106 protein-coding genes, 1 tRNA gene and 1 pseudogene (2 of these 108 only partly in view) are annotated in these 115343 nt (G+C 62.6%); 46 read left to right on the top strand and 62 right to left on the bottom strand.

Annotated features, from left to right (window positions below; translation table 11 throughout):
* The 3 genes in view from B0E55_RS22835 to B0E55_RS22825 are tightly spaced (at most 6 nt apart) and all read left to right on the top strand, a layout consistent with a single transcriptional unit that may run on beyond the window.
* Nucleotides 1–199: the final stretch of a biotin transporter BioY gene (locus B0E55_RS22835; RefSeq protein ID WP_019748189.1), read on the top strand. It extends 398 nt beyond the left edge of the window; 199 of the gene's 597 nt are visible here — the last part of the coding sequence; its start codon lies beyond the left edge, outside the window; it ends in the stop codon at nucleotides 197–199.
* A 6-nt stretch (nucleotides 200–205) separates the two neighbouring features.
* Complete coding sequence (locus tag B0E55_RS22830; RefSeq protein WP_021333596.1) at nucleotides 206–886, top strand: energy-coupling factor ABC transporter ATP-binding protein; 681 nt, start codon at nucleotides 206–208, stop codon at nucleotides 884–886.
* Nucleotides 883–1488 carry an energy-coupling factor transporter transmembrane component T family protein gene (locus tag B0E55_RS22825; RefSeq protein ID WP_019748187.1) on the top strand — a complete coding sequence of 202 codons (606 nt, stop codon included), beginning with the start codon at nucleotides 883–885 and terminating at the stop codon, nucleotides 1486–1488. The genes B0E55_RS22830 and B0E55_RS22825 overlap by 4 nt, the downstream gene beginning before the upstream one ends.
* 39 nt (nucleotides 1489–1527) lie before the next feature.
* Here the strand turns inward: B0E55_RS22825 and pspM are convergent, their stop codons facing one another.
* The 5 genes from pspM to pgsA all read right to left on the bottom strand — a co-directional run bounded on the left by pspM (nucleotide 1528) and on the right by pgsA (nucleotide 4980).
* Nucleotides 1528–2373: a phage shock envelope stress response protein PspM gene (gene pspM, locus B0E55_RS22820; RefSeq protein WP_020907518.1), complete on the bottom strand. Its 846-nt coding sequence runs from the start codon at nucleotides 2371–2373 to the stop codon at nucleotides 1528–1530.
* Between the two features lie 31 nt (nucleotides 2374–2404).
* Nucleotides 2405–3217 (bottom strand): phage shock protein PspA, encoded by an 813-nt coding sequence (gene pspA / locus B0E55_RS22815; protein WP_003942098.1) that lies wholly within the window; start codon nucleotides 3215–3217, stop codon nucleotides 2405–2407.
* Nucleotides 3218–3373: 156 nt separating this feature from the next.
* The gene (locus tag B0E55_RS22810; RefSeq protein ID WP_003942191.1) at nucleotides 3374–3754 is read right to left on the bottom strand and encodes a helix-turn-helix domain-containing protein; all 381 of its coding nucleotides are present in this window, start codon (nucleotides 3752–3754) and stop codon (nucleotides 3374–3376) included.
* 90 nt (nucleotides 3755–3844) lie between these two features.
* Nucleotides 3845–4342 (bottom strand): CinA family protein, encoded by a 498-nt coding sequence (locus tag B0E55_RS22805; protein WP_021333594.1) that lies wholly within the window; start codon nucleotides 4340–4342, stop codon nucleotides 3845–3847.
* The gene (pgsA, locus tag B0E55_RS22800) at nucleotides 4339–4980 is read right to left on the bottom strand and encodes a CDP-diacylglycerol--glycerol-3-phosphate 3-phosphatidyltransferase (protein WP_003942125.1); all 642 of its coding nucleotides are present in this window, start codon (nucleotides 4978–4980) and stop codon (nucleotides 4339–4341) included. The genes B0E55_RS22805 and pgsA overlap by 4 nt, the downstream gene beginning before the upstream one ends.
* Nucleotides 4981–5100: 120 nt before the next feature.
* Between pgsA and B0E55_RS22795 the strand changes: the two genes are divergently transcribed.
* Both B0E55_RS22795 and B0E55_RS22790 read left to right on the top strand, forming a co-directional pair.
* The gene (locus B0E55_RS22795) at nucleotides 5101–5625 is read left to right on the top strand and encodes an amino-acid N-acetyltransferase (protein ID WP_019748183.1); all 525 of its coding nucleotides are present in this window, start codon (nucleotides 5101–5103) and stop codon (nucleotides 5623–5625) included.
* A gap of 59 nt (nucleotides 5626–5684) precedes the next feature.
* Complete coding sequence (locus B0E55_RS22790) at nucleotides 5685–5969, top strand: YciI family protein (protein WP_019748182.1); 285 nt, start codon at nucleotides 5685–5687, stop codon at nucleotides 5967–5969.
* A gap of 10 nt (nucleotides 5970–5979) precedes the next feature.
* On the opposite strand, the gene B0E55_RS22785 is transcribed toward B0E55_RS22790, so the two are convergent.
* The 6 genes from B0E55_RS22785 to thyX all read right to left on the bottom strand — a co-directional run bounded on the left by B0E55_RS22785 (nucleotide 5980) and on the right by thyX (nucleotide 14296).
* A complete protein-coding gene (locus B0E55_RS22785; RefSeq protein ID WP_019748181.1) occupies nucleotides 5980–6960 on the bottom strand; it encodes a TerC family protein in 981 nt (326 codons plus the stop codon).
* Nucleotides 6961–7005: 45 nt separating this feature from the next.
* Nucleotides 7006–9777 (bottom strand): DNA translocase FtsK, encoded by a 2772-nt coding sequence (locus B0E55_RS22780; RefSeq protein WP_176748935.1) that lies wholly within the window; start codon nucleotides 9775–9777, stop codon nucleotides 7006–7008.
* 124 nt (nucleotides 9778–9901) lie between these two features.
* Nucleotides 9902–10525 carry a TIGR03085 family metal-binding protein gene (locus tag B0E55_RS22770; protein ID WP_003942175.1) on the bottom strand — a complete coding sequence of 208 codons (624 nt, stop codon included), beginning with the start codon at nucleotides 10523–10525 and terminating at the stop codon, nucleotides 9902–9904.
* A 59-nt stretch (nucleotides 10526–10584) separates the two neighbouring features.
* On the bottom strand, nucleotides 10585–12594 hold the full coding sequence (locus B0E55_RS22765; protein ID WP_019748179.1) for a ribonuclease J: 2010 nt from the start codon (nucleotides 12592–12594) through the stop codon (nucleotides 10585–10587).
* Nucleotides 12595–13500, bottom strand: a complete 906-nt coding sequence (dapA, locus tag B0E55_RS22760) for a 4-hydroxy-tetrahydrodipicolinate synthase (RefSeq protein WP_003942142.1) — start codon at nucleotides 13498–13500, stop codon at nucleotides 12595–12597.
* Nucleotides 13501–13543: 43 nt separating this feature from the next.
* Nucleotides 13544–14296 (bottom strand): FAD-dependent thymidylate synthase, encoded by a 753-nt coding sequence (gene thyX, locus B0E55_RS22755; protein ID WP_029538044.1) that lies wholly within the window; start codon nucleotides 14294–14296, stop codon nucleotides 13544–13546.
* A gap of 154 nt (nucleotides 14297–14450) precedes the next feature.
* Here thyX and B0E55_RS22750 point away from each other — a divergent pair, with 154 nt between their 5' ends.
* From B0E55_RS22750 to B0E55_RS22630, 25 genes are all read left to right on the top strand, one after another.
* Complete coding sequence (locus tag B0E55_RS22750) at nucleotides 14451–14930, top strand: toxin-antitoxin system HicB family antitoxin (protein ID WP_019748177.1); 480 nt, start codon at nucleotides 14451–14453, stop codon at nucleotides 14928–14930.
* An 86-nt stretch (nucleotides 14931–15016) separates the two neighbouring features.
* Nucleotides 15017–15451, top strand: a complete 435-nt coding sequence (locus tag B0E55_RS22745; protein WP_020907512.1) for an SRPBCC family protein — start codon at nucleotides 15017–15019, stop codon at nucleotides 15449–15451.
* Between the two features lie 180 nt (nucleotides 15452–15631).
* Nucleotides 15632–16024: an Rv3143 family two-component system response regulator gene (locus B0E55_RS22740; protein WP_044480360.1), complete on the top strand. Its 393-nt coding sequence runs from the start codon at nucleotides 15632–15634 to the stop codon at nucleotides 16022–16024.
* 228 nt (nucleotides 16025–16252) lie between these two features.
* Nucleotides 16253–16612: an NADH-quinone oxidoreductase subunit A gene (locus tag B0E55_RS22735; RefSeq protein WP_003942165.1), complete on the top strand. Its 360-nt coding sequence runs from the start codon at nucleotides 16253–16255 to the stop codon at nucleotides 16610–16612.
* An 80-nt stretch (nucleotides 16613–16692) separates the two neighbouring features.
* Nucleotides 16693–17247: a NuoB/complex I 20 kDa subunit family protein gene (locus tag B0E55_RS22730; RefSeq protein ID WP_003942234.1), complete on the top strand. Its 555-nt coding sequence runs from the start codon at nucleotides 16693–16695 to the stop codon at nucleotides 17245–17247.
* A complete protein-coding gene (locus tag B0E55_RS22725; RefSeq protein ID WP_019748174.1) occupies nucleotides 17244–17906 on the top strand; it encodes an NADH-quinone oxidoreductase subunit C in 663 nt (220 codons plus the stop codon). The genes B0E55_RS22730 and B0E55_RS22725 overlap by 4 nt, the downstream gene beginning before the upstream one ends.
* Nucleotides 17906–19237 carry an NADH dehydrogenase (quinone) subunit D gene (gene nuoD / locus B0E55_RS22720; protein ID WP_080910516.1) on the top strand — a complete coding sequence of 444 codons (1332 nt, stop codon included), beginning with the start codon at nucleotides 17906–17908 and terminating at the stop codon, nucleotides 19235–19237. Before B0E55_RS22725 ends, nuoD begins: the two co-directional genes overlap by 1 nt.
* Nucleotides 19234–20058, top strand: a complete 825-nt coding sequence (nuoE, locus tag B0E55_RS22715) for an NADH-quinone oxidoreductase subunit NuoE (RefSeq protein WP_020969458.1) — start codon at nucleotides 19234–19236, stop codon at nucleotides 20056–20058. Before nuoD ends, nuoE begins: the two co-directional genes overlap by 4 nt.
* Nucleotide 20059: 1 nt before the next feature.
* Nucleotides 20060–21379, top strand: a complete 1320-nt coding sequence (nuoF, locus tag B0E55_RS22710; protein ID WP_019748171.1) for an NADH-quinone oxidoreductase subunit NuoF — start codon at nucleotides 20060–20062, stop codon at nucleotides 21377–21379.
* On the top strand, nucleotides 21376–23793 hold the full coding sequence (locus tag B0E55_RS22705) for an NADH-quinone oxidoreductase subunit G (protein ID WP_080910515.1): 2418 nt from the start codon (nucleotides 21376–21378) through the stop codon (nucleotides 23791–23793). The genes nuoF and B0E55_RS22705 overlap by 4 nt, the downstream gene beginning before the upstream one ends.
* A complete protein-coding gene (gene nuoH / locus B0E55_RS22700; protein WP_080910514.1) occupies nucleotides 23790–25145 on the top strand; it encodes an NADH-quinone oxidoreductase subunit NuoH in 1356 nt (451 codons plus the stop codon). The genes B0E55_RS22705 and nuoH overlap by 4 nt, the downstream gene beginning before the upstream one ends.
* Nucleotides 25138–25725 (top strand): NADH-quinone oxidoreductase subunit NuoI, encoded by a 588-nt coding sequence (nuoI, locus tag B0E55_RS22695; RefSeq protein ID WP_070385268.1) that lies wholly within the window; start codon nucleotides 25138–25140, stop codon nucleotides 25723–25725. The genes nuoH and nuoI overlap by 8 nt, the downstream gene beginning before the upstream one ends.
* Nucleotides 25722–26519: an NADH-quinone oxidoreductase subunit J gene (locus B0E55_RS22690; protein WP_070385269.1), complete on the top strand. Its 798-nt coding sequence runs from the start codon at nucleotides 25722–25724 to the stop codon at nucleotides 26517–26519. The genes nuoI and B0E55_RS22690 overlap by 4 nt, the downstream gene beginning before the upstream one ends.
* A complete protein-coding gene (nuoK, locus tag B0E55_RS22685; protein WP_003942238.1) occupies nucleotides 26516–26815 on the top strand; it encodes an NADH-quinone oxidoreductase subunit NuoK in 300 nt (99 codons plus the stop codon). The genes B0E55_RS22690 and nuoK overlap by 4 nt, the downstream gene beginning before the upstream one ends.
* A gap of 1 nt (nucleotide 26816) precedes the next feature.
* Entirely contained in the window at nucleotides 26817–28709 is a 1893-nt protein-coding gene (nuoL, locus tag B0E55_RS22680) for an NADH-quinone oxidoreductase subunit L (RefSeq protein ID WP_021333588.1), read from the top strand.
* Nucleotides 28703–30307, top strand: coding sequence for an NADH-quinone oxidoreductase subunit M (locus B0E55_RS22675; protein ID WP_080910513.1), 1605 nt, complete (start codon nucleotides 28703–28705; stop codon nucleotides 30305–30307). The genes nuoL and B0E55_RS22675 overlap by 7 nt, the downstream gene beginning before the upstream one ends.
* A complete protein-coding gene (nuoN, locus tag B0E55_RS22670) occupies nucleotides 30304–31899 on the top strand; it encodes an NADH-quinone oxidoreductase subunit NuoN (protein WP_029255227.1) in 1596 nt (531 codons plus the stop codon). The genes B0E55_RS22675 and nuoN overlap by 4 nt, the downstream gene beginning before the upstream one ends.
* A gap of 4 nt (nucleotides 31900–31903) precedes the next feature.
* On the top strand, nucleotides 31904–32587 hold the full coding sequence (locus tag B0E55_RS22665) for a lysoplasmalogenase (protein ID WP_031333292.1): 684 nt from the start codon (nucleotides 31904–31906) through the stop codon (nucleotides 32585–32587).
* Nucleotides 32588–32617: 30 nt separating this feature from the next.
* Nucleotides 32618–33202 (top strand): RNA polymerase sigma factor, encoded by a 585-nt coding sequence (locus tag B0E55_RS22660; protein ID WP_080910512.1) that lies wholly within the window; start codon nucleotides 32618–32620, stop codon nucleotides 33200–33202.
* A complete protein-coding gene (locus B0E55_RS22655) occupies nucleotides 33199–33918 on the top strand; it encodes a hypothetical protein (protein WP_080910511.1) in 720 nt (239 codons plus the stop codon). The genes B0E55_RS22660 and B0E55_RS22655 overlap by 4 nt, the downstream gene beginning before the upstream one ends.
* Nucleotides 33919–33938: 20 nt before the next feature.
* Nucleotides 33939–34565: a class I SAM-dependent methyltransferase gene (locus B0E55_RS22650; RefSeq protein ID WP_029255223.1), complete on the top strand. Its 627-nt coding sequence runs from the start codon at nucleotides 33939–33941 to the stop codon at nucleotides 34563–34565.
* 103 nt (nucleotides 34566–34668) lie between these two features.
* Nucleotides 34669–34739: transfer RNA gene (locus tag B0E55_RS22645), tRNA-Cys, on the top strand.
* Nucleotides 34740–34860: 121 nt separating this feature from the next.
* Complete coding sequence (locus tag B0E55_RS22640; protein ID WP_080910510.1) at nucleotides 34861–35652, top strand: ABC transporter ATP-binding protein; 792 nt, start codon at nucleotides 34861–34863, stop codon at nucleotides 35650–35652.
* Nucleotides 35649–37274 carry a hypothetical protein gene (locus tag B0E55_RS22635; protein WP_047889318.1) on the top strand — a complete coding sequence of 542 codons (1626 nt, stop codon included), beginning with the start codon at nucleotides 35649–35651 and terminating at the stop codon, nucleotides 37272–37274. Before B0E55_RS22640 ends, B0E55_RS22635 begins: the two co-directional genes overlap by 4 nt.
* Before the next feature lie 1022 nt (nucleotides 37275–38296).
* Entirely contained in the window at nucleotides 38297–39745 is a 1449-nt protein-coding gene (locus B0E55_RS22630) for an MFS transporter (protein ID WP_080910509.1), read from the top strand.
* Here B0E55_RS22630 and B0E55_RS22625 read toward each other — a convergent pair.
* The 9 genes from B0E55_RS22625 to B0E55_RS22585 all read right to left on the bottom strand — a co-directional run bounded on the left by B0E55_RS22625 (nucleotide 39694) and on the right by B0E55_RS22585 (nucleotide 59466).
* On the bottom strand, nucleotides 39694–40539 hold the full coding sequence (locus tag B0E55_RS22625) for a siderophore-interacting protein (protein ID WP_080910508.1): 846 nt from the start codon (nucleotides 40537–40539) through the stop codon (nucleotides 39694–39696). The genes B0E55_RS22630 and B0E55_RS22625 overlap by 52 nt on opposite strands.
* Nucleotides 40536–41837, bottom strand: a complete 1302-nt coding sequence (entS, locus tag B0E55_RS22620; protein ID WP_007735127.1) for an enterobactin transporter EntS — start codon at nucleotides 41835–41837, stop codon at nucleotides 40536–40538. The genes B0E55_RS22625 and entS overlap by 4 nt, the downstream gene beginning before the upstream one ends.
* Nucleotides 41834–42847, bottom strand: a complete 1014-nt coding sequence (locus B0E55_RS22615) for a Fe2+-enterobactin ABC transporter substrate-binding protein (protein WP_080910528.1) — start codon at nucleotides 42845–42847, stop codon at nucleotides 41834–41836. The genes entS and B0E55_RS22615 overlap by 4 nt, the downstream gene beginning before the upstream one ends.
* A 40-nt stretch (nucleotides 42848–42887) precedes the next feature.
* On the bottom strand, nucleotides 42888–55349 hold the full coding sequence (locus B0E55_RS22610; RefSeq protein ID WP_241896123.1) for an amino acid adenylation domain-containing protein: 12462 nt from the start codon (nucleotides 55347–55349) through the stop codon (nucleotides 42888–42890).
* 207 nt (nucleotides 55350–55556) lie between these two features.
* Nucleotides 55557–56009: a flavodoxin family protein gene (locus tag B0E55_RS22605; RefSeq protein WP_003942217.1), complete on the bottom strand. Its 453-nt coding sequence runs from the start codon at nucleotides 56007–56009 to the stop codon at nucleotides 55557–55559.
* Nucleotides 56010–56056: 47 nt separating this feature from the next.
* Complete coding sequence (locus tag B0E55_RS22600) at nucleotides 56057–56704, bottom strand: isochorismatase family protein (RefSeq protein WP_080910506.1); 648 nt, start codon at nucleotides 56702–56704, stop codon at nucleotides 56057–56059.
* A 37-nt stretch (nucleotides 56705–56741) separates the two neighbouring features.
* Nucleotides 56742–58406: a (2,3-dihydroxybenzoyl)adenylate synthase gene (locus B0E55_RS22595; protein WP_080910505.1), complete on the bottom strand. Its 1665-nt coding sequence runs from the start codon at nucleotides 58404–58406 to the stop codon at nucleotides 56742–56744.
* A gap of 41 nt (nucleotides 58407–58447) precedes the next feature.
* The gene (locus tag B0E55_RS22590; RefSeq protein ID WP_080910504.1) at nucleotides 58448–59248 is read right to left on the bottom strand and encodes a 2,3-dihydro-2,3-dihydroxybenzoate dehydrogenase; all 801 of its coding nucleotides are present in this window, start codon (nucleotides 59246–59248) and stop codon (nucleotides 58448–58450) included.
* Complete coding sequence (locus tag B0E55_RS22585) at nucleotides 59236–59466, bottom strand: phosphopantetheine-binding protein (protein WP_003942230.1); 231 nt, start codon at nucleotides 59464–59466, stop codon at nucleotides 59236–59238. Before B0E55_RS22585 ends, B0E55_RS22590 begins: the two co-directional genes overlap by 13 nt.
* 201 nt (nucleotides 59467–59667) lie before the next feature.
* Between B0E55_RS22585 and B0E55_RS22580 the strand changes: the two genes are divergently transcribed.
* Nucleotides 59668–60825, top strand: a complete 1158-nt coding sequence (locus B0E55_RS22580; protein ID WP_041814965.1) for an isochorismate synthase — start codon at nucleotides 59668–59670, stop codon at nucleotides 60823–60825.
* A gap of 7 nt (nucleotides 60826–60832) precedes the next feature.
* Here the strand turns inward: B0E55_RS22580 and B0E55_RS22575 are convergent, their stop codons facing one another.
* The gene (locus B0E55_RS22575) at nucleotides 60833–61231 is read right to left on the bottom strand and encodes a DUF1801 domain-containing protein (RefSeq protein WP_020907486.1); all 399 of its coding nucleotides are present in this window, start codon (nucleotides 61229–61231) and stop codon (nucleotides 60833–60835) included.
* 202 nt (nucleotides 61232–61433) lie between these two features.
* On the opposite strand from B0E55_RS22575, the gene B0E55_RS22570 reads away from it, so the two are divergent.
* Both B0E55_RS22570 and B0E55_RS22565 read left to right on the top strand, forming a co-directional pair.
* Entirely contained in the window at nucleotides 61434–62381 is a 948-nt protein-coding gene (locus B0E55_RS22570) for a hypothetical protein (protein WP_241896125.1), read from the top strand.
* A 47-nt stretch (nucleotides 62382–62428) separates the two neighbouring features.
* Nucleotides 62429–63085, top strand: a complete 657-nt coding sequence (locus B0E55_RS22565) for a DUF3105 domain-containing protein (RefSeq protein WP_019748146.1) — start codon at nucleotides 62429–62431, stop codon at nucleotides 63083–63085.
* A gap of 35 nt (nucleotides 63086–63120) precedes the next feature.
* Here B0E55_RS22565 and B0E55_RS22560 read toward each other — a convergent pair whose 3' ends face one another.
* Both B0E55_RS22560 and dapB read right to left on the bottom strand, forming a co-directional pair.
* Complete coding sequence (locus B0E55_RS22560; RefSeq protein WP_020907483.1) at nucleotides 63121–63585, bottom strand: hypothetical protein; 465 nt, start codon at nucleotides 63583–63585, stop codon at nucleotides 63121–63123.
* A complete protein-coding gene (gene dapB / locus B0E55_RS22555) occupies nucleotides 63582–64346 on the bottom strand; it encodes a 4-hydroxy-tetrahydrodipicolinate reductase (RefSeq protein ID WP_019748144.1) in 765 nt (254 codons plus the stop codon). Before dapB ends, B0E55_RS22560 begins: the two co-directional genes overlap by 4 nt.
* Nucleotides 64347–64448: 102 nt before the next feature.
* Here dapB and B0E55_RS22550 point away from each other — a divergent pair, with 102 nt between their 5' ends.
* Together B0E55_RS22550 and B0E55_RS22545 are read left to right on the top strand one after the other, a co-directional pair.
* Nucleotides 64449–66488: an ATP-binding cassette domain-containing protein gene (locus B0E55_RS22550; protein ID WP_080910503.1), complete on the top strand. Its 2040-nt coding sequence runs from the start codon at nucleotides 64449–64451 to the stop codon at nucleotides 66486–66488.
* Entirely contained in the window at nucleotides 66485–67219 is a 735-nt protein-coding gene (locus B0E55_RS22545) for an energy-coupling factor transporter transmembrane component T family protein (RefSeq protein WP_020907480.1), read from the top strand. Before B0E55_RS22550 ends, B0E55_RS22545 begins: the two co-directional genes overlap by 4 nt.
* On the opposite strand, the gene B0E55_RS22540 is transcribed toward B0E55_RS22545, so the two are convergent.
* Nucleotides 67185–67841 (bottom strand): TetR/AcrR family transcriptional regulator, encoded by a 657-nt coding sequence (locus B0E55_RS22540; RefSeq protein WP_021344025.1) that lies wholly within the window; start codon nucleotides 67839–67841, stop codon nucleotides 67185–67187. The two genes, B0E55_RS22545 and B0E55_RS22540, sit on opposite strands and share 35 nt — an antisense overlap.
* Nucleotides 67842–68066: 225 nt before the next feature.
* On the opposite strand from B0E55_RS22540, the gene B0E55_RS22535 reads away from it, so the two are divergent.
* Together B0E55_RS22535 and B0E55_RS22530 are read left to right on the top strand one after the other, a co-directional pair.
* On the top strand, nucleotides 68067–69011 hold the full coding sequence (locus tag B0E55_RS22535) for a metal-dependent hydrolase (RefSeq protein ID WP_029255210.1): 945 nt from the start codon (nucleotides 68067–68069) through the stop codon (nucleotides 69009–69011).
* Nucleotides 69011–70174: a DUF7802 domain-containing protein gene (locus B0E55_RS22530; RefSeq protein WP_080910502.1), complete on the top strand. Its 1164-nt coding sequence runs from the start codon at nucleotides 69011–69013 to the stop codon at nucleotides 70172–70174. Before B0E55_RS22535 ends, B0E55_RS22530 begins: the two co-directional genes overlap by 1 nt.
* Nucleotides 70175–70236: 62 nt before the next feature.
* Here the strand turns inward: B0E55_RS22530 and B0E55_RS22525 are convergent, their stop codons facing one another.
* Nucleotides 70237–71286 carry a lipoate--protein ligase family protein gene (locus B0E55_RS22525; protein ID WP_080910501.1) on the bottom strand — a complete coding sequence of 350 codons (1050 nt, stop codon included), beginning with the start codon at nucleotides 71284–71286 and terminating at the stop codon, nucleotides 70237–70239.
* 245 nt (nucleotides 71287–71531) lie between these two features.
* Between B0E55_RS22525 and B0E55_RS31700 the strand changes: the two genes are divergently transcribed.
* A complete protein-coding gene (locus B0E55_RS31700) occupies nucleotides 71532–71705 on the top strand; it encodes a hypothetical protein (protein ID WP_155404261.1) in 174 nt (57 codons plus the stop codon).
* A 19-nt stretch (nucleotides 71706–71724) separates the two neighbouring features.
* On the opposite strand, the gene B0E55_RS22520 is transcribed toward B0E55_RS31700, so the two are convergent.
* Nucleotides 71725–72555 (bottom strand): MerR family transcriptional regulator, encoded by an 831-nt coding sequence (locus B0E55_RS22520; protein ID WP_241896122.1) that lies wholly within the window; start codon nucleotides 72553–72555, stop codon nucleotides 71725–71727.
* Nucleotides 72556–72607: 52 nt separating this feature from the next.
* The gene (locus tag B0E55_RS22515; protein ID WP_031331575.1) at nucleotides 72608–73114 is read right to left on the bottom strand and encodes a glyoxalase/bleomycin resistance/dioxygenase family protein; all 507 of its coding nucleotides are present in this window, start codon (nucleotides 73112–73114) and stop codon (nucleotides 72608–72610) included.
* Nucleotides 73115–73283: 169 nt separating this feature from the next.
* Here B0E55_RS22515 and B0E55_RS22510 point away from each other — a divergent pair, with 169 nt between their 5' ends.
* Nucleotides 73284–73772 (top strand): nitroreductase family deazaflavin-dependent oxidoreductase, encoded by a 489-nt coding sequence (locus B0E55_RS22510; protein WP_080910499.1) that lies wholly within the window; start codon nucleotides 73284–73286, stop codon nucleotides 73770–73772.
* 48 nt (nucleotides 73773–73820) lie between these two features.
* On the opposite strand, the gene B0E55_RS22505 is transcribed toward B0E55_RS22510, so the two are convergent.
* The gene (locus tag B0E55_RS22505) at nucleotides 73821–75002 is read right to left on the bottom strand and encodes a GDSL-type esterase/lipase family protein (RefSeq protein ID WP_080910498.1); all 1182 of its coding nucleotides are present in this window, start codon (nucleotides 75000–75002) and stop codon (nucleotides 73821–73823) included.
* Between the two features lie 106 nt (nucleotides 75003–75108).
* Between B0E55_RS22505 and B0E55_RS22500 the strand changes: the two genes are divergently transcribed.
* The gene (locus B0E55_RS22500; protein WP_080910497.1) at nucleotides 75109–75723 is read left to right on the top strand and encodes a TetR/AcrR family transcriptional regulator; all 615 of its coding nucleotides are present in this window, start codon (nucleotides 75109–75111) and stop codon (nucleotides 75721–75723) included.
* Here B0E55_RS22500 and B0E55_RS22495 read toward each other — a convergent pair.
* Complete coding sequence (locus tag B0E55_RS22495; RefSeq protein ID WP_097388197.1) at nucleotides 75710–76969, bottom strand: MFS transporter; 1260 nt, start codon at nucleotides 76967–76969, stop codon at nucleotides 75710–75712. The genes B0E55_RS22500 and B0E55_RS22495 overlap by 14 nt on opposite strands.
* A gap of 121 nt (nucleotides 76970–77090) precedes the next feature.
* Here B0E55_RS22495 and B0E55_RS22490 point away from each other — a divergent pair, with 121 nt between their 5' ends.
* Nucleotides 77091–78032, top strand: a complete 942-nt coding sequence (locus B0E55_RS22490; protein WP_080910495.1) for a LysR family transcriptional regulator — start codon at nucleotides 77091–77093, stop codon at nucleotides 78030–78032.
* On the opposite strand, the gene B0E55_RS22485 is transcribed toward B0E55_RS22490, so the two are convergent.
* Entirely contained in the window at nucleotides 78024–78353 is a 330-nt protein-coding gene (locus B0E55_RS22485) for a hypothetical protein (RefSeq protein ID WP_133053431.1), read from the bottom strand. The two genes, B0E55_RS22490 and B0E55_RS22485, sit on opposite strands and share 9 nt — an antisense overlap.
* Nucleotides 78354–78533: 180 nt before the next feature.
* Between B0E55_RS22485 and B0E55_RS22480 the strand changes: the two genes are divergently transcribed.
* On the top strand, nucleotides 78534–79997 hold the full coding sequence (locus B0E55_RS22480) for a glycoside hydrolase family 5 protein (protein WP_080910493.1): 1464 nt from the start codon (nucleotides 78534–78536) through the stop codon (nucleotides 79995–79997).
* A 51-nt stretch (nucleotides 79998–80048) separates the two neighbouring features.
* On the opposite strand, the gene B0E55_RS22475 is transcribed toward B0E55_RS22480, so the two are convergent.
* Together B0E55_RS22475 and B0E55_RS22470 are read right to left on the bottom strand one after the other, a co-directional pair.
* Entirely contained in the window at nucleotides 80049–80711 is a 663-nt protein-coding gene (locus B0E55_RS22475) for a GAP family protein (RefSeq protein WP_080910492.1), read from the bottom strand.
* 132 nt (nucleotides 80712–80843) lie between these two features.
* Nucleotides 80844–82436, bottom strand: a complete 1593-nt coding sequence (locus B0E55_RS22470; protein ID WP_060939614.1) for a D-alanyl-D-alanine carboxypeptidase/D-alanyl-D-alanine-endopeptidase — start codon at nucleotides 82434–82436, stop codon at nucleotides 80844–80846.
* An 86-nt stretch (nucleotides 82437–82522) separates the two neighbouring features.
* Here B0E55_RS22470 and B0E55_RS22465 point away from each other — a divergent pair, with 86 nt between their 5' ends.
* Complete coding sequence (locus tag B0E55_RS22465) at nucleotides 82523–83848, top strand: serine hydrolase domain-containing protein (RefSeq protein WP_060939615.1); 1326 nt, start codon at nucleotides 82523–82525, stop codon at nucleotides 83846–83848.
* Between the two features lie 42 nt (nucleotides 83849–83890).
* Nucleotides 83891–84529 carry a PadR family transcriptional regulator gene (locus tag B0E55_RS22460; protein WP_020969422.1) on the top strand — a complete coding sequence of 213 codons (639 nt, stop codon included), beginning with the start codon at nucleotides 83891–83893 and terminating at the stop codon, nucleotides 84527–84529.
* 242 nt (nucleotides 84530–84771) lie between these two features.
* Here B0E55_RS22460 and B0E55_RS22455 read toward each other — a convergent pair.
* Nucleotides 84772–85134, bottom strand: a pseudogene (locus tag B0E55_RS22455) (VOC family protein); the annotation flags it as partial.
* A 57-nt stretch (nucleotides 85135–85191) separates the two neighbouring features.
* On the opposite strand from B0E55_RS22455, the gene B0E55_RS22450 reads away from it, so the two are divergent.
* A complete protein-coding gene (locus tag B0E55_RS22450; protein WP_080910490.1) occupies nucleotides 85192–85599 on the top strand; it encodes a hypothetical protein in 408 nt (135 codons plus the stop codon).
* A 46-nt stretch (nucleotides 85600–85645) separates the two neighbouring features.
* Here B0E55_RS22450 and B0E55_RS22445 read toward each other — a convergent pair whose 3' ends face one another.
* From B0E55_RS22445 to B0E55_RS22345, 22 genes are all read right to left on the bottom strand, one after another.
* Nucleotides 85646–86389, bottom strand: a complete 744-nt coding sequence (locus tag B0E55_RS22445; RefSeq protein WP_020969421.1) for a DUF6390 family protein — start codon at nucleotides 86387–86389, stop codon at nucleotides 85646–85648.
* Entirely contained in the window at nucleotides 86389–87459 is a 1071-nt protein-coding gene (hypE, locus tag B0E55_RS22440) for a hydrogenase expression/formation protein HypE (RefSeq protein ID WP_080910489.1), read from the bottom strand. Before hypE ends, B0E55_RS22445 begins: the two co-directional genes overlap by 1 nt.
* Nucleotides 87449–88561 (bottom strand): hydrogenase formation protein HypD, encoded by a 1113-nt coding sequence (gene hypD / locus B0E55_RS22435; protein WP_020969419.1) that lies wholly within the window; start codon nucleotides 88559–88561, stop codon nucleotides 87449–87451. The genes hypE and hypD overlap by 11 nt, the downstream gene beginning before the upstream one ends.
* Nucleotides 88558–88857 carry a HypC/HybG/HupF family hydrogenase formation chaperone gene (locus B0E55_RS22430; RefSeq protein ID WP_020907459.1) on the bottom strand — a complete coding sequence of 100 codons (300 nt, stop codon included), beginning with the start codon at nucleotides 88855–88857 and terminating at the stop codon, nucleotides 88558–88560. The genes hypD and B0E55_RS22430 overlap by 4 nt, the downstream gene beginning before the upstream one ends.
* Nucleotides 88858–88873: 16 nt before the next feature.
* The gene (hypF, locus tag B0E55_RS22425; RefSeq protein ID WP_080910488.1) at nucleotides 88874–91162 is read right to left on the bottom strand and encodes a carbamoyltransferase HypF; all 2289 of its coding nucleotides are present in this window, start codon (nucleotides 91160–91162) and stop codon (nucleotides 88874–88876) included.
* A complete protein-coding gene (locus tag B0E55_RS22420; protein ID WP_019748086.1) occupies nucleotides 91159–91443 on the bottom strand; it encodes a HypC/HybG/HupF family hydrogenase formation chaperone in 285 nt (94 codons plus the stop codon). The genes hypF and B0E55_RS22420 overlap by 4 nt, the downstream gene beginning before the upstream one ends.
* Before the next feature lie 3 nt (nucleotides 91444–91446).
* Nucleotides 91447–91941 carry a hydrogenase maturation protease gene (locus tag B0E55_RS22415; RefSeq protein ID WP_069146018.1) on the bottom strand — a complete coding sequence of 165 codons (495 nt, stop codon included), beginning with the start codon at nucleotides 91939–91941 and terminating at the stop codon, nucleotides 91447–91449.
* Between the two features lie 6 nt (nucleotides 91942–91947).
* Nucleotides 91948–92067 carry a DUF6893 family small protein gene (locus B0E55_RS32655; protein ID WP_003942178.1) on the bottom strand — a complete coding sequence of 40 codons (120 nt, stop codon included), beginning with the start codon at nucleotides 92065–92067 and terminating at the stop codon, nucleotides 91948–91950.
* 64 nt (nucleotides 92068–92131) lie between these two features.
* Nucleotides 92132–93496, bottom strand: a complete 1365-nt coding sequence (locus B0E55_RS22410; protein WP_080910487.1) for a hypothetical protein — start codon at nucleotides 93494–93496, stop codon at nucleotides 92132–92134.
* Nucleotides 93493–94131, bottom strand: a complete 639-nt coding sequence (locus B0E55_RS22405; protein WP_020969415.1) for a DUF6084 family protein — start codon at nucleotides 94129–94131, stop codon at nucleotides 93493–93495. Before B0E55_RS22405 ends, B0E55_RS22410 begins: the two co-directional genes overlap by 4 nt.
* Nucleotides 94128–94748, bottom strand: a complete 621-nt coding sequence (locus B0E55_RS22400) for a DUF5947 family protein (RefSeq protein WP_021333534.1) — start codon at nucleotides 94746–94748, stop codon at nucleotides 94128–94130. Before B0E55_RS22400 ends, B0E55_RS22405 begins: the two co-directional genes overlap by 4 nt.
* Before the next feature lie 19 nt (nucleotides 94749–94767).
* Complete coding sequence (locus B0E55_RS22395) at nucleotides 94768–95670, bottom strand: NifU family protein (protein WP_080910486.1); 903 nt, start codon at nucleotides 95668–95670, stop codon at nucleotides 94768–94770.
* A gap of 3 nt (nucleotides 95671–95673) precedes the next feature.
* A complete protein-coding gene (locus B0E55_RS22390) occupies nucleotides 95674–97467 on the bottom strand; it encodes a nickel-dependent hydrogenase large subunit (protein ID WP_019748080.1) in 1794 nt (597 codons plus the stop codon).
* Between the two features lie 54 nt (nucleotides 97468–97521).
* Nucleotides 97522–98637: a NiFe hydrogenase small subunit gene (locus tag B0E55_RS22385; RefSeq protein ID WP_020969412.1), complete on the bottom strand. Its 1116-nt coding sequence runs from the start codon at nucleotides 98635–98637 to the stop codon at nucleotides 97522–97524.
* Nucleotides 98638–98800: 163 nt separating this feature from the next.
* Complete coding sequence (gene hypB, locus B0E55_RS22380; RefSeq protein WP_080910485.1) at nucleotides 98801–99625, bottom strand: hydrogenase nickel incorporation protein HypB; 825 nt, start codon at nucleotides 99623–99625, stop codon at nucleotides 98801–98803.
* A gap of 2 nt (nucleotides 99626–99627) precedes the next feature.
* Complete coding sequence (locus B0E55_RS22375) at nucleotides 99628–99957, bottom strand: hydrogenase maturation nickel metallochaperone HypA/HybF (protein ID WP_020907448.1); 330 nt, start codon at nucleotides 99955–99957, stop codon at nucleotides 99628–99630.
* Nucleotides 99958–100112: 155 nt separating this feature from the next.
* Nucleotides 100113–101744, bottom strand: a complete 1632-nt coding sequence (locus tag B0E55_RS22370; RefSeq protein ID WP_047889311.1) for a cutinase family protein — start codon at nucleotides 101742–101744, stop codon at nucleotides 100113–100115.
* 111 nt (nucleotides 101745–101855) lie between these two features.
* Nucleotides 101856–102962 carry an alcohol dehydrogenase catalytic domain-containing protein gene (locus B0E55_RS22365; protein ID WP_175470332.1) on the bottom strand — a complete coding sequence of 369 codons (1107 nt, stop codon included), beginning with the start codon at nucleotides 102960–102962 and terminating at the stop codon, nucleotides 101856–101858.
* Nucleotides 102963–102990: 28 nt separating this feature from the next.
* Nucleotides 102991–104349 (bottom strand): M16 family metallopeptidase, encoded by a 1359-nt coding sequence (locus B0E55_RS22360; protein WP_019748074.1) that lies wholly within the window; start codon nucleotides 104347–104349, stop codon nucleotides 102991–102993.
* Between the two features lie 126 nt (nucleotides 104350–104475).
* Entirely contained in the window at nucleotides 104476–106746 is a 2271-nt protein-coding gene (locus tag B0E55_RS22355; protein ID WP_020907444.1) for a polyribonucleotide nucleotidyltransferase, read from the bottom strand.
* 438 nt (nucleotides 106747–107184) lie between these two features.
* Nucleotides 107185–107454 (bottom strand): 30S ribosomal protein S15, encoded by a 270-nt coding sequence (rpsO, locus tag B0E55_RS22350; RefSeq protein WP_003942254.1) that lies wholly within the window; start codon nucleotides 107452–107454, stop codon nucleotides 107185–107187.
* Between the two features lie 157 nt (nucleotides 107455–107611).
* Nucleotides 107612–108592 carry a bifunctional riboflavin kinase/FAD synthetase gene (locus tag B0E55_RS22345; RefSeq protein ID WP_019748071.1) on the bottom strand — a complete coding sequence of 327 codons (981 nt, stop codon included), beginning with the start codon at nucleotides 108590–108592 and terminating at the stop codon, nucleotides 107612–107614.
* A gap of 117 nt (nucleotides 108593–108709) precedes the next feature.
* Here B0E55_RS22345 and B0E55_RS22340 point away from each other — a divergent pair, with 117 nt between their 5' ends.
* Nucleotides 108710–109456 carry a metal-dependent transcriptional regulator gene (locus tag B0E55_RS22340; protein ID WP_019748070.1) on the top strand — a complete coding sequence of 249 codons (747 nt, stop codon included), beginning with the start codon at nucleotides 108710–108712 and terminating at the stop codon, nucleotides 109454–109456.
* A gap of 10 nt (nucleotides 109457–109466) precedes the next feature.
* Here B0E55_RS22340 and B0E55_RS22335 read toward each other — a convergent pair whose 3' ends face one another.
* The 7 genes in view from B0E55_RS22335 to rbfA are tightly spaced (at most 24 nt apart) and all read right to left on the bottom strand, a layout consistent with a single transcriptional unit that may run on beyond the window.
* On the bottom strand, nucleotides 109467–109943 hold the full coding sequence (locus B0E55_RS22335; protein ID WP_080910484.1) for a GNAT family N-acetyltransferase: 477 nt from the start codon (nucleotides 109941–109943) through the stop codon (nucleotides 109467–109469).
* A complete protein-coding gene (gene truB, locus B0E55_RS22330) occupies nucleotides 109940–110860 on the bottom strand; it encodes a tRNA pseudouridine(55) synthase TruB (protein WP_020907442.1) in 921 nt (306 codons plus the stop codon). Before truB ends, B0E55_RS22335 begins: the two co-directional genes overlap by 4 nt.
* Before the next feature lie 24 nt (nucleotides 110861–110884).
* Nucleotides 110885–111544: a 4'-phosphopantetheinyl transferase family protein gene (locus B0E55_RS22325; RefSeq protein ID WP_003942126.1), complete on the bottom strand. Its 660-nt coding sequence runs from the start codon at nucleotides 111542–111544 to the stop codon at nucleotides 110885–110887.
* A gap of 13 nt (nucleotides 111545–111557) precedes the next feature.
* A complete protein-coding gene (locus B0E55_RS22320; protein ID WP_003942180.1) occupies nucleotides 111558–112481 on the bottom strand; it encodes a metallophosphoesterase family protein in 924 nt (307 codons plus the stop codon).
* Nucleotides 112466–113869, bottom strand: coding sequence for an MATE family efflux transporter (locus tag B0E55_RS22315; protein WP_241896121.1), 1404 nt, complete (start codon nucleotides 113867–113869; stop codon nucleotides 112466–112468). Before B0E55_RS22315 ends, B0E55_RS22320 begins: the two co-directional genes overlap by 16 nt.
* Before the next feature lie 10 nt (nucleotides 113870–113879).
* On the bottom strand, nucleotides 113880–114872 hold the full coding sequence (locus tag B0E55_RS22310; protein WP_080910482.1) for a DHH family phosphoesterase: 993 nt from the start codon (nucleotides 114870–114872) through the stop codon (nucleotides 113880–113882).
* A 12-nt stretch (nucleotides 114873–114884) separates the two neighbouring features.
* Nucleotides 114885–115343 carry the 3' portion of a 30S ribosome-binding factor RbfA gene (rbfA, locus tag B0E55_RS22305; RefSeq protein ID WP_003942248.1) on the bottom strand. It continues 21 nt past the right edge of the window, so 459 of the gene's 480 nt are visible here — the last part of the coding sequence; the start codon falls outside the window, past its right edge; it ends in the stop codon at nucleotides 114885–114887.

Genomic DNA, 115343 nt, shown 5'->3' with positions numbered 1-115343 from the left:
CGCGTTCGGCATCGTCGGAATGATGGTCCGCGGACACATGAGCTTCGTTGCCGCATGGTCGGCCAACGCCGCCTTCATTCCTCTCGACGCCGCAAAAGCGGTCGTCACCGCGTTGGTCGCGTCCCAGGTTCATCGGGCATACCCGGCACTACTGCGCGACTCGGTGATCTCGTCGAACAAGACCGTGGTGGCGAATTAATCTCCGATGAGTGAGATCGTCTTCGAGAACGTCGGACACAGCTTCGGTGAACGAACGGTCCTGCAGCAGATAAATCTGCGACTGAGCGAGCAGCGAATCGGAATCGTGGGTGCGAACGGAAGCGGAAAGTCGACCCTCGCTCGCATGATCAACGGACTGGTCGTTCCGACGGAAGGACACGTCCACGTCAACGGCTTGGACACGGCGAAGAAGGGCCGCGACGTACGCAAGCAGGTCGGATTCGTCTTCACCGATCCCAACCACCAGATCGTGATGCCGACGGTTGCAGAAGACATCGAATTCTCGCTCCGCCGTAGCGGATTGGGCAAAGCCGAGCGCGCCGCAAAGGTGGCCTCGGTGCTCGAACGCTACGGCCTCGCCGGGCACGCCGACCATCCCACCCACCAGCTTTCGGGCGGGCAGAAACAGCTCCTCGCGCTCGCGGCCATCATGGTGACGGAACCGAACGTACTCGTCGCCGACGAACCCACCACGCTCCTCGACCTTCGCAACTCTCGGCTGATCAGCTCGGTATTCGCGTCACTCGATCAGCAACTGATCGTCGTGACCCACCAACTCGATCTCCTCGAATCCTTCGAACGGGTGTTGGTCGTCGACCAAGGCCGCGTCGTCGCTGACGGCTCCCCCGCCGACTCCATCGATCACTACCGGTCGTTGGTCTCGTGACCACTCTCGGCGTCTACCGACCGGGCTGCTCACTCCTGCACCGGATGCCGACGGGAATCAAGCTCTTCGCCTTGGTCGTGGCCATTCTCGCCGTCTCGATCTTCGTGCGTGAGCCGTGGCAACTGGCAGCTCCCACGATCGTAGTTGTGGCCCTGTACGCGATTGCGCGCATTCCTCCGATGACTGCAATCCGGCAGCTGCGTCCGGCGCTGTGGATGTTGCTCTTCATCGGGGCGTTCCAGCTGGTAGTCGCGGGATGGCAGCGAGCGGCCGTCGTTTGCGGGGTTCTGATCATTTCGATCGCCTTCGCGGCGATCATGGGTCTGACCACACGGATCTCCGAGATGCTCGACGCGATCACCAGATTTCTGACACCCTTGCGACGCTTCGGCGTCAATCCCGAACGGATCGCCTTGCTCCTCGCAATGACGATCCGGTGTATCCCGCTGATGTTCGAGGTCATCACACAGGTGTCCGAGGCACGCAAGGCGCGAGGGCTCGGATTCTCGCTGCGATCCTTCGCAGTGCCGGTCATCGTCGGCACCCTGATGACCGCGGACGCAATGGGCGAAGCATTGGCGGCCCGCGGCGCCGACGACTGAGATGTCGAACAGTGTGCATCGATCAGGCGCGAGAGCCGATCAGTTGTACTTGCGGGTGATGTCGTCCACCTCGCCGATGGCGTCGGCAAGCGCCGAGAGCCGCTCGGCGGCCGCGTGCAGCGCCGAAAGCTCTCGGTTGAATCCCACGAGCGCCGACGGGCTGTGAGGCGCTGTCAGAGCAGCTGCCGAAGTCACCAGATCCTCGTACTGATCCAACCCCGACTGCAACTCACGGACTGCGCCGTCGATGGTGGGATCAAGAGGTTCGGTTACCTTCGGCGTCGCGGCCACAGCGCGTTCCATCGCGACGACATCCGAAGACACCGCGAACATCGCTCTCAGTGCCGAATCGGCGGTAACAGTGATTTCGTCCAACTCACCGGGGTCGATGGTGTCGGCGCGTCTGAGCACACTCAAGATCTCGAACAGCGAAGTCTCGGCGCCTATGAGGCGCGACATCGGGATGAACGCGCGAGACGACGACGGTGGCAACCGCCTGCGAATCGGCGCGGACGGCGGTGGGCCGGAACTCATCGAACGGTAGCGGCCGACCGCGATCACGGCGGGAACCGCGAACAGTGCCGCTCCCCCGCCTGCCACGACCACCGACCACTCGGGAGCCGACGCGACGGCGAGGCCGGCCGTGCCGACCACGGATCCGCCGGACATGAAACCCCAACGCTGAGCGCGTCGGCGCGCACGGGCACGCTTGCGCTCGAACTTGGCCCGCGGGTCCTGCCACCGCCGAGCGGCATCCGCCGCCGAAAGCCCAACCTCGCGCAATGTATCCGCGGTGCGTCCCAAAGCTCCGAAAGCGCCGGATACGGAAACGGGAACGGCCGACCGGGGCTCACGCCCAGATCGACCGTCTCGTGAAGAAAACATCAGAGCATCACTGCCGACATCGAGGATTCGGCTACTGCCCGGTCTGACCGGCAGCCGGGGGCTGCTTTTCGACGGACGGAGTCGCGGGAGTGGCTGCTGCGCCGCCGGACGGCAGCGCCTCGCCCTTCATGGATGCACGAATCTGCTCGAGGCGACTGTGCCCAGCCATCTGGACCGAGGCCTGCTGGACCTCCATCATGCGGCCCTGAACGGAGTTCTGGGCGAGCTCGGCAGAGCCGAGTGCGTCAGCGTAGCGACGTTCGATCTTGTCGCGCACAGCATCGAGGCTGGGTGTGTTGCCCGGAGCCGACAGCGTGCTGTCCATGGAACGAAGGGACTCGCTCACGCGCTCCTGCATCTTGGCCTGCTCGAGCTGGCTGAGCAGCTTGGTGCGCTCGGCAACCTTTGCCTGCAGAGTCATCGCGTTCTGCTCGACGGCCTTCTTGGCCTGAGCGGCTGCCTGCAAGGACTGGTCGTGCAGTGCCTTCAGATCCTCGACGCCCTGCTCGGCCGTCACCAACTGGGCCGCAAAAGCTTCTGCAGCGTTGGTGTACTGAATTGCCTTGTCGTTGTCGCCGGCAGCAGCGGCCTGATCGGCGAGGTTGACTGCCTGGCGCGCGTTGGCGTTGAGCTTTTCGACCTCGTCGAGTTGACGGCTGAGCTTCATCTCGAGTTGACGCTGATTACCGATCACCGACGCAGCCTGCTGGGACAACGCCTGATGCTGGCGCTGTGCGTCCTCGATCGCCTGCTGAATCTGAACCTTTGGATCTGCCTTCTCATCGATCTTCGAATTGAAGAGCGCCATCAGGTACTTCCAGCCCTTGACGAAAGGATTAGCCATTGGTTTGATCCTGCCTCCATCTGATGCGCCGCGCCGAACGCGACCCGGAGCGCGACCGTCGCGCACCGAAACAAGGGCTGCGCCCTATCTGCTCTGACCCCACCTGCTGGAAACCGGCGGTTACGTACAAAATCTATCGGTTACGGCCGGTAGTGGCTACGCCGCCGCCAACCTTCGAGCGTTCGGTGCCGGAATCACGACGCGGGTGTCGCGTGCGATAGTCGGCGAACCGGAAGCCGAGACAGAGCCGGAAGCCGACACGGCAGGTTCGGCAACCTGCCGACCAGCTACCGGAGCGCTCTTCTTCGTGGCCAGGGTCTCGCTCACGTCGACCAGCACGTCGGACAGTGGGACTGCGAGCGCATCACAGATCGCCGCCAACAATTCGCTCGATGCTTCCTTGCGTCCACGTTCCACTTCGGACAGATAGCCCAAGCTCACACGCGCGCTGTTCGACACCTCACGTAGCGTGCGGCTCTGCGAAACGCGCGTACGCCGGAGACTGTCACCGATTGCCTCACGCAATAGCAGCGCCATCTCGCTCCTCCTTCATCCGTGACCTCATCGTGCATGGTCGTACGTCTTCACAATCGTCAACGTCCGAACACATCCGATTGGTTCCCGAGCCTATCGTGCCGCACGCTCTACGACACGATCACGCAACCGCGACACGGCAGTCGCGACCGCGGTTGTCCGAATCTCCCACCGTTCGCCGCCGAGCGCGAGCGGTTCGCATTCGGTTCCGTCAGGGCCGGCGATACCGAGAAACACTGTTCCGACCGGGTGTCCGTCCTGCTCACTCGGACCGGCGACTCCGGTCAGACCGATACCCCAGTCCGCACCGCACTTCGTCCGGGCACCGAGCGCCAATGCCACCGCCGTGCTCTCGGACACGGGGCCGTCCGTTGCCAGGCGGCTTGGATCCACACCAGCCAGCGTTGCTTTCAGGTCGGTCGCGTACACGACCAGGCCCCCGCGCAGCACCGCGCTCGACCCCGGCACCGACGCGACTGCAGCCGTGAACAACCCTGCTGTCAGAGATTCGGCGGCGGCGACAGTCTGCTTCGCGGCGCCGAGGGCCTCGACAAGTTCGACCACTCCGAGTCCGAGCAGCGGGTCGGTCATGACTCGACTGCGCGAACTCCGGCGCGAAGCCTGATCGCCTGCACGATGTATTCGATTCCCGTCGCCACCGTCAGCACGACGGCAGCAGCCATCAGCAGCCCGCTGACGATGTCCCAACTGCTCGGCAGCGGGCAGAGGTAGAACCCGATCGCAACGGCCTGCACGAGGGTCTTGAGCTTGCCGCCCTTGCCCGCCGGGATGACCGCGTGCCGCAGAACCGCGAACCGCAGCAGCGTGATTCCGAGTTCCCTGGCGATGATCACTCCGGTCACCCACCACGACAGATCACCGAGAACCGAGAGCCCGATCAGCGCGGCTCCGATCAGCGCCTTGTCCGCGATCGGGTCCATGAGTTTCCCGAAATCGGTGACCAGACCGTACTTCCGAGCCAATTGGCCGTCGATCCGATCCGTGATCGCGGCGACGATGAACACGCCCATCGCCCCGAGACGCCACCACGTCGAGTGTCCGCCGTCGACGAACAGAACAACGAGAAACACCGGAACGAGAACCATCCGGACCATCGTGAGAATGTTCGCGATGTTCAGCAACGGAACCGGGTTGTCCGCGACAGGTGTGCCGTCGGACGGGCCGACGGCGGCGCGATGGGCGTCGGTCTGATCGCGCGGGGTACTCATCGGATCACCGCAGAGGCGGTGAGCCGAACCCGGGATACAGCCGAGCGGCGCGGGAATTGCGTGGGGCGGACAGGCACGCGACTTAGAATATCGGTAGGGCCATTGACTAATGTGCACCACATGACTTCGACCGCGCCGACCTATACCGAGAGCCAGTTGATCGTGCGTCGCGCGCGAACGTCGGACATCCCCGAAATCAAGCGTCTGATCGACATCTACGCCGGCAAGATCCTCCTCGAGAAGAATCTCGTGACGCTGTACGAGGCAGTCCAGGAGTTCTGGGTCGCCGAGCGGGGCGACCAGGTAATCGCTTGCGGCGCACTGCATGTGCTGTGGGCGGACCTGGGTGAGATCCGCACCGTCGCAGTCGATCCGACTGCGAAAGGGCAGGGCGCAGGTTTCCACGTCGTCGACAAACTCATCGAGGTCGCCAAGGAATTGGAGTTGGAACGGTTGTTCGTTTTGACGTTCGAGACCGAGTTCTTCCACCGTCACGGATTCGCGGAGATCGACGGCACTCCCGTCACCGCCGAGGTCTATGCGGAAATGTGTCGGTCCTACGACGCCGGCGTCGCCGAGTTCCTCGATCTGAGCTATGTGAAACCCAACACACTCGGCAATACTCGCATGCTCCTGACTCTCTGAACCGTTCAGACTCTTCAAAGACACCTGTCTCGATCACCAGCCTCCGAAAGCGGTTCACGATGTCGTTGTTCCTCGTCGAATACACCTACGCACCCGAGAAGACCCCTCAGCGCGACGAAGTCCGCAGCGATCACCGCGCCTGGCTCGCGGATCTGGTTTCCCGCTCGATCGTTCTGTCATCTGGCCCGTTTGCAGATGGAAACGGCGCGCTGATCATCGTCGACGCCGCTGACGCCGACACCGTTTCACTCCTCTTCACCCACGATCCGTTCGCGATCGCCGATTTGATCGAGAAGGTCCGGATCACCGAGTGGGTTCCGGTGTTGGGTCAGTTCAGCGCCTGAGAGCGTCGGCCTACTCCCCGGCCCGGTCGCGAGTCTTCAACAGGCTCGCGACCGTCGTCACCGCCAATACTCCGATGATCACTCCGAGTGAGAGTGCCGTGGAGATTTCCGGCACGGAGACGTGTTCACCTCCGTTGACGAACGAGAGGGTGTTCTCGTGCAACGCGTGAAGTACCAGCTTCACACCGATGAACGCCAAGATTATCGAGAGCCCGTACGAGAGATAGACCAGCCGTTCGAGCAACCCGCCGATCAGGAAGTACAGCTGCCGTAGGCCCATCAGCGCGAAGGCGTTGGCGGTGAACACCAGATACGGTTCCTGAGTCAGACCGTAGATCGCCGGAATCGAATCGAGCGCGAAGAGCACGTCGGCAAAGCCGATTGCGATGAGCGCCAACAACAACGGAGTCACGACGCGCTTGCCGTCGATCCGGGTGATCAGTTTGTCGCCGTCGTATTCCTCGGTAGTCGGCAGCACCCGTTTCACGAGCGAGATGATGCGACTGTCGCGCTTCTCCTCGGCTTCCTTCTCATGCCCGTGATCGCGGATCAGGGTGTACGCGGTGTAGATCAGGAACGCACCGAAGAGGTAGAACACCCAGCTGTATGCGTTGATGGCGGCGGCACCGACACCGATGAAGATTCCGCGCATCACCAACGCGAGGACGATGCCGATCAGCAACACCTTCTGCTGGAACTCTCGTGGTACCGCGAAGGTCGACATGATGATCACGAAGACGAACAGATTGTCGACCGAGAGCGCCTTTTCCGTGACATAGCCGGCGAAGTACTCACCGCCGTACGTGGTGCCCCAGATCCACATCACGACGAGGCCGAAGACGATGGCGATCGAGATGTAGACCGTCGACCAGAACGCGGACTCCCGGAAGGTCGGCGCATGCGGCGTGCGGACGTGGGCGAAGAAGTCGAAGACGAACAGGCCGAGGATCACCACGATCGTGATTCCCCAAGCCAACGGCGTCACATGCACGGGTTCCTCCGGTCGTCTGTCGACGGCTTGTCCGCCGAGGTGTCCCTACTCGTCTGCGGGTGCCTCATCCGGGTCGCCGCCGCGAATCGACCACAGCAGACCGTCGAGTTCCTCAGGCTTCATGAGTACCTCGCGGGCCTTCGAGCCCTCGCTGGGTCCGACGACGCCACGATTTTCCATGAGGTCCATCAGTCGGCCGGCCTTGGCGAACCCGACTCGCAGCTTGCGCTGAAGCATCGATGTCGAACCGAACTGGCTGGTGATCACCAATTCCACGGCCTGCAAGAGGACATCCATGTCGTCGCCGATGTCGGGGTCGACGTCTTTCTTCTCCCCGGCCTTCTGCGCGGTGACACCTTCGGTGTACTCGGGCTCCGCCTGGTTCTTCGCGAAGTCGACGACCGCCGAGATTTCTTCGTCGGTGATGAACGCGCCCTGCATACGGGTCGGCTTACCCGCACCCATGGGCAGGAAGAGGCCGTCACCCATACCGATGAGCTTCTCGGCGCCTGGCTGATCGAGGATGACTCGCGAGTCCGTCAGTGAAGACGTCGCGAACGCCAGACGAGACGGCACGTTGGTCTTGATCAGGCCGGTGACGACGTCGACGGAGGGGCGCTGCGTTGCCAGCACCAGGTGGATACCGGCAGCACGGGCTTTCTGCGTGATGCGGACAATCGCTTCTTCGACGTCGCGGGGAGCGGTCATCATGAGGTCGGCCAACTCGTCCACGATTGCCAGGATGTACGGGTACGGACGGTAGACGCGCTCGCTGCCCAGCGGGGCGGTGATTTCGCCGGACTTGACCTTGGAGTTGAAGTCGTCGATATGACGCACCCGGTTGGCCTGCATGTCCTGGTAACGCTGTTCCATCTCCTCGACCAACCAGGCCAGCGCTGCCGCGGCCTTCTTCGGCTGAGTGATGATCGGCGTGATCAGGTGCGGGATGCCTTCGTACGGCGTGAGCTCGACCATCTTCGGGTCGATGAGGATCATCCGTACTTCTTCCGGCGTTGCTCGGGTGAGCAACGAGACGAGCATCGAGTTCACGAAGCTCGACTTACCCGAGCCGGTCGAACCTGCCACCAGAAGGTGGGGCATCTTCGCGAGGTTGGCACTGACGAAGTCACCTTCGATGTCCTTGCCCAGACCGATCACCAGTGGGTGGTGATCGCGTCGCGTGCTCGGCGCGTTCAGCACGTCGGCGAGGCGAACCATTTCGCGGTCGGAGTTCGGTACCTCGATGCCCACGGCGGACTTACCCGGAATGGGAGCCAGGAGACGGACGTTGTCGGTAGCCACTGCATAGGCGATGTTGCGGGCGAGCGCGGTGATCTTCTCGACCTTCACGCCTGGGCCGAGTTCGACCTCGTACCGCGTCACTGTCGGGCCTCGGGTGAATCCGGTAACGGCGGCGTCGATCTTGAACTGTTCGAGGACCTCGCTGATCGCTTCGATCATCGCGTCGTTCGCAGAACTGCGGAGCTTGGGCGGGTCCCCTTCGATCAGCAACGTCGTCGGAGGGAGGTTGTAGTCGCCGTCGGTGACCCGATCGGTGACGAAGTGTTCCTTCTCCTCCGGCTCCGGTTCGGGTTTCGGCACAGGCTTGGCGATAGGGACGGAACGGGCCGGCACCTTGGGGCGCGGCGCCGGAGTCTCCACGACGGGCGCGGCAGCAGCCACGACGGGCTCGTCGGGTACTGCGGTGTCGTCGGCGTTCCACAGACCGAGTACTTCGGTCTTCTTGTCGCCGGATTCGAACTCGTCCGTCGGGTAGTTGTCGATCGGTGCGCGTCGGCTGGTCCGCTTGGCGGGCTTGAGCGGTGGCTCGGCGTAGGTGTCGACCGGGTAGCCGTCGGCGTCGAACAGTGAAGGATCGTAAGCAGATTCGCCGTAGTGGTGCTCGCCGTCCTCGTCGAATTCGGATCCGTAGTCGCCGTATTCGTCCGAGCGATACGAGGCACCGAAGAAGGACTGGAACTTGCTCGGCACCTCACGCAGCGTGGTTCCGGTCAGAAGGAGGATTCCGAATCCGGCGGCGATGACCAACAGCGGCGCAGACAGCCAGACGGTGAGCCCGTTGGTGAGCGGGCCGCCCACGACGTACCCGACGAACCCTGCTCCGTTGGAGCGACCGGTCGAGTCTGTCGGTGAACCCGAGATGATGTGCCAGAGGCCGAGCGCCGGCAGACCGACCAGCAACGATCCCATGATCAGTCGGGGGCGGATCTCAGGTTTCGGTTCTGTGCGCATCAACAGGATCGCGAGGCCGACGCCGACGATGGGGAGCACGGCCGAAGCCGCGCCGAAGATAGCGCGCACAAGGGTGTCGATGCCGCCGCCGATCGGACCACCGGCTTTGAACCAGACGCCGCCGGCGATGACGACGCTGAATGCGATCAGGCCGAGCGCTATTCCGTCGCGGCGGTGGCCGGCTTCGATCTCGCCGACCTTACTGACGGTGCGTGTGGTGGCGCCGACGCCGCGGGCAGCCAGGGACCACCCGGCTCCTATTCCCTTGCCGACAGCCGCCAACGGGCTGGCCCGCTGAGACGTTTTCGATACCGGGCGGCGCGCGGATGACGACGTACCGGAGGCCTTCTTGGGCGCTGGCTTGGAGCCTTTGCCCGAGGCCGGGCGCCCACCAGCCCTGGCCGAAGTCGTGACGTTCCGAGGAGTCGACACGGTCCGTGTGGTGCGGGAGGTGCGAGGTTTTGCGGTCGTGCGCGCACTCGGAGTGGAGGCTGACGACCTGGTCGATGCCCTGGACGTGGACGTGCTTGTACTGGATCCCCGGGCGCTCGACTTACCTGCCATGGAGTTCAGGCTAGTCTGTGCGACCCCATCTGGACCATCCGCAACACCAGCAACACTGGTCGCGAGTGCGAAACGTGATCTTCGCAACCCGTCGTTCGAGCGCCACTCAGGTTGAAAAAGGCAATCAGAAACTGCGATCGAGCGCCATCACGGATTGGACGTCGGCCAGTTCACCTTTGGCTTCGATCTTCACTTCGTTGCGACCGAAAGCGTGCAGCAGCAACTCGGCGGGTTCGCCCTGCAAGACAACACTGCGAGAGCCGGATTTATGGACGACCGCACTCTCGCCGGAGGGAAGTTCGAAAATTACCTCGACAGCGGCCTTGCGGTAGCCCATCTTGCCGATCTGGCGTGCGTACTTCCACAGCTGAGCCTGCCGACCCTCCGACAACGGACGCGGCGCCCAGTTCAGATGTGCGCGGCGTACGTCTTCGTGGTGAACGAACATCTCGGTGGTGTTGACCTGCGCGTCGAGCCAGTACATCGGCGACCATCGCGGCGGCCCGCTCCGAACGTCGTCGAGGATCTCCTCCCACGGACGCGCCGCTGCGGCCTTTCGCACGCTCTCGGTGTGACCGGCAAGAGGGCTCAACATGATTCCGGGAGCGGCGTCGAGACGCCGCTCCCGGACAATCAGATGTGCTGCCAGGTCACGATTGGTCCACTCCCCACACAGTGTCGGAGCATCGGGGCCGAACTCGACCATGCTGTCCACCAGGGCGAGTCGTTCGTCATGAGCGAAGGTCACCTTCGCCAAAGTACTCGAACCGGACCGGGTTCGAGCGGAAGCGACCTGCTGTGCCGAATCTACGGAACCGCGATGACCGTCGGAATGATCATCGGACGGCGGCGGTACTTGTCCGCGACCCAGCGTCCGACGACGCGGCGCACGGACTGCGCGATGCGATGAGCGTCGATGACGCCTTCGCTCGCCAACCGGGCCAGGTCCGATTCCACGAGATCCGCGGCGGCCTTGAGTGCCGTCGGATCGTCGGAGAAGCCGCGACCGGAGACCTCGGGAGTGCTGACTGCGCGTCCTGTCGACTCGTTGATGACGATGGTGATGGCGATGAAGCCACCTTCACCGAGTACGAGGCGATCGGAGAGCGTCGGCTCGCCGACGTCGCCGACTGAAAGACCGTCGACGTAGACGTGTCCGACCGGTACGCGTCCGACGATCTCGGCGAGGCCGTCGACCATGTCGACCACGACGCCGTCCTCGGCCAGCACGATGCGCTCTTCCGGAACGCCGGTGGCCTTGGCAAGGGCGGCGTTGGCACGCAGGTGCCGCCATTCACCGTGGACGGGCATGGCGTTGGTGGGCCGAACCGCGTTGTACAGGTAGAGCAGCTCACCGGCGGACGCGTGGCCCGAGACGTGAACCTTGGCGCTCTGCTGAGTCACGACGGTGGCACCGCGCTTGGCCAAGCCGTTGACCACGGCGAAAACGGAGTTCTCGTTGCCCGGGATCAGGGAGGACGCGAGAACGACCAAGTCGTTGGCCCGGATGTTGATTTGGCGGTGTTCGCCGCGTGCCATCCGCGAGAGCGCTGCCAACGGCTCACCCTGCGAACCCGTCGAAATGAGCACCAGGCGATCGTCGGGAAGGGTGGCGGCGGTGTCGATGTCGACGACCAGTCCGTCTGGCACCGTGAGGTAGCCGAGATCCTGGGCGATCTGCATGTTGCGGACCATCGAGCGGCCGACGAAGACGATGCGACGGTTGTACCGAGCGGCAACGTCGACGACCTGCTGGATGCGGTGCACGTGGCTGGCGAACGATGCCACGATGACGCGCTGCTTCGCCTTGCCGATGACGTTGTCGAGTACTCCCCCGATTTCACGCTCGGGCGTGACGAATCCCGGGACCTCGGCGTTGGTCGAGTCCACGAGGAACAGGTCGACACCCTCGTCGCCCAGGCGGGAGAAACCGGCGAGGTCGGTCAGGCGGCCGTCGAGAGGCAGCTGATCGAGCTTGATGTCACCGGTGTGCAGTACAACTCCGGCGTCGGTGCGAATCGCGATCGCGAGCGCGTCGGGAATCGAGTGGTTGACGGCGAAGTACTCGCAGTCGAACGGGCCGTGAGTGGTCGTGTTTCCTTCGACGACCTCGACGAGGTTCGGTCGCAGGCGATGCTCGCGGCACTTGGCGGCAACGAGGGCGAGAGTGAACTTCGCGCCGATGACCGGAATGTCCGCGCGCAGGCGCAGCAAGAACGGCAGAGCACCGATGTGGTCCTCGTGGCCGTGAGTCAAGATGACGGCTTCGACGTCGTCCATACGGTCTTCGATGTAGCGGAAGTCCGGGAGGATCAGGTCGACGCCGGGCTGCTGGTCCTCGGGGAACAGCACACCGCAGTCGACGATCAGCAACTTGCCGCGGTGCTCGAACACCGTCATGTTGCGACCGATTTCGCCGATGCCACCGAGAGCGACGATGCGCAGACCCGATGCCGGCGCCTTCGGGGGTGTTCCGAGGCGACCGGTGGGATCGACGGCCGGACGGTTCTCGGGGCGCTTGTTTCCGCGCCCGTTGCCCGCCTTCGACGCTGCCGGACGGTTGCCGCCGGCAGATTTGCGCGGCGACCTGTCTTCGGTCGATTTCTTGGGTGCAGCAGATTTGGTGGCGGCGGACTTGGTGGCTGCAGATTTGGCTGCTGCGGCCTTCTTGGGCGGGGCGGCTGCGGCGGGGGCCGCTTCTGCCGCCGGCGCAGCTGGTGCCTCTACCGGTGCGGCCTTCGCGGCCGTCTCGGGAGCCGGAGGCGAAGGCGGACCGGCTTGACGACTGGCACTACGACGTCGGGGGGGACGGGTCATTTACAAAACTCCTGCCGCATGCAGATCGGCGGCAAGACCGTCGATCTGCTCTTTAGTGGGTGCAACCTGCGGAAGGCGTGGTTCTCCGACATCGATTCCGATGAGTCGCAGACCCGCCTTCGAAGCGCTGACACCGCCGAGGCGGGCAACGGAACGAATCACAGGGATCAAACTGAGGTTTATCTCGCGTGCGCGGGCGATGTCGCCGGACACGAACGCGGTGTGGAGGTCGCGGAGGCGACCCGGAACGAGATGGCCGATGACGCTGACGAAGCCGGTAGCACCGACAGCGAGCCACGGCAGGTTCAGCGGGTCGTCACCGGAGAAGAACTGAAGCTCGGTGGTGCCGATCAACTCTGCGCCGGCGTTGAGGTCACCCTTGGCATCCTTGACGGCCTTGATCCGCGGGTGCTCGGCGAGTCGTCGGATCGTTTCGGTCTCGATGGGGACGACGGAGCGGGGCGGAATGTCGTACAACATGACGGGCAGGTCGGTCGCGTTGGCGACGGCGGTGAAGTGTGCAAAGAGTCCGGCCTGGGGCGGACGCGAGTAGTACGGGGTGACGACGAGCAGACCGTGCGCTCCGGCGCGAGCCGCGTCACGGGCGAGTTCGACACTGTGGGCGGTGTCGTTGCTCCCGGCGCCTGCAACGATCTTCGCGCGGTTGCCGACGGCGTCGATCACTGCGCGGAGCAGGTCGAGCTTCTCGGACTCGGTGGTGGTGGGAGACTCACCGGTCGTGCCGGCAAGAACGAGGCCGTCGCAGCCGTTGTCGACGAGATGGGCTGCGAGGCGCACTCCCGCGTCGACGTCCAACTTCCCGTCGGCAGTGAACGGGGTCACCATCGCAACGGAAATGGTGCCGAACGGACGCTCGACAAGAGAAGCGGAATCACCGTAGGTCATGGTCAGAAGGTTACCCGGTTCAGCTCTTACTTCTGCACACGAGTCACGACTCGGCCGCAAATGCACTGACGGCGATTTCCGATCCGTCGCTTCCGCGGAGAATCTCGTAGTCCCCGAACACATTTGGGGCGACGTCACGAAGCTGACGTAGGCACTCGATCGCGACTCGCCGGATCTCGACGTCGGCATGTTCGGTGGCGCGCATCTCGACGAAGTGCCGCCAGGCCCGATAGTTCCCGGTCACGACCAAGCGTGTCTCGGTTGCGTTGGGCAGCACCGAGCGCGCAGCTTGCCTGGCTTGCTTGCCACGCATCGGGGCACCGGGCACTGATTGCAATTTCCCCTCGAGGGCGGTCAGCAGTTCGCCGTAAGCGCGACGGCTCTCGTCGGTGGCAGACAGAAACAGTGATTCGAGCTCGGGATCACCTTCGACCGCGGGAGGCACGACGACGTTCGCATCATTCTCGCGAACGAATCGCTGCGAGAGTTGCGAGTACGAGAAGTGCCGGTGACGAATCAATTCGTGAGTGCACGAGCGCGAGATACCAGTGATGTAGAAGCTCACCGTCGCGTGCTCTAGCACCGAAACGTGTCCGACCTCGAGCAGATGTCTGAGGTAGCCGGCGTTGGTTGCGGTTCGCGGATTCGGCTTGGACCAACTCTGGTAGCAGGCTCGGCCGGAGAACTCGACGAGCGCTTCGCCGCCATCCGCGTCCGTCTCCCACGGAATGTCCTCGGGCGGGAAGAACTCGGACTTCGCCACCAACTGCACTTTCAGCGACACCGTGTTCGGCACAACCCACTCCTCGACAAGCACGAAACGACCAGCACGAAACCCGGGCGCCGTTCGCCTCAGGTGCTGGGCAACTCTATAGCGGTCGACCACCCCCGAGATCGAGTGACGTCATCACATCCTTGACTGACGTCACTTTTGACGTCACGCTGGTGTCATGGACATTTCGGAGTACACCGCGAAGCTGCAGAATGACCTCGTCACCGCAGCCGAACTCGGCGACGATCACACGCGCCGGATTGCGGCGTCATTGTCCGCCGCCATCGAACCCTCGGTCCGCCTGGTCTTGTTGGCCGCGGCGACGGAGTTGGCCAAGGAGATCGGGACCAAACTCGACGGCCGCGAGGTCAGGGTCAATCTCGACGGCAACGAGATCGTGACCGACGTCGTCCGCCCGACGAATTCGACCGGCGGCGAGGGCGGAAACGAGAAGGCAGACGACGAGAAGAAGGACTCCACTTACTCGTTCGACGACGTCAGCGGCGATATCAGCCGAGTGACGTTGAGGATGATGGAGCAGATCAAAGCCCGCGCCGAGGAGGCAGCCAATCAGAACGGAGTCTCCCTCAACTCGTGGGTTTCACAAGCCGTTCAGGGCGCATTGCGGGACCAGATGCGCAAGAACGGCATGGACTAGTTCGACGCCACCCTGATCGCCGATGATCTAATTGCGCAACTGCAGTAATCACGAACCGTTGCCGCAAGGCGAGAAGGAGCACGTTCATGGCCGTTTCGGGCGTCAAGGAATTCGAGATCAAGGCTGATCCGGAAACGGTGATGAAGGCCGTAGCTGCAGTCGATCGGCTGCCGGAGTGGTCGTCTGCGCACAAGAAGATCACCATCGAGAGCACCCACGACGACGGTCGCCCCCATCGCGTTCGCATGGCCGTGTCCATTCTGGGAATCAACGACGAGCAGGTAGTCGACTACACCTTCGAGGGCGACGACAAGGTGACCTGGACACTCGTCGAGAGCGGCCAGCAGAACCAGCAGGACGGCTCGTACGTCTTGACTCCCACCGACGGTGGAACCAAGGTCACCTTCGAACTGACCATCGATCCCAAGATCCCGCTGCCGGGCTTCCTGGTGAAGAAGGCGCAGAAGACGGCCCTGGAAACTGCAAGCAAGGGCCTGACGAAGTTCGTCGAAAACTTCTGAGCGCACACGCAATTCAGGCGGCCCTTACTTCGGCGTTCATCGCCGGGTAGGGGCCGTTTGCCGTGAAGCCCAGCTGCGATTTCTCGGAAGTTCTTGCCGATGTTGAACATTCGCCGGTAGCCGGGGACCGCCCAGAGTAACGTCGGCCGCGTGTCCGCCGAGACCGCAGAGCCCAACTCCATGGCACCCGTGCGCATCCTCGTCTACAGCGACGACGCACACACCCGCGAGCAAGTTCGGCTCGCTCTCGGAGAGCGCCCACATCCTTCGATGCCCACCATCGACTACGTCGAGGTCGCGACCGCGCCGATCGTCGTCGACAAGCTCGATGCCGGCGGAATCGATCTCGCCATCCTCGACGGCGAGGCGAGTCCGGCGGGCGGCATGGGCGTCGCGAAACAACTCAAGGACGAGATCGTCGACTGTCCGCCGATCCTCGTACTGACCGGTCGACCCGACGATGCGTGGCTGGCGTCGTGGTCGCGAGCGGAAGCCTCAGTGCCGCAGCCGATAGATCCGATGGAACTCTCTTCCACCGTCATCGCGCTTCTGCGTCGGCAACTGAGCCGGTGAGCACCCGTTGCAGCGGTGATTCGTTGCGGCGCCGACTACTTCGGACTTTCGAGAGCGAAACTCGGCACCTCGAAAATCAACCCAATGTCGGAGGCCTCCCCTAGTGTGGGTGTCGCAGGTCACATAAGTGTCGAATTGCTGGCAGTATCGAAATCGAACGGCACCTTCGGGTTAACGGCACCTTCGGGCTAGGCGGACATCCGCACAGCGGAGAGGAGTTCGGGTGAGATGAACGCTTACATCCCCATTCTCGTTCTCGGGGTCATCGCGATGGCCTTCGCTGTGGTGTCGGTTGTTCTCGCGTCCGTGGTCGGCCCGAAGCGGTACAACAGGGCGAAACTCGAAGCCTACGAATGCGGAATCGAACCGGCACCCCGTACCGCTGGTGGCGGACGGTTTCCCGTCAAGTTCTATCTGACGGCAATGCTGTTCATCATCTTCGACATCGAGATCGTTTTCCTCTATCCGTGGGCGGTGCATTTCGATTCGCTCGGCTTGTTCGGCCTCGCGGCGATGGGCCTTTTCATAGTCAACGTCTCGGTGGCATACGCATACGAATGGCGACGAGGCGGTCTCGGTTGGGACTAGCGCAGCGAACACAGGAACAGCACACACGAGTCAGACAAAACCGGTCACACCGCAGCTGTTACGACTGAAAAGAGTCGGATATGGGTCTCGAAGAAAAGCTCCCCAGCGGATTTCTACTGACCACGGTCGAGGGCCTGGCAGGTTATGCCCGCAAAGGATCACTGTGGCCTGCCACCTTCGGGCTCGCGTGCTGCGCCATCGAGATGATGGCAACCACGTCGGGTCGCTTCGACCTTGCGCGGTTCGGCATGGAGGCATTCCGCGCGTCGCCGCGGCAGGCAGACCTTCTGATCGTGGCCGGGCGGGTCAGTCAAAAGATGGGCCCGGTACTTCGTCAGGTCTACGACCAGATGGCCGAGCCGAAATGGGTTCTGGCCATGGGTGTATGCGCGTCGTCCGGCGGAATGTTCAACAACTACGCAGTGGTTCAGGGCGTCGACCACATCGTGCCGGTCGACATCTACTTGCCCGGTTGTCCGCCGCGGCCGGAGATGCTCCTGAACGCGATCATCGAACTGCACCGAAAGATCCAGGAAATGCCCCTCGGCGTGAACCGCGAAGAGGCACGCGCGGCAGCCGAGCGCGCCGCACTGGCATCCACCCCCACCATCGACATGAAGGGGCTGCTGCGATGACCTCGGGTAACACCGGCGCGAGAGGGATGTTCGGGGTCCGCGGCACTGGCGACACCTCGGGCTACAGCAGGCTTGCCCCTCCGATCTCTCTAGAGGACAAGGCTTCTCGACCCTTCGGCGGTTATTTCGATGCAGTCGCGGATTCGTTGGACGCGGCATTGAGCAGCGCGGGTGGCACTTTCACCGCTGCAGTCGAGCGTGTGGTGATCTTTCGAGACGAGATGACGCTGCACGTCGAACGCTCCCACTTGCCGCAGGTTGCGCGAAGACTGCGCGACGAACCGGACCTTCGCTTCGAGCTCTGCCTGGGTGTCGACGGAGTGCACTACCCGCAGGACACCGGTCGTGAACTGCACGCCGTGTATCCACTTGCCTCTATTACGCACAACCGCCGAATCAGGCTGGAAGTATCTGTGCCGGATTCCGATCCGCATATTCCGTCGATCGTCGGGATCTACCCGACCAATGACTGGCATGAACGCGAGACGTACGACTTCTTCGGGATCGTCTTCGACGGTCATCCGGCCCTGACCCGCATCGAGATGCCCGACGACTGGAAAGGCCACCCCCAGCGGAAGGACTATCCGCTCGGCGGTATCCCGGTCGAGTACAAGGGCGCCCAGACTCCGCCTCCCGACGAGCGTAGGTCGTACAACTGATGAACGAGACGACAGGAAACAACTCCGGTGCCACGACGGAAACCGTCGTCACGGCATCGGGACAGGACTGGGACGACATCGTCACCGCGGCCGCCCGCCAGCGAACCGGCGAGGCGGAACGGATCGTGGTCAACATGGGCCCGCAGCATCCGTCCACTCACGGGGTCTTGCGCCTCATTCTCGAGATCGAGGGTGAGACAGTCGTGGAAGCTCGATGTGGAATCGGCTACCTGCACACCGGAATCGAGAAGAATCTCGAATTCCGGAACTGGACGCAAGGCGTCACTTTCGTTACTCGAATGGACTACCTGTCACCGTTCTTCAACGAAACCGCGTACTGCCTCGGGGTCGAGAAACTTCTCGACATCACCGACGACATTCCTGAGCGAGCCACCGTCATTCGCGTGATGATGATGGAACTCAATCGGATCTCCTCACATCTCGTGGCCCTGGCGACCGGCGGAATGGAACTCGGCGCCGTAACGGCGATGCTGTTCGGATTCCGCGAACGCGAATTGATTCTGGACGTGTTCGAGACGATCACCGGACTGCGGATGAATCACGCCTACATCAGGCCTGGTGGTCTCGCTCAGGATCTACCCGACGGGTCGGTCGCGAAGGTTCGGGAATTGCTGAAGGTCCTACCGAAACGGTTACGTGACGTCGAACTGATGCTCAGCGACAACTCCATCTGGAAAGCACGTACCCAGGGAATCGGATATCTCGATCTCACCGGCTGTATGGCGCTCGGGGTGACGGGTCCGGTCCTTCGCGCCACAGGTCTCCCCCACGATCAGCGTCGAGCGCAGCCGTACTGCGGCTACGAGAACTACGAGTTCGACGTAGTGACACACGACGGATCCGATTGCTACGGAAGGTACGTCATCCGCGTCGAGGAGATGAAGGAGTCCCTCAAGATCGTGGAGCAGTGCCTCGACAAGCTGCAACCGGGCCCGGTCATGGTGGACGACAAGAAGATCGCCTGGCCTGCCGATCTCGCTGTCGGACCGGATGGCCTCGGCAACTCGCAGAAGCACATCGCCAAGATCATGGAGTCCTCCATGGAAGGTCTGATTCACCATTTCAAACTGGTCACCGAGGGTATCCGCGTGCCGCCAGGTCAGGTGTACGTCGCCGTCGAGTCTCCGCGTGGCGAACTGGGGGTGCACATGGTCAGCGACGGGGGAACCCGCCCGTACCGCGTCCATTTCCGGGACCCGTCGTTCACCAACCTTCAAGCGGTCGCCGCGATGTGTGAGGGAGGCATGGTGTCCGACGTGATCGCTTCGGTTGCCAGTATCGATCCCGTCATGGGCGGAGTGGACCGATGACCGGCCCCAACGGCTCGTCACGCGTGTTCATCGAACTCGGGCCGCGCCCGGAGGAGCCCACGCAATTGGTACGCCCTGGCGCACGATCGAGCTATCCACCCGACGTACTCGCCCGACTCGACGCCGACGCCGAAACCGTCATCGCTCGTTACCGTGAGCCTGACGCCGCCGCGACCACCAGCCGATCCGCCCTCTTGCCGCTCCTTCATCTCGTGCAATCCGAGGACGGGTACATCACCCCGGCCGGGATCGATTTCTGCAGTGCCAAGCTGGGATTGACGGGCGCCGAGGTCGCCGCAGTTTCCACCTTCTACTCCATGTATCGCCGGGGGCCGACGGGTGAGTATCTGGTCGGAGTCTGCACCAACACGCTGTGCGCGATCATGGGCGGCGACGACATCCTCGCGGCACTCGAAGAGCACCTGGGCTCGACAGGCTCCAGAGACGAAGGTGGACACTCCATCTCGACGTCCGACGGTAAGATCACCCTCGAACACATCGAGTGCAATGCGGCGTGCGACTACGCCCCCGTCATGATGATCAACTGGGAGTTCTTCGACAATCAGACCCCGGAATCGGCGCGCTCACTCGTCGATGCGCTCCGCGCCGGAGAGCGCGTGACACCCGATCGCGGTGCCACGCTGTGCTCGTTCCGGCAGACTGCGCGCACTCTGGCTGGTTTTCCGGATACGCGAATCGAGGCAGCCGAAGCGCAGACCGTCGGCGATGCAACTCTTGCCGGACTACGTATCAGCCGATCTCTCGACGACAACCCACCCGGCTCGGCCTCCGCGGCCGACGCTCCCGGCGAAGGGAAGTGACATGACACTCGCCCCCGTCCTGAGTCGATACTGGGATCAACCGAATTCATGGACCCTCGACAGCTACCTTCGCCGCGACGGCTACCAGGCGCTGCGCAAAGCGCTGGCCACGCCCCCCGACGCCGTGATCGAAACCGTCAAGGACGCGGGCCTGCGCGGACGTGGCGGCGCGGGCTTCCCGACCGGCCTCAAGTGGAGCTTCATCCCCCAGGTCTCCGAAGACAAGCCAGGAGACGGCAAGCCTCACTACCTCGTCGTCAATGCCGACGAGTCCGAACCGGGCACATGCAAGGACATGCCGTTGATGATGGCGACCCCACACACGTTGGTGGAGGGAGTGATCATCGCGGCGTACGCAATTCGAGCAGCGAAGGCGTTCATCTACGTCAGAGGTGAGGTTGTCCCGGTTCTGCGACGCCTGCAGACCGCTGTCGCCGAGGCTTACGCGGCTGGATATCTGGGCCGCAACGTCCTCGGTTCGGGTTTCGATCTGGATCTCGTCGTCCATGCCGGAGCCGGCGCCTATATCTGTGGGGAAGAGACGGCCCTCCTCGATTCGTTGGAGGGACGACGCGGTCAGCCTCGACTGCGGCCGCCGTTCCCCGCTGTCGCCGGTCTCTATGCCTGCCCGACCGTCGTCAACAACGTCGAGTCCATCGCGAGTGTTCCGTCGATCGTCCTGGGCGGCCCGGAGTGGTTCCGGTCGATGGGAAGTGAGAAGTCACCGGGATTCACGCTGTATTCGCTCTCGGGTCATGTCACCACCCCCGGCCAGTACGAGGCTGAACTCGGGATCACCTTGCGCGAGCTGCTCGAATACGCAGGCGGGGTCCGCGCTGGACACACCCTCAAATTCTGGACTCCCGGCGGATCCTCGACACCGATCTTCACCGACGAACATCTCGATGTCCCACTCGACTACGAGGGCGTCGGCGCCGCGGGATCCATGCTCGGTACCAAGGCCTTGCAGATATTCGACGAGACAACCTGCATCGTGCGTGCGGTGTTGCGATGGACCGAGTTCTACGCTCACGAATCCTGCGGTAAATGCACGCCGTGCCGCGAGGGCACGTACTGGCTGGTGCAGATCCTGCGTCGGCTCGAAGGTGGAACAGGAACCGAGGCCGATCTCACCAAACTTCTCGATATCTCGGACACGATCCTCGGAAAGTCCTTCTGCGCGTTGGGTGATGGAGCGACCAGCCCGATCATGTCTTCCTTGAAGTACTTCCGCGAGGAATACGTAGCGCATTTCGACGGTAACGGATGCCCGTTCGATCCTCACCGGTCCGTTCTCGCGACAGGAGCGTTCGTCTCATGACTGCAGCCGACGCCACCACTGGAACCGATGCGGCACCGCCGATTGATCTCGTCACCCTCACCATCGACGGCCGGGAACTCCAGGTCCCCAAGGGCACGTTGATCATTCGCGCTGCGGAGATGATCGGCACCCAGATTCCGCGGTTCTGCGATCATCCTCTATTGGACCCGGTCGGTGCTTGCCGCCAGTGCATCGTGGAAGTCGAAGGTCAACGCAAGCCGGTGGCGTCCTGCACGACACCGGTTGCGGACGGAATGGTCGTCACCACACAGCTCACGTCGCCTGTGGCCGAGAAGGCGCAACGCGGGGTGATGGAACTCCTGCTCATCAACCACCCTCTGGACTGCCCCGTGTGCGACAAGGGCGGCGAGTGTCCGCTCCAGAACCAGGCGATGTCGACCGGTCGCACCGAATCCCGGTTCGGTGAGGAGAAAAGGACCTACCCCAAGCCCATCCCCCTCTCGTCCGAGATCCTCCTCGACCGCGAGCGTTGTGTCCTCTGCGCCAGGTGCACGCGATTCTCGAGTCAGATCGCCGGCGACCCGTTCATCGATCTCCTCGAGCGCGGCGCGCTTCAACAGGTCGGAATCTACGCCAACGAGCCCTTCGAGTCCTACTTCTCGGGCAACACCATCCAGGTTTGCCCGGTCGGCGCGCTCACCAGTACGGCATATCGATTCCGGGCGCGACCGTTCGATCTGGTGTCCAGCCCCAGCGTGTGTGAACACTGCGCCGACGGATGTGCTCAGCGCACCGACCACCGTCGCGGAAAGGTTCTCCGTCGTCTCGCCGGGGACGACCCCGACGTCAACGAGGAATGGAACTGCGACAAGGGGCGCTTCGCTTTCACGTACACGACCCAAGGTGATCGGATCACCACTCCCCTGATCCGCAACGCTGACGGCGAATTGATTCCGGCGTCGTGGCCCATGGCACTCGACCTCGTTGCGCGATCCTTCGCGCAGGCCCGCGGTGACGCAGCCGTACTCGTCGGCGGACGCTCTACCTTGGAGGACGCCTACGCCTACGGTAAGTTCGCGCGAGTTGCTCTCGCTACCAACAACATCGATTTCCGAATCCGCGCTCACTCAGCCGAAGAGGAAGGTTTCCTCTCAGCTCACGTCGCTGGCCGCACACTCGAAGAGTCGGTGACTTACCAGGACCTCGAATCTGCCCCGACCGCGTTGCTGGTAGCTCTCGAGCCCGAGGAAGAGTCACCGATCATCTTCCTGCGACTGCGCAAGGCCGCACGTTTCGGCAAGACGACGGTGCTCTCCAGCGCTCCATTCGCTACGCGCGGCCTGCAGAAGATGGGCGGTGGTCTACTTCGGACCGTACCCGGAAGTGAAGCAGCTCTGATGGATTCGTTGTCCCACCCCAGCAGTGAGGAGGGTCAACTCCTCCGGCAGCCCGGTGCTGTGATCCTGCTGGGTGAGCGACTGAGTGCGGTAGCAGGCGGCTTCGCCGCGGCGCTGCGACTCGCCGAATCGACGGGAGCTTCTTTGGCTTGGGTACCACGCCGCGCTGGTGATCGCGGCGCCGTCGAGGCCGGCGCGCTACCGGGATTGCTTCCCGGCGGACGCCCCGTTGCGGACCCGGCAGCCCGTCAGGAGGTGGAATCAGTGTGGGGGGCCTCCATCCCGGTATCCGACGGTCGCGACGCCGCGAGTCTGCTGGATCCGGGGCAGACGACTGCTGCGCTTCTTGTCGGCGGCGTCGAGTTGAGTGATCTCCCGAACCCGGCGAAGGCAAGGGCCGCGATCGAAGCCGCAGGGTTCGTTGTGAGTTTGGAGATCCGTCACAGCGGAGTCACCGAACTCGCCGACGTCGTCTTCCCGGTGGCACCGGTCGCCGAGAAGCCCGGAACCTTCCTCGACTGGGAAGGCCGCGAGCGCGTGTTCGACACCGCGTTGAGAACGACAGGAGTAATGCCGGATCAGCGCGTTCTCCACGCGATCGCAGCCGAGATGGGCATCGATCTGGGCCTACCCGACGCAGATTCCGCACGCTCGGAGATACATCGCCTCGGCGCTTGGTCCGGATCGCGCCCCACCTCGCCTCAGGTCCCGTCAGGCACCATGCCCACACCGGCACTGGGCGAGGCAGTGTTGTCGAGTTGGCGAATGTTGCTCGACAACGGCCGATTGCAAGACGGCGAGCCCAACCTGGCGGGTACGGCACGGCCGTCGCTCGTGCGTTTGTCGGCCGAGACCGCTGCCGAGGTCGGCGCCGACAACGGCGATCACGTTGCGGTGACGACTGAATCCGGTTCCATCACATTACCGTTGGAGATCACCGACCTCCCGCCTCGAACAGTCTGGCTCCCGCTCAATTCACCGGGTAGCACGATCTACGAAACGCTCTGCGTCACCGCGGGGTCCGTGGTGAAGATTGCGAAGGCGGGAGCGCAATGAACACCCACGAGTACGGGACGGTCGCAGCTCCGGTCGACCTGTCGGCGTTCGGGCACGACCCGTGGTGGTTGGTGATCGGCAAGGCTCTCGCAATCTTCGTGTTCCTCGTACTCACCCCGCTGGTGGCGATCTACGCGGAACGAAAGGTCATGGCACGCATGCAGATGCGTGTCGGACCGAACCGCGTCGGCCCCCGTGGAATGCTCCAGAGCCTCGCTGACGGAATCAAGCTCGCCCTCAAGGAGGGCATCACACCGAGCGGCGCCGACAAACCGATTTACCTCCTCGCGCCCGTCATCGCGGTCGTGCCCGCCTTCATGGCTTTTGCCGTCATCCCGTTCGGTCCACAGGTGTCGATTTTCGGAACCCGGTCACCTCTGCAACTGACCGATCTACCGGTCGGCGTTCTGTACATCCTGGCCGTCACTTCTATCGGTGTGTACGGGATCGTCCTTGCCGGCTGGTCTTCGGGATCGACGTATCCCCTACTGGGCGCACTTCGATCGACCGCTCAGGTCATCTCGTACGAGGTAGCGATGGGCCTGTCTTTCGCTGCCGTTTTCCTCTACGCCGGCACGATGTCCACGTCCGGCATCGTCGACGCCCAACAGGGAGCCTGGTACGTCTTTCTCCTCCTGCCGTCCTTCCTGATCTACGTGACAGCCATGGTCGGCGAAACCAACAGGGCTCCCTTCGACCTTCCCGAGGCCGAGGGTGAGCTGGTAGGTGGGTTCCACACCGAGTACTCCTCCCTCAAGTTCGCGATGTTCATGCTGGCCGAGTACGTGAACATGGTGACGGTGTCCGCTCTGGCCACCACGCTGTTTCTGGGCGGGTGGCACGCACCGTTCCCGTTCAATCTTTGGGACGGCGCCAATTCCGGTTGGTGGCCGGTGTTGTGGTTTGTCGCGAAAGTGTGGGGCTTCCTCTTCGTCTTCATCTGGTTGCGCAGCACGCTTCCTCGATTGCGCTACGACCAGTTCATGAATCTCGGCTGGAAGGTTCTGATCCCAGCAGCTTTGGTATGGGTGATGGTGATCGCGACCGTTCGTGCGTTCCGCAACGAGGGCTACAACACCTGGGTCGTACTTCTCTGCGTCGCACTGGTTCTCGGAGCTGCGCTCCTGATCGTGTTGGCCGGGACTTACCGCGGCCGACGCCGAACTGCCGCGTTGGTCACCGCTTCGGGGACCTTGCCTTTCGATGCAATGTCGGGCGGCTTCCCGGTTCCACCGCTGCCTGGTCAAAAACTGCCTGGTCAAAAACTGCCTGGTCAAAAACTGCCTGGTCAGAACGTGCCACCGCCGCGACGCACAGATGTTTCCGACACATCGGAGGACTCCCATGCCTGAATTCCTCGGACCTATCGCGGGTTTCGGAGTGACGCTCTCGACCATGTTCAAGAAACCCGAGACCGAGTTCTATCCGGAGGAGAAGCGCCCCACCGCGCCCGGATACCACGGTCGCCATCAACTCAACCGGTATGCGGACGGACTCGAGAAGTGCATCGGTTGCGAACTGTGTGCCTGGGCCTGCCCCGCCGACGCGATCTATGTCGAGGGTGCTGACAACACCGAAGAAGAACGGTTCTCCCCCGGTGAGCGCTACGGGCAGGTGTATCAGATCAACTACTTGCGGTGCATCGGCTGCGGCCTCTGCGTCGAGGCCTGCCCCACTCGGGCCCTCACGATGACCAACGAGTACGAGATGGTCGACGACAATCGAGCTGGGTTGATCTACGAGAAGGACCGATTGCTCGCGCCCCTGAAACCCGACATGACAGCGCCACCACACGCGCTGCGTCCCGGCACAACTCAGGACGACTACTACCGCGGCGACATCACAGCAGTACCCGAACAAGCAGCACCCGAACAAGCAGTACCCGAACAAGCAGTACCCGAGCGAGAGCCGAACCCGGAGACCGAGAAATGATCGCGGCGGTCACCACCACGATCCTGGCGGAGGGAACGATGACATCGACCTCCACCGGCGAGGCGGTGCAGTTCTGGATCCTCGGAACCCTTGCGGTGATCAGCGCTTTGGGTGTCGTCGCCGCTCCCAAGGCCGTCTACTCTGCACTCTTCCTTGCGATGACGATGATCATCCTGGCCGTGTTCTACATCGTGCAGGGCGCACTGTTCCTGGGTGTCGTTCAGATCGTCGTCTATACCGGCGCGGTGATGATGTTGTTCTTGTTCGTCCTGATGCTGGTGGGCGTGGATTCTTCGGACTCCCTGGTCGAAACGCTACGCGGACAACGAGTCAGCGCGATCGTGATCGGCGTCGGATTCGGGCTACTCCTTATCGGCGGCCTCGGAAATGCGTCGATCTCGGGCTTCACCGGATTCACCGGACTCGACCAGGGCAACATCGACGGACTCGCCGATCTCATCTTCATCCGCTACGTCTGGGCCTTCGAACTGACCGGCGCACTGCTGATCACGGCGACACTCGGCGCAATGATGCTCGCGCACCGGGAGAAGATCGGAGCCACACTCAGCCAACGCGAACTCTCCAAGCAACGATTCGCGTACCTGGGCAGCGATGAAGACAATCCCGAAAAGGGCTCGGCCACTCCACTCCCCAGTCCCGGCGTGTACGCACGTCACAACGCAGTGGACATGCCGGCCTTGTTGCCGGACGGAACGTTCTCGACGCTCTCGGTCAGCAGCGCGCTCACTCCACGTTCCCCGGATCCGAGCACCGGTGAGGAGACTCAGCGATGAATCCCGAGAACTATCTGTATCTGTCCGTCCTGTTGTTCACGATCGGAGCTGCAGGAGTCCTCCTGCGCCGCAACGCCATCGTGGTGTTCATGTGTATCGAATTGATGCTCAACGCCGCCAACTTGGCGTTCGTGACCTTCGCGCGCATGCACGGCAATCTGGACGGCCAGATCTTCGCCTTCTTCACGATGGTGGTCGCTGCGGCCGAAGTAGTCGTCGGCCTGGCAATCATCATGATCATCTTCCGATCTCGGCGTTCTGTATCCGTCGACGACGCAGACCTGCTGAAGTACTGATATGTCAGGAGGAATCACGTCCGCCATCTGGTTGCTCCCCGCCCTGCCGCTGTGCGGCGCCGCTGTCCTTTTGCTGGCCGGTCGTCGCACGAACGCGTGGGGTCACCTGCTTGCCTGCGTCATGGCTATCGCGTCGTTTGTCGTCGCAGTGGTGTTTTTCATCGCCATGCTCGGCCGTGACACCGCCGACCGCACCGTCACCGAGCACCTGTTCAGTTGGGTCCCGGTCGACAGTCTTCAGGTCGAGTTCGGACTGCAACTGGACCAACTGTCGATGTGTTTCGTTCTGCTCATCACCGGTGTAGGTTCGCTGATCCACATCTACTCGGTCGGATACATGGCGCACGACCCCGAGCGTCGTAAGTTCTTCGCGTACCTCAATCTTTTCCTCGCTGCAATGCTGCTTCTGGTGCTCGCCGACAACTTCCTCGGACTCTACGTCGGCTGGGAAGGTGTCGGTTTGGCGTCATACCTGCTGATCGGCTTCTGGCAGCACAAGCCGTCGGCGGCGACTGCTGCCAAGAAGGCTTTTGTCGTCAATCGGGTGGGCGACATCGGATTGATGATCGCAATGATGTTGATGTTCAGCACATTCGGCTCGCTCTCGTTCAGCAATGTCTTCGGCGACGCGTCCGGCGCAAGCGAAGGTGTCCTGACGGCGATCGGTCTGATGCTCCTCCTCGCTGCGTGCGCGAAGTCGGCGCAAGTGCCGCTGCAGTCGTGGCTCGGCGACGCGATGGAGGGCCCTACCCCCGTTTCGGCTCTGATTCACGCGGCCACGATGGTCACCGCCGGCGTCTACCTGATCGTGCGCTCCAATCCGATCTTCGATCTCGCGCCCGACGCTCAACTCGTGGTTGTCATCGTCGGTGCCGTGACGCTCCTGTTCGGTGCGATCATCGGCTGCGCGAAGGACGACATCAAGAAAGCGCTCGCCGCATCGACCATGAGTCAGATCGGATACATGGTCCTGGCCGCAGGTCTCGGACCAGCCGGATACGCCTTCGCAATCCTTCATCTGATCACCCACGGATTCTTCAAGGCGGGCCTGTTCCTCGGCGCCGGCTCCGTGATGCACGCGATGAACGACGAAACCGACATGCGACGCTACGGCGGACTCCGGGCGTTCATGCCACTGACTTTTGTCACGTTCGGGCTCGGATATCTTGCCATCATCGGTGTTCCGCCATTTGCCGGGTTCTTCTCCAAGGACAAGATCATCGAGGTTGCAATCGGCGAGGGCGGCGTCAAGGGTGTTGTGCTCGGCATCGTCACGCTCTTGGGTGCGGCGCTCACTGCCTTCTACATGAGCCGCGTGATGCTGATGACCTTCTTCGGGAAGGCTCGCTGGGAGAACCAGAAACCTCACGAATCTCCGGCGGTGATGACGTCTCCGATGATCATTCTGGCGGTGGGATCCGTCGGGGCCGGCATGCTCCTGACCATCGGGTCCAGCTTGCAGAACTGGCTGGAACCGGTTGTCGGCTCCCATCACGTCGAACCGCCGATACCCGCATGGTCGATCACCGCGCTGGCGCTGCTCGCAGTTGCCGCCGGCGTCGCGATTGCTTATCGCGAGTACGCCACACGGGAGATTCCCGTGGTGGCACCGACTCCGGTTTCTCCGTTGACCGTTGCGGCTCGCCGTGATCTGTACGGTGACGCCTTCAACGAGGCGGTGTTCATGAAGCCGGGACAACAACTCACCAAGTCGCTGGAAGTGGTCGACACCAAGGGAATAGGCGGCGTCGTGGGTAGCTTTGCGGTGGTCGTCACCGGGTTGTCCACGCTCACGCGGAAGCTGCAGACCGGGTTCGTTCGTTCGTACGCGCTGGTGATGTTTGTCGGAGCAACACTCGTGGTCGCGACAATGATGGCGGTGACACTGTGGTGATCGAAGCGGCGGTGAGCGACTCTGTGACCAATGCCGGCTTCCCTGCGCTGACGGCGCTCTGGCTGCTTCCGCTCATCGGAGCGGGTGTTGTCCTCGCTCTGCCTGCACGGTCGTACCAATTTGCCAAATCTCTCGCGCTGGCAGTGTCCGTGGCAGTCCTGGTGATCGCCGGCGGTCTCGGAGTTGCGTTCGACCGCGGCGGCGGGCAGTTTCAGTTCGTCGAAAGCCATAGCTGGATACCGGCTTTCGGTACCAGCTACACACTCGGACTTGACGGCATCGCACTCGTTCTGGTTCTTCTCACCGCAGTGCTGGTGCCATTACTACTGATCGCGGGCTGGAACGACGTCCCCGCGGACCCGGCATCACCCAAGCGGATGCCGCACACCTATTTCGCGCTGATCCTTGTTGTCGAGTCCATGGTGATGATTTCGTTCAGCGCCTTGGATATTCTCCTGTTCTATATTTTCTTCGAGGCAATGCTGATACCGATGTATTTCCTCATCGGCGGGTTCGGTGGAGTTGGCCGATCGCGGGCGGCCGTGAAGTTTCTGCTCTACAACCTCCTCGGCGGCCTGGTTATGCTCGCTGCGGTCATCGGCCTGTACGTGGTCACCACGCGCGACGAGAGTCCCTTCACCAGCGGCACTTTCGACTTCCGAGCGATCGCGTCCGCGGCGAGCAGCGGTGAACTCGGCGTCGGACCCGGGGTGCTCAATGCCTTGTTCCTCGGATTCATGTTCGCGTTCGCGGTCAAGGCACCGCTCTGGCCGCTACACAGTTGGTTGCCGGACTCCGCAGTGGAATCGACTCCGTCGACAGCAGTGTTGATGATGGCGGTCGTGGACAAGGTAGGCACCTTCGCGATGATTCGCTACTGCCTGCAACTGTTCCCGGAGTCGTCGTCGACTTTTGCACCGTGGATCATCACGCTCGCCGTGATCGGGATCGTCTACGGCGCAATACTGGCGATCGCGCAGACAGACGTCATGCGACTGATCGCCTACACGTCGATTTCACACTTCGGCTTCATCATTCTCGGAATCTTCGCGATGACCAGCCAGAGCCAGGCAGGTTCCGCGCTGTACATGGTCAATCACGGAATCTCCACCGCCGCGCTGTTCTTGATTGCGGGCTTCCTGGTCTCGCAGCGAGGTACACGATCTATCTCGGCGTACGGCGGCGTCCAGAAAGTCGCACCCGTCCTAGCCGGCACATTCCTCGTTGCGGGGTTGGCAACACTGTCGCTGCCGGGTCTCGCGCCGTTCGTCAGTGAGTTCCTGGTGCTGATCGGAACGTACTCGCGCTACCACGTGGCCGCTATCGCGGCGACTGTCGCGCTTGTACTGTCCGCGATCTACATACTCTGGCTCTATCAGCGCATGATGGGCGGACCGGTGAAGGAAGGGCAGGGAACGATCCGCGACCTCGCGCGACGCGAACTCGTGGTGGTCGCCCCTCTGATCGCACTCCTCCTGCTCCTCGGCATCTACCCCAAGCCTGCCTTGGACGTCATCACTCCTGCAGTGAGCCACACGGTCGTCTACGAGGCACCAACGCCGCTCGTCGCCGACCACGAAGGAGGTGTCCACAAATGAGTTCCTTCAACGACGTGACCATCCTCGGCTCGGCCGACGCGGCATCACCCAGTATCGAATACAGCCTGCTCGCGCCGATGTTGATCGTGTTCGGTGTTGCGGTGGTCGGGGTACTCATCGAAGCCTTTGCACCCCGGCGTATTCGGTACCCAGTGCAACTCGTTCTCGGTGTCGGAGGTTTGGCGGCTGCGTTCGTGGCAGTGCTTCTGCTCGCCGGCACGCGGTCGACGGCGATGATGGGTTCTGTTGCGGTCGACGGACCGACGCTGTTCTTGCAGGCCACGATCCTTCTTGTGTCGATCCCCGCGGTACTGCTGATTGCCGAGCGAGGCTCGGGCAACACCGCCGAAGTGATTGCGCAACATGACGCGCTCGGCAGTTTCACACCTCAAGCGTCGAGCGTCCCGGGAAGTGTTGCGGAGCAAGAAGCAGTGAAGGTCGGTATCGCCCAGACCGAAGTCTTTCCGCTCACGCTCTTTGCGGTCGGCGGTATGTTGCTGTTTCCGGCTTCGAACGATCTACTGACGATGTTCGTTGCGCTCGAAGTGTTCTCACTGCCTCTGTATCTCCTGTGTGGTCTGGCACGCAGACGTCGCCTGCTCTCCCAGGAAGCTGCGCTCAAGTACTTTCTGCTCGGGGCATTTTCGTCGGCGTTCTTCGTTTTCGGAATTGCGTTGCTGTACGGCTATGCCGGGACGGTCACGCTCTCCGGTATCGCCGACGCAGCACGCATCGGGTCGGGCACCGACGCCTTCCTCTGGCTCGGAACGGCCCTGGTGGCAGTGGGGTTGCTGTTCAAAGTCGGTGCAGTGCCGTTTCATTCGTGGATTCCCGACGTCTATCAAGGGGCGCCGACGCCGATCACCAGTTTCATGGCAACTGCGACCAAGATTGCCGCGTTCGGCGCCATCCTTCGCGTCTTCTACGTGGCCCTGCCCAATGAATACGTGAACTGGCGCCCACTGATGTGGGCGGTCGCGATTCTCACGATGGTTGTCGGATCGATCGTTGCCGTGACGCAGACCGATATGAAGCGAATGCTGGCCTATTCGGCGATCGCGCACACCGGATTCATTCTGACCGCCGTGGTGGCGGACTCGGATGCCGGCCTCGCCTCGGCGATGTTCTATCTTCTGGCTTACGGATTCAGCACCGTGGGTGCGTTCGCCGTCGTCAGTGTGGTCCGGGACGCTGACGGTGAGGTCGCTGCGCTGTCGCGCTGGGCCGGATTGGGCAGACGCTCACCATTGGTCGGCGTTGTGTTTGCACTGTTCCTGTTGGCTTTCGCCGGGATTCCGTTGACCAGTGGGTTCATCGGAAAGTTCGCGGTGTTCAGCGCGGCCGCCGAGGGTGGGGCCGCGCCTCTCGTGATCGTCGGCGTCCTGTGCAGCGCGATCGCCGCCTACTTCTACGTGCGAGTGATCGTGTTGATGTTCTTCACCGAATCGGCGGAAGACGCACCGACCGTCGTGGTGCCGAGTGCACTGACCAGCAGTGTGATCGGCCTCGGCGCCGGTGTAACGCTCATCCTCGGCATACTCCCCCAGCCGGCGCTCGATCTCGCCGAGCGTGCAGCGGACTTCGTGCACTGAGCCGATGCGTGAATCTGTTCGCGACGCCGGACTGCCGAGTACCTTCCGGTCGCCATGGTTTGTCGGGTTTTCCGCGGTGGCGATTCTTCATCTGATCCTGAATGCCGCTGATGCTGTGCCCTGGGACGGGATCACCAAGGTCATGCTCGCGCCGATTCTGGCTGCCTGGGTTGTCGACCAAGGCGGACCGAGGATTGTTGCTGCTGCGCTGATTGCCTGCGCTTTCGGAGACCTGTTCCTGATCTGGGACTCCACGTTTGTCATCGGGATGGCCGCCTTCGCGATCGGTCACGTCTGTTTCATCCGATTCTTTCTCTCGCACGGCGCTCTTCGGGAGATACGAAGGCGGCCATGGTTTTTGTGCGCGTACGCCGTTGCCGGAATTGCCCTTGTGTCGTACGCCTGGACCGGTCTCGAACCGGCACTTCGGATTGCCGTCCCTGTGTACGCCGCAATCCTGGTGGGAACCGCGTCCACCGCACTGGCCTACAACACGATCACCGGTATCGGCGGCGCACTGTTCCTCACCTCTGACGCCCTGATCCTGCTCGGTCAGGCGAACAAGTGGCAGCCTGCCGCTGCCGGCATCTGGATCATGACGCTGTACATCCTTGCGTTGTTGCTCCTGACCGTCGGAATCCTCGGCCGGAGTAACACGGCATACCGTCCATTGGCGCCCACGCTGTAAGGATCAGCAACCAGCCGGACATCTCTTCTTATGACGCCGAAATCCGAGGACGGGCCACCACCGAGCGACGAAGAGCGTTTCACCGTCCTGTGGGACGCCTACGCCGGTCGGGTGTTCGCGTACACCTGCCGCCACGTTGATCATCACAGCGCACAGGAAGTTGTCTCCGAGACGTTCCTCGTTGTCTGGCGACGCTTGGACGAGGTGCCCGAACAGGCACTTCCATGGCTGTTGGTGGTGGCTCGAAACACCCTGAACAACAACCGTCGAAGTGTTCGGCGCCACGATGCGTTGACCGAGAAGATGCGACGAATCGAGCAGATCGCGGCATCGACGCCGGGCGCCGACGTTACTGTCACCGACCGCACGGAACTGCTCGAAGCACTGGCAACACTCACCGTCACCGAGCGTGAAGCCCTACTCCTGACTGCCTGGGACGGATTGACCGCCACCGAAGCAGCGCGGGTCGCCGGGTGTTCGGTTCCAGCCATGCATGTTCGACTCTTTCGCGCTCGGCGTCGATTGAGCACCGGGTTGGCTTCAGAACCTGACACCGCGATCCCGATGAACACCGCCCGACCTTGCGCTGCCGCCGAACACGGGAGTACTCCATGAGCAAAGATTTGCTGACCACCCTCGAGAAGCTGCGGCCGACCGATTCTCTTTCCGCCGAACTCTGGCCCGAGAACGTCCAGGTTGCCGCTCGCATCCGAATCATCGCTGACGAAAACAACATTGGAACACCCAGAGTTCCACGCCGCCGGGTAGGCGCCGTAGCTCTCGTCGCGATGCTCTGTGCAGCGGGAATGGTGGGCTGCGCTGCTGCCACGGCGATGATGCCTAAACCGTTTACGGATATGTACTCGGGTTGGCAGACCATGCCGGGAACCAACGGCGGAATAGATCCGTCCACCGCCGAGCGGGTCGGGTCCATCCCCGGACCTGACGGAACCGTGTTCAGCGTCTTCGTTGCCCACGGCGCTGATGGCTGGAGGTGCGTCGCCCCGGTTTTCGAGACGTCATCCGAGACCGACAAGGTTGGTCCGTCGAAATTCATCAGCCTCGGACACGGCTGCAGATCGAACGACGACTTGTACGGCGCAGATTCATTCGGGGGCGGCGCCGGGTACGAGGCCGGTTCGCACGAGGCGACCTACGACGCAGGGGCGGGAGGTGCCGTTCGGGCCGAACTTCACACCGCAGACGGCCAAATCTATCCGACAATTCTTGCCGAAGACCGCTTCTACGGATGGATTCCCCTCTCGCTCACCTTCCCGCGTCCAACTCTCGTCGGATATGCCGCAGACGGGACGGTCGTCGGCACCCGGTGAGCTGTCGGTACCCTCGAAAGATGACTGCACAGGCCCCGAACGAGCGCATCCCCAGCCAGTGGGAAGAGATCACTGCAGCCGACTCGACGCATTCCACACGATATGTCGAGCGTTTCCGTTCCATGAGAGCGGACGGCAAGGACATTGTCGGGGAAGCACGTTTGATCGACGCGATGCTCGGACGCGGTGGCCGGGTTCTCGATGCAGGGTGCGGGCCGGGCCGACTCGGCGGTTATCTGCACGACGTCGGGCATGTGGTTGTCGGAGTCGACGTTGACCCGGTTCTCATCGCTGCCGCGGAGGAGGACCACCCCGGCCCGACGTGGCTTGTCGGCGATCTCTCCGAGCTCGATCTACCGGCCCGCGGTGTCGAGGCGAATTTCGACGTCATCGTGTCGGCAGGCAACGTGATGGCGTTTCTCGCTCCGTCAACCAGGCACGCAGTATTGTCAGGATTTGCTGGTCATCTCGCTCCGAGCGGCCGAGTGGTCATCGGATTCGGTGCCGGCCGTGGCTACGAGTTCCCCGAGTTTCTCGCCGACGCGGCCGCGAGTGGCCTCGAGGCTGATCTGCTGCTGTCCACGTGGGACCTGCGCCCGTTCAAGGACAATTCCGAATTCCTGGTCGCGGTGTTCTCCCGCGCCTAGCCCGCCAGTTCACCGCCTTCCCCACAATCCGTCACATGGCGATCAATTCACCCTGATCACAATCCTGGCGACTGTTGTTCACTACGAACATAATTGGATCAATGCGGGTGTGGCCGAGCGGCAAGGCAGCGGTCTGCAAAACCGTCCACGCAGGTTCGACTCCTGCCATCCGCTCAGCTTGCGAACCAGCGACTCATGCCGCGACCAACCACCTACCAATGACATTCGGTGCACGCAGCCTGCATCGCTCCGCTCTGTCTCCGCGCACAGGGCTCCGGACAGTTACCCTCGATCGATGCACCCTCTCCCCGAGACAGGCCAGTTGCCTCCCGGACCGATGGCCTTACAGGTGGAACACCTCTGCATGGCGTTCGGCGCGAAAGTTGCTGTGAACGACCTTTCCCTCGCGGTGCCCTCAGGTTCGTTGTTCGGCCTGGTGGGCCCTAACGGTGCGGGAAAAACGACCACACTGTCGATGGCTGTCGGATTGCTTCGCCCGCACTACGGTCGCAGCCTGGTGTACGGCTACGACGTGTGGAACGACCCTGTGGCAGCGAAGAGTCTGCTCGGCGTTCTACCCGACGGTCTGGCGCTACCCGCCCAGTTCACCGGTCATGAACTACTCACCTATTTCGGGCGACTGCGCGGCATGCCAGAGGACGTCATCGCGTCACGACGCGACGAACTGTTGGCCGCGCTCGATCTCGCCGATGTAGGTGGAACGGTCATCGCCGACTATTCAGCGGGTATGACGAAGAAAATCGGGTTGGCCTCGGCCTTGTTGCACGGCCCTCGCTTACTGGTACTGGATGAGCCGTTCGAAGCTGTCGACCCCATTTCTTCGGCCGGAATTCGGAGCATTCTGCTCTCGTTCGTCCACTCAGGTGGCTCGGTCATTCTTTCCAGTCACGTGATGGCCCTTGTCGAACAACTGTGTACTCACATCGGAGTCATCGCAGACGGGCGCGTCGTGGCTTCAGGAACGGTCGACGAGGTGCGCGCAGGCAACACACTCGACGAGGCATTCGTTCGTCTTGTCGGCAGCCGCAGTCCCAATCCCGACGGACTGTCATGGATGCGCGCATGACCACCACCAGCTTTTCACCGACACACTGGAACACGTCGGACTCTGTGTGGCGCACGGTCCTTCGAATGCGCATGACCCTCTACAAACGTCAATTCACCGGCGGCAGAGCCGTCATCAAAGTCGTGGCAGCACTCTTCGGGGTTCTGGGGGCGGCTCTGCTGTGCCTGCAAGCCTCGGGGACGAGCGCGGGCTCTTCCGAACTCGTCAGCGGCACAACCAGTCTCGCACTGTCGGCTATCGGCGTGATGTGGATCTTGATGCCGATCATGTCTGGTCTGTCAGATGACAATCTTCACCCCAGACAGTTCCAACTACTCCCCCTGGAACCCGTCCGACTCGCCAGAGCACTGTTCTCGACGTCGCTGGTCGGTATGACCGTGCCGATTACCGCGTTGGCTGCAGCAGCGATTCCAATTTATGCCGCTACACACCACCCTGCCGCACTGCCATTGGCCATTATCGCTTGGCCCGCAACGGTCCTGCTCATTGTCGGCACCTCACGGGTCGCGATGCTGGCGATGTCGCAGCTCCTGCGGAGTCGTCGCAGCCGCGAACTGGGACTGTTGGTATTCGGCACGTTCTTCGGCGGACTGTATCTGCTGCAATTTCCGCTGCAGAGTCGCCTCGGCACGGTCGTGGACGGCGACGTCACGTGGCCGCTCACGGTCGCGCATTCGATACCGTTCGCGTGGGGAATCACCAGTGTCGACGCAGCAGCAGGAGGCGCCTGGCTCCTCGCCGCCGGAGCAGTCCTCGCCCTGGTGCTGGTCGATCTCGCACTGCTGTGGTCATGGCAACGCCTGGTCGTTCGCTACTTCAACGGGAAGGTCGCAGAATCAGCGGGCGCCACTTCCGTGCAATTGAAGAACCAGGGCCGCGACATTCGAACCGGTTGGCGCGCATCCCGACTGGGCACCGTCATCTCTCGCGAGCTTTCGCTCTGGCACGGAGACATGCGCCGACGAACACAACTGCTCTCCGTTGCCATCATGACCTTGGTCTCCGGCTTCGGACCGCTGATCTCGTCATCGATCCCCTTCTCCGCCGCATGGGGTGCCTGGTTCCTGATCTACCTGGCAATGGCAGCCGGATCGAATCTGTACGGATTCGACGGCGCATCGATCTGGCATCTGGTGATGATCCCCGAAGCCGCTGCCGCTGACGTCCGGGGCCGACAAATCGCGTGGGCAATCGTGATGACACCCTTCGTGGTCGTCGCAACAGCTGCTGTACGGATCTTCGGGGACCTCGGGACCGACCGACTGGCCGTGCCGATCGCCGTCGGCATTTCGATGATGGGAGTCGGTGCAGGATTGGTAGTGGCGATATCCGCCAAAGCGCCCTACCCGGTTCCGGAGATGAAGAAGACGTTCTCCTTCAACACCCGCGGGTCCTTCAACGGCTCGTCCTTCGGACTGATCATCCTCGCCATCGTCATCTTCGCCGCGACAACGGCGCCCGGCGTTCTACTCGGGGCGCTGCTACCAAACCCGGTGAACTATTTCGCCATCCCTGTCGCTGTTGCGATTGGTGCACTTGGTGCTTGGATCGGGGGCCGCGTCGCGATCACCCGTATGCAACGCGAGCCGGATCGGATTCTGTTCGCGGTTACCACCACATGATCGTTGCCCAGATAGTCCGAGAATTTCTGGGCGTCAGCGCAGTAGCCGCAGCTTGCACCAAAAAACTCAGTCTGGACAATCGGATCTATCAGGTAGCTAGGTAGGGCAGCCTCATCGGGTTCGGTCCTCGCATATCGCCGTCGCGCTTTCGTGACATAGCTTCCGCTCGAGCCGAACCATTGCCCTGGAAACATCGCACCACCAAGATGTTTGGCATGCCCCCGGAGCACCACGGTTCCGTACGTGTCGCCGAACGTCCCGGCCGATGCGGGAACTGCGCGCACCCGGCCCCTTCGCTCGAGCGCGGCTGGATCGAGCGCTGCCTCAGGTTCGCACCGCAGCCCGCTCGGTGCGCAGAAATCCTGGTGATGGACCACTACACCGGAGCGATGGAATTCTGCCGGTGCCGACATCCGTTCCACGGGTCCTGATCGCGCCGGATCCTCGAGATCCGCTGCCGAGCCGAGTCCCTCGGCGCCCCGGCTCGACAGCGAAATCACACCTGAATCAGCTCAGCGAACTCAGCAGCGGCTCGAGCAGCTTGTAGAGCTCGAAGATGCCGATGATCGTTGAAATAGAACCCATGATGATCCTCCGTGATTCGTGAACTTTCCGTGACGTCGCGTCACAGGCAGAAAGCTAACAAACCCGGCATTCAAACGGGGACCTTGGATGTGTCCGGCAGATGAACTCCCTGCTGGCAGAGCCCTTTTGGTGACCAGCGTCATGTTCGACGAGAAATACGCCTCATCGTCACATCACCTGACCCTGACCGACCACAACAGCGAAAGTCTGCCGGTTGTGGTCTCGCGATACTTCGCGCCAATTCCGCCCCATCCGGCTCTTGCTTTGTGCGCTGAATCCGATTACATTTCTCCACAATAACGGTACGCGTAACGAAATAACAAGACGCTCTACCGCACTGACCTATATACCCAGTGCCACAACCCTTCCGGACTCTTGCTGGGGCGGCGCTTCGTCGTGTCCAGAAGCCCCTCACTCCCCGATCGAAAGAGAGCACGATGACCACAGAGAGCATCTCCGGAAATCAGCCGCGACCGGTAGCAACTATCGCAAGCATGACCCTGCTGATCGCTGCCGTCGCCGCGCTCGAAAGCATCATCGTCCCCGCACTCCCCCTGATACAGAGAGACTTCGGAGTGACGGCCGACGTCGGAGCGCTCGCATCCGTCGCTCTGACGTTGAGCACTGTTCTCGTCACGCCGATGGCCGGGCGAATAGCCGACGTGTACGGCGCCCGCCCCACCTTGCTCGCGATCACGACAATCGTCGTCCTGGGCGGCAGCGTGTCCGCTCTTGCAACGATCTTCCCGCTGTTCGTCCTCGGCCAGTTTCTCCAGGGATTCGGGCTCGCGTTGTTGCCCGTGAGCTTCGTGGTCCTACGACGCACTTTGTCCTCGGACCGACTCAAGACGGCCACGGGTTTGCTCGGGGCTGTCGTCGTGGCCGGCGGCGCTCTGGGAGTCGTGCTGGCGGGACCCGTCGCGGAAAACGTCTCACGCACCGCGATGTATGCAGTTCCGACCGCGTTCGTTTTGCTCGGCGCAATTGCTTTTGCCGTGAGCACACCACGAGATCATATGTCGAACGTCGGCGGCCGACTCGATTGGCCGGGAGCTGCCGGATTGGCTCTGGGCTTGTTGACGCTGACGGCGTGGCTGGCGAGCGCATCGAGCAACGGGTGGGGCGCACCGACGTCGATGCTGCTGCTTCTCGCTTCCGCTGCCGTGTTCACGATCTGGGCCAGGTATCAGAGCCGGACAACCGAGCCGATGGTCGACCTGACGATGATGCGGCATCGTTCGATGTGGAGCGCCGTGGTCGTCGGCGTGGTTTTCGGGTTCACCTACGGCGCTGTTGTCTATCTACTTCCGCAGCAACTCGCCGTGCCGGCAGAGAGCGGATTCGGCCGCGGTGCGTCGACCAGCGCCATCGGCTTCCTGCTGTGCGTCGGCTACGGCGCAGCGGTCATCGCGTCGGTGATCTCCGGAAAGCTCGCGCAACGGGTCGGCACGAAAGCCATTGCGGTAGCGGGAGTTGCCTTTCTCGGCCTCAGCGGCGCCGCCGGGGTCTTTGCAACCACGATGTGGCAGATCGTTGTGGTGCTGATCCTTGCGGGTACCGGCGTTGCCGCCGCGTCGACGGCAGTGTTCGTCATCTCCGCCGACAGCGCACCGGCAGACCGCGTAGGTGTCACGACGGCAATAGTCACGATCGCCAGATCGCTGGGTTCTGCTGTGGGAACCCAAATTGCCGCCGGGATCATCGCGAGCGCGACTTCATCCGGCGGCCTTCCCCAGCACTCGGCATTCGCCACGGCTTTCGGAGTGGCGGCAATCGTTGCGATTGTCGGACTCGTTGTCGCGGTGACGATGCCGAAACCGGCGTCAACCGATGTTCAGTGGTCGTCGTCGTCCTCGTCGAAGTCTGCGACTCCGCGCTTCCAGTAGCCCGTGATCAGGTGGTCGCCCGAACTCAGGCCGAGTTCGTCGCGCACGAATCTGCGAATCGGCTTGAGACTGGTGGCCTCACCGGAGATCCAGGCGTAGACGCGCTCACCTTCGGGCACGGTGACCGTCCGGACTGCCTGCTCGAGCAGATCCGAGTGACCGGCTGGGACGTCACCGCGGTGCAGCCATCGCACCTCGACTCCTTCCGGAACAGTGAGTTCGATTTCCTGTGAAGGGTCGGTGATCTCGACGAACACCCACCCGGCGGCAGCAGCGGGCATCATCTCGAGCCAACGAGCAATGGCAGGAAGGGCGGTGATGTCACCGGCCAGCAGATAGCGGTCGTACGTCCATGGAACTACGACGCCGCCGGGTGGACCTGCCACGTGCACCCGAGTGCCGACGGTGGCCGCCTGAGCCCAATCAGAGGCGTACCCACCTTCGTGGAGCGCGAAGTCGAGGTCCAGCTCCTCCGCCTCGGCGTCGTATCGACGGACGGTGTACTCACGCGAGATCGGCAATGGACGAGGCCACTTCAGGCTGAATCCGTCGCGTTCGGGTAGACGCAAAGTTCCGTCTGCATCCGGGTACACCAGGCGGACATGCTCGTCGGGAGCGTGCGATTCGAAGCCCTCCAACTCCGGTCCACCCAAGGTCAGACGCAACAGTCCGGTCCCGACCATTTCGCTGCGAACAACTTCGAGTTCGCGAATGCCGATGGGGTACGGCACTTTTGCGCCGGTGGTTCCCGCCAGAACTTCGGCGATGGTCGCGAGGTGGTCTCCTCGGTTCATGAACTACCTTCCTTTTCCGGCGGAGCATTCCCCACCGGCACAGTGTTTTCGGAGAGATCGACTTCGTTGATCTCCGAAGTTACCCGGCGCACCGAACCCAATGCTGCCAGGAGCACCAGGCCCAGTGTCACACCGGCGAGCCCCAAGACCAGTAGCGCGGCGCCAGGCTCGAGCCACTGCCCGAGGAACCCGGCTGCCATCGAACCGATCGCCGTACCCGTGACGGCTTGCACCATCCACAGACTGGACACGCGTCCGCGCAATTCGTCCGGCGTGTTCTGTTGAAGGACTGCAAATCTCAGAATGTCGTTGAGTGCGCGGCCGAGGCCGAATCCGGCCAGGCCCAGGAACGCGACAATCGCTGCTCCCGACGCACCCAGTACCACCAGGCCGAGAGGCATCAGCGCAACAGAGATCAACATCGCGGCGCCGTTGCGGTGGACTCGTCCCGTCCACCCGCTGGTGAGGGAACCGACCACAGCGCCGACAGCGGGGGCGCCGTAGAGCAGACCGAGCATGGTGGGTCCGCCGCCGAGAACCTGGTCGACGAAGGCAGGCAGCAACACCATAGGCCCGCTGACGAACATGACCAACAGTCCGCTGATCAGGATGCCGCGAATGACTGTGTGCGTGCCGGCGAATTTCACGCCGGTCACAAGCGCGCGCATCGGGCTTTCGTGATTCGTGCCCGGTGCAGGGGAAGGGCCGATGGCTTGGAACAACGTGACAGTTGCTGCGGTGGCCACCGCAGCAACAAAGTATGTCGCGGGGATGCCGCCGGAGGCGATGATCACGCCGGCGATTGCCGGCGAGATCATCGTCCCGATGTCGGTGGTCAGCGCTACCAAAGCGCCGGCCGCAGCCATCTTGTTGCGCGGCAACAACGTCGGCATCAAAGCCATCAAGGCCGAGCTGCTGACACCGCCGGCCAAGCCGTCGACGGCTGCCGCGACGTAGATGACCCACATCGACGGGTGTGGCAAGAGCGCATTGCACCCGAGAATGACAAAGCCGAGACCCGCAGCACTGCGGGCCAACTGGATAGTGCGTCGCCGGTCGTAACGATCAGCGAGCACACCGCCGAACAGGCTGCCGAAGAACATGGCGATGGCCATCGCCGTGGACACTCCGGCAACCTGCAAGGTCGAGCCGGTGAGCTGGTACGTCTGTGCGGGAACGGCTACGACGAGCAGTCCGATCCCGAGCAGCGAGATCAATCGCGCGGAAAACGCGTACCTGAATGGACGGCTGGTCCGCAACGGTGAAACATCGATCACCAGCCCACCGAATCGAGTCATGCGAAGGTCTGGCCGATCAGGTCGAGCGTAGCCATTGCGCCGTCATAGTCAGGACGGTAGCTGGTGGCGGGGAGCTCGAACGTCGTGCCTGCCTTGAAGGACGGCAGCTGCGAGTAGAGCGGATCGGTGGCAAGTTCGGCCATCGGGCGACCGGACACCGGAATCACAAAGGCGACAGGAGCATCGGCGACCTGCGAGAGCAGTTCCGGGCTGACCTCGAACGAGTCACCCGAGCCGAAGAGCTGCGGGTTGCCGGCCTTGGCCATGACGTCGTCGGCCTTGAAACCGAGCTCGGCGAGCATTGCGGGGAGCGCTGCCGTCGGCGGCACGAGGTACGGCTCGTTGTTGGCGAGCGAGAGAATGTAGACGACGTTGCCCTCGGGAACCTTGATCTTGCCCTTGACCTCTTTGACCTTGTCGTCGTACGCGCTGATCAGTGCCGGAACCTTGTCCGAACGACCTGCGGCATCGGCGACGATCTCGAGCTGCTTGTCCCAGTTGGCAACCGTCTTGGGGACCAACACGGTGGGTGCGATAGCAGTCAGCTGGTCGTAGAGTTCCTCGGCCTGAACCGAGGTGATGCCCTGTCCACCGCCGATGATCAGGTCGGGTTCAGCCGCCGCGACGGCTTCGATGTTGAGCTGTTCGCCGGCCGGCAATTCCTTGGTGCCCTGCGCCTTTGCGGCATCCGACCATGCCGGCGGGAATCCACCGTCGAGGTTCGTGACACCGAGGACGCGGGTATCGGTGGCAACCACCGGTGCGTCCAGGGCGTACAGGTATCCGGCGAGACCGCCGCTCAGAACCACGATGCGCTCCGCCGACGCGGGCACGGTGACCGAGCCCTTTTCGGTTTCGATCACGCGCGTCGTGGGCTCTGCAGCCTTGGTCGGTTCGTCGTTCGAATCGCTACTGCAACCGATCATCGCCACGAGTGCGACGATCAGCAACCCTGCGATGGCGACGAATCGTCGCCAACTCCGTATCGCGAGGGGCGGTGTGGACTTCATCATTGAGCTCCCATTGTGTTTCAACTGTGTGGTTTTCAAACTATGTGGCCGTGCGTTTCGACAAATGGCTGTCGAGCAGCGGGGCAATTGCCGCCCACCCGGCTGGGGTCACCAATCCGGCGTGGTCGTACGGCAGATGGTGTACTGCCATGTCCCGGTCCCCGCGGACTCTGCGCCAGCGATCGGCCAGCAGCTGTCCGGACGCCTCGGCGTCGGCGGTGATCAGAGTAACCGGTCCGTCGTAGGTTGTGTCAGTCGAGCGGGCCACGAGCAAACGAGTGGCATCAAAACCCGCCCGAACATCCTCGACCAGTCCCGTTGCCTGAGTGAGGATCTCGGGTGGCAGGGCGGCGGCCAGATCTCGGTCGTCGGCATCGTCGCGACCGCGATCGTCACGATCTCCCAGTGGATGAGTATCGATCAGACCGGCGAACTCCACCCTCTCGCCGATACCGACCAGCTGAGCCGCCATCGCGGCAACGACGTTGCCACCGAACGAGTAGCCGAGCAGGTGGTACGGCCCGCTCGGCTGAACGCCCCGAATCGTGTCGACGTACATCGCTGCCAGTTGGTCCACGTTCGTCGGTTCGAGTGGCTCACCGGCAACTGTGGGAAGTTGCAGGCCGAACAGTGGACGGTCAGCCTCGAGGACACCGATCAAAGGTGCAAAGGGCCAAGCGAATCCACCGGCCGGATGCACGCAGAACAGTGGTTCTTCGCTGCCTTCGGCTCGGAGTGTCAGAAGGCGATCGCGACTTAAATCGATTTCGGACGCCGACTCGCCAAGGTGTGCTGCAAGTTCTGCAACTGTCGGACGGGCCATCAGCGTTCCCACACCGACGCTCACCGACAGGTCATGCTCCATCTCCCCCACCAGTCGCATGGCTCGAAGCGAGTCGCCGCCGAGATCGAAGAAGCTCTCGTCGGGATCGACGGCCTCGACGCCGAGTACCCGCGCAAAGACCTGGCACAGTTGCCTTTCCATCTCGGTTCGCGGTGCTCGGGCCGCTGCTCGGGCGGGGGGTGCCGGCAACGCACCGCGGTCCAGTTTTCCGTTGGGCGTCAGCGGAATCGAATCCACGACGACGATGTCCGACGGAACCAGGTGTGCCGGTACGCGTTCCCGCAACGCAGCTCGCAGATCGGTTGAATCAGCGCCGGGTTCTTCGATGACGTACCCGACCAGTCGCGGCGGCCCACCGCCTTCGCTACGGACTGACGCTGCCGCTCTCAACACTCCCGGCAACGACGCCAGCGCGGATTCCACTTCACCCAATTCGATCCGAATGCCTCGGATCTTGACCTGATGGTCTGCGCGACCCAGATATTCGAGTTCGCCGTCGCGGCGACGCAGAACGACGTCACCCGTGCGGTACATGCGGTGACCGACCGAGTAGGGATCAGCGACGAATACGGAAGATGTCAGCGCGGTCCGGTGAAGGTAACCCATCGCCGTTCCGTCACCGGACATGTACAGCTCGCCCGCCGCTCCGATCGGAACCTCCCGCAGCCCCGAATCGAGTACCCGCGCGGACGCGTTCAGAATCGGACGACCCAAGCACGGTGTCTCGCTCCCCTGAACCGGGGATCCCATCGCGTTGATCGTGAACTCCGTCGGCCCGTAAAGGTCGTACCCGTCGACACCGTCCTGATCGCGCAATCGCGACCACAGTTCGGCAGGTACAGCTTCTCCTCCGAGCATCACCAACACAGGCGTCCGCTCCCCGTCGAGGAGACCGGCGGCCATCAGTTCCCGTGCATACGAGGGGGTTACATTCACGACGTCGATACCGACTTCGCGGTAATGCTTCACCAGAGACGCGGGGTCCAGTCGCGCCTGCTCGTCGATCACGTGAACTTCATGCCCCGCGAGCAACCAGAACAGTTCCTCCCACGACATGTCGAACGAGAACGAGACTGTGTGCGCGATGCGCAAACGTCGGCCACCCACACTGTTTTCGGTCGGAGTGAAGATCTCGGCCTTGTGATTGTGATACATCGTCGTCAACCCGCGGTGACCCACCACGACGCCCTTGGGTTTTCCGGTACTGCCCGAGGTGTAGATGACGTAGGCAGGCTGGTCCGGTGAGGTCGGCCCGCACACCGCGGCCTCGTCGACTACAGGTGCCGGGGACTGCCCGTCGAGTACCCCGGTTACGTCCGGGTCGTCGAGGACCAGACATACCTGTCCGTCCGAAACAACAAGGTCACGCGTCTGAGTCGTGGTGATCACCAGCGCCGCATCGCTGTCGAGGATCAGTTCGCGCAGGCGTGCCGGCGGGTGAGCCAGATCCAAGGGAAGGTATGCCGCTCCGGTTCTCATGACCGCGAAGATCGCTACGACGTGATCGGCGGTACGCGGAAGTGCGAGCGCCACAACACGGGTCGATCCCGCGCCTGGCACCGACTGCCCCAGCGCCGAAGCGAGTATCCGTGCCAGCCTGTCCACTCGAGTGTTCATCTCGGCTGCGCTCAGTGTGACGTCTCCGAAGACCAGCGCCGTCTCGTCCGGAGTTGCCGCTGCCCTTTCGCGGAGCAAGGCGTCCACGCTACCGCCGGCCTGGTCCGGCCGCGGCATCACAATGTGCTCCGAAGCGAATTCCGCGGGGGTGCGCGAAAGCGGAACCGCCGTGTCCGCCACCGTGGCGGTATCGGAATTCGCCATCACTTCGAGGATCGTGATGGTGCGTGAAAGAACGTCCCGAGCCACGTCGTGGGGAATCAGGTCGGGACGATTTTCGAGAGTGAGCGCCATCGGCGCATCCCCGACCCCCGGATCCACGTCGAGCGTGAGCGCATAGTGGGTGCCGTCCACTGCGTCGAACCCGACGATTCCACTGCGCCCGAACGTGTCTCGACGTGCCTGTTCGTCACGAGGCGTGTTGCGGAAGACGTAGAGCGTGTCGAACAGTGTTGCGAACCCAGCGCTTCGCTGTACGTCGCCGAGCCCGAGATGGTGATGCCCCAGCAGCGAACCCTGTTCACGGAACAGGCGTCCGAGCAACGCCGAGATCTCCTCGCCTGGCCGGACCCGGACACGCACGGGAATGGTGTTGAGCGCCAAGCCCACCATGCGGTCGGCGCCCTCGACCTCGGGTGAACGTCCCGAAACCGTCGATCCGAAGACCACGTCGTCACGCCCCGTCACGGCGCGCAATGCCAGGCCCCACGCCGCAGAGACGACGGTGGACAGCGTCACTCCGCTACGTCTGGCCAGCTCGCGAACGTGCTCGGTGATGCTCTGTTCGAGCTGAACGCGGGTGAACACCGGCAACGGAGCGCGTCCGCCTGATCCCGTACCACCCACGAGTGTGGGTTGCTCGAGATCCGCGAGGTAGTCCTTCCAGGACGAGAGGGCGTCCGTGCGATCCGCTTCGGCGATCCATCGCAGGTGATCACGGAAGTCCGCAGGCTTGTCGAGCGCGCCGTCGAGTCCAACCGGGTCCGTGCCGTGAGTGCGAGCAAACTCGTAGAGCGCAAACAACTCCGCGTACATCAAGGTCTGCGACCAACCGTCGGTCAGCAGATGGTGCTGAGTGAAGACGAGATGCGCTCCCCCACCCGGTAACCAGACCAGCACCATTCGAATGAGTGGTGGTGCATTCAAGTCGAAGAGCGTGCCGAATTCAGCCTCGTCGACGGCGCGAACCTCGCGATCGATGTCCTCGGTCGCAACTGCGCTCAGATCGATCTCGCGGAAAGGCATTTCGGCTGCCCTGGGCACGAACTGCACCGGAGCGTCGAAACCGGCGTGTGTGAAGCCGGCCCGCAGGTTCGGATAGCGCCGCAAGAGCGCATCCCCCGCTGCTCGGAGTGAGCGAACGTCGACGGCAGCATCGGCGGAGAACTCGAATCGCGGCTGCATGTGATAGACATCCGTACCGCCGGCGCCGTCGAGAACCGACTGGAAGTACATGCCTTCCTGCAAGGGACCGAGTGGCAGCACGTCCTGCCAGCCCGGGCTCAGCGACTCGAGCCGTGCCCGACGATCCGCATCGACGGCTACGAGTGGACTCGGCACACGATCCGGCGCGGTGTCGGGCAATGCCTTTCGGTCCACCTTGCCGTTGAGGGTGAGCGGGAGTGCTTCGAGCACCGTGATGCTCTGCGGCACCATGTGCTCGGGGAGCAGCCGCGCAATCTCCTTGCGCACCAGTACCGAATCGAGCGTGGTTCCACCTTCGGGAACCACATATCCGTGCAGACTTCCGGTACCCGCCGCATCGACACGGACGGTGGCTGCCGCGCGGAACACACCGGCCACCGATCCGAGCGCGCCTTCGACCTCGCCGAGCTCGATGCGGAAGCCGCGAACCTTCACCTGATCGTCCGCACGACGAAGGAAGTGCAAAACCCCTCGCCTGCGTCGGACCAGATCGCCGGTGCGGTAGAGGCGTGCCCCCGGTAGAGAAGGATCGGCAACGAACCGAGCTACGGTCAGATCGGGGCGATTCAGGTATCCGCGGACCACCTGCGCACCGCCCAGATACAGCTCGCCCGCAACGCCTTCCGGAACCTCACGCAGGTCGTCGTCGAGGATTCGCACGTGCACGTCGGTCCAGGGCTGACCGATCGTGACTCGGTCACCGGTTGTGATGACCGAAGATGTCGCCCACACCGTGGCCTCGGTGGGTCCGTAGACATTCCGGACCGAAGCAGCGTTGGCCACCAGATCGTCAGCCAGATCCTGCGGGAGGGCTTCCCCTCCCACCAGGGCTCGCACCATGGCGAGTCCGGATGCGTTCTCGTGTTCGGTGACCACTCGCCACAGCGCCGGCGTTGCCTGCATCACTGTCGCATCGCTTGCGATGATCAACGCCGACAACGCATCCGGATCGCGAACCGTCCTGCGGTCTGCGATCACGACAGTCGCGCCCGCTGCGAGCGGGCACAGCAACTCGAGTGCGGCGATGTCGAACGACACCGTTGTCACCGCGACGATGCGATCGCCCGGCCTGATCCAGCAATCCTCGAGTACCGTGTCCGCGAAGGCCGCGAGGTTGCCCGTCGAGACCATCACGCCCTTGGGGCGACCCGTCGAACCGGAGGTGTGGATCATGTAGGCGAGGTGATCGCCCGCCGCGGGCGGTGAAGGAAGCACAACACCCGAGTTGGTGAACTCACCGTCCACGAAGACACTCGTGGCGACCGTCGACGGAAGTTGCCCGGCGCTGTCGATACTGGTCAGGACACACACCGGAGCCGCGTCCTCGATCATGAACTCGAGCCGCTCACTCGGGTAGTCGACGTCGAGTGGCAGGTACGCCGCACCAATACGCAGTACCGCGAGCAGTCCGGCCACCAGATCCGCATCTCGATCGAGCGCGACGGCGACTACCTTCTCGGGTCCGGCGCCGGCCGCGAGAAGTTCGCGGGCCAGCTCGTCGACGCGCGCCGACAGTTCCCTGTAGGTAATTCCAACCTCACCGGAGACCACCGCGACGTCGTCGGGGTGACGGCTGACGTGTCGAGCGAACAACTGCGAGATCCCCGACGGCGGCGTCGCGCGTCGTCCCGGATCGCGATCCGACTTGCTTTCCGACAATCGCAGATCCGCGACGACAGTGCTGTTTTCGTGACCGAGGACCGCGATCACACCGTCGAGCAATGCGTCCGCAGTCGCGGCGTCGAACAGCCCGGCATCAACCGTCAATCGAAGTTCTGTTGCGGTTCGGACGAATTCGAGGTCGACGCTCGCTCCGGGCGAGTGACCGACACGGGCAGCGAACAGACTGCTGGTGGGACGCCCGAGTAGATCGGCGATTCGGTCCAGGCTGACATCAGAATGCGCAAGTGCCTCAGATACAGCGTTTTCGACTCGTCGAACGACATCGGCAATTCGCGGCCGACCGGACAGATCGACCCGAATCAGGCTGTCAGTCCCTTCCGAGAACAGTCCGACCGCAAGGTCCCGACCGCCACCGAAGCCGTTCAGCGTCGCCGCCACTGCGGCCAACAGCACCGCGTCGAATCCTGATCCGTCACCGAACCGAGCATCGCGTAGCTGACGAACGTAGGTGTGCGGGCGGTACTCTTCGCCGCGCGGGCGATCGTAGGGAAGGTCCGTTTCTAGGGGCAAGCCCGCGAGCGTGCGAACCCAATACCGCTCGTGATCAGGATTTCCCGCCGCTGCCGGGGCGCGGAACGTCGCCACGGTCACGGCGGGTCGATCGACGACAGCAACCGAATCCGGCGAGAACTTCTTCTGATCGACGCGTGCGGCCACGGCAAGACCGAGGGGGGTCGGGGTGTCGAAGACATCGGAGACGACGACGCGAATTCCCAGCTTCCGCAGACTTCCCACCAACCGCATCGCAGTGAGCGAGTGACCGCCGAGAGTGAAGAAATTGTCACCCGGATCGACGTCGGGAATCTCCAACACCGTTGCGACACAGGCGCACACTGCATCGACGACCGCTGGATCGACATCGATCGCTTGATCAGACGCAGCCGCCTTTTTCGTGACAGCCATATTTTTCGTGACAGACACCGCATCGGCAACGGACGCTGCCTGTCGGACAACCGTGAGCACCGCGGATGCGGGAGCTGTCGGCTCGGTCAGCAACCCACGCAGGATCTCCGCGAGCCGGGTAACCATTCGCTGCGCCGTGGTTTCGGAGACAACTGCCGGATCGTGATACAGAACCAGATCCAGACCGGTGCTCGGCGGCGCCATCAACGTCATCGGATAGTGCGTGACTCCGCGGTTGGTGAATCCCTCGACTCGAAGTGTGTGCGATGCAGGCTGTCCCGCACCGGAGTTCGGGAAGTTCTCGAACACCAGGAGCGTGTCGAACAGTTGACCGATCCCGGCGATGCGTTCGATCTCGGCCAAACTGGTGTGCTCGACGTCCACGATGTCGAACTGCGCGTTCTGCAGACCGACGAACTGATCCAGCAAGGGCTGATCCGCGACGATGTCGAGGCGGGCCGGAATCGTGTTGCTGAACAACCCGACCATTCCCTCCACCCCGGAGAGTTCGGCAGGTCGGCCGGACACCGTGGCCCCGAACACGACGTCCCACTGCCCCGTCGCTTCGGCGAGCGCCGCTGCCCACGCACCCTGAACCAGGGTGTTGACCGTCAGCGCACGCGCACGACCGAGTTCGATCAGCGCTTCGGCGTCCGATGTCGCGAGAGGAACCTCGAGCGCGACGGGCACACTTCGCGGCGCCCCTGCGTCGGCAACGAGAGTCGGCGCGGTGAGCCCACGCAGACGCTCACTCCACACTGCGCGGGCAGAGTCCTGATCACGGCCGGCGATCCATGCCAAGTAGTCGCGATACGGCGTCGGCGCAGGAAGGTGCGCATCGCCGTCGTGGTAGACGTTCATCAGCTCGCGCAGGACGATCGGAGTCGACCACCCGTCGGTGAGCAGGTGATGCGCATTGAGGACCAAACGGTGCACCCCGCCGGGCAGCCGAATCAGCAGCGCACGCAGCAGAGGCGGTGTACTGACATCGAAGACGTAATCGGCGGCCTCGTCCTCGAGCTGATCTGCAGAGCGGAATGCAGTGTCAGCTGGAACGGAGGTCAGGTCGACCGAACGCCACTCGACTTTTGCACCGCGCGGAATGATCTGAACGGGCCGTTCGAACTGCTCGTAGTGGAAAGCTGCGCGTAGGTTCGGGTGCCTGTCGATCACGGTCTCGAACGCGTCGGCCAACTTCACCTCGTCCAACGGGCCGGAGAGGTCGAAGCGTGCAGTAAGGGTATAGACGTCTGCTTCGCCGTCACGGACCGCGTGGAACAGGAGGCCTTCTTGTAGCGGCGACAGCGGAAGTACATCGGCAAGCGGTCCGTGGACGGCTTCGAGTTCGTTGATCCCGGCTTGATCGACCACCGCGCCCTGGCCGAAGATCGTCGCCGAGCAATCGGAAGGCGTCAAACCACCCTCGAAGAGCGCGGCATGCGCGGTCAGTGCAGCGAGCGCACGTTCCCAATGCTCTTGCAGCTCGACGATCGTCGCGGCGTCGAGCACTGAACCCGCCGCAGTCCATTCGACTGCCAGCGTCGTCGAGTCGTCCTCTCGGACAAATGCGTTGAGCGCCAGCACTTCCGACATTGCCTTGCTCGCCGGTTCGATGACCGCGAATGGATCCTGCTCCGGCAATCGCCATCCGGTTCCGGGTAGGGACGGGAAGCGGCCGAGATAGTTGAGCAACAGTTCAGGTGTAGCGCACGCGGAAAGGTCAGGTGCGGTGTCGCGATCCAGATGCCGCAGAACTCCGTAGCCGACTCCACCTCCGGGTACGGCGCGTTTTGCTTCCTTCACCGCACGAAGCAGATGCCCGGCAGCCGCTCCGCCGCTCAGTGCGTCGGCAAGATCGTCTGCGGTGAGCAGTGCATCGGTGGGAACCCGGACGGGGAACTCACTGGTGAACCACCCGATGGTTCCGGCGAAGTCGGTGTCGCTGGTGAGCGCGTCGCGGCCATGGCCTTCGACGGTGACTGTCTGCGCGGGCAGGCCGATGAGGCCGCGGCCGTGCTGCCATGAGCGCAAGGCAAGCATCAAACCCGCGAGAAGCACTTCGTCGGCCTTGGCTCGATACGCCGCCGGAAGCGTGGTCAACAGCGCGTCGGTGACAGCCGGGGGTGCAACAGTTGTCGTGCGAGAGGCGGTTGCGGTGAGGTCGACTTTCGGGTCGAGACGACGACTGCCGATCGGCTCGTCGTCCGCCTGTACCGACGCGGACTTCCAGTACTCGAGCTCCGATGCCATGCTGCCCGAGGTCCCGAATTCTGCGAGCAACCCCGCGTATCGGCGCCACGAACTTCCACCAGCACCCAGCCGGGCCGACCTACGCTCGCGCGCTGCATCGGTAGCTTCGTGGAGGTCTGGAAGCAGAATTCGCCAGGACACACCGTCGACGATCAAATGGTGAGCCACGACGATCAAGTGGTCGGGTCGACCGGCCTCGGTATTGACCAGTACGACTCGCAGGAGTTCACCGGCGCGTGGGTCGAGACTCGCCGCCGACGCCTCCGCGAGCTCTCTGATCCGGGACGGGTCGGAGGTGTCGGACACCTCGTGAACGAGCCCCTCGCTGCGCACCGCGCCGACGTCTCGGACGATCAATTCGGTAGTGCCGCTGTCGTTGTCACGGCGCAGGAGCAGACGTAGAGCGTCATGGTGATCGAGGATCGTCTGCACGCCGGACTGCAGGTCGCCCAGCGAGAGGCCGTCGTCGATGCGCACTGCGGTCCACTGCGCGTAGCCCGCGATTGCCTCGTCTGTCGGATTCTTGTCGATCAGTGCCCGAACGATCGGCGGAGCGATCACGGTGCCGGTCGCCACGTCCGCAACCGAGGCTACGGCGTCGGCGTCATCGGCAATCTCACGCGCCGCAGCGGCGATGGTTCCCAGATCTCGCTGTGCAAGTAGCTCTTTCGGAGCGACGACCAGTCCGCGCACCCGCAGGCGACTGCTGACACTGATTGCCGTGATGCTGTCACCACCGAGGCCGAAGAAATCCTCGTCCACGCCGACGCGCTCGCGGCCGAGCACCTCGGCCACCACGTCGCAGAGGATTTCCTCGTGCGGTGTCGATGCAGCGCGACCTTCCGATTCGGTAGCCGGCGCAGGTAGTGCCGCACGATCGAGCTTTCCGTTCACCGTGACGGGTAGTTCGTCCAGAACGACGATTGCGGCCGGAACCAAATGATCCGGTACGCGAGCGGCGAGATCTCGGCGCAATTCTTCCTGCGGCGGAAGCGTCGTGCCGGCGGCGGCTACAACGTAGCCGACCAGGCTGGGCCGTCCTCCATCCGTACGGATCAGCGCGGCGGCCGCGCCGATTCCGGGCACCGATCCGAGAACAGCCTCGACCTCGCTCAACTCGACGCGATGTCCGCGGATCTTCACCTGCTTGTCGCTACGACCGATGAAGTCGTATCCCCGCCCGGGTACCCAGCGCGCGACGTCCCCGGCGCGGTACATCAGATCTCCCGGAGCCCCGAAAGGATCTGCGACAAAACGCTCGGAGGTCGCGCCGGCGCGACCGAGGTATCCCCTGGCCAATTGCGGTCCGGCCAGATAGAGCTCACCTCGTTCGCCGTCGGCGACCGGTTCGAGCGCGCTGTCGAGCAGGTACGCGCGGGTTCCCGCGAGCGGGTACCCGATACGCGGTCCGGCACCTTCGACCGTGGTCGCGATCGCGTCGACCGTCGTTTCGGTGGGGCCGTACAGGTTTCGAGCGGGAACACCGGATTCGATGATTGCGTCCCACAGTGCGGGCGGTGCCGCCTCGCCGCCCACGACGAGGAGCTGCAACCGCTGCGTACGCAGCAATCCGTTGTCCACCATCGCTGCCGCCATCGACGGCGTCGTGTCGACCACGTCGACGCAATCTCGCTCGAACGCCGCGACCAGGGCAACGGCGTCCTTCTGCAGTTCTTCGTCGTATACGTGCACCCGATGACCACACAGCAGCCACAACAGCTGATCGAGAGACGCGTCGAAGGCGAACGACGCCGTATGCGCGGTGTGCAGTTGCCGGTTTCCGACGCGCGCGGCCGTGTCCCGGTAGATGGTGGCGCGGTGATGGTGAAGCAGGTGCGCCAATCCACCGCTTCTGACCAACACGCCCTTCGGCTTGCCTGTCGATCCCGAGGTGTAGATGACGTACGCCAGGTGATCGACATGCCGCGCCGTCGCCAGTTCACCGAGTTCGAGTGGAAGCTCGGAATGGGCACGGAGTTCTTCGCGCACTGCGGCGGAATCGAGTACGAGCGGGTCGGGTCGAGAATCTCCGACGAGTTGCTCAGCCAGTGTGGAAGTGGTGAGCACGACCTTCGGTTGCGCGTCGTCGATCAGATCCCGCAATCGCTCGGCCGGGTGCTGCGGATCCAGTGCCACGTACGCTGCGCCAGCGTTCAGTGTCGCGAGCAGAGCCACCACCATCTCGGAGGTACGCGGAAGTGCAAGTCCGACAATGTCGTCCGGGCCGACATCGCGAGCCCGAAGCAACCGGGCGAGCTTGTGGACGCGGCCACCGAGTTCTGCGCCTGTCAGACGTTCCTCGCCGCACACCAGGACCGTGTCATCCGCATGATCGGCGACGATGCGGTCGAAGACGTCCGGGACGAGGGCGACGGAGCCGGGCAGCGGTGCAGTTTCGCGGCCGGCGAGAATCCGCGCAGCTTCGGGTGCCGGCATCATCTGCACCTGTCCGACGGCAGGGTCTCCCTCCCCCACCATCGCGTTGACGATGCTCACGAAACCGGCGAGGCGACGCTGAACCGAATCCCGAGTGTTGGTACGCGCGTCCACTTCGAACCCGAGGAGAACTTCGCCGTCCGCGATGGGAGTGACCGTCAAACCCAGGTCCTCCGGCGGCCCCCCGGCGACGTTACGCAGTACACCCACAGCACCGGCGAAATCGAGGGCGAAGTCGAAAGCCTTGAGATTGATTCCGATCCCGTGAAGCAGTGCGCCGGTGCCGGCGACGCCCAGGTCCCGAGCAAGATTCTCACCGCGGTAGCGCTGGTGTGCGCGCAGGCTTTTCATCGTGGCGGCCACCTGCTTGCTCAGGTCACCGAGTCGATCGTGGCTGCGAATCGTCAACCGGAGAGGCAGAACGTTGACTGCCATGGCCGGGGTCTTGAGTGCCGTGCGCCCCACGCGCGCCATGAGTGGCATCGCGATGACAACATCCGTCTCACCGAGCAACCGGTGGAGAAACGCGCCGTAGCAGGCGATCAGTGCCTCGGCCCACGTTGTTCCCGTCGCGTCTGCCACCTCTTTGAGGCGGCCGAGGGCGTCGGCACTGATGACCTCGCGAACCTGGATCGTTCGTTCCGCTGGACCGGTGACCTGCTGGCCCCGTCCGTCCAACGCGGGCAACGGCGTCAGGACATCACGCCAGTAGTCACGATCTTCGACGAACTGGTTGCCCGCCCGGTACGCCTCGTCCTCGGCGACCAACGCACTCATCGAACCGAATCGCGTTGGCGCGACCTCGGTTCCCTTCTTCGCGGCCGTGTAGTGCGCGGCGACTCGGCGCGAAATCATTGCTGCGCTGTATCCGTCGACGATCAGGTGGTGATAGAGCTGAATGCACCAGATCTCGCGATCGGAGAGCCTGATCAGCGAGTACGTGTAAAGCGGGCGCTCCACCATCAGACGGCAGTACTCGGACGCCCGGCTGCGCTCGGCGTCGACCAGTGCGTGCGCCACGGCTACGGGATCGCGCTCGTCACGGACGTCGGTGATCGGGATGATGCCAACCGGCTCGTCGGAGATGTACTGACGCGGGCCGTCCGCCGTCTCGATCATCCGCAGCCGCATGGTTTCGGCTTCGCCGATCGTCGCCCTGATGGCGGTCGTCAGACGTTCGGTGTCGATCGGTTCGTCGCCCGAGATTTCGAGCACCTCACCGACGAGATAGCTCCGAGATTCGGGATCAAGCCTCTGTGCGTTCCAAATCCCGAGTTGAGCTCCTGTGAGAGCAAACGTAGCTTCGTTTGCCGCTCCGGAGTTCGAACCTGGAAGAACGCTCACACTGATCCCCTCGTCTGTGGACACACGTCACCCAAGGGTGACCTAACGTCGTTTTGGGTAGCCTAAACTAAATGTCGATGAATCGGGGAATCCGCCTCGCCGGTGACCCGAGAACCGACGGCTCCCGACGCGTTCACCAGAGGACACGAACTTCTACAACCGCTTGCGGGACAGTCTCTTTCGTGAACCGAAACGAGAAAGTGAAGGCTAGTCCATCAGCGTTGCCGCGACGGTTCCGCCCAGTTCATAACAACCATCGCGGACAGATTTGTCCACGCTCACAGTCACTTCGAGCGGATCCGCCACCGCGACCAATCCGAGCCCGGTGGCGAGTTTGCGCACCGAGGACACTGCACCGGCAGTGTCGTTGTTGCCGTGAACCCACAGGCCGTACGGTCGATCCGAAACCGCGCCGAGGCATTGGTAGTACGTGGTGTCGAAGAAGTATTTCAGCGCGCCCGACATGTAACCGAAATTGGCGGTGGTTCCGAAAAGATAGCCGTCAGCAGCGAGGACGTCGGGCACCGTCGCCGCCAACGCCGGCATCACCTTCACCTCGACGCCCTCGATCTCGGGATCGCGAGCCCCGGCCAGGACCGCATCCAACAATTCGTGGGTTGTCGGCGAGGGCGAGTGGTGAACCACCAACAGAGTCTTCACACACCTGACAATACGGCGACGGGTGGCGCACCCGTCGCCGTTCACGCCTACGCCGAAACCGTTTCCGCGCTCATCGCCTTGACCAGGTCGTCGGTTCGGGTGACCGAGGCGCAGCGCCCGGCCGCGTACTCGAGCGCACCGACATGCTCGCCTAGGGAGAAGTCGGCTACCGCGTCGCCCACGAAGAAGATCTGCACGTCTTGCATGAACCCGTCCAAAGCGGTAGTCAGGCAACCGATGTGGGCATAGATTCCGGTGATGATCAGCTGGTCACGCCCACTCTCGCGCAGCCGCTCACGCAGATCCGTCTTGATGAAGGCGCTGTAGCGCCATTTTGTGAGCATCACGTCGTCCGAATGCGGAGCCAACTCGGCGATCACGTCGGTGTGAGCGGGATCTGCCTTCAGACCCGGTCCCCAGAAATCCGACAGCAACGCACGCTCCTCGGGATCCTGATCACCGGGTTGCGCGGTGTAGACGATCGGGATTCCGGCAGCTCGCGCCGACGAACGAAGCCGGTCTATGTTCGGAACCACGGTTTGGAGCGGGTCGACGCTTCGGTCGTACGCGTTCACGAAATATTCCTGCATGTCGTGCAGAAGCAGCACCGCTCGGGAAGGATCGAGAGTCCAGTCGACCCGATTCTGCGGAAACTCGGTGGGCATCTCGTATCGCACTGCTGTGGGTAGCGCCATGATGAATCTCCTCGAAAATGTGGGGGGTGGGAACCGATCAACTCGACAGAGTCTGTGCGGCAATCGATTCGCTGAGAACACGGCGCAAGGCCGCCTTGCTGGTCTTTCCGACGCCGGTGACGGGGAACTCGGTCACGAACTCCACTCGATCCGGAACCTTGTACGCCGCAACGCCTCGGCCTCGTATGTATCGCTTGATCTCGCCGACGGTCGGTGCATCTCCGGAAATCACCAGAACGGCGCAGGTTCGCTCGCCCAGGTACTCGTCGGGAACAGCGACGACGGCCGCATCGTGGACAGCAGGATGCGAGAGCAGGTGGTTCTCGATCTCCTCGGCGGCCACCTTCTCGCCGCCGCGGTTGATCTGGTCCTTTGCGCGGCCCTCGACAATCAGGTGTCCCGTATCGGTGACGCTGACCAGATCGCCGGTGCGATAGAAACCTTCGGCGTCGAAGACCTCGGCATTGTGCGCATCCGCCCGGTAATAGCCACGGATCGTGTACGGCCCCCGAGTCAGTAAGTGCCCCGTGGTTCCGGGCTCGACGAGCGCGCCATCGTCATCGACTACACGAACCTCGTCGTCCGGTGAAATGGGCCGGCCCTGCGTGCTGACGATCAATTCTTGCGTGTCGTCGAGGCGGGTGTAGTTGACCAAACCCTCAGCCATGCCGAACACCTGCTGAAGGGTGCAGCCCAGCTCCGTGGGTACGCGTGCGGCAGCTTCGGCGCTGAACTTCGCTCCGCCGACGCCGAGAACCCGCAAGCTCGACAGGTCGTGATCTGCCTTGCTGGGGGCGGCCATCCAGGCCAATGCGATCGGTGGAACCAGCGACGCGTGCGTGACTCGCTCTGATTCGATCAGACCGAAAGCTGTGGACGGCATGGTGTCCGGCGCCAGAACCACGGTGCCGCCCGCGTGGAAGACACCGAGAATGCCCGGCGAACTCATCGGAAAATTGTGCGCAGCAGGGAGAACCACCAACATGCGCGTCGAATCGTCGACGCCGCAGATCGGGTTGGATGCCCGCACCGAGTAGAGGTAGTCGGCGTGCGTTCGCGGAATCAGCTTCGGAACACCGGTCGTGCCACCGGAAAGCTGAAGAAAGGCGACCGACAACGGATCGACGTCGGCAAGAACGGGAATCTCGTATCCGCGTAGCGAATCGAAACCGACAAACTCTTCGGGGTCGCCGGCCACGATCACCACAGGCGGAGTCTCGAGGCCTTCGTTCACCTCACGCGCCAGTGCGCGGTAGTCGAACCCGCCATGACGGTCGGCGACGATATAGGCAGCGACATCAGCGAACTGGCAGAAGTATCCGATTTCGGTTCGGCGATGCGCTGGCAACCCGAATACCGGCAGGGCGCCGAGCTTCAACACACCGAACAATGCTTCGACGTATTCCACGATGTTCGGTAGCTGCAGAAGCACACGGTCACCGGCGCGAACACCCAACCCGGACAGGCCTCCGGCCACTGCCGAGCTGCGACGATCGAGGTCGCAATACGTCAGCCGTGTTTGTGCCCCGGTGGCATCGCTGCCTACCACCGCTTCGTTGTCGGGATGCCGTGCGGCCGCGACCGTGATGAATCCGGCCAGCGTCTCGTCAGTCCAGTAGCCTCGTTCCCGATAATGCGTCACCAATTCGGGTGGATACTGTGCGACGGGCGCCAAGGGCTCGCGAGCGATCCTCGATGTCATGCAAGTGACTCCTCTTCGAAAGTACTGTCAGCAAATACATCTCACGCTTTTAGCGTCGCTCCGCCGTCGACGTACAGCGCCTGCATTGTGATGTGGGCCGCCCGGTCGGACAGCAGGAAGTGCACCGAGTCCGCGATATCGTCTGCGGTGGCAAGTTTTCCGAGCGGAATGCCCAGGCGATAGCCCGCCAGATTGCCCTCGATGACCGCATCGGCACCCGAATCGTCGGAAGGGTCCGACCACAAAGACCGCTGCATCGCTGTGTCTGTGGAACCCGGAGCGACAACGTTGACGCGAATCCCGTCGACAGCCAACTCCAGGCCCGCGGTTCGAACCAACATGGTGGCAGCAGCTTTGGACGAACCGTAAGCACCCATCCCGATACGTGGGACACCGGCCGCGTTGGACGAGACCACCACGATCGACCCGGCCCGCCGGCGACGCATTTCCAGTCCCACACTTTGCAGAACGTTGAGCAATCCGAATACGTTGACGCCGAATATCTTCCGCCACTGGTCTGGATCGGAGTCAAGCACCGATCCGGTGTCCAGAATTCCGGCGACGTGCGCGAGCGCGTCGATCCGGCCGAACGTATCCATCGTGGAGGCCACTGCAGCGTCGACTGCCTGCCGATCGGTCACGTCCACGACGTGACTCTCGATATCGGCGCCTTCGACGATTGTTTCTGCCAATTCCGCAGTTACTCGCTTCAATTCGACGTCGTCGCGATCGAGCAACGCCAGCGAATACCCGTCGCGCGCAAGCGTACGGGCTACTGCGGCGCCGATCCCCGCAGCAGCACCGGTGACCACGGCGATTCGGCGCTCGCTCACTGCGGGCACAGGACCTGAACCCAGGCATTGATCGTGGGCTCTTCTGCCAACTCCGCGAAGTCGGCATCCGCGCCCGCTCCCCGCCACCGTTCGACGAGCGTCATCAAGCGAACCGAGTCAAGGCCTTCGTCACCCAGGTCCGCGTCGTCGCCGAGTTGTTCTGCCCTCATCGACAGAACCTCGGCGACGTCGCGCACGATCTGGTCACGGTCCACGGTGTTGCTCATCGGTCTCCTCGAGTAGTGGTCGACGCGCTCAGATCGAGCCAACCCACCCCTCGTGTCGACCCCGTCCGCACGCCTTTACTTTAGGCCAGCCTAACCATAACGGTACGGAAGTACACAACCCGGATGCTCAGGACACAAATTCACCCAAACTAAGGCTAGCCTCAACATAGCAAGTAATCCTGTCGAACTGGAAGGGTGTCCATGTCAGCACTCGCCGAAGTCTCCGAATTCCCGTTGCGCAACAACCGGACTGACGATGAAACGGACTCCGTTTTCCTGCTCTCACGTAGGCAAACGTCGATCCGTACTTCGGGAGTAGTCGAAGAATTCGACTCGGCCTTCGACGCCGCTGAAGCCCTCAAAACGGGGCGCATCGACTCGGTCGTCGGAGCCCTGCCGTTCTCACCGGAGACGGCGTCCGCCCTCACCGCGCCACTGAGGTTCACACGAGTCCGCGGTGATCTATATCACTCGAACGTACCGGCGCTACCCACTTCGCGGGTAGCCGGATTCGAACCCAGCGCGCAGATCCACACCGACAGAGTCCGCGGCGCCATCGAACGTCTTCGAGCAGGCGAACTCGACAAAGTTGTCCTCGCACGCTCCCTGACCATCGAGGCCGAGTCCACAATCTTGCCCGCCGCTCTGGCCGAGAAACTGATTGCACTCGATCACGCGCACAACGGTTTCTGCGTCGACTTGTCCCCCGCCGGAGGAAAGTACCGCGGGCGTTCGCTGGTCGGCTCGACGCCCGAGGTTCTGATCGAACGGCGAGGCGACGTCGTCACCTGCCACCCGTTGGCGGGCTCGATTGCACGGCACCCGAATTCGGATCAGGACGAGGCGAATGCCGAGCAACTCCGCGCGTCGACCAAAGATCTCGCCGAACACGCGTTTGTCGTCGACTCCATCAGCGCGATACTCGGACCACTGTGCACATCATTCAATGCACCCAGCGCACCGGAACTCCTTCGGACACCGCAACTGTGGCACCTCGGGACCAAGATCGAAGGTGTCCTGGCCGATCCGAGCCTGACCTCGCTCGAGCTGGCAATGGCGCTGCACCCGACCCCCGCCATCTGCGGAACACCGACGGGCGCCGCACGCGAGCACATCACCGCGACCGAAGGGGACCGCGGGTTCTACGCCGGTGCCGTGGGCTGGTGCGACCGAACCGGAGACGGCGAGTGGATGGTGGCTATTCGTTGCGCCGAGATTGCAGCAGACGGCCTCTCGGCGCGGGCGTACGCAGGCGGCGGAATCGTCGCTTCCTCCGATCCGGAAATCGAGCTGAGAGAGACCAGTACAAAATTCCGCACGTTACTCAGTGCGTTCGACCTCGCTGAACATCAGCTCTGACCAGGCATCACTTCTTCGAGGTGTTCAGGGCAATCGCGGCATGAACGAGTGCCTTGAACGCCTTTTCGTCGACGGCTTCACCCTCGTGAAAGTCGATCGCCCGTCTCGTATTGCCCTCGAGGCTGGAGTTGAAGAGACCTGAGGCGTCGTCGAGTGATGCGCCTTTGGCAAAAGTTACCTTCACTGCACTCTTGTAAGTCTCACCGGTACAGATCATTCCGGCGTGGTACCACACGGGAACTCCTCGCCACTTCCATTCCTCCACCACATCCGGATCCACCTCTTTGATCAGAGTTCGTATCCGGGAGAGCATCTCGCCCCGCCAGTCTCCGAGTTCCTCGATTCGCTGGTCGATCAACTGAGACGGGGAATCTGCGCCTTGCTTTTCGGAATCACGCTTCGCCATCGCTTCGTCACTTCCTGCTCGTTGCCGCCGATCTCCGGTGAGTCGAGTATCCCCTCCTGCACCAACATTCACTCAGCGAATCACTGACGCATCACGACGTCTCGGCAAGCGCGATTTCTTGGAATTCGGACAAAGTGAGACGGACGTCCAGTATTCTCTGGGTACTAAGTCCCGATTCTTCGGCCTGGAGGACTGCATCGTGATGTGGAATCGCCCGCTCGCCCATTCAGTCGCTGCGGCTGCCGGATCGGTTCTTCTCGCCGCCGCAGTCGTCGGCGTTCACACTGTTCCGGCGGCGGCGCAACAGGCCCCGCGCGTCTTCGACGTACTGTGCACACCCACCGATGAAGGCCTTTCCGAGCTGTCCGGACTCACCGTCACCGCGGCCGGGATATACGCAATCGGCGACAGCGGCTCCGATGATCGAGTCGCCGAACTCGATTCGAACTGCCACGTTCAGCGCTGGATCAGCGTGGGCACCCCTCGTGTCGATGTCGAGGATCTCTCATCGACTCCAGACGGCCACCTGTGGCTGGCAGACATCGGCGACAACAACGCGGTACGAACGTCGATCGGGCTGATCGAACTCGATCCGACTTCAGGTGCCGCGACCTCCTACCCCCTGGTTTATCCGGACGGGGCGCACGATGCCGAGACACTGCTGATCCAGAGCGACGGGCTTCCCGTCATCGTCACCAAGGATTACCTGGGCGCAAGCGTGGTCTACACAACCGCTGAACGACAGCAGGTTCAGGATCTGAGTACGGCGTCGCCGACCATGTTGGCCAAGGTAGGTCAGCTCAGATTTACTCCCACCCTCACTTCCGGTGGACCGGTCCCCCATGCCGGAACGATGGCTGTCACCGGAGGCGCCGTGAGCAAAGACGGCACGGTGGTAGCGCTGCGCAACTACACCGATGTCTACCTCTACACAGCTCCCGACGGCGATGTCGCGAAAGCCTTGACCACCAATCCTATTCGTGTGCCCCTTCCCGACGAGCCACAAGGTGAAGCGATCGCGTTCGACGCGGCCGGTGATCTGATCAGTGGCTCCGAGGCATACCAAGGGCCGCTGCCTCCGCTCCGAATTCTTCGAGGCGCCAGTGACATCGCGCGCTCGGGCGGAACCACAAGCTCTCTCGGGTCGTAGTCGATTCACGTCTCGGGAAAGCGGACAGGCGCCGCTATCATGGCCGAGTGAACAAACAACTTCGAGCAACAGTGGCGATCTCGACAGTTCTCGCGCTGGCTTCGTGCGCGAATTCTCTCGAAGGAACACCTCGACCGGATGCGTTTGTTCCGAGCGTCGACAATCCGGATCCGTCCGAATCCATCGACGGAGTTGTCACGGTCGACTACCCGGCAGCTCAACACGTACGGCCGAACGAACGTGTGGCGTACACACATTCACCGCCCTTCGGTGGTCGCCATGATTCGGTCTGGGCAAACTGCACCGGAGTTGTCTACCCGCAAGCCATTCGAACCGAGAATGCGGTCCATTCCCTCGAGCACGGGGCAGTGTGGATCACGTACAACCCCGACCTGGTCTCGAGTGAGGATCAGGCGCGCTTGGCACAGCGAGTCGAAGGCATGAGCTACACCTTGATGTCGCCGTATCCGACCCTGGATTCGCCTATCTCGCTGCAGTCCTGGGGCCGTCAACTCAAACTCGACAACGCTGAGGACGCTCGCATCGATCAATTCGTCTCGGCGCTACGAGTCAACCCGAACACGTATCCCGAAGTGGGCGCGACGTGTTCGGTGCCGATGACTAGCTTCGACCCGAACAACCCGCCGCCATTCGACCCCACCACTCCGGATCCGTCTTCTCCCGCAACAGTTCCGGAGCGGTAGCATCCCAGCAGACCCCTGTTCACAGCAGGGAGAAACTACTTACCTCGCGACCGACGTTCCAGTTCCACTGCGCGGCGCATGGTTTCCCGTGCCCGGCTTCGGTCACCGGCATAGTCGTAGGCGCGAGCGAGTCGGAAGTTCTGCTTCCAGTTGTCCGGGTCTGCTTCCCAGTCGACCTTGATCTGAGCGAACAACTCGTCGGCGGCCGCCCGCTCGATCCGGCCCGAAGGCAATTTCGGAAGTGAAGACGCATCGACAGCGAGGCCCTCGTCGTGAATCTGCTGCGCGAGGCGTTGGTGTGTGAAGCCGGCACGAAGGGTGGCGATGACGAGCCACAGCCCCAGGAACGGCAGGATCAGCACGCCGATCCCGAGACCGATCGCGGCGCCGCCTCCGTCTTGGATGAGCTGGATTCCGCGCTGGCCGAGCAACACGAAGTACACCGCGAGCGCGATACAGATCGCAACGATCAGCGCGAGGGTGCGGGTGGTCTTGTTCATAGATCGAGGAAGGAATCGATACCGACCGTCAGGCCCGGACGTGACCCGATCTGGCGGACACCGAGCAGAACGCCCGGCGCGAACGAATTCCGGTCGATCGAGTCGTGGCGAATGGTCAGCGTCTCGCCCTGAGTTCCGAGAATCACTTCCTGATGCGCGACCAGTCCGGCCATCCGCACGGAGTGAACCCGGACTCCGTCGACGTCGGCTCCACGCGCACCCTCGAGCTCGGTCGTGGTGGCGTCAGGGCTGCGTCCGACGCCTGCTTCCGCGCGAGCTTCGGCGATCATGGCGGCCGTTCGGTATGCGGTGCCCGAGGGAGCATCTGCCTTGTTGGGGTGGTGAAGTTCGATGACCTCGACGGAATCGAAGAAGCGCGCCGCGGCAGCCGAGAAGCGCATCAACAACACAGCACCGATGGCGAAGTTCGGGGCGATCAGAACACCCGTTGCAGGCTGCTCGTCGAGCCAGGACTGCACAGTCGCCAGCCTGGACTCGTCGAAACCGGTGGTGCCGATCACGGCGTGAATTCCGTTGGCCACGAGGAATTCCAGATTTCCCATGACGACGTCGGGGTGCGTGAAATCGACGACTACCTGAGTGCGGGTGTCGACGAACGTCTCGATGCGATCACCGGTATCGACCTGAGCGACAAGTTCCAGATCGGGAGCAGCTTCCACTGCCTCGCAGATCGCTCGACCGACCTTGCCCTTGGCTCCCAGAACCCCGACCCTGATGGGTGCTGCACTCACGTCTTCCACGCTCCGTCCGATGCATTGTTTGAGGTGAAGCCTACGCAATCGTGCCGATGCGCTCACCATCAGTCGGGCAGGAGTTATGTCACCACTGGCACACTGGACGTAGTGAGCAACCGTCCGCAAGTCCGCGAAACCGGCAACCTTCGACCACTCGAGTTGGCAACGGGTGCCGTCATGGCCGGATTCACGGTCGCGTTGTCCGTCATTGCCACGGTCATCCCCATGGCCAGCGCCCTCAACCTCGTGGCCGCCGTTCCGATGGGAATTGTTGCCCAGCGCTTTCGAGTCCGCGCCGTGATGACGGCCGGCGTCTCGGCTACTGCGGTCGCTTTCGTCGCAGCGGGTTCGGGATCTGCGGCGGCGGTCGCGCTGAGCGCTCTCCTCGGCGGAATCATCGGTACGGTCAAGCGGCGCGGTCTCGGCTTCATCTCCGCGTTGCTGTCGTCGCTTGTCATCGGACCCGCGCTGGCGTTGTTCTCCATAGTCCTGTTGCTTGTTCTCGCGCCCCTGCGCACCTTGTTGTTGACCTCGCTGGAGAACACCGCGCTGGGCGTGGCCGCAATCTTGAAGCGTGCCCCGACGCTGGTCGGCGCAGCCGAATGGATCGAGAACAGCATCGGCTCGATCATCGACTACTGGTGGTTGTGGATCGGCCTGTCGATCAGCTCCGGAATCGTCCTCAGCACCGTCGTCTCCTATTTTGTCCTCGGTGCCGTCCTCGATCGATTGGCCGCACTCCCCTCGGCCGACCCGCTCCAGACAGCTCCCGACGACCGTCCGATCGACCCGCTACCGGTCACTTTCGATCACGTGGGCTTCACCTATCCGAGTGCATCGACGCCGGCGCTCGTCGACGTCAACTTCACGGTCCGACGAGGAGAGTTCGTCACCGTCGTCGGCCACAACGGCTCGGGCAAGTCCACACTCACCCGGTTGCTCGCCGGTCGCGCACCGACCGTCGGGACCCTGACGAGGCCCGGGTCCGCCGGTCTCGGTCGACACGGCGGAACCGCCGTCGTCCTCCAACGTCCCGAGAGCCAGATCCTCGGAACCCGCGTCGCCGATGACGTCGTCTGGGGGCTTCCGCCCGAGTCGCATCCCGACGTCGATGCACTGCTGGCCGAGGTGGGACTCGCGGGCATGGGCATGCGCGAGACCTCAGGGCTGTCCGGCGGCGAGATGCAACGTCTGGCGGTTGCTGCCGCTCTGGCTCGTCGCCCCGCTCTGCTGATCGCGGACGAAGCCACCGCGATGGTCGATCAGGCCGGCCGGGAGGAATTGGTCTCGCTCCTCGCCGAACTGCCCCAGCGCCATCCGATGGCCGTGGTGCTGGTCACCCATCACCACGCCGACACCCGCAACGCAGATCGGGTGATTCAACTACAACGCGGACGGCAGATCGATCACCAACCCGGTTGGATGACGTCGACGTTCGCGGGTCCGCCGTCTGCGCCGTGGCCGGCCGGCACTCGAACTGTCCTCCAACTCACCGATGTCACCCACACCTACAACGACCGGACTCCGTGGTCGCGGCGCGCACTCTCGGACGTGAATCTGACCATCGGAGACGGGGACGGGCTACTGGTCCTGGGCGGCAACGGTTCCGGTAAATCGACCCTGGCCTGGATCATGGCGGGCTTGATCGCACCGAGCCGGGGAACCGCGGTCTTCGACGGCAAACCCGTCTCGCGTCAGCTCGGCACTGTCGGTCTGACGTTCCAACACTCGAGGCTGCAGCTGCAACGCCGAACCGTCGCCGAAGACATCGAGGCCGCCGGCGGTCCGGAGATCGGATCGGTGCAAGTCTCCTGGGCGCTCGACGCCGTCGGACTCGACCGTCACATCGCCGGCCGCAGTATCGACGAGTTGAGCGGCGGACAGATGCGACGCGTCGTACTGGCCGGTCTCCTCGTCCGCCAACCCCGAGTACTCATCCTCGACGAACCATTGGCCGGGCTCGATCCACCCGGCCGACACGAAATCCTGAACGTACTCAGGTGGATTCGTCGGAACGGAACCGCAGTAGTCGTCATCTCCCACGATGTCGACGGCATGGATGCCGTCTGCAGCAGAACAATTCGACTGTCGCAGGGTCGCATCCTCGACCCTGCCGCCAGCAGTGCCTTGGAAGGATCGACGACGTGACAACACTTCTGCGCGAAGTCCCGACTTCATCGCCGATCCACCGATTGTGGGCCGGAACGAAGATCGTTGCCGTCGTTCTCGTCAGCATCGTGGTCGTGGCCGCGCCGTCCTGGCCGGCGATCGGCGTCGTACTGGGATTGTTGTTGCTGACCGCGGTGATCGGACGTATCCCCCCGACTGCAGTTCCCCGGCCTCCGTGGTGGTTGTGGGCGCTGATCCTGCTCGGCGCGTTGATCAACCTTCCGATCGGCATCGACGCGGTGTTCATCTACCTGCAAGCTGTGACGTTCGGTCTTGTATTGCTCTGCGTCTCACTGATGTTGGCGTGGACCACGTCGATGAGCGACGTGGCGCCGGCACTGGCAACGCTCGGTAGACCGCTGCGAATATTCAAGATCCCGGTCGACGAGTGGGCCATCGCGACCGCCCTCTGCATTCGTTCACTTCCACTGTTGATCGACGAGATGCTCACCCTGGTAGCGGCGCGACGACTGCGCCCGAAAGCTGTGGTGAACAGCGCGGCCGACAATTCGATAGTCGACCTGATCACCACAACCATGTCCGTGGCAATTCGGCGGTCTGCCGAAATGGGCGAAGCAATCTCCGCTCGCGGGGGCACTGGACTGATTGCGGCGTACCCCAAGCGCCCTCAGCTCGCCGACCTGTTCGCACTGACCGTCGTCATCGCCGCGTGCGTCAGTGCCGTTGCTTTGACGATAGTCCTGCGCTGATCGGGTCATCGCTGACAGAATTTGCCTGGGCGATGATCGCAGAACCCATCCAGCGCCTTAGGTATCGCCGCAGTTCCTCATCGCTCCGCGGTGGGTCGCCAGGCGCGAGGAAAAACGACTGCATCGTCCGCAGGACGTATTCGACCAGTTCCTGAAGTGACGCGTCGTCGTAGCCGTAATGCACCCAGTCCACGTCGAAGCGGTTGATCATCGCCATTCCGAAGGCTTGCGCCTCCTGAGAGGTCAGACCCTCCGGGTGCAGACTCGAATTCGTGCTTGTGAGAAGGATGCCGAGATGCGGTGTTCGGTGGACCTGAGTCAGTGTGTAGAGAACACCCTCGGTCATCGCCTCGACGGGATCTTCGATGCCGCTCACGTGTGTGGTGAGTCGATCGAGGTAGCCGTCGACCGACGCGATCGCCGCTGCCCGCATCAGAGCGTCGGCGCTGGGGAAGTATCGATACACGGTCTGCCGGATCACGCCCAGTGACTCCGCCACGTCGCCGATGCTGATTTCCGAACTCGTCCGTCCGATCAGCTCGACTGCGGCCTCGACAATTCGACGTGACGCATCTTCGTCGTTGTCCGGTGGATTGCCGCCCCACCCACGCCTTCGTGCCACTGCCCACTTCCTCGCTCGAACGAGGCTCGAACCATGTCTTTGCGCTCGAAGTCCAAGAGCCACAGGCTAACACAGGCAGGTTTTGCATCTGCTTTCCCCGAATCCACTCCCGTCATCGAAAGTGAACATACAACTGCACATCAATATGTATGATTACCGCCACACGTGGCTTCGAGTGCCAGAGCGGCCACCTGACCAGCCCCTCCGAAAGACGAGGTTCGACAAGTGACCAACCTTCAGCCCCGAAAGATGGATTTCGGATTCGAGGATCATGACGTTCCCTTCCTGTGGAACCCGGAGAATCCGGCCTGGTCGAGCATGTCCAACGCGGTCTCGTTCCTGGCCATCGGTTTCGAAAAGATGATCGTGAAGATGATCATGCAAACCAAGTCGCGGATCAGTGATCCGGAGGTCGCCGAGGAAGCCGTGGCATTCATGCGTCAAGAAGGCCACCACTCGACCGCCCACCGCCAACATGTGAAAGCTCTGATCAGGCGATACCCCGGACTGCAGAACACACTCGACGCCGTGATCGGTGAATTCGATCTGCTCACCGAGGCGACCTCGTTGAACTACCGGCTCGCGTACACCGCAGATCTGGAGGCGACCTTCACACCGGTGTTCAAACTGATGCTCGACAACGAGGCGACCTTGTTCCGTCCGGGAGACGACCGCGTCGCATCACTGTTCATCTGGCACTTCGTCGAGGAGGTCGAGCATCGCAGCTCGGCACTGATCATCTTCAATTCCGTTGTCGGAAGCGAGCTTTACCGGATGCGAATGGCGCCGTCGATCTTCGCGCACGTCATGAAGGTGATTCGCATCGCCTGTGCAGGGTTCAACCAGCACGTTCCACTCTCCGAACGGCAAGTCGACTCACTGTCGATGTTCGCCATGCACCGCACCAAGCAGAAGATTCTGACGTCGTTTGCGCCCTACCTGACCAAGGGCACCATGCCCCGCGCCTTCGATCACCTACAACTCGGCGAACAACTCGTCGCGCTCGGCGGTGTCTTCCGCAGCCAGATGCCCAATCACAACCCGGACCACGAGAAGCTCCCCGCACTGGCCGACCAGTGGTTCAAGCGTTACGACGACGGCTACGACTGCACACGCTGGTACACCGCTGAATCTCAGGCACAAGAGTCGATCACGTCAGGGGCCAACTGATGGCAGAACACTGCTCCCCCACGTTTGCCCAACTGGCAACAGAACTCGGTTTCTCCTGTCAGGAAGCAGGTGGACTCGTCGAGTTCCGTAACCCGGCGGCCCTCGAGAACTGGACCCTGCCCGTACTCGAATGGACGATCATCGTCGGCTCGGTACTCGCACTGGTCTTGGCGATCGTGCGACTGCGCCGCAACGGCGACCCCACCAACCTGGTCCTTTGGTTCGGCGCCACCGCCTACCTGTTCATCATCGAGCCTCCGCTGTACTTCCCGGCAGCCTTCGGCATCGAAGAACAAGTGGACACGATGTTCGCGCACAACGTGTTCACCGTCGACTTCATGTGGGGTCGACTGCCGCTGTACATCATTGCCATCTACCCGCTCATGGCGACGTTGGCCTTCGAAATAGTCAGAATGCTCGGCGTTTTCCGCAAATACGGTCCACTGCTGGGCGCAGTCTGCGTCGGCTTCGTCCACCATGCGTTCTACGAAATCTTCGATCACCTCGGACCCCAGTTGCGGTGGTGGGAGTGGTCGACGTCGAACCCGATCAACCAACCCATGTTCGACGCGGTTCCACTCCCCAGCGTGGTCGTCTTCGCCGCTCTGTGGCCGATGTCGTTGGCATTCTGCGTCCAGTACTTCGTCGGACGGCATGTCGATGCCGGCAAGCACTTCTCCGGGCTTCAGTTGGTTTGGCGCACCATCGTGATCGGCCTGCTGGCCTCGCTGGGCACGTTCATTCTCCCGCTCCCGGCGACGGTCTTCGGGATGGGCAGTGACACCGTTCGTGGGTTCCTCTATGCGGCAGAACTCGCCGTCCTCACAGTGGTCGCGATCGTGGTTCTCGTCCGCCAGTGGAGAAACCTGCGCTCGGCAGAATCGAACGCTCCTGCACACACCAACAGGTTCGTCCAGATTTACAGCGTGGTGTACCTGGTTGTCATGGCCGTACTGTGGGCGAGTGCGCTTCCGGACTTCTTCGACGCAGTCGAAGGTTCCACCAGCGCTGGAGATCCCATCGGGAACCTGTGGTACACACTGGTGTGCTTCGTCATCGCAATCCTGTGTGTGAGCGCAACTTTCACCATTCCGAAGAGGAACTCCGTCGTCGACGACGACGCTGAACTTCTCGGGGCAAACTCAACGACTCCGGCCAGCTAGGTCGACCGGGGCGAGACCTCTCGGGTCTCGTCCCGGTTTGTCGGTGTCTCGAGACAACGGCGTCACGGGACGCGGTGAGTCCACGCTTCGGTGCTGAACTTCGTGTCCACCAGCTTGCGCGCCTGCTCCAACTCCGAGTCCGTGTAGTCGCCGTCACGGGTGTCGTACTGGCCGCGGAAGTGCTGAGCAAACGACTCCAGGATCGCTGCACGCGTCATTCCGGTTTGAGAACGCAGCGGATCGACCCGCTTGGCTGCGCTCTTGGTTCCCTTGTCCGACATCTTCTCTCGCCCGATTCGCAGCACCTGCGTCATCTTCTCCGCATCGATGTCGTAGGCCATGGTCACGTGATGGAGCACGGTGCCGGACGCGAATCGCTTCTGAGCGGCGCCGGCTATCTTGCCCTTGTCCGAGGCGATGTCGTTGAGCGGCACGTACCGAGCGTTGATACCCACCTCGGCCAGCGCTCCCATCACCCACTGATCGAGAAACGCGTAGGACTGCTCGAAACTCAAACCTTCGACCAACGACGCCGGTACTGCCAACGAGTACGTGATGCAGTTGCCAGGTTCCATGAACATCGCGCCGCCACCGGAGATTCGGCGCACCACGCCGATGCCGTGCCGCGCAGCAGCCTCGGAGTCGACCTCGTTACGCACGGATTGGAACGATCCGATCACGACCAAGGGCGAGTCCCAGTCCCAGAATCGCAGTGTCGGCGGACGCTCACCCGATGCCACCTCACGCGCGATGACCTCGTCCAGCGCGACGTGCATCGCTGGGTCCAGAACCACCGGTGGGATGAGGTCGAACGTGTGATCCGCCCAACTCGTGGCGTGACCGAGTGCGCGCCGGATCGCAATACCGACCGACTGCGGCGTGAAGCCGATCATCGAGACGGACTCGTCGAGCGCACTGGAGATAGCTTGTGCCAACTGTTCTGCATCCGAGTCGGCGGGCATTCCGCGCAACGCCGCGTTGATGTCGTCGAGCGCACTGTCGGGCTCGAGGAAGAAGTCCCCCGAGACTGCGACTTCGGCCAGCCGACCGTCCGCCACCTCGACGTCGACCGCGACCAGTTTTCCACCAGGAACCTTGTACTCTCCACGCATTCGTCCAGCCTATCCCTGTGCGATTCTCTGCGGTGAGCGCCGTCGAAGATCACACCGCGCGCGCAGTGCGCATCGGTTCGGCCGGAAGGGTGATCAGGCTCTCACACCTGTAAACCGCTGTGCGGCTCCATGATCGCGCGGCGAGGAGAGCACGTGTCGGCCCCCGCCTTGACACCTGCTTCTTCCGACAGGCGAGATGATCGCTGGGGTGGGAGGATTACCGCAACGAGCCAACTCTCTGGCGAGTGACAACGGAGGTAGACATGAAGGTCCCGGCGTTCCACTCGACGGAACCTTCGGACCTCGACGTCTATCACGACAACGAAAGTTGCATCTTGGCCGCGCGCATCGCAGTACCCCATCGTGCCCCCGGGGTCGACGGCCGACCGTGGTGCACTGCCTGCGCGTCTTTGGACTGACGAGCGACCACCAGCTCACTCACACCCATGTCGCCGATTCGGGGACAACTCCATGGGCCAGAGCGTTCGCATCGATGACAGCGCGGAGCCACGCGGTCAGACCGGCCTCGACCGTCTCGTAGAACAGCGCGTCGTAGAACTCGGAGAATCCCGGATCGGCCACGTACATCCGTCCCAGACACACCTGCATCGAGTGTGTGCAGTCGAAGTAGACCCCGATCGACGCTCGGTGGCGTTCTGCCAGCGAATTCGCCTCGGCGCTTCCCGGTTCGACACCCGCGCGGCACGCCAACGCCAGATCTTCGTTGAGCGCCTCGACGCAGTCGGTGATCTTCTGCCAATCCTCAGCGGTCCTACCCGCCGACCGTTCCGCGTGCTGCGCCCACTGCGCACTGTCACCCCAACGCTCGTGCGCCTCCGGCCCCCATGACGGCTGCCAGTGTCGGCCGAAGATCGACACCTGCTCGTCTGCCGGCAACAGCACACCGGACTTCCTGGCATCGATGATGCGATCCAAGGACTCGCCCCGTTGCTCCAAGTCGGCAATCCGTTGTCGCAACTCGGCGCGCTGCCCGCGCAGTGTTTCGTCCACGTGGGCTGCCGGCGATTCGAGCAATATCCCGATCTCGTCGAGCGACAAGCCCACGTCGCGGTAGACAAGTACGCGACCAATTCGGCCGAGGTCGGCGTCGGTGTACAGCCGGTAGCCACCGTCACTGCGCCCGGACGGGCACACCAAACCGATTGCTTCCCAATGATGAAGGGTACGTACAGTTATGCCCAGCCGAGATGCGGCAGCACCGACGGTAAGAGCATTGTCTGCCTCGTCTCCGAAGAGTTGATCCGTCACGGCATCCAGTTTGACAGACGCGGCGCGCGAGACCACCGCGTCAGACTTCTGTTCAGTCGTCGGGTCCGTCAATTCCCATACCTCGCAGATGCTCGGCCTCGGCACTGTTCGGGTCGTACGGACGAGCGGCCGTCATGATCACACGCGCGTTCTCCGGTGTCACGATCTCCAACTCCAGTGAATTCCACGGCTTCAGGTCTGGACCGCTGGTGCATCCGGGCCGCAATTCCTCACACGCCTTTGCTATCTGGTCGATCTGACTCAGCACACACGCAAAGCTCACGCTGATGGACGGTGGTGAATCTGCTCGCTCGCCGGGCACGAGCAGAACGTCTTGAAATGCCCAGCGCCGCAGATGCGTCAGTCGATCAGGCACCGAAAAGAGGTCGAAGAAACCGAGCCCGCGGATCCAGAAGTCTGCCGATTCGGCCAGATCCGAAGTCGGAACAGACACGAACATCGGCATACCGTAGAGACCTCGGAACTGTTCCGGAGGCACGGCATCGGTCGCAGGGACAGGGACGGGGCTGATGTCGAATGCAGGGTAGGTGTCGGTCATGAAGTCATCGTGAGCCCTCACGCTACGTCAGGGTCAAATCGTGTGAACTCCGATCAGAAAACACAGTGACCGGAAAACACAGTGATCAGAAATCGAGAAGCACCGAGCCCGCAAGCCTCATAGGTTTGTCGAAACGACGCTCACGCCGACAAACTGGAGGTAGCCGACCATGGCACAGACGGATCCAACACCGAGAGATCCCATCGGGAATCACTGCGAACCGAAGTCCGGCGGTCCCGGCGCACTGTCACGGTGGATGCAGCGGAACGCGAACGCCCGCACGAATCGCAAGATTCGGCGCGGGAAGGGCACGTTCATGGGAATGGACGTCCTCATCCTGCACACGGTAGGCCGACGCAGCGGGCAACCCCGAGAGACTCCGCTGATGCACCTGTCCGACGGCAGGGGCGGTCTGTTGATCGTGGCTTCGGGCGGCGGCGGTCGAAACCCGGACTGGCACTCGAATGTGGTGGCGCATCCCGATCGAGTGTCTATCGAGATGCCCGGCCGAAATGTCGTACCAGTCACAGCTCACGAACTCGAAGGCGACGATCGCGAGCATGCGTGGCACCAAGTGGCCACCGCCCAGCCCCGAATCGCCAAGTACCAGAGCAAGTCCGATCGCAAGTACCCGCTGATTCGGCTCACCGTGATGTGAGTGGTGGTGTGAGCCGAATCAGATTGCGCGATTACACCTCGCCGGCGATTACACCTCGCCGGCGAATACACCGCCGTCTGCGAATACACGTTGGGCAAAGCGTTCGCCGATGAGACGATGCGTTGCAGCGTCCGGATGGAGCTGATCGGGAAGCGGCAACTCTTCGTTCTCCGCGGCACCGTAGAGATCACACCCGTCGACGTAATGCAGATTGGGATCATCGACTGACCGCTGGGTTACGATGCGCGCCAACTCTTCCCGAATCGAGCGCAGCGTCAGCTTCCCGGATGCCCGCTCGGCGGGATCTCCGGTGGCAACGAATCGCATTTCGCCTCTGGCAAGAGCGTCGAAGTCGAAGGCACCAGGCCCCGGTGTGTCCTCGTGGATCGGGCAATAGACGGGCGAAACGACCAACAGCGGAGCCACTGGATGACCGTCGCGAACCGTGTCGAGGAAGCCGTGCATTGCAGATGTGAAGGCCCGTAGGCGCATCACGTCTGCGTTGACCAGATTGATGCCCATCTTGATGCTGATCAGGTCAGCAGAAGTGTCGCGCATCGCGCGGGCGGTGTACTGGTCCAGCAGAGCACTGCCACTGAACCCGAGGTTGATCAGATCCACGCCGCCGACGGAGGCTGCAAGAGCAGGCCAAGTGCCGGAGGGACTTTCAGCGCCGGATCCTTGACTGATCGAGCTTCCGTGATGGAGCCACACGCGGCGCTTCGTATCAACCGCGAGTTCGAGTGGCGCGTCGGTTCGCAATGCGACAAGTTCGGTGGTCTCGTTGTGTGGCAACCAGATCTCGACGGTCTTGGATCGCGCGGGCAGCTCCGCGAAACGGATGATACTGACAGGTCCGGACCGCCTCTGAGCGGTACCGGTAGCCATGTCGATCGTCACCGTATTGCCGCCCGTAGCGCTTGCTTGCCCGGCCAGTTCGCCGTCGACGAGCAGGTCGTACACCCCTTGCGGCCTCGGCGGAGCGCCGGTGTAGATCATTTTCGTGGGCAGAGTATCGAGTTCGATGCTCGTGGCGCTGGTTCGGAATACTAGCCGCACTCCGGACGGTTGTGATTGCGCCATTGCCATCTGCCCGTCAGCGAATTGCGTGCGAGCCGTGGCAGGTAGGCGGTGCGTCAGCACACCGCGTTCGGTCCGTTCGATTTCGAGGGCTCCGCGCACGATGTCCTCGGAAATTTCGGTAGTAATCCAGCTGCTCTGGCTGTGCATTTCATTCACCTGAAAATCGTTTACGGAAGTTTGCTACTGCTGATAGTAATTTGCCTATACTCTTTAGGCAACTGGTTTACCCTCCCAACGAACAGGACCGATTGACATGCCTCGCGCAGGACTCACAGCCGACCGCCTCGCGATGGCGGGCGCGGAATTGGCCGACGAGGTCGGCTTCGAGCACGTGACCGTATCGGCAGTCGCCAGGCAGTTCGACGTCAAAGTCGCAAGCCTGTACTCCCACGTGAAGAGTTCGAACGACCTCAAAACCAGAATCGCGTTGCTCGCTTTGGAGGAGATGGCAGACCAGGCTGCCGACGCCGTGGCCGGTCGGTCCGGCCGCGACGCTTTGACCGCCTTCGCGAACGTCTATCGCGACTACGCGAAGGCACACCCCGGCAGGTACGCCGCGTCACAGATGCGCCTCACCCCGGAGGACGCAGCAGCGAGCGCGGGCTTCAGACACTCGCAGATGATGCGATCGATTCTGCGCGGATACAACCTCACCGACCTCGACCAGACTCACGCAGTTCGGTTGCTAGGCAGCGTTTTCCATGGATATGCCAGCCTGGAGTTAGGTGGATCGTTCAGCCACAGTGCGCCGGACAGCGCCGAAAGCTGGTCCAGGATCCTCGAGGCTCTCGATTCGATGCTGACCAATTGGCCCGCTCCGCAGAATCGATTTTCGGTCGAAGCAAACACCTCCATCAGCGAGGCGTAGCGTCCTGCGTTTCCTTCTCCCCAGGCAATCGTCGAGGTTCGGGAGCGCTGCGGACGAGCAAGATCGGCGTAACAAGTAGCAGTACACCGGAAATGACGATTGCAGCGTGTGTGCCAGTGAACACCGCCATTACACCCCACCCTGCGGTCAACAGCGCAATGACGGCTTTGTTGGTCACTGACCAGGCCGTCAGAACGCGGGCAACACGATCAGTCGCAACCCTTTCGAGTCGGTAGGTCGCGAAGATCGGATTGAAAACTCCCATGCAGGCGATCAAGAGGAATTCAACTGCGATGACAACCACGAGTCCGCCGACACCTGGGGCGACGAACACAAGTCCAACTGGCCAGCAGGCTCGCAGGACACCGGAGACGGTCATAACTCTGCGTCGCCCGTAACGCGCGACTAGCCGCGGAGCCAACCGAGCGCCGATCAAGCCACCGAGGCATGGAAGGCCGAATGCAAGGCCGTACTGCCAAGGCGAAAACCCGAGTTCGCCCACGAGCAGAACAACCAGTAGTGGTTCGGTCGCCATTATGAGGGCGTTGACCAACACCGTGTTGAAAAAGAGTGGCCGCAGTTCGGAGTCAGCGAGGATGAATCTCCAACCGTCGAACATCGCCTTCAGATTCGGCGTCGGCTCGTCGCGCCGATCGGGGCGAACCTCCTGTCCTCGGATGGCATACAACCCGACTGCCGAGACCAGGAATGAACCGGCGTTGGCGATCACCGTGACAACCGGACCCAACATTCCGATTGCTCCACCACCCAACGGCGGACCAACTGCGGTGGCGGCCCAAGTCGTGGATTCGAACCGCCCGTTGGCGACCAGAAGTTGCGATGGTTTCAGCAGGTGCTTGAGATAGGCGCCGCTCGCTGCCACGAATGCGATATCGGCTGCCGCAACAACGATCGAGACCAACAGCAGCAGCGTGAATGTCAACCAACCCATGACAAATGCCACCGGGACGCAAATCAGTACACAAAACCGCACAAGGTCCGTCGTGATCATCACTGGCCGCTTGCGGAGGAATTCGACTTTCCCGCCGAGAGGTACTGCAATCACGGCACCGACTGCCAGCCCGGCGGCCGCGAGCATGGACACCTGGAAGGTGCTGACATCGAGAACCTGGATCGCGATGAGGGGTAGAGCACCGAATCCCACCCAGGTGCCGACAGTGCTGGAGACGTACGCGAACCACAACCACCCGAATTCTCGACCAAGTCGCGCGTTTTGAGCTTCCACGTCCACCCCCTGTGACCACCGATATTCGACAACGAGGATCGAATCACAGCTGTGTGACCTGTAGCAATCAACTGCGAGGCGTCCGTGCCACAACCATCGGTGGTGTACATACGATCGGGAGATGGACTTCGACACCGTGCGAACTTTTGTCGTGGCAGCCGATCTCGGGCAGTTTCAAGCAGCAGCAGACGAGCTGTCGATCAGCCAGCAGGCAGCATCCAAGCGGATCATCGCGCTGGAGCGAGAATTGGATGTCCGACTGTTCAATCGCACGCCGAGGGGCGCACAGATCACGATCGACGGGCAGGCGCTTTTGCCCCATGCACGCGAATTCCTTCGAGTCCACGAGCGAGCCGTCGCCTCTGTGCATCCGGGCCGGCGCGCACTGCGGGTCGATGTCCTCAACCGTCGGATCGCGCCCGCCGTTCTGATCCAGGACTTCTACCGCGCCAACCCTGGAATCGACCTCGACGTCGTCACTCTGTCTACCTCGAACGCTGTCGCCGCGATCGCTGCCGTCAGATCCGGCGAGATCGACGCGACCATCCGCGCGGTGATGAAGACGAGCGGTGAAGTACCTGACGGCATCAGAATTACCGGCCTACTCGAGGATCCGCTCCAAGTCTTAGTCGGACCTTCGCACCCCTTCGCCGGCTCACCGTCCGTCACCCCGACTCAACTCGCCGATCACCGGATCTGGATTCCCGGCATCGTCCCAGGCACCGAGTGGTCCGAGTACTACGAGCAACTCTCGTCCACATTCGGTCTCACGATTGATGCGATCGGCCCAAACTTCGGAACCGAGGCACTCCTCGACGCAATCGCCGAATCTACCGAGTTGGCAACACTTGTCGGCCAAGGAGATCGATACCTCTGGCCCGCCGGTTACGACTTGCGACGCATTCCGCTCCGCAACCCAACGCCCGTCTACCCACACTCGCTGATCTGGCGCGAGGACAATGCGCATCCGGTGCTCGGCATTCTCCTCGCCTATCTCGAGAGTCAGCACGAAGCCCGTCGGACAACCGACTCATGGATGCCGACGCCTGCTGTCTCACACTGACCGTTGGGCCTCATCGACGGATTGCGCAAAGGCAGCAAAGACTCGATCGATGTTCTTTCGGTGCTTCCCCCAATCGAGGAACTGCGTACTGAGCGCCGAACTACTCGTGACCGCAACCGCGGACCCACCTGGCGCCGGACGCACCTCGAGCACGACGTGCTCACCCCAGCTCGACAAGCTGATCTTCGAGCTTGACTGCAGTGCTGTTGGACCGATCTGCCTCACGTTGCCGAAGATGGCCGTCAAAGTGTTGTGCCCCAACGCGAAAGCCGACTCGGCCGGAAGGCGAAAGGTATAGATCTGTGTCCGGGAGAGTGCCACGCGCTCAGTGTAAATCACCGCCAGTCCCGCCCAGGCGACGCCTCGTGGGCCAAATTCCAGGTGGAGCGACTCACGTACGCGACAAACTTGCCTATTCAGCACGGTGCAAAGCGCCCCGGAGGAGGCGTTCTCACGCTACCCTCATCTCCGAATTGGACGTTTGTCTAGAAAGGTCACCGGATGCGCGCGCTGTTGCTTGCCACCCTTGCAATCCTGGCTATCCAGATTGCAGCCCCGGCGGCAAACGCTTCACCTCCGGATCCGGGCTGGACTCTCCCCCAACTGACCGTCGCAGATCGAACGATCAAGGACGTCGACGGACGAACGGTGTTGCTCCGCGGCGTGAACGCCAACGGTCTCAATGACTACGCAACCAACGGCACCGGTCTACCCACCGTTACGCCGCTGGGAAGAACGGACTTCGCGCAGATGGCCGCGCTGGGCTTCAACGTCGTCCGACTCAACGTCGCGTGGTCCCTCCTCGAACCGACCCGCGGTGCATTCGACACTGCGTATGTCGACCGGATTCGAGGCGCAGTCCAGAACGCGAAAGATCACGGCATTTACACCGTTCTCGACATGCATCAGGACGCATGGGGCCCGTACGTCGGCACCCCGAGCGACCAGTCGTGCCCGTCTTTCATGGAGCCGGGAGTCGGCTGGGACGGCGCACCGGAGTGGGCAACCCTGACCGGCGGATGGACGACCTGCAACATCGGTGGACTCCGGGAAGCCGCACCGGCGATCGCCCATGCCTTCCAGGCGTTTTACGACGACGAGCAAGGAATCCAGAGTCGCCTCGTGGCTACGTGGGCGCGGTTGGCCGCCGAGTTCAAAGACGAACCAGCGGTGGCAGGATACGACCTTTTGAACGAACCGAATCCCGGGCTGCGCGATCCATTCACCGCCGCTGATCAGATCGGGCAGTTCTACAAGCGGGCCACCGACGCCATCAGACAGGCCGAATCAGGCGGATTTCCGCACCTCGTGTTCTTCGAGCCCAGCGCGATCTGGTCGGCATTCGGCTTCGACGCGCTGCCCCCACGCCAGTACCTGACCGATCCTCTGGTGGTCTTCTCGCCACATCTCTACAGCGAATCGATAACAGTCAGTAGCGAATTCCCCGGAATCGAAGACGGGTTCAAGATCGCCGACCGCGCTGCCGCCTGGTACGACGCCCCGTTGTGGACAGGCGAATGGGGTTGGTTCGGGGATGCCGGCGAGCAGGGAGCAGACGTCGACCGCTTCGTCGACGCCACCGACAACTACCGGATAGGCGGCGCGTGGTGGTCGTGGACACAAGCGTGCGGTGACCCCCACCCGGTTCGGGACGGCAACACCCACCAGCCGCAAGGAAATTTGAATCGCATCGACTGCCCTTCCGGCGAATCACTCGGGCTCGTAGAGGGATTTGCCGGGCCTCTCTCGCGTGCTTATCCCCGAGCAGCGCCCGGCACACTGACGGAGTTGTCGCGCAACGGGTTTACCGGGACCGGTACCGGACAGGTCGAAGCCTGGTACCCCGGCACCGACCGGCCACAGCTCGAGACCACGAATCTCTCCGACGTCCGACTGTCCCCGATAGAAGGCGGCTGGCAACTGATCGGCCACGCCGATGGCGACTACGCGGTGAACTTGGCCTGATAGGACACCCACCTCGGCGGTCCGCGTTCACACCACCTGAAAGAGGGTTTATCAGAAGATTCCGCCGATTCCTTTGCCGATCAGAACAACTCCGACGACCAAGATCAACACGCTCATCACCGTGGTGTTGTTGTCTTGGAGCCAGACCTTGAGCTTGGCCAACGGCTCGCGCAGACGATCGGCAGCCACCAGGTATCCGATGACCGGGATCGCGACCGTTGAACTGGCGATGATCGTGAAGACAAGGACAGAGGCGATCACTCCACTGGTCGCCAGCGACGCCGAGCCGATCGACACTCCCGCCGCAATGCACATCAGCAGATTCTTCGGGTTGATCGCGGCGAGCGCGAATCCTAGGCCCAGCCCCTTGACCGCGGTCATCTCGTCGATGGCTTGCATCCACTTCGGTGTTTCGTGTTCGCCGCTGCGCCCCCGCCACTGCTTGACCCCGAAGGCCAACAGGAGGACACCGAGAGCTAGTTTGATCCACGATACCGTGGCGGACGGTCCATTGTCCGAGGTACCGAGGGCACTGGACAGGGTGACAAAAAGAACTGTGGCAATGAAGATTCCGAGCAGCCAACCCAACGCGAACCCGATGCTGGTGCTACCCGCGCGCTTGGAGAGCAACATCAAGATCGTGGCGATGACGGCTACCGGAGACACGGCGACACCGACAGCTATGGGGAGGAGATCTCCGATAACGGAACCCATGTCAAAACTCGTTTCTCATCGGGACGCAGTCGATACCGCTGCGCGCCAATGCTGACACTCTGTGCGCCTACATCGTTCGTGCCTCATTCGAAAGGGATGAGCGCCCGAACGCCGGACCACTGACTCGCCCCGTCAATTCGTCTGTGCTTGTTGGAATGCAGCGGCAACACCACCGACGTCTCCCCCGACTTGGAACACTCCCCTAGGCAGGTCGGGAAACACTGCATCACTGACGGCGACGACAAACAGAAGTCGGCGATCGTCGGGGGTGATCATGTAACCCGACAACGCTTGAAGAGTGACTATCAACCTGCCGGTGTCAGATTCGACGTCGGCGGATGTTCCCGTCTTACCGATGACCTTCCCCTTTGCCGGACTGTCGGTTCCCACGCCCGACAACGAACCTCGCTCACCGAGTACGGGTTGACCTGCCCAGAACGTATCGGCCCATGGCTGCTGGTCCACCCAGTCGAGCCACTGGAGGACGGCTGCGGGCGTCGATTGTGACGGGTCTCCGCCCTGACCGTCCATGACCACCAGGTCGGATGCTGCAATACCAGCCTTCTCGGCGAGTGCCCGCACGGTGGGCAGACCGTCGCTGCACGACGACGATCCTGTCGCTACTGCCAACAGACACAAGAAAGTGTTCGCGCCCGTGTTGTAGCTTGTCGCGAGAATCATCCCTCCCGACTCCGAAATTGGTGCCGATTGCAGGCTCGCAACCTGTCGACTTCCTGAATATGTCCGATCGACAGGCAGGGCAGCCGTGCTGTTCGTACGAGATACCGATGCAACCTCGATTCCATTGCGTCGCAGTGCTTCTACGAACAGCTGACGCGCCCACGTCGGCGCGTCGGTGATGCGATAGACAGTCAGCGATGTCTTTCCAGCCGGCACGGACCCGGTCACGTTGATCTGGGTGGGATCGGACGGATCGGCCGCAACCTTCAGAGTCGAGTCGCTACCTTCCTCACCCGTGGTGACCTGAGCATCGACGCGGAACAGGCCGTTACCGGGAAGCATGTCGATGGTGGCGGGCTCACCTACCGCACCCGGACTCGCCTGGATATCGACGAGGTTGTCGTTGACGAAAATCGATGGGACCAGGCCTTCGACTGTCGAGTATGTGTCCCACAGACGAGGGTCTACCAGAACGTCGCCGTTTACCCGAGTGATGCCGGCGTCGGCTACTTGTCGTGCGAGATCGTTCAGGCCTGCCAGCGGATCACCGGGCGCGAGAACGGCTCCTGGCAGGGCATCGGCGTAGACGTGGTCGATGCCGTCGGTGGCGAAATCGAATCGGCCTTGTGCGGCGTTGCGCCCACCGAGCGCGAGGTCACCGGAGCCGACCAGCACCAGATCACCGGTAAGGGTGCCCTCGACGGGGAGAGAAGTGGCATAAACGGGGGTGGTGACAGTGTGGTCTACACCAAGGGTGTCGTAGGCGGTGCCGACGGTGAAATGTTTGGTCTGGGAAGCCAAAAACATAGAGCTATCAGCATTGTTGCTGTAAACCACCTCGTCGGTGGCGGGGTCGACCAAGAGATAGGACCACCGAGCCATAGCGTACGGATCGGTGGCCATGATGCGGGCTGCCTCCTCGGGAACCTGTTGCGCCGGAGCCGATGCGGAATCGGAATTCGACGGCTTCGCCGAACATGCGGTGAGGACTACTCCGACGCTGATGAACGCAGCGACGGCGCGAACTGATGTGGTGTGCGGCATGGACGCTCCTGAGGATGCATGACTGATTTGTCGTAATTTACTGCAAAGTGCAGCATGCAGAGTGCAGTATCGCTTAAAGTCCCTCTATGAACCCTTTTGGGAAGTCGACGTCCTTTCACAACGTCAAGACCAGCAAAGTGGCTGTGGCCTGCATCGCTACGGCATTGCTGCTCTCAGCCTGTTCGTCCGCAACCGATTCCGAGTCCCCCTCGTCGTCCCCGCCGACCTCCGCCGGGTCTGCGGACAGCGCCGTCTTGTCTTTCGACAGCGCCGCAATGGATTCCGTCGTCTCCGAGAAGGCAGAAGAGTTCCGTGAGATCGCAATGGTGGTCATGATCACGACGCCGACGCAGAAGTACGTCAATACATGGGGTTCGGTCAGGGAAGGCGTGAACGAGCCTCCCACTCTGGACACCAAGGTTCGCGTGGGCTCGAACACCAAGACCTGGACCGGTACGGCCATCCTGCAGTTGGTCGACGAAGGCAAGGTTGCGGTAACCGATCCGGTCAGCAAGTTCCGCCCAGATGTCCCCAACGGCGACAACATCACCATCGGCGACCTACTCGACATGCGTAGCGGCCTGTACAACTACACCGAAACCCTCGAACTAAACCGGGCGCTCGACGAGCAACCGGAGCGGGTGTGGACACCCGAGGAACTGCTGGCAATGGGGCTGAGCCAGCCGCCGTATTTCGCGCCCGACACCGGTTATCACTACTCCAACACCAATACCGTTCTCCTCGGCTTGATCGCCGAGCAGCTGGACGGCAAGCCGATTCAGCAGATCTTCGCGGACCGATTCTTCGGGCCACTCGCACTCGCAGGGACGTCGTTTCCTGCGAACACCGACACCAGCATCCCGACTCCGTTTGCAGACGGCTACACCTACAGTGGCAACGTCGAAACGCTCGGCGAAGGCAAAGAGGCTCTCCCACAATCTCGCCTCGACGCGATCGCCGCAGGCACCGAAAAACCGACCAACACCACTAGGCACAATCCCTCGTGGACATGGTCTGCAGGTCAGGGAATTTCGACTGCAAACGACATGGCGACATGGGTCAAAGCTCTGGGAACCGGTTCGCTCCTGAGTCCCGCCACACAAGAGTTGCGTTTGAACAGTGTGCAACCCACAGATGGCGAAGGATCCGCAGGATACGGATACGGTATCGCTCAAATGGGTCCGATGTACGGCCACATCGGCGAACTGCCCGGCTACAACTCGTTCATGGGGTACGACCCGGTCAACGACGTAACCTTGGTGGTGTGGGGAAATCTGGCACCCACGGCCGATGGTTTCGCCCCGGCCTCTGCCGTCGCTGCAGCGCTCGTCCCCTTCATCTACGGCAAGCCCGCTCAGGACACATCCGACGACATCGCCGACACCGAGGATGCAAACGGTGAAGGGAAGTAGCACTTGTAGGCTCGGATGTAACCGCGGAACGAAGGGAGCCATGTGGCTCAGCGTGATCTCACACCTACCTCGTACATGATCCTGGGACTGCTGACGGTCAAGGACTGGTCGGCATACGAGATCGCCGAACAGGTCGGACGCGGGGTCGCCGAGTTGTGGCCCAGCGCAGACCGACAGCGATACAACGCCCCCAAAATTCTGCTTGAACGCGGTCTGGTCACGGCGAGCACGGTAACGAAAGGCACTCAGCGCTCCCGCACGGTCTACTCCATCACCGACGAAGGCCGCACAGCGCTGAGTGACTGGCTCGCCACCCAGGCCACACCCCCCGCCTTGCAGTTCGAAGGCATGATCCGCGTGATCTTCGCCAACCAAGGCACGATCGCCGACCTGCGGACCAACCTGACCACCATGCGCGAACAGGCAACTCGGTCCCGAAGTCTGTTCGTCTCACACGCACAACGGATTTCGGCCCCCGAAGCCGGCACACTCCCCCAGCAGAATCATCTGATGGCACTGGCCAACCGGTTCATGATCGGCCACTTCAACCACATCGCCGAATGGGCCGACTGGGCGCTGGAAGAAACTGCTGACTGGCCCGACACAGTGCAACCGGCAACAACCCACCGAAAGCGCACCGTCTCCACCCTCGCTCACTCGATAGACGACGGAAGTAGCTAGATCCTCCTCGAAAGCCATCGGACGCCGGTCCGACACCTTCTCGAATCCAGTTCGATCAGCGATCTTGAAGAGAACAGTCCGACGGACGCGGACCGCGGACGAACGATCAGAGAAAGCGGGACCCGCAACGTCCGGTGACGAACACCGATTCCAAGTGCACGGCGGGGAAGGATGTCGACAGCCGGCGGAGGCAGCACTGGACGACATTGAATCTGGAGTAATTTCTCCTCGGAGTGGTTGGTTCACGGGTAGACGGCGATCTCGATAAGGTTTCCGTCGGGGTCGCGACAATAGTGCGAGACCATCTCGCCGAGGGCACCCAGTTTGGTCACGGGCCCGTCGAGCACCTCGACCCCACAGTTCTCCAGGTGCTCACGGACAGTTCCAGGCGACGCAAGAGTGATGAAGCACAAATCCTCGGAACCTGCTGGCTCGACGGCGCCGGTGGTCCAGGCCGGGTCTTGCTCCGCCGATCCGAGAGGCCTCGGATTGATCTTCTGATCTCCGAACTTCAGTGCAGTGCGTACCGTGGGGCCGAATATCTCGATCGTCATTCCGAATACCTTCGCGTACCACTGGGCGGTGGCGTCGACGTCACCCCGCCGCCGATTGAAACGCGAAACGGCACCGAATCGCCGGTCAAGCGACTAGCGTCGAATCGTATGACTGCACTCAACGCTTTTGCACGTACCGGTGCCGCGGTCTTTGCGGCCCTTGCGATCTCCGGCGTGATGATGCCGGGTACCGCGGCAGCGGCGCCGAGCACGGTTCCGTTCCAGGTCGACCCTTACGTCCCGCTCGTCGACTTGCCCACTCCCCACCTTGCAGCGATCGTCGGCGAAGAACCGGGCGCCGCCGTGCTGCACGTGCAACGCGCACCCGGCGACGGAAACCCCCACTCCGCGGTCGTCCACTGGCTCAGTCTCGGCACCGGAGCGTACGGATCCGCATCATTTCCGACACTGGATGCACAACCCGTCACCATTCGTCCGGGCTCGGGTCAGGTCGTCGCATACGTCGATCCCCAGGCGATCGGAACACCGGGCCTCGGAACCTTTTTCGTGCCCTGACACCTGCGTATCCTCCAGACAGTGGTCCCTGCTCTGACCGGGCCTGTCACGTCGACAGCATCCGGGTCGCGATCCGCAATGCCGAGTCTTCCGCGGCATCCAATGCCCGTGATTGCTCTGACGTGATGTTGTCACACAGCCAATCCCAGTGCATCGTCACCAAGGCGCCCTGGACGGGCGTCGGTGCGAGTGAGCGGCCGTCAACGCTCCATCGCACTCGCTGCGTCACCGGCGTGCCGCGTACGAGTTGCTCACCGTCGAACTCGAGCGGGGACGAAACCACCAACGCGTGCTCCTCACTCACGTCCTCGACCACTCCCCATCTGATCCGGCAGTTCTGGAGGACGGACAGTGGGACCGCACCGCGCTTCCGAAGAAGCTTGACCCACGGATACACCAGAAATACGTGAAAACTGTGGTGCGCGAGCGCGCGGTCCCGATCCCCGAGGGCAGGGAGAAACCCGGTGTTCTCGCGTTCACCGAATGCCGCCCTCAAGTGCTGCAACAACGCCCCCGAATCAAGCGAGTCGAGGAGATCACCTCCTACCCAATAGGCTTCGATCACTCGCGGATCGAGAGGATCGTCGATGCCCGCACTTGCGGCCAATGCCTCGAGGTACGGCCACGCACCGTCGAATTGACGAGCGCGATCACGGTCGCCGCTGCCCGAGTTGCCGCTGGCCAGACGAAGCAGCACTGAAGGATCGTCGGGTCCGCAGTAACCCAACTCGTTCGGCGGATACGCGTAGCGGGCAAACAATGCCGGCCCGTTCATACCGACGGCAGTCATCAGCAGATCCGCGGAAGTTGTTCACCTGCCGGCAAATCCACTACCCGATTGCCTCCCAATGCCGTACGCGCCACCACCATTCCGCGATGTTCGGCCACGCACTCCCCGATCACGGCAGCTCCCGCACTCAGCGGATTACCGCGCATCGCTTCCAGAATTCGGTCGGAGTCTTCTCGCGGAACGAAGGCGATCAACTTACCCTCGTTGGCGACGTACAAAGGATCCAAACCGAGTAGCCCACAGGCGTCGCGCACGTCAGCGGGAATCGGCAGATCTCGTTCCACCAGCGCAACACCGATGTTCGACGCTTGAGCGATCTCGTTGAGGGTGGCGGCAACTCCGCCCCGGGTAGGGTCGCGCAAGACATGGATGTCGACGCCGGTGGCAATCATGTCGGCGACCACGCCGTTGAGCGACGCGCAATCACTGCGCACCTCGGTCCCGAATTCGAGACCTTCGCGACAACTCATCACGGCCACCCCGTGAACACCGATGTCGCCGCTGACGATCACGACGTCACCCACTTGTGCGCGAGTGGGGTTGATGTCCACCCCGTCGGCGACAATCCCGATTCCCGCGGTGTTGATGAAGACTCCGTCGCCGTGACCGGCATCGACAACTTTGGTGTCACCCGTCACCAGTCGAACGCCGGCAACGTGCGCAGCCCGCCCGAGCGCCTTCGCGATCGCCGCGATGTCGGTCAACGCGGTCCCTTCTTCGAGGATGAATGCCGTCGACATCACCAAGGGTTGTGCTCCCGCCATCGCCAGGTCGTTCACCGTTCCGTTGACCGCAAGATCGCCGATCGTTCCGCCGGGAAACACCATGGGTTTCACGACGTACGAGTCCGTTGAGAAGGCGAGCCGCACCCCGCCGATGTCGAATACAGCCGAGTCGCCGAGCTCGGCATCGGCAGCGCTTCCGAACGAGGGCAGGAACAGATGCTCGATGAGCTCGGCGGACATCGCTCCCCCACCGCCGTGTCCCATGACGATGTTCGGCGAATCACGCAGCGGCAGTGGGCACACCCATGCCGACAGGTCCACGACCGCGGTCTCCTCAGCCGGCATGACCCGCCTCCTGCAGTTCCAGGCGTCGGTACAGGTAGTACGCAGCGCACGCCCCCTCGGACGACACCATCGTGGCACCGAGTGGATTCCGCGGAGTACATTCCTTCCCGAAGGCACTGCACTCGTGTGGCTTGATCAAGCCTTGCAATACTTCACCGGACCGGCAGACACTCGACTCGTCGGTGTGGATATCGGTCACCGAAAAACGTTCTTCCGCATCAAAATACGCATACTTCGGCGCCAGCTGCCAACCACTGTCCGGGATCGATCCGATGCCGCGCCACGTCCGGTCCGACACCGCGAACACATCCTCGAGCATCGCTTTCGCTGCGGTGTTGCCCTCCGCCGTGACAGCACGGGCGTAGGCATTTTCGACCTCGTGTCGACCCGATTCCAACTGCAGCACAGTCTTTCTGATGCCTTCCAGGAGATCCAGCGGCTCGAATCCGGTGACGACTATCGGGACCTTGTACTTCTCGGCGAGGGCCGGGTACTCCGACGTTCCCATCACACTGCACACATGCCCGGCCGCCAGAAATGCCTGCACGCGGCACTCTGGCGAGTCCATTATCGCGGCCATTGCCGGCGGAACCAGAACGTGCGAGACGAGCAGCGAGAAGTTCTTGATACCCAGGCGATTGGCCTGATAGACGGTCATGGCGTTGGCCGGCGCTGTGGTCTCGAATCCGATCCCGAAGAACACCACTTGCCGGTCCGGATTCTCCTTGGCAATAGTCAGTGCATCCAACGGTGAGTACACCACGCGAACGTCGCCGCCGGCGCTCTTGATCCGGAACAGATCCGACGAACTCCCCGGAACTCGCAACATGTCCCCGAATGAACAGAAAATGACATCGGGCTTTGCCGCGATTTCGAGAGCTTTGTCGATGATCTCGAGCGGCGTGACGCAGACCGGGCAACCAGGTCCGTGAATCATCTCGATCTGCTCTGGGAGTAGTTGATCGATGCCGTGCCTGATGATCGAATGTGTCTGACCACCACACACTTCCATGATCGCCCATCGGCGCGTGGCCAGCGCGCGGATCTGATCCAGCAGTTTGCCGGCCAGTTCCGGATCGGAGAACTCGTCCAGATACTTCATGATTCCGTCTCCTTCGGTTCGATCCCGGCGGCCCGGGCAGCCCTGGCGAACCCGTCACCGAATTCCTCTTCGAGTACGCCGAGGTGTTCGAATTCCGCCAGCGTGCTGCGCGCGGATTCCTCGTCGAGTCGTTGGATGGCGAATCCGACGTGCACCACGACGTACTCGCCGACTCGGGCGCCCGGAATGTATTCGAGGCACACTTCTTTTCGGACGCCTCCGAAGTTCACCACCGACATCGTCGTTCCGTCGCGTTCCTCCAAGGACTCGATACGTCCTGGTACGGCTAGGCACATGGCACAACTCCTGACCTCATGACGAACTCCCGACCAGCACTTGGCCGTAGGCGAGACCACCGTCGTTCGGTGGTAACTGCAGTCCTGTCAACGGCGTGAATCCGGCTTCTCCGAGCAGGGCACACGCCCGGACGAGCAGGAGAGGGTTCTGAAACACACCTCCGGTGAGAACTACCTCGTCCACTCCCGCCAGTTCCCGGCCACGGATTGCCCACTCGAGTACGAGGTGCGCGACGGATTCGTGGAAGCGCGCGCCGATCACGTCGGCGGGCACCTTCGCTCGGAGATCACGGACAACGGCCCGAATGACCGACCGCGGATCAGCTGTCCAGGAATCGTCGTCCGACTGCACCCAGTCGAAGGTGTACCGCGACGGGGCGCAGTCGACTCCCCTCGAAATACCCTCCAGTTCGATGGCGGCCTGCGCTTCGTAGTCGACGCTCTGACGAACCCCGGTCAGCGAGGAGACTGCGTCGAACAACCGCCCCATGCTGGAGGTGTCCACACACCCGAAACCGGTTGCCAACTGGTGAAGTAGGACCGACTGCTCTCGCGGCGGACAGGCTGCCACCGGCGCGAGGTCGGTTTCCCAGTCCAACCCGGCATGCCAGAGGTGGGCGAGCGCCATTCGGTACGGTCGTTCCACTCCGGCATCGCCCCCTGGCAGCGGTACGTATCCCAGATGCGCGAGACGGCGATAACCCTTGTACGTCGCCAGCAGCAATTCCCCTCCCCACACTGCGCCGTCCGCCCCGTAACCGGTGCCGTCGAACGCTATTCCGAGAACCGGTTCGCTCCCGTCCCGGCCGTTCTCCCCCATCACGGAAGCCACATGTGCGTGGTGATGCCCGACGACGCGCACCGGTCGGTCGCCACTACGACTGCGAGCCCACGAGGACGAGCGATACCGAGGATGCTCGTCACAGGCAATCTGGTGCGGCACTACTCCGGTGATCGACTCGAAGTGACTCTCCGAGGCAGCAAAACTGTCGAGGACAGCGAGGTCGCCCATGTCTCCGATGTGCTGACTCGGCCAGACATACGCACCCTCGGCAAGACAGAAGGTGTTCTTCAGATCGGCCCCGACCGCCAAGGTGGGCGGTAGATCGAACGGCGCCGCAACGGGCAGCGGTGCATATCCGCGCGAGCGACGAAGCAACTGTCGTCCACTGCCGACTATTCGCATCACCGAGTCGTCACACGGCATCAAGATCGGACGGTTGTGGGTCAACACCCCGTCGGCCAGGTCACCCACCCGTTCGAGATCGTCGTCGGAGTACAGAATTGGCTCGCCACCGATGTTCGCCGACGTCATCACCAACGCCGCGGGGCCCGCAGCGTCTCCCGCCAACCCGAGAAGAAGATGCTGAATCGGATTGTAGGCCAGCATGATTCCGATGTCCGGAATGCCTGGGGCAATCGAGGGAGACGGCGTGTATCCAGACGCTTTGGCAACCAGCACTATGGGACGCTCGCGCGAGGACATGGCATCGGCCTCGGCATCCCCGACCACACCCAGCGCTCTGGCTTCTCTCACATCGCGCACCATCACCGCCAACGGCTTGCTCGGTCGATGCTTGCGGTCACGCAATTCGTGAACCACGCGATCATCACGCGCATCGCAGGCCAAGTGGAATCCTCCAATTCCCTTGACAGCAAGAATCTTCCCGTCTCGTAGCAGCGATCGGGCTCGTAGCAGTGCACCCTCGCCGGTCTCCGTGGGCGCGTCGCCTTCCACGAACGAAAGCGTTGGACCGCACTCCGGGCAGGCAATCGGTTGCGCATGAAACCGGCGGTCGGAGGGATCCACGTACTCCGCCGCACAGTTCGCGCACAACGGGAACCGCTTCATCGTCGTAGCGGCCCGGTCGTAGGGCATCGACTCGATGATCGTGAATCGTGGACCACAATTGGTGCAGGTGATGAAGGGATGACGATATCGCCGATCGCTCGGATCAGTCAGCTCCCGCAGGCAGTCGTCGCAGATCCCGACATCGGCCGGCGCCAAGGTTCGCCCGACCGCCCCCGCATCCGTCTCGATGATGCAAAACCCCTGACGACCTAGCGGCGGCGAGTCCTCGCGCTCTATCGACTCCACTCGTGCCAGCGGTGGGGGGCGGTTTCGCACCCGAGCGACAAACGCATCGATTGCCTCTCCGTCGCCTTCGATGTCGATCACGACCCCGAGAGCAGAATTTCCCACCGAACCCGACAGTCCCAGTTCGGTCGCAGTCGCGTGAACGAACGGCCGGAATCCCACACCCTGGACTACGCCACGAACGATGACACGGCTGGCGACCATCATGTCCCGACCTCGCCGGTACGAGTACCGGACTCGTCGATCTCACCGTCTTGACCACGGCCCATCAGTTCGAGGCCGGCCCGGGCGCGCTGTGCTCCCTGTTCGTCGACCTTCTCGACTGCAAAGCCCATGTGGATCACCACCCAGTCACCTGCCGTGACGGTGCCTTCGTCGAGCATCCCGATGTTGACCTTGCGCGGTGCACCTTCCACGTCGACGAGGGCGAGTTGACCGCCGTATCCGTCCAGTAGTTCGCGTACCCGTCCCGGAATCCCCAGACACATGACTCACACCTCCGGCCCCAAAGTGGTGGCATCACAATCCACGTCGATCGACCGGACGAGTGCCATCACCGCAGAGGCGGCTTGCCCTACCGAATCACGCATCTCTGTGCTCAATCCGATTCCGTCGCCAATCGATTTCGCGTGTGCCCCCACCACGAACGTCCGCGGGAGTGCTCCGCCGAGGGCCTGCAGGCTGGCAAACACCGAACTCGGATGCATCGAGTGTGCGTCGAAACCTCCTTGCGAGCCTTCACTTTCGGGATCCACTTCGATGATCGCAAGCTTCCCCGGAACTCCGGTCACCGGTAATGCGTCGATCAGCACCAGCGCGTCCCACGACTCCAACAAGTCGTATGCGAGATGCACACCACGAATCCCGTAGTCGACCAGGCGAACCCCCGTCGGGAGATTCTCATGCTGCAACGCTCGAACAACTTCGGGGCCGAATCCGTCGTCTTCGAGAAATATGTTTCCGACGCCTGCAATCAGCACGCGCACAGTGCTTTACATCTTTCGCATTCGCAGATAGCGCTGGATGTCCGGCATCGACACCACCAGAACGATCGCGGCTGCGATCGCGGTGGCGCCGAGAAGTGCCGTCGACAGCAATCCCATGCTCCTCATGGCGGGTTCTCCTCTCGATAGCAGTGAAGTCCGACAGCTGTGAAGTCCGACAGCGTGAAGTACGTCAACTCGCGCCGTCTCGCGGCACCGGCTCTATCTCGTCCGGCGCGAAGTACAGGTAGCGGCCGTACCAGTTATGCAGATCGGCGGCCGGGTCGTCCAAGAGCGTCACCCCAACATGAATGTCGCCGTCCACGTCTTCATGAATGGTGGCGACGTGGGCGATCCGGCCGTCGAAGAACAGGTCCTGAGCATCAGCGCGATGTGAGGGGTGAAGCCGAACCGTACTTCCACCGCAGACGCGGACGCCGTTGATCAAAACTGCGTCGGTGCGTGGTTGAACGCTGGTGTCGGCTTCCGGCGTCCACCAGTCCACGCCGTCAGGCACCTCGGGTATCAGATCAGAACCGGCAATCGAATCTCGCAGCACGCCGTGCAGGCCGGCTAGATCGTCGGCCGTCAAGCTCTCACATCGATCGATGATGTCGGCAGCTTTCGAGTCGGTAGCCCGCGCCCGCGCCTTTTCCTCTTCGGTCATGGCCAGAATTCTCAGCGTGAGAATTTCGTCGATCTCCGTCGAGTCGAACAGGGATCCTTCGCTCTGCGGCGCAATCTCGGGAAAGTCGTACAGGATGATCGGTGATACCAGAACGGTGGGCGATGTACCGGGGTGAGTCGGATCCTCGGTCCCCGCAAGCACTGGATAACAGCGATTTTGGCGCAGCGGCTCCGAGTGATCTGGTTCGTCGAACAACGACACGAACTTCGAGCCTGCGCAGGTCAAAATGACGTGAGTGCCGATCATCGACTGCGCCGTGGCCGTGCCCTTGTCCCTCATGTCGACGCTCGTGTCGTTCATGATGCTCACGGAGATCACCCTGCGTCTGTCCCCGGCGGAGGCGTTCAATTCCAAGCAGCCGGTCACCGGAAGGCGTGTCCGAACGACCCGTCCGACTACCCGGCCCCGAGAATCCGCCAGAGTCTCTCCGTCGACAACTCCCGCCGCACAGAAGGATTCTTCGACGCCGGCCTCGAGTTCGTCCAGACCCCACGGACCCACGACGATCTCGGATTCGGTGGCTTCGTCCCACGAGATCGCCTCGTGCCCGTCGACTACCAACCGATCCACCGGAATCCACGCGCCGCCGGCGCCGAGTCGTTCAACCGTCCGCGACTGGTGGTGCAAAAATCTCACCGTCGCCGTTACTTCGGCGCCGTTCCGCTCGAGTTCGCCGAGCAGACATTGGGCGGACATCGACGGTTCCTCGCCGACTCCGTCACCGGCGGCGCCGGGCGGTCCGAGAACCCCGAACTGCCAACGGGATTGATTCTTCGCCGAGCCGGCCCGGTAAGGATAGAGAAGATATCCCTCGTACAGGACAGCGTCGGCCACGGCCCGAACGTCGTGATCCATCTCAGTTCGGGTCATCGGGGCACCTCGCTCGCCGTGAGCAACTGCCGCACGGCTGAATCGAGGTCCGTGAAGCCGTGCGCTGCCTTGAATCGCACGAGATCGGCAATCGTCTCATGGTCGAGGCGTACCCAACCAGAGGCCGGATAATGCGTGGCCATCAGCTGTTTCCACACGTCGACCGGCAATTCGTAGGCAGCAGATCTGTCCCACGGGATCTGCTGTACCGAGAAACCGCGCTGCCCGTCGGTGAATACGGTTCCGCTCAGTAGAACCACGATCGGAATCGTTCCGTCACGGAGTGCGTGCATGTACTTCGACGCCGTCACCGAGAAGTCGTACGTACACGCCATGGGTAAGGCCGCGACCGTTGTTTCCGTGAATCCCTGAACGACCGCGGAACACTCCATCCACAAGAAGGTTCGCAGCGTACTCGACCAACGCTCCCGCGGACCGAACAAATCGCGCAGGGCGTCGCCTTCCTCGTCGGAGTACGGCCGGCGGTGCGGTTCGATTCGAACCTGTGCGCGTAGAGCGACTGCTCGGACGGTCGCGCCGGTAGTCTCCGACATCCTCAGTCTCACCGTCAGATTTGGTGTAACCGCATACGGTTCCACCTCCACGTTGTCGACCGAGAAGTCGAGGACGGTCATGCCGACCTGCTTCGCGCCTCGACGCGCCCGAAGAACTCGTCCACCGCGCGCGCTGCATCCTGGCCACCGTCGAATCCGCGCCACACGGTGCGCAGCCTGCCCACCAGCTCGTAGCAGGCGTCGATGGGAACAACGAAGCATCTCGGCGATTGTCCTGACGTGGGCACCGAGACAATCAACGCCTCGACGTCGGCCCGCATCTGCGAGAGCCCCGGATTCTCCGCGAGCACAGTCTCGAACGAGTCGATGGGCAGCTCGGATTCGGTAGCTCCGGCAGGTCCCGGATAGAAGACTATGTACTTGTCGAGGAGTGAGTTCCGAAAGAAGAATGCCAGTCCGACGGGGATTTCCAGGGACTCCCACCGGCCAGGGCCGAGGTCGAAGTCCGGAAATTCGAGATACCGATCGGGAACCGCCTTGTATCGAAGATCCGCGTCGACCGGCGCAAAGAGCAGATAGCAGGGACGGCACACGCACATCAGGCTCCGGACCTGTACGTCCACGACGTGTTGGTGTTCGTCACCTATGCCCGCCGCGCACATCTCACACAGCGGCCCGGTCGGAACGGCGCGCGTCGAGGCGATTCGCGTGAGCACCTCTCCCACAGTGGTTTTCATGACCAGGCTTCGTCCACGGCTAGGTCACCGGCAACACGGAATCGTCGGCAAGCGCGACCGAGAGCACACCGTCGCGAATAAGCACCGGCAGAGGCGCCAGGTGCTCGGAGCCGGTGCCGACCCGCGCACCCGCTCCGTACAGGCTGAAGTGGGCAGAGCAAGTCGGACAGGTAAGGACAGCGGCGTCTCGGACAGGAAGGCCCATCATGCGTTCGAGCACAGCCCCCGCCATCGAATGGTCACATACGGGGCAATGGTCGCGATACGCGTACAGATCGTCACCGGAGCGGCAGACCAACAGATCGGTATCCGATACCCGGAAGCCCGCGACCTCACCCGCGTCGACTTCGGCAAATTCGGGGACCTCCACCCAGTGCGCGCCTCCCCCTTCGGCGTGTACGTGCGAGAACAGGGACTCGACCGAGATCACACCCGACTTCAGCTCGTGCGAATCCGGTGTCTCGACGTCGATTCCGGTGGTCTCGGGTGCCGCCGCCCGCACCGCGTCCTGGACCGCGGTTTCGAGGGTCACCGACGACGAAGGGCAACTGTTACAGCTTCCGAGAAGCCGTAGCCGCACCACGCCGTCCGCCACCTCGATCAGTTCGACGTCCCCGCCGTGCGAGCCGAGGTACGGACGCACGCTGTCGAGCGCAGTGCGTACGCGGGTCTCGACGTCGTGCGGGTGAAGTCCGTGCACCAGTAGGAGGCTCGACACCAGATCGTCGCGAACCATCGCATCCATCATGGCCGGATCCGCCAGCGCGACGGTGCGTTCGAGTGCGGCGCCGTACAACTGCACGACCTCGCGCACCAGTTGCTCGGCGCGATTCCTGGCCACCGGGCCTGCACCGGCATTGGCCTGCAACAACGTCTCGATGCGTTCACCTGCTCCGCGCCAGTAGTCGGCCGATTGCTCCATCGATCACTCCCCGGTCACGGACTGCGTCGGAGAGTGCAACTTCTCCAGGGTCTTACCGCCGCCGAGATACATGTGAACACCACACGGCAGACAGGGATCGAAACTACGCACGGTCCGCATGATGTCGATGCCCTTGAAGTGGTCTCGATCGTTCTCCTCGAAGATCGGCTGACCCTGCACGGCATCCTCGTACGGACCGGGGGTTCCGTAGCTGTCGCGCGGGCTCGCATTCCACGGGGTCGGTGGGTACGGGTGATAGTTCGCGATCTTGCCGTCACGAATCACCATGTGATGTGAGAGAACTCCGCGGACGGCTTCGGTGAATCCGCAACCGATTCCCTCGTCCGGAACCTCGAACGACTCCCACGTCTTGGTGCGGCCTGCCCGGATCTCGACAAGCGCCTTCTCTGCGAAGTGAAGGGCAGCCGCTGCTGCGTATGCCTGGAAATACGTTCGCGCACGGTTTCTTTCGAGAGTATTGCTGCCATGTTCTGGAATCTTCCACTCGAGCGAGACGGGACCTTTCAGTGCTGTTTTCGGAAGATTGATCTTCACACTGTGTCCGGTCGACTCGAGGTATCCGATGTCGACCAGGCCGGCAAGAGCGGTGCTCCACAGACGAGCCAATGCTCCCCCGCCGGTATCCAGAGCGAGGTTGTCTTTTCCGTCGAACCATCGCGGTGACATGACCCAGCTGTACTTGTCCTCGAGATTACGCTTCTGCGGATGTGGGTTGGTGTGTTGATTCCACGGGTGCCGGCGATCGACCGGGTTACCCAGCGGATCGGTTTTGACGAACATCTCCTGATCACTCCAGTCCTCGTAATACGAGGACCCCAGCATGATTCGGATACCGAGGTTGATGTCCACCAGATCCGTGGTGACCAACTTTCCGTCGACAACCACACCGGGAGTGACAAACATCTTCCGGCCCCAGTCGGTCATGTCCTTGTACGAGAAATTGCAGTACTCGGGGTCTTGGAACGATCCCCAACAACCCAGCAGGGTCCGCCGCAGGCCAACCTTTTCGTAACCGGGCAGCGCCTGGTAGAAGAAGTCGAACAGGTCGTCGTGCATCGGCACGACCTTCTTCATGAATTCGACGTACCGCATCAGCCGCGACATGTAGTCCGTCATCAGTTCGATCGTCGCGACGGTTCCGACGCCGCCGGGATAGAGCGTCGACGGGTGGACGTGCCTACCCTCCATCAAGCAGAACATTTCGCGAGTCGAACGCGAGACTTGCAACGCTTCGCGATAGAACTCACCCGTGAACGGATTGAGAGTCCGCATGATGTCCGCGATCGTGCGATAACCGTGCTGCTCCTCGTGCGGGCAGCGCGTGTTCTCTGCCTGCGCCAGCACACCGGGATTCGTCTCGGAGACCATCTTCTCGCAGTAGTCGACTGCGACCAGATTCTCTTGAAAAATGTTGTGGTCGAACATGTACTCGGCGGCCTCGCCGAGATTGACGATCCACTCGCCTAGATGCGGCGGCTTGACGCCGTACGCCATGTTTTGTGCGTAGCACGAGCACGTGGCGTGATTGTCACCGCAGATGCCGCAGATACGACTGGTGATGAAATGCGCGTCGCGCGGGTCCTTCCCCTTCATGAACAGGGAATACCCACGAAAGATCGACGACGTGCTGTGGCACTCCACCACTTCGCGATTGGCGAAGTCGATCTTGGTGTAGATACCCAGACTGCCGACGATTCGGGTGATGGGGTCCCACGCCATCTCGACAAGACCGTCGCGGTCCGCAGTCGAGGTGGGTTCGGGAACGATGGCCGTCATTGCAGTGCCTCCCAGAGACGTTGCTCACGAACTGATTTGAAGGTATCCGGTCGGTCACCAGGTACGCGTCGCACCGGTGAGCAACTTCGACCCGCGCTCGCGCCAGTGCGGTTCCTTGTCCAACGTGTGACCGGTGATCCGGCGCAGACTGTGGATCACGGACCCGTACATTCCCACCGCATTGGTGGAGAGTTTGCCGCCAGGTGGTTCATCCATGAACGGCATGAATTTGTCCGGGAATCCCGGCATTGTGCAGCCGATGCAGATCCCGCCGACATTAGGGCACCCGCCGACTCCGTTTATCCAACCACGTTTGGGGACATTGCATTTCACGACCGGTCCCCAACATCCCAGCTTGACGATGCACTTCGGCGACCCGTACTCCGTCGCGAACTCGCCCTGCTCGTAGTACCCGCCACGGTCACAGCCCTCGTGAACGGTGGCACCGAAAAGCCACTGCGGGCGGAGGGATTCGTCCAAGGGAATCATCGGCGCCTGATCAGTGGCCATGTACAGAAGATAGGTCAGGGTCTCGGAGAGGTTGTCCGGCTGAATGGGACACCCGGGAACGCACACGATCGGGATGCCCGCCTTCGATTTCCAGGTCCACCCGAGATAGTCCGGCACGCCCATCGCACCGGTCGGATTGCCGGCCATCGCATGTATGCCGCCGTAGGTTGCGCACGTGCCGACCGCAACTACCGCAGTGGCTTTCGGTGCCAGCTTGTCGAGCCATTCGCTCGTGGTGACCGGTTGGCCGGTTTCGCGATTGTTCCCGAAACCACACCAGTACCCCTCGTCGTGAAGTTTCTCGTTCGGTATAGATCCTTCGACAACAAGAACAAAGGGTTCCAATTCTCCCCGGTCGGCTTTCCAGAACCATTCCAGGAAATCGTCAGCGCCGCCCTGCGGTCCACATTCGAAGTCGATGAGCGGCCAATGAACCGCCACCTGAGGCAGGCCGGGCAACGCACCGAGCGCGATCTCCTCGATACTGGGTTGCGTGGCCGCGGTGAGCGCCACCGAATCACCGTCGCAACTGAGACCGGCATTGATCCACAGCACGTGGATCAGAGTTTCTTCCGCTTTGGCCGCTGCGCTTTCGGGGGTAGCTGCGCTTTCGGAGGCAGGTTCCGCCGTGGTGCCAGCAGTCGATTTTTGTGTGTCCATGTCAGCCGCTTTCACGGGTGCACTTGCGCCTGATTCTCGGCGCCGCTACTGCCTGACACGCTATGGCCTCAAATTGCTGCGGCACCGAAACGCTGACGCCACCGGAGTCGAACCTCGGCCCACTTGCGTGGCACCCACTCATTTCATTAACTACCCGAGCAGATCAGTTGTCAACGGCCACCGGAGAAATCGCCGAACGACTACCGATCCACTCGTACCACTCGTCCATACCCTCACCTGTCGTGGCCGATAGAACAACAACGCACACAGCAGGATTGAGTATTTTCGCTTGCGCGACACAGGCATCGACGTCGAACTCGACGTACGGGAGCAAGTCGATCTTGTTGATCACCACGAGGTCCGCGACGGCAAAGATGTGCGGGTACTTTTTCGGCTTGTCGCCCCCCTCCGGCGTCGAAATTAGGACAACCTTGCCTTCCTCGCCCAGGTCGAAGAGCGCGGGGCACACCAGGTTTCCTACGTTTTCGATCAGAAGCAGCGACCCGTCCGCGGGGTCCAAGGCGCGCAGCGCGCGGTCGATCATCTCGGCATCGAGGTGACAGCCCGCCCCCGTGTTGACCTGGACCACTGACGCGCCGGCCTCACGAATCCGCTCGGCGTCGAGCCGGGTTTCCTGGTCACCTTCGATCACGGCAATCGGTCGTTGTCGTCCTAGTTCCCGGATCGTTCGCGCCAGCAATGTCGTCTTACCCGCGCCGGGCGAACTCATGATGTTGAGCGCCGTGATTCCGCGGCCCCGCATCCACTCACGATTGTGAACCGCAATGCCGTCGTTCTTGGCAAGCACCTGCTGCTCGAGAATTACAGTGTGGTCGGAGTGACCGTGCCCAAGGTCATGGTCATGGTCGTGGTCGTGGTCGTGGTGGTGGTGACCGTGCCCATGGCTGTCGTCCTGCTCGTGTTCTCCGCCGGAGACGACCGACACCCGAGGTCCCGTAGTGTCCCCGCACCCACACGTCGCGCACATGCTCAGCTCACTTCCATCGACAGGATCCGCAACTCGCGGCCGGCAAGCACCTCGACATCAGCACTGCCGCACCCACACAACAAGAACATGTCGGGCGGCGAGAAAGTCACGCCACAGCTATTGCATCGCGCGCTGGTTGCAATCTGATCGATGTGCAAGCTGGCACCCTCGGCGTGAGTACCCGCAGTGACAACGTCGAAGCAGAACAGCAGAGAGTGTGGAACCACTGCGCAGAGTTGCCCTACTTCCAGCCGCACACTCGATACTCGTCGCTCGCCGGCACGCTCGCACACGGCTTCGACCACACTCTGCGCAATAGACAGCTCGTGCACGGTGAAACCCACGATTCGTGATCCGGAAACCTCCCTTCCACGATAAGCACCAACCGCCGCTGTACGTAACCCGTACATACAAAACAGGCTGCGATCCGCAACTACTTGCGGATCGCAGCCTGTGACAGCGTTTTTGACGAACGGAAACCTCTCGGCTAGCCGGTCGTAACTTGTGTCGTTGTTGTTGTTGATGTTGTCGTTGTCGTGGTCGCGGCGGGCGGTGCACTCGACTCGACTGAAGTCGACGGCGCCACGGTTGAAGTCACACTCGGCGTCGCGGCCGGCGCAACGGATGTCGTCGTCGGAGCCGCGGGTGCCGGTACTGCAGATTCCGAACCTGCGGGTGCGGGTTGTACCGCTTCGCCCGTGGTTGTGGTGGGCTTGGCCGAGTCGGTAACCGAAGGCGAAGCAGCCAAGGCGTCGATGGCATCCGCCATCTCTTCGGCGGTCGGCTTCGCCGACGAATCGACCGGCTTGCCGTCCTGCGCCTGCTTGGCCAGATAGGTCAGCCACGCCGCTGCGTACTCCGCTGATGTCAGGGGCTTGCCGTTTGCAGCATCCGAATCACGCCAGTAGTCGAAGTGGTGACCGACATCCGGGCCCAAGGTCAGGCCGTACGGATCGTTCATGACTACGGGGATGGTGTTCTGGTTCGTGGCGATGAGGCCGACGATTTCCTTGAACAGCTTCTGCGGCAGGTACGCCAACGGCGACACTTCCTCAGTGGAAACCGAGTCCTTTGCGACCGGCGTCGTGGTGGCCTCGCTCGGCTTGTACGCCGGATCGGACACCTTCAGCAAGACGTCGAGGAAGGTTTCGTCGCTCTGCATCCAGGTGGGATTGCTCGAGATGTCGTTGAAGGCGTCGAACATCACTCGTCCCATCACGACCGCGATGTCCATGCCGGTGGCGGGCGTCAGATTCTGCGCTTGCAACTGGTCGACGTTGAGCTGCCGACCGACGTTTGCCGCCAGAATCAGGAGTGAAATGTTCTCGGGAGCTGCGCAGGTGAGGTCGCCGTCAGAGCAGAACGACGCAATCTTGCCGTTCAGGGCCCCGAAATCTCCGCTGGTGCCTGGAAGTGCCCCGGATCCGGAAGCGGTGTTCTTTCCGTTCTGATATTGCTGGTTGAAACCGTTCGGGTTCGCGTACGGGTTCTCGGAGCCGGGGAACGGCCCCTCGCCCGCGAGTCGACCAGCGTCGGCGAAGATGACCACACCGACGACGTTGTCCGGATTGATGCCGGAGGTGCTCGACTCCGAGCCGATGTCCATCGCGACGCGGCGCACTACGTCAGCGCCTTCGCTGTAGCCGACAATCGAGAACTTCGTGTTCGGGCAGGCCGCGCTGATTGCCTTCATCACAGCGCGGGTGTTGTCCGCGCCCGTCGTCACGGCCTCTTCGTAACTGTCCATGTTTGCGGGATACGCGATGTAGACGGAGGCGTACGAGCCGTCCTTGACCGAACCGGCGGGCGCCTTGAGTACCGGGTCGACCCAGTAACTGCTGTAGTCGTCTGTGAGCGCCGCCGGGAGGAGTGTCGTTCCATCCGCACCGACGAGCATCTTCGTTGTGCCCTCGACCGGCGTGTCTCCGCGACCGGCAACACCGATCCCGACCGTGTCGTGGCACTCGGTGACAGACGCGGTCAACTCGGTCTCGATCGTCTGCGATTGCGGAGAATCCACGGCAACTGCGACCGCCACCAACGCGGCCACGCCGAGCGCTGCGGGCGCTACTGCACCCGCCAGTATTCGATGTCGCGAAAAGAACCCACGAACCGGCATATCTTCTCCCCAATCAACTTTTGGAAAACGTACGACCGACCCCCGGGGCGTCACGCAACGTCATTCGAGTAGTCGTCCAATATGAGAGAAGCGTTACAGGAGGTAACGATTTCAGTCGAAAATAATGACCTGTCGGATTGCTTTTCCGTCCGCAAGTTCGTCCATGCCGGAATTGATGTCGTCCAACTCGATTCGCGAGGAGATGAGCTTCTCGACCGGCAGCTTCCCGTCCCGCCACAATTGCGCGTAGATCGGGATGTCGCGGGCGGGGACCGCGGATCCGAGGTAACTGCCGATGATGGTCCGCGCTTCGGCCACCAGCCCGAGCGGCGAGATCGACGAGCGCGCATCAGGCGCAGGCAACCCGACCGTGACGGTCGTGCCACCCGCTGCCGTCGCGGCCACGGCTGTCTCGAACGCCCGAGCATTTCCCGCAGCTTCGACGACGATGTCTGCGCGAACGCCACTCTCGGACAGGCCTGACGGTGTGAAGACCTCGGTCGCGCCCAGTTCCAGCGCCTGAGCCAGCTTGGACTCCAGTGCGTCGACGCCGATGACGTTCTCGACCCCGAGTGCCCGCGCCGTCAGGATTGCGGCCATCCCGACGCCGCCCAAGCCGACCACCATCACAGTGTCCGCCGGGCGAGGCTTGGCCGCGTTGAGTAGCGCTCCCCCGCCGGTCAACACCGCGCAGCCGAGTACGGCTGCAATCTCGGCCGGAATATCGTCTTCGACGGCAACTACGGACTTGGCGTTGACCACCGCATGCGTCGCGAAACCCGAAACGCCGAGATGATGTTTGACGCTCTCGCCGGAGCGCCGCAGTCGTTGCGCGCCACCGAGCAAACTGCCGTCGTTGTTGGCGGCGCTACCCACCGTGCACGGCATCCGGCCGTCAGTGGCGCATCCCGCGCACTCGCCACACCGCGGAAGAAAAGTCATCACGACGCGGGTGCCCACCGACAACGAATCAACGCCGTCGCCGAGTTCGACGATTCGACCAGCTGCCTCGTGGCCCAGCAACATCGGCACGGGGCGAACGCGATTCCCGTCGACCACGGAGAGGTCGGAGTGACAAAGCCCGGCAGCTTCGATCTTGACGAGGATCTCACCCGGGCCCGGGGATTCGAGGTCGAGTTCCGAAATCGAAATCGGAGTCGACTCCGCAAAGGGACGCTCCCGGCCGATCTCTTCGAGCACTGCACCACGGATCTTCAACTGCACACCCCGATTTCGATAGTTCGAACTACTTGCCCACGATCCCGCGTACCGACGCGGGGAGGTCACGAACCCGCTTGTACGGGCCGACGACGGCGGCCGCAAACGGCCTGGTCAAGAGCACCTGCGCCACCTCGAGAACTTCTTCGGAGGTGACTGCGTCGATGGTCGCGAGCGTCTGCGCAACACTGCGATGGTTGCCGTAATTCAGTTCACTGCGACCGATACGGTTCATGCGTGAACCTGAATCTTCCAGTGCCAGAACCAATCCGCCGCGCAGCGATCCCTTGGCGCGGGCGATCTCGGCATCGGTGATTCCGTCCGTCGCCACGTTCGCAAGTACCTCGCGGATCACTGTGGCAACCTCCCCGAGGTTCTCCGGCTGGCAACCCGCGTACACGGAGAACGCTCCGGTGTCCGCGAAGGTGTCTACGCCGGAATAGACGGAGTACGCAAGCCCACGCTTCTCGCGAATCTCTTGGAACAGACGAGAACTCAGCCCGCCGCCCACTGCGGCGTTGAGAACAGACAGGGCCCAGCGATGACCCTCGTGCCGACCGAACGCGCGTACTCCGAGCGCAAGGTGGACCTGCTCGCTGTCGCGGTGGGTCAAGCTCAGTTCAGGCATCGTTCGCAAACGCAGAGTGCCTTCGCGCCGCGGCGCCGGCTTGACTCCACGCTCGAGATGCCCGGCGAAGGCGCGGCGAGCGAGCGTCACAACCTGCTTGTGGTCGACGTTCCCCGCTACTGCCAGCACCATCCGCTGCGGCGTGTAACGCCGAACATGGAAGGAATGCAGCTGATTGCGCGACATCGACTCGATCGATTCGACGCTACCGATGATGGGACGACCGACAGGATGATCTCCGAACAACGCGGTCAGGAAGGCGTCGCCGAGCAGGTCTTCCGGATCGTCGTCTCGCATCGCGATCTCTTCGAGCACTACTTGCCGCTCGACGTCGACATCCGCAGTTCTGCAGCGCCCACGCAGTACGACGTCGGCAACAAGGTCCACCGCCATCGGGAGGTCCTCGTCAATCACGTGCGCGTAGAAACAGGTGTGTTCCTTCGACGTGAATGCATTGAGTTCGCCGCCCACACCATCCATGACCTGCGCGATGTCCAACGCGGTCCGTGACGGCGTCGACTTGAACAACAGATGCTCGAGAAAATGCGCGGCACCGGCCACACTCGGCTGCTCGTCGCGGGAACCGACTCCGACCCACACGCCGACGGAGGCGGAACGCACACCGGGGATGAATTCGGTGACGACGCGCAGGCCGCCGGGAAGGACCGTGCGCTGCACTCCCGATTCAGGAGTCGCATCGATCGGCGATTTCAGCACAGCGCTGCGGCTGCGCGTGGTGTTGGGAGTGGTCTTTGCCATGAAAAGGTTCAGCAGTCCTCGGTGCAAGTGTTGAATCAGGTATCTACAGGCTCGTGTCTACAGACAGTACAGATGCGGCCCCGCACGGAAATCCGCGCGGGGCCGCATCAGAGTACGAAGTGAGATCTACTCGGAAGCAGCCTCGTCGGCGGCCGGAGCGGCAGCCTCGTCGTTGCCCTCTTCGACCGGGATCAGCGAGATCTTGCCACGTGCATCGATGTCGGCGATCTCGACGCGGATCTTGGATCCGACGTTGACCACGTCTTCGACCTTGGCAATACGCTTGCCACTGCCCAGCTTCGAGATGTGCACCAGTCCGTCGCGTCCCGGCAGGAGCGACACGAAGGCACCGAAGGCGGTGGTCTTGACGACCGTGCCCAGGAACCGCTCGCCGACCTTGGGGAGCTGCGGGTTGGCAATGGCGTTGATCATGTCGATCGCGGCCTGTGCAGACGGTCCATCGGTGGCGCCGACGAACACGGTGCCGTCGTCTTCGATGGAGATGTTGGCACCGGTCTGCTCGGTGATGGAGTTGATCATCTTGCCCTTGGGGCCGATGACCTCACCGATCTTGTCGACGGGGACCTTGATGGCCGTCACGCGGGGAGCGAACGGGCTCATCTCGTCCGGGGTGTCGATGGCTTCCGCCATGACCTCGAGGATCGTGGTCCGTGCATCCTTCGCCTGCGAGAGTGCACCGGCAAGAACCTGCGACGGGATGCCGTCGAGCTTCGTGTCCAACTGCAGGGCCGTGACGAAGTCCTTGGTGCCTGCGACCTTGAAGTCCATGTCGCCGAAGGCGTCTTCGGCGCCGAGGATGTCGGTCAGAGCGACGTAGCGGGTTTCACCGTCGACCTGGTCGGAGACCAGACCCATGGCGATACCGGCAACCGGAGCGCGAAGCGGCACACCGGCGTTGAGCAGTGCGAGCGTGGACGCACACACCGAGCCCATCGAGGTGGAACCGTTGGAGCTCAGAGCCTCGGAGACCTGGCGAATCGCGTAAGGGAACTCTTCGACGCTGGGCAGAACCGGCATGAGAGCGCGCTCGGCGAGTGCACCGTGACCGATTTCGCGACGCTTCGGCGAACCGACGCGACCCGTCTCACCGGTGGAGTACGGCGGGAAGTTGTAATGATGCATGTAGCGCTTGGTGGTCTCGGGACCGAGCGAGTCGACCTGCTGAGCCATCTTGACCATGTCGAGAGTGGTGACACCCAGGATCTGGGTCTCGCCGCGCTCGAACAGTGCGGAGCCGTGTGCGCGCGGGATGATCGCGACCTCGGCGGACAGCGAACGGATGTCCGTGACGCCGCGGCCGTCGATGCGGAACTGATCGCGCAGGATGCGCTGACGAACCAGCTTCTTGGTGAGCGAGCGGAACGCTGCTCCCAGTTCCTTCTCGCGGCCCTCGAAGTTGGGTGCAACCTGCTCGAGAACCTCGACCTTGACCTCGTCGGTCTTGTCGTCGCGTTCCTGCTTGCCGGCGATTGTCAGTGCGGCATTGAGCTTTTCGGACGCAGCAGCCTCGACGGCAGCAAAAACGTCGTCCTGGTACGCCGGGAAGACCGGGTAGTCACCCGTGGGCTTTGCAGCCTTGGATGCCAGCGCTGCCTGCGCAGCACACAGGCGTGCGATGAACGGCTTGGCGGCCTCGAGGCCCTCGGCGACGATTGCCTCGGTCGGTGCCTGAGCGCCGTCGGCGATCTTCGCGATGACGTTGTCGGTGGCCTCGGCCTCGACCATCATGATCGCTACGTCGGCATTGTCACCGCTGCCGGACACGACGCGGCCGGCTACGACCATGTCGAAGACGGCGTTCTCGAGCTGATCGACCGTCGGGAATGCAACCCACTGGCCGGCCTTGTTGTCCTCGGAGACGATGAGTGCAACACGCACGCCACCGACGGGTCCGGAGAACGGCAGGCCCGCGATCTGCGTCGACGCGGAAGCGGCGTTGATGGCCACGACGTCGTACAGATCCTGCGGGTTGAGGCTCATGACCGTGACGACGACCTGGATCTCGTTACGGAGACCGTCGACGAAGGACGGGCGCAGCGGCCGGTCGATGAGGCGGCAAGTCAGGATCGCGTCGGTGGAGGGGCGTCCCTCACGACGGAAGAACGAACCGGGGATGCGGCCCGCTGCGTACATACGCTCTTCGACGTCCACCGTCAGGGGGAAGAAGTCGAAGTGCTCCTTGGGGTGCTTGCTGGCGCTCGTGGCGGACAGCAGCATGGTCTCGTCGTCCAGGTAAGCAACGACGGCGCCGGCGGCCTGCTGAGCAAGGCGTCCGGTCTCGAAACGGATGGTGCGGGTACCGAAGGACCCGTTGTCGATCACGGCGGTGGATTCGAACACGCCTTCGTCGACCTCTACTACGGAATTCTCTGTCATTCTTTTCTCTTCACTTCCCTCTCGTCTTCGCCGTACCCGCGCGGGCGTTTCCACCCTCCTGGTGGAAACTGCGCACCGAGGGACGTCCCCCTCTTGAATTGCAGACGCTCCTTGCGATGCGAGCGATTTCTGCTTCGGGACGTCACGACGTTCGGGCGGCCGTCGATCGAAGTCCGCCGGAGCCTTCGGGCACTTGCCCGGTCCGGAGAACCACTACCGACAACCGACACCACGTTCTCTGGTGCATACGGTGTGCTGGCTGCGCACTGCACAACTGTGCGTAGACAACTGTGCATAGCGCCGACAGCGGAAACTGCCTTGCGGCAGCTAACGCCGAAAGCCAGCGAAGCCCAGTATATGCGTGGCTTCGCCGGCTAACGGAGTGTTCGGCAAACCGAAGCGTGCCGTGTTGCTTTCGATCAGCGTCGTGAGAAAAATCTAGCGACGCAGGCCGAGACGCTCGATGAGCGTGCGGTAGCGAGCGACGTCAGTCTTTGCCACGTACTTCAGCAGACGACGACGGCGACCGACCATCAAGAGCAGTCCACGACGCGAGTGGTGGTCATGCTTGTGGGTCTTGAGGTGCTCGGTGAGATCGGTGATGCGCTTGGTGAGCATTGCCACCTGAGCTTCAGGCGATCCCGTGTCGGTCTCGTGCAAGCCGTACTCGCCGAGAACGACCTTCTTTTCTTCCGTGGTCAATGCCACTTGATTCACTCCTGTGATGACGTTTGCGTGAAAGGAACTAGATCGGTGCGGCCACCGCAAACCGCAGCACGCACCGAGAGAAGATCCTACCAGCAGCAATGAGGCGCTTTCGCCCGCCTGGAGCGAATGTGGCCGCCGCCACTAGTTCAGGACGAGCTCAACCTACGCTGCGCTCTGCATCCTCACTCAGGATTTGGCGTGCGCGTTCGACGTCTCGGTTCATCGCCGTGATGAGCGACTCGATCGAGTCGAACTTCTCCATGCCCCGAATCCGCGAAACCAGGTCGACAGCGACGTGTTGTCCGTACAGGTCGGCTTCGGTGTCGAGAACGTACGCCTCGACGGTTCGGGTCCGGCCGGAGAAGGTCGGGTTGGTCCCCACAGACACTGCGGCTTGGTATCGACGACCGGGAACGACAGTTCCGAGTTCCTCGCCGGCGCCGAGCACCGTGAACCACGCTGCGTAGACGCCGTCGGCCGGAATCGCCGAAAACATCGGCGGTGCAACATTGGCCGTCGGGAATCCCAGCTCGCGTCCACGCTTGTCACCGTGGACGACCACACCTTCGACACGATGTGGACGGCCGAGAGCTTCGGTGGCGGCTTCCATGTCGCCTGCGTCGACGCACGAGCGGATGTAGGTCGACGAGAACGTCACCGCATGCTCGGCGAGCAGCTGGACGCCGTCGACCGCAAAGCCGAAGCGAGCGCCCATCTCACGAAGAAGATCGACGTTGCCGAGCGCCTTCTTGCCGAAGGTGAAGTTGTCCCCCACCACCACCTCGGCGACATGCAGACGTTCGACGAGAATTTCGTGGACGTAGCGCTCCGGCGTCAGCTTCATGAAATCAGCGGTGAACGGCATCACGCAGAACACGTCGATGCCCAGATCCTGAGCCAATTCCGCACGCCGTTGCAGCGTCGTCAACTGGGCTGGATGACTACCCGGCCGCACAACCTCCATTGGATGCGGGTCGAACGTCATCAACACGCTCGGAACACCACGTTTGCGCGCAGCGGTAACCGCTCTCGCTATCAATTGGGCATGCCCACGATGCACACCGTCGAACACACCGATAGTGAGCACACAACGACCCCAATCGGCCGGAACTTCGTCGAGACCACGCCATCTCAGCACGATTGGCAGCCTACGGGTCCACCGGCGGCGGGTCACGTTCGGACCCGCCCAGCGAATCACCGCTGTGCTGCCGCTCACGTACGGAAGTTCCGGATTTCGTAGCCTAAGCTAAGCGTTGTGGCAGCTCACAAGACCGGAACCTCGGAAGCATCATCGACGTCGGATGGCGACAGCACTTCGGCGCACGGCGCGGCAATCGACACGCTCGCACTCTCGTCGGTGGCTCAGGACTACCTCAAGGTCATTTGGACGATCCAGGAGTGGTCCCACGAGCGGGTGTCCACCAAGCTCCTGTCCGAGAAGATGAACGTCTCGGCTTCGACGGTGTCCGAGGCGATCCGCAAACTCTCGGACCAGGGCCTCGTCGATCACGCCCGCTACGGTTCCATCGCTCTGACGGACAGTGGCCGCGCGGCTGCTGTGTCCATGGTCCGGCGCCACCGGTTGATCGAGACCTATCTGGTTCAGGAACTCGGCTACGGCTGGGACGAAGTCCACGACGAGGCCGAAGTCCTCGAACACGCCGTTTCCGATCTGATGATCTCGCGGATGGACGCCAAACTGGGCTTCCCCGAACGTGACCCGCACGGCGATCCCATTCCCGCCACCGATGGTTCGGTGCCGACTCCCCCGGCCCGGCAGCTCAGCGACTTCGCCAACGGCGAGCGGGGCCGCGTTGCCCGGATCTCCGATTCCGATCCCGAAATGCTGCGGTACTTCGATTCCGTCGGCGTCAGTCTCGATGTCGACATCACTGTCGAAGAACGCCGTGATTTCGCCGGAACAGTGTCCGTTCGACTCGGCGACAGCCCCGACACCATCGACCTGGGAAGCCCAGTCGCTCAAGCAATTTGGCTCGTGTAGTCGAGGCCGCTCAGCGCGGCAGACGATATCGCCGTTCCACGGGCCGGACTCCGTCGGTCCGGGTCCAGTCGGCGAGCCTCTCGTCGACGTACACCCAACCTCGACGCTCGTACAGCGCGATCGCCGGCAAAGCGTCCTCGACGACGTCGAGCACCAGTTCCAACTGACTTTCGGCTGCGAAATCCGTGACAGCGTCGAGTAGCGCACCGCTGAGGCCGTTTCCGCGCGCATGGGGATGAACGAACAATCGCGACACGGCTATCGATCCCGCGGTGGTGGGCGCGCCTGCAACCTCGCGGTCGACGGCCACATGACCGACAACACGGCCGTCGCTCTCACCGACCCACGCCTTCACCACCGTGGGCGAACTGAGCCAGCGGTGCGGGTTCTGCGGCCACATGTTCGGATATCCGTCGCAATCGTGGACCTGTGCCAGCGCATCGACGCAACCGTCGAGGTCGCCGTCGACACGCTCGCGGACGATCACCCGCGAAGCGTCGCCGGTCGCACGACCATCACCGAACTGGCGCGTCGACCCTTCTCCTGCAGAAGCGCAATCGTGTGACCGGTGGGATCGATCGCCGCACAGATCCCCTTCATCCCGATCGGCTCGAGCCAGCGCCCCTGGCTGATCGCCTCGGCTTCCTCCGCCGTGATCTGCCGATGCGGAAAAGCCGTCTGCGCAGCCTGATCGATGTCGAGGCTCACACCCGGCTGATCCGCGAGATCTTCGAGCGTGCGCGCATGTTCGAGAGTGAACGGCCCGACGCGGGTGCGGCGCAATGCCGTCAGATGACCACCGACGCCCAATTCACGACCGAGGTCGCGTGCAAGCGAGCGGATGTATGTTCCGGAAGAGCACTCAACGTCTACATCCAGATCGACGAAGCCACCCGGCACATCTCGCCGAGCCAGAACTTCGAAAGTCGACACCGTTACCGGGCGCGGCGCCAGCTCGACGGTTTCTCCCGCACGCACCAGAGCATGTGCGCGTTGACCGTCGACCTTGATAGCGCTCACGCTTGCCGGGATCTGCTTGATGTCTCCGGTCAGCGTTGCCACGATCGCCGCGATCTCCGCGTCCGTCACCTGCGAAGCGTCTGCGGAAGTCAGGACCTCCCCTTCGGCATCGTCCGTGTCCGTCGCTGCACCGAGGCGAATGGTCGCCGAGTACGCCTTGGTTGTCAGTGCCAGGAGTCCGAGCAACTTGGTCGCACGCTCGACGCCGAGAACGAGGACGCCGGTCGCCATGGGATCAAGAGTCCCGGCATGTCCCACCTTGCGGGTGTTCAACAATTTGCGGCATCGCGCGACCACGTCGTGGCTGGTGATGCCCGCCTCTTTGTCGACAATCAGGATTCCGGCGCCGACAAGACCGGAGGAAGGCTTTTCACGAGCTGACACGTGTGCCGATTCTGCCAGTCGCGCTCACTGCACCGAAATTGCCGTCAGGATGAGCCCGTCCGACACCAACCACCTGCCGTCGAAAGAGGTGAGCGGCGGACCAGACGTCGCCTCACCGGGGACCAGCAGACGCGAGTTGAAAGTTCCGGAAGTTTCCGACTCCGCCTCGAATGTGATGTGGGCGTCCTCGAAACCCAACCAGCGCCCAGTGAGCGGAAACCACGCCTTGTACGTGGCTTCCTTCGCGCAGAAGAGCACTCGATCCCAGTGCACCGGACCGCCGGTTTCCTGAGTGTCCAGCCACGTTCGTTCCGCTTCGATGCTGACCGCGGGCAATACCCCGTCCGGCAGCGGGCCGTGCGGCTCGGCGTCGATACCGAGTGAGCGGACCTGCATGGAGTACGCCAGGACAGCGCCGCGGTAGCCGTCGCAATGGGCGAGGCTCCCGACCACTCCCTGCGGCCAGAGTGGGGCACCACGCTCGCCGCGCATGACAGCGGCAGACGGAACACCGAGCTTGCCCATCGCCTGACGCGCGAGGTGCCGGGTAGTCACGAACTCGCGACGGCGCTTCTCGACCGCGCGGCCGATCAACGCCTCCTCACTGGGGTGCGGAACCAGACCGGGCGGATCCACGAAGGCCTCGGCCGTCGCAACTCCACCGGGAAGAATCTGTTCGATCACGTAGCGATACCTCTCAGCGTCCGGCGCGCATGCGCTCGACTTCGGCTTCCTGCTCCGGCGTGACCTTGAAGTGGCCACCCCACTTGTTGAGCGTTCCCGGCGGGTACTCCGGAACGGGAAGAATCTGACGCAACAACTTCTCCGGCAGTCCACGCCGACGCCATTCGCGCGGGTATCCGAGTGAGACTTCCTCGAAGCGGACGCCGTCGTAGTACGTGGTTCGAGGAATGTGCAGGTGCCCGTACACCGAGCACACCGCGTTGTACTTCACATGCCAGTCGGCGGTCGCGGTGGTTCCGCACCACAACGCGAACTCCGGATACATGAGCACGTCCGTCGGCTGCCGGACCATCGGGAAATGGTTCACCAGAACGGTTTTTGTGCCTTCGGGGAGCGCGTCCAACCGTGCCTGGGTGTATTCGATTCTCGCCCGGCACCACGCGTCGCGCGTTGCATACGGCTGCGGCGAGAGCAGGAACTCGTCGGTGGCGACGACGTTCTTGTCCCGCGCGATCTCGAGTCCGTGTTCCTTGTCTCGCGCGCCTTCCGGCAGGAAGGAGTAGTCGTAGAGAAGGAACATCGGGACGACCGTGACCGGGCCCTCGTCTCCCTCCCACACCGGGAACGGGTCCTCGGGCGTGATGACGTCAAGTTCGCGGCACATGTTGACCAGGTACTCGTACCGCGGCGCTCCGTGAATCTGAACCGGATCCTTGGCGGTCGTCCACAGTTCGTGGTTGCCCGGAATCCAAATGACCTTTGCGAATCGGCTGCGAAGGAGCTTCAACGCCCACCGAATGTCGTCAGTTTTCTCGGAAACATCTCCGGCGAGAATGAGCCAGTCGTCAGGCGAATCCGGGAACAGTTCCTCCGTCATCGGCTTGTTGCCGTTGTGACCGACATGAATGTCGCTCACCGCCATCAGCTTTGCTGCCACGATCCCTCTGCTTCCTCAGTTGAACTTCCGCGCTTCGCCGTCGCCGGACCTGTCACTGCCCACTTGCCGGAAAACGCTCGCCACGACACCGCGACCATCCGAAGTACTACGAACACGGTAAGCCCTGCCCAAATTCCGGCCAGCCCCCAGTCGTAGGCGAGGGAGAGCCAGATCGCGGGCAGAAATCCGAGAACTGCGCAGAGCATGGTCGCGTTGCGCAGAAACACCACGTCCCCGGCGCCGAGCAGAACACCATCGAGTGCAAACACGATTCCCGCTACCGGCATGATCGCGACGAAGAACCACCAGGCGATCGACATTTGACCGAGGACCTCGGCGTCGGACGTGAAAAGTCCGGGGATCACGGAGTGGCCCGCGGCGAAGAAGATCGCGAGTACCACGGCAAATACCGTCGACCAGGCAGTGATCCGCCAGGTCATCCTCTTCGCGGCGGCTGCGAATCCACCGCCGAGGGCAGCTCCGATGAGCGTTTGGGCGGCGATCGCCAAGGAATCGAGAAGGAGCGAAACCAGGTTCCACAGTTGGAGGACAACTTGGTGTGCACCGACTACGGCTGCACCGAACCTCGACGCCACCGCGGCCGCCGAGACGAAACACGCTTGGAATGCGAGGCTGCGCAGGATCAGGTCACGGCCCATCAGCATCTGCGCCCGCATGATTGCAAGATGCGGTCGAGCCGAGACCGGTTCACGAAAGAGTGCCCAAGCGAACAGGACACCCGAAACGCTCTGGCCGACCAGATTCGCGACAGCTGATCCTTCGAGTTCCATCCGGGGAGCACCGAGCAAACCGTGCACGAGAATCGGGCACAACACCGCTGAAATACCCAGGCCGACAAGGACGAACCGAAGCGGTCGCACCGTGTTCTGAACCCCGCGCATCCAGCCGTTGCCGGCCAGAGCCACCAGGATGAGTGGAACACCCAATACCGCTATCCGAAGCCAACTTTCCGCAGCCGCCGCAATGTCGGGAGTCCCGGCCACCGCCGAAGTCAGCGGGCCCGCGATCACCTGCACGATCACTACCAAGGCCAAGCCGATCGCGGCCGCCAGCCAGGTCGCCTGAACACCCTCGCCCACCGCGTCGCGCTCGCGGCCCGCCCCGTGCAGCCGTGCGGCGCGCGCCGTCGTGCCGTACGACAAGAAGGTCAGCTGCGTACTCACCAACGACAGGATCAGACCACCGACTGCCAATCCGGCCAGCGGAAGCGCCCCGAGTCGGCCGACCACGGCGATGTCGAACAACAGATAGAGGGGTTCGGCCGCCAGTACCCCGAGTGCCGGAAACGCCAGGGAAAAGATTCGACGCCCAGTGACGTCGAAATCAGCTGCCGAAGATCCCGCCGAGGCGGCGTCAGATTCGCTCAATGCCGCGGATTCAGCCGAGTGCCGCGACGAGCGCGACAACAATCTCGTCGCTGGAAGTGGTCGACGTATATCCGGCCGACAGCCGGTGCCCGCCGCCACCAAGACTTTCAGCGACCGCCGACACGTCGATCGCCGACTTTGCACGCAACGAGATCGACCAGCTTCCGGAAACCGACTCTTTGAGTACTGCGGCAACTTCGGCTTCCGAAGTAGTTCGCACGATATCGACGACGCTCTCGATCTCCTCGGAGCGAAGATCGCCGATGTCACTGCGTCGGATCACCGCGTACACCAGCCCACGGCCGTCCGCGGCTTCCGGGACCAGCACCGCGGACCCGAGTACCGAAGCCAGCATCGGCAACCACCCGAACGGATGGGTGTCGAGCAGCTTTCGCGCAATCGCGTCGCCGTCGATGCCGGTCGCCAGCAAACGCGCCGCGAGCACGTGCGGAAGCGGACCTCCCCACCGGAAGGAACCGGTGTCGGTGACCAGTCCGGCATAGAGACAGTGCGCGATATCGCGATCGATCGCGACTCCCCACGCATCGAAGAATCGTGCGATGAGCGCCGTCGTCGAAGCCGCGGTTTCGTCGACGACGTTGATGGTTCCGAATTCGGAATTGGAGCGATGGTGATCAAGGACGATTGTGCGATGCGCGCCGGCGAGTCGACTCGCCAACTCACCGAGGCGGCCCTCGCTGCCGACATCCACGGTCACCAGAACATCGACGCTTTCCCGAACATCGGCGGGCGCCGTGAGCAAGTGAACACCAGGGAAATCACACATCGACTCGGGCAGCGCCGACGGCCGACTGAACGCGACCTGCACCGAAATGCCCCGACGCTCGAGAACGAGACCGAGCGCAAGTCCGCTGCCGATCGTGTCCGCATCCGGCTGCACATGGCAGAGAATTGTCACCGTGTGCGCCGATTCGAGAACCTCGGCCACCTGAGCGAACTTCGCCTCGCAGGGGTCGACGTCCGAAAGTGCGGTGATCGTCATTCTCGGTGCGCGTCAGTCGGCTTCACGAACATCTGGCGACGCCTCGTCTTCGTCCGAAGCCACTCGCGGCTCCTTGTACGGATCTGCATCTCCGGCCGGCTGTGCATTCTCACGCGCCTTGGCGACCTCGTCGTCGGCGGCCTTGGCACGGGCCAGCAGTTCTTCCATATGACGCGCGGTGTCGGGAACGGTATCGGCGACAAACGTCAGAGTCGGTGTGAAGCGAACGCCAGTTCCGGCACCGACCTTCGAGCGGAGAACACCCTTGGCCTTCTCGAGTCCTGCGGCGGCGGCTTCCACATCGGGTGCGGAATCGACCTTCTCGCCCATGACTGTGTAGTACACCGTCGCGTCGTGCAGATCGTTGGTGACCTTGGTGTCCGTGATGGTCACGAATGCGAGTCGCGGATCCTTGATCTCGTGATCGATCGCGGTCGCGACGATGGTTCCGATACGCTTTGCCAACTTGCG

This window comes from Rhodococcus sp. 66b, assembly GCF_002076325.1.
Taxonomy (GTDB): Bacteria; Actinomycetota; Actinomycetes; order Mycobacteriales; family Mycobacteriaceae; genus Rhodococcus_F; species Rhodococcus_F erythropolis.
This window is presented reverse-complemented; position numbering and strand designations above follow the sequence as displayed.

Excerpts from the sequence above, each read along its gene's own strand:
- B0E55_RS22830 (WP_021333596.1), top strand. The coding sequence starts at position 206 with ATGAGTGAGATCGTCTTCGAGAACGTCGGACACAGCTTCGGTGAACGA.
- pspM (WP_020907518.1), bottom strand. The coding sequence starts at position 2,373 with ATGTTTTCTTCACGAGACGGTCGATCTGGGCGTGAGCCCCGGTCGGCC.
- pspA (WP_003942098.1), bottom strand. The coding sequence starts at position 3,217 with ATGGCTAATCCTTTCGTCAAGGGCTGGAAGTACCTGATGGCGCTCTTC.
- B0E55_RS22810 (WP_003942191.1), bottom strand. The coding sequence starts at position 3,754 with ATGGCGCTGCTATTGCGTGAGGCAATCGGTGACAGTCTCCGGCGTACG.
- B0E55_RS22805 (WP_021333594.1), bottom strand. The coding sequence starts at position 4,342 with ATGACCGACCCGCTGCTCGGACTCGGAGTGGTCGAACTTGTCGAGGCC.
- pgsA (WP_003942125.1), bottom strand. The coding sequence starts at position 4,980 with ATGAGTACCCCGCGCGATCAGACCGACGCCCATCGCGCCGCCGTCGGC.
- B0E55_RS22795 (WP_019748183.1), top strand. The coding sequence starts at position 5,101 with ATGACTTCGACCGCGCCGACCTATACCGAGAGCCAGTTGATCGTGCGT.
- B0E55_RS22790 (WP_019748182.1), top strand. The coding sequence starts at position 5,685 with ATGTCGTTGTTCCTCGTCGAATACACCTACGCACCCGAGAAGACCCCT.
- B0E55_RS22780 (WP_176748935.1), bottom strand. The coding sequence starts at position 9,777 with ATGGCAGGTAAGTCGAGCGCCCGGGGATCCAGTACAAGCACGTCCACG.
- B0E55_RS22765 (WP_019748179.1), bottom strand. The coding sequence starts at position 12,594 with ATGACCCGTCCCCCCCGACGTCGTAGTGCCAGTCGTCAAGCCGGTCCG.
- dapA (WP_003942142.1), bottom strand. The coding sequence starts at position 13,500 with ATGACCTACGGTGATTCCGCTTCTCTTGTCGAGCGTCCGTTCGGCACC.
- B0E55_RS22750 (WP_019748177.1), top strand. The coding sequence starts at position 14,451 with ATGGACATTTCGGAGTACACCGCGAAGCTGCAGAATGACCTCGTCACC.
- B0E55_RS22745 (WP_020907512.1), top strand. The coding sequence starts at position 15,017 with ATGGCCGTTTCGGGCGTCAAGGAATTCGAGATCAAGGCTGATCCGGAA.
- B0E55_RS22740 (WP_044480360.1), top strand. The coding sequence starts at position 15,632 with ATGGCACCCGTGCGCATCCTCGTCTACAGCGACGACGCACACACCCGC.
- B0E55_RS22735 (WP_003942165.1), top strand. The coding sequence starts at position 16,253 with ATGAACGCTTACATCCCCATTCTCGTTCTCGGGGTCATCGCGATGGCC.
- B0E55_RS22730 (WP_003942234.1), top strand. The coding sequence starts at position 16,693 with ATGGGTCTCGAAGAAAAGCTCCCCAGCGGATTTCTACTGACCACGGTC.
- B0E55_RS22725 (WP_019748174.1), top strand. The coding sequence starts at position 17,244 with ATGACCTCGGGTAACACCGGCGCGAGAGGGATGTTCGGGGTCCGCGGC.
- nuoD (WP_080910516.1), top strand. The coding sequence starts at position 17,906 with ATGAACGAGACGACAGGAAACAACTCCGGTGCCACGACGGAAACCGTC.
- nuoE (WP_020969458.1), top strand. The coding sequence starts at position 19,234 with ATGACCGGCCCCAACGGCTCGTCACGCGTGTTCATCGAACTCGGGCCG.
- nuoF (WP_019748171.1), top strand. The coding sequence starts at position 20,060 with ATGACACTCGCCCCCGTCCTGAGTCGATACTGGGATCAACCGAATTCA.
- B0E55_RS22705 (WP_080910515.1), top strand. The coding sequence starts at position 21,376 with ATGACTGCAGCCGACGCCACCACTGGAACCGATGCGGCACCGCCGATT.
- nuoH (WP_080910514.1), top strand. The coding sequence starts at position 23,790 with ATGAACACCCACGAGTACGGGACGGTCGCAGCTCCGGTCGACCTGTCG.
- nuoI (WP_070385268.1), top strand. The coding sequence starts at position 25,138 with ATGCCTGAATTCCTCGGACCTATCGCGGGTTTCGGAGTGACGCTCTCG.
- B0E55_RS22690 (WP_070385269.1), top strand. The coding sequence starts at position 25,722 with ATGATCGCGGCGGTCACCACCACGATCCTGGCGGAGGGAACGATGACA.
- nuoK (WP_003942238.1), top strand. The coding sequence starts at position 26,516 with ATGAATCCCGAGAACTATCTGTATCTGTCCGTCCTGTTGTTCACGATC.
- nuoL (WP_021333588.1), top strand. The coding sequence starts at position 26,817 with ATGTCAGGAGGAATCACGTCCGCCATCTGGTTGCTCCCCGCCCTGCCG.
- nuoN (WP_029255227.1), top strand. The coding sequence starts at position 30,304 with ATGAGTTCCTTCAACGACGTGACCATCCTCGGCTCGGCCGACGCGGCA.
- B0E55_RS22665 (WP_031333292.1), top strand. The coding sequence starts at position 31,904 with ATGCGTGAATCTGTTCGCGACGCCGGACTGCCGAGTACCTTCCGGTCG.
- B0E55_RS22660 (WP_080910512.1), top strand. The coding sequence starts at position 32,618 with ATGACGCCGAAATCCGAGGACGGGCCACCACCGAGCGACGAAGAGCGT.
- B0E55_RS22655 (WP_080910511.1), top strand. The coding sequence starts at position 33,199 with ATGAGCAAAGATTTGCTGACCACCCTCGAGAAGCTGCGGCCGACCGAT.
- B0E55_RS22650 (WP_029255223.1), top strand. The coding sequence starts at position 33,939 with ATGACTGCACAGGCCCCGAACGAGCGCATCCCCAGCCAGTGGGAAGAG.
- B0E55_RS22640 (WP_080910510.1), top strand. The coding sequence starts at position 34,861 with ATGCACCCTCTCCCCGAGACAGGCCAGTTGCCTCCCGGACCGATGGCC.
- B0E55_RS22635 (WP_047889318.1), top strand. The coding sequence starts at position 35,649 with ATGACCACCACCAGCTTTTCACCGACACACTGGAACACGTCGGACTCT.
- B0E55_RS22630 (WP_080910509.1), top strand. The coding sequence starts at position 38,297 with ATGACCACAGAGAGCATCTCCGGAAATCAGCCGCGACCGGTAGCAACT.
- B0E55_RS22625 (WP_080910508.1), bottom strand. The coding sequence starts at position 40,539 with ATGAACCGAGGAGACCACCTCGCGACCATCGCCGAAGTTCTGGCGGGA.
- entS (WP_007735127.1), bottom strand. The coding sequence starts at position 41,837 with ATGACTCGATTCGGTGGGCTGGTGATCGATGTTTCACCGTTGCGGACC.
- B0E55_RS22615 (WP_080910528.1), bottom strand. The coding sequence starts at position 42,847 with ATGAAGTCCACACCGCCCCTCGCGATACGGAGTTGGCGACGATTCGTC.
- B0E55_RS22600 (WP_080910506.1), bottom strand. The coding sequence starts at position 56,704 with ATGGCGCTACCCACAGCAGTGCGATACGAGATGCCCACCGAGTTTCCG.
- B0E55_RS22595 (WP_080910505.1), bottom strand. The coding sequence starts at position 58,406 with ATGACATCGAGGATCGCTCGCGAGCCCTTGGCGCCCGTCGCACAGTAT.
- B0E55_RS22585 (WP_003942230.1), bottom strand. The coding sequence starts at position 59,466 with ATGAGCAACACCGTGGACCGTGACCAGATCGTGCGCGACGTCGCCGAG.
- B0E55_RS22580 (WP_041814965.1), top strand. The coding sequence starts at position 59,668 with ATGTCAGCACTCGCCGAAGTCTCCGAATTCCCGTTGCGCAACAACCGG.
- B0E55_RS22575 (WP_020907486.1), bottom strand. The coding sequence starts at position 61,231 with ATGGCGAAGCGTGATTCCGAAAAGCAAGGCGCAGATTCCCCGTCTCAG.
- B0E55_RS22570 (WP_241896125.1), top strand. The coding sequence starts at position 61,434 with ATGTGGAATCGCCCGCTCGCCCATTCAGTCGCTGCGGCTGCCGGATCG.
- B0E55_RS22560 (WP_020907483.1), bottom strand. The coding sequence starts at position 63,585 with ATGAACAAGACCACCCGCACCCTCGCGCTGATCGTTGCGATCTGTATC.
- B0E55_RS22530 (WP_080910502.1), top strand. The coding sequence starts at position 69,011 with ATGGCAGAACACTGCTCCCCCACGTTTGCCCAACTGGCAACAGAACTC.
- B0E55_RS22525 (WP_080910501.1), bottom strand. The coding sequence starts at position 71,286 with ATGCGTGGAGAGTACAAGGTTCCTGGTGGAAAACTGGTCGCGGTCGAC.
- B0E55_RS22515 (WP_031331575.1), bottom strand. The coding sequence starts at position 73,114 with ATGACCGACACCTACCCTGCATTCGACATCAGCCCCGTCCCTGTCCCT.
- B0E55_RS22510 (WP_080910499.1), top strand. The coding sequence starts at position 73,284 with ATGGCACAGACGGATCCAACACCGAGAGATCCCATCGGGAATCACTGC.
- B0E55_RS22505 (WP_080910498.1), bottom strand. The coding sequence starts at position 75,002 with ATGCACAGCCAGAGCAGCTGGATTACTACCGAAATTTCCGAGGACATC.
- B0E55_RS22500 (WP_080910497.1), top strand. The coding sequence starts at position 75,109 with ATGCCTCGCGCAGGACTCACAGCCGACCGCCTCGCGATGGCGGGCGCG.
- B0E55_RS22490 (WP_080910495.1), top strand. The coding sequence starts at position 77,091 with ATGGACTTCGACACCGTGCGAACTTTTGTCGTGGCAGCCGATCTCGGG.
- B0E55_RS22480 (WP_080910493.1), top strand. The coding sequence starts at position 78,534 with ATGCGCGCGCTGTTGCTTGCCACCCTTGCAATCCTGGCTATCCAGATT.
- B0E55_RS22475 (WP_080910492.1), bottom strand. The coding sequence starts at position 80,711 with ATGGGTTCCGTTATCGGAGATCTCCTCCCCATAGCTGTCGGTGTCGCC.
- B0E55_RS22470 (WP_060939614.1), bottom strand. The coding sequence starts at position 82,436 with ATGCCGCACACCACATCAGTTCGCGCCGTCGCTGCGTTCATCAGCGTC.
- B0E55_RS22465 (WP_060939615.1), top strand. The coding sequence starts at position 82,523 with ATGAACCCTTTTGGGAAGTCGACGTCCTTTCACAACGTCAAGACCAGC.
- B0E55_RS22450 (WP_080910490.1), top strand. The coding sequence starts at position 85,192 with ATGACTGCACTCAACGCTTTTGCACGTACCGGTGCCGCGGTCTTTGCG.
- B0E55_RS22445 (WP_020969421.1), bottom strand. The coding sequence starts at position 86,389 with ATGACTGCCGTCGGTATGAACGGGCCGGCATTGTTTGCCCGCTACGCG.
- hypE (WP_080910489.1), bottom strand. The coding sequence starts at position 87,459 with ATGCCGGCTGAGGAGACCGCGGTCGTGGACCTGTCGGCATGGGTGTGC.
- hypD (WP_020969419.1), bottom strand. The coding sequence starts at position 88,561 with ATGAAGTATCTGGACGAGTTCTCCGATCCGGAACTGGCCGGCAAACTG.
- B0E55_RS22430 (WP_020907459.1), bottom strand. The coding sequence starts at position 88,857 with ATGTGCCTAGCCGTACCAGGACGTATCGAGTCCTTGGAGGAACGCGAC.
- hypF (WP_080910488.1), bottom strand. The coding sequence starts at position 91,162 with ATGATGGTCGCCAGCCGTGTCATCGTTCGTGGCGTAGTCCAGGGTGTG.
- B0E55_RS22420 (WP_019748086.1), bottom strand. The coding sequence starts at position 91,443 with ATGTGTCTGGGGATTCCGGGACGGGTACGCGAACTACTGGACGGATAC.
- B0E55_RS32655 (WP_003942178.1), bottom strand. The coding sequence starts at position 92,067 with ATGAGGAGCATGGGATTGCTGTCGACGGCACTTCTCGGCGCCACCGCG.
- B0E55_RS22410 (WP_080910487.1), bottom strand. The coding sequence starts at position 93,496 with ATGACCCGAACTGAGATGGATCACGACGTTCGGGCCGTGGCCGACGCT.
- B0E55_RS22405 (WP_020969415.1), bottom strand. The coding sequence starts at position 94,131 with ATGACCGTCCTCGACTTCTCGGTCGACAACGTGGAGGTGGAACCGTAT.
- B0E55_RS22400 (WP_021333534.1), bottom strand. The coding sequence starts at position 94,748 with ATGAAAACCACTGTGGGAGAGGTGCTCACGCGAATCGCCTCGACGCGC.
- B0E55_RS22395 (WP_080910486.1), bottom strand. The coding sequence starts at position 95,670 with ATGGAGCAATCGGCCGACTACTGGCGCGGAGCAGGTGAACGCATCGAG.
- B0E55_RS22390 (WP_019748080.1), bottom strand. The coding sequence starts at position 97,467 with ATGACGGCCATCGTTCCCGAACCCACCTCGACTGCGGACCGCGACGGT.
- B0E55_RS22385 (WP_020969412.1), bottom strand. The coding sequence starts at position 98,637 with ATGGACACACAAAAATCGACTGCTGGCACCACGGCGGAACCTGCCTCC.
- hypB (WP_080910485.1), bottom strand. The coding sequence starts at position 99,625 with ATGTGCGCGACGTGTGGGTGCGGGGACACTACGGGACCTCGGGTGTCG.
- B0E55_RS22370 (WP_047889311.1), bottom strand. The coding sequence starts at position 101,744 with ATGCCGGTTCGTGGGTTCTTTTCGCGACATCGAATACTGGCGGGTGCA.
- B0E55_RS22360 (WP_019748074.1), bottom strand. The coding sequence starts at position 104,349 with ATGGCAAAGACCACTCCCAACACCACGCGCAGCCGCAGCGCTGTGCTG.
- B0E55_RS22355 (WP_020907444.1), bottom strand. The coding sequence starts at position 106,746 with ATGACAGAGAATTCCGTAGTAGAGGTCGACGAAGGCGTGTTCGAATCC.
- B0E55_RS22310 (WP_080910482.1), bottom strand. The coding sequence starts at position 114,872 with ATGACGATCACCGCACTTTCGGACGTCGACCCCTGCGAGGCGAAGTTC.